General features: G+C 72.8%; 87 protein-coding genes and 5 pseudogenes (2 of these 92 only partly in view). 32 read left to right on the forward strand and 60 right to left on the reverse strand.

Annotated elements, in window-relative coordinates:
- The 4 genes from ACIRS4_RS01040 to cpt form a co-directional block, all read left to right on the forward strand.
- Positions 1 to 3,307, forward strand: partial view of a SpoIIE family protein phosphatase gene (locus ACIRS4_RS01040; protein ID WP_404188103.1) — the 3' portion only. It extends 899 nt beyond the left edge of the window; only the last 3,307 of its 4,206 coding nucleotides appear in the window; its start codon lies off the left edge, out of view; it ends in the stop codon at positions 3,305 to 3,307.
- A complete protein-coding gene (locus tag ACIRS4_RS01045) occupies positions 3,307 to 3,606 on the forward strand; it encodes an STAS domain-containing protein (protein ID WP_404188106.1) in 300 nt (99 codons plus the stop codon). The genes ACIRS4_RS01040 and ACIRS4_RS01045 overlap by 1 nt, the downstream gene beginning before the upstream one ends.
- 65 nt (positions 3,607 to 3,671) lie before the next feature.
- Positions 3,672 to 4,772, forward strand: coding sequence for a magnesium/cobalt transporter CorA (corA, locus tag ACIRS4_RS01050; protein WP_404188109.1), 1,101 nt, complete (start codon positions 3,672 to 3,674; stop codon positions 4,770 to 4,772).
- Positions 4,773 to 4,894: 122 nt separating this feature from the next.
- The gene (cpt, locus tag ACIRS4_RS01055) at positions 4,895 to 5,416 is read left to right on the forward strand and encodes a chloramphenicol phosphotransferase CPT (RefSeq protein ID WP_404189733.1); all 522 of its coding nucleotides are present in this window, start codon (positions 4,895 to 4,897) and stop codon (positions 5,414 to 5,416) included.
- A 55-nt stretch (positions 5,417 to 5,471) separates the two neighbouring features.
- Here the strand turns inward: cpt and ACIRS4_RS01060 are convergent.
- From ACIRS4_RS01060 to ACIRS4_RS01090, 7 genes and pseudogenes are all read right to left on the reverse strand, one after another.
- Positions 5,472 to 5,549 (reverse strand): annotated as a pseudogene (locus ACIRS4_RS01060) (superoxide dismutase); the annotation flags it as partial.
- A 340-nt stretch (positions 5,550 to 5,889) separates the two neighbouring features.
- Positions 5,890 to 7,614, reverse strand: coding sequence for a GAF domain-containing protein (locus tag ACIRS4_RS01065; protein ID WP_404188112.1), 1,725 nt, complete (start codon positions 7,612 to 7,614; stop codon positions 5,890 to 5,892).
- Positions 7,615 to 7,776: 162 nt separating this feature from the next.
- Positions 7,777 to 8,663 (reverse strand): annotated as a pseudogene (locus tag ACIRS4_RS01070) (universal stress protein).
- Positions 8,664 to 8,669: 6 nt separating this feature from the next.
- Complete coding sequence (locus ACIRS4_RS01075; RefSeq protein WP_404188115.1) at positions 8,670 to 9,692, reverse strand: zinc-dependent alcohol dehydrogenase; 1,023 nt, start codon at positions 9,690 to 9,692, stop codon at positions 8,670 to 8,672.
- A gap of 45 nt (positions 9,693 to 9,737) precedes the next feature.
- Entirely contained in the window at positions 9,738 to 10,643 is a 906-nt protein-coding gene (locus tag ACIRS4_RS01080; protein WP_404188118.1) for a universal stress protein, read from the reverse strand.
- A 355-nt stretch (positions 10,644 to 10,998) separates the two neighbouring features.
- Positions 10,999 to 11,511: a flavodoxin domain-containing protein gene (locus ACIRS4_RS01085; protein WP_404188121.1), complete on the reverse strand. Its 513-nt coding sequence runs from the start codon at positions 11,509 to 11,511 to the stop codon at positions 10,999 to 11,001.
- A gap of 378 nt (positions 11,512 to 11,889) precedes the next feature.
- Entirely contained in the window at positions 11,890 to 12,594 is a 705-nt protein-coding gene (locus tag ACIRS4_RS01090; RefSeq protein WP_404188123.1) for a response regulator, read from the reverse strand.
- A 281-nt stretch (positions 12,595 to 12,875) separates the two neighbouring features.
- On the opposite strand from ACIRS4_RS01090, the gene ACIRS4_RS01095 reads away from it, so the two are divergent.
- Positions 12,876 to 13,271 (forward strand): hypothetical protein, encoded by a 396-nt coding sequence (locus ACIRS4_RS01095; RefSeq protein ID WP_404188126.1) that lies wholly within the window; start codon positions 12,876 to 12,878, stop codon positions 13,269 to 13,271.
- A gap of 75 nt (positions 13,272 to 13,346) precedes the next feature.
- Positions 13,347 to 14,072 carry a CBS domain-containing protein gene (locus ACIRS4_RS01100; RefSeq protein WP_404188129.1) on the forward strand — a complete coding sequence of 242 codons (726 nt, stop codon included), beginning with the start codon at positions 13,347 to 13,349 and terminating at the stop codon, positions 14,070 to 14,072.
- Here ACIRS4_RS01100 and ACIRS4_RS01105 read toward each other — a convergent pair.
- Positions 14,035 to 14,354, reverse strand: a pseudogene (locus tag ACIRS4_RS01105) (glycine radical domain-containing protein); the annotation flags it as partial. The gene ACIRS4_RS01100 and the pseudogene ACIRS4_RS01105 overlap by 38 nt on opposite strands.
- A pseudogene (locus ACIRS4_RS01110) lies at positions 14,276 to 14,525 on the reverse strand (pyridoxamine 5'-phosphate oxidase family protein); the annotation flags it as partial. The pseudogenes ACIRS4_RS01105 and ACIRS4_RS01110, both read right to left, overlap by 79 nt.
- Positions 14,526 to 14,872: 347 nt before the next feature.
- Between ACIRS4_RS01110 and ACIRS4_RS01115 the strand changes: the two are divergent.
- Positions 14,873 to 15,775 carry a universal stress protein gene (locus ACIRS4_RS01115; RefSeq protein ID WP_404188132.1) on the forward strand — a complete coding sequence of 301 codons (903 nt, stop codon included), beginning with the start codon at positions 14,873 to 14,875 and terminating at the stop codon, positions 15,773 to 15,775.
- Between the two features lie 30 nt (positions 15,776 to 15,805).
- On the opposite strand, the gene ACIRS4_RS01120 is transcribed toward ACIRS4_RS01115, so the two are convergent.
- From ACIRS4_RS01120 to ACIRS4_RS01140, 5 genes and pseudogenes are all read right to left on the reverse strand, one after another.
- The gene (locus tag ACIRS4_RS01120; protein ID WP_404188135.1) at positions 15,806 to 16,078 is read right to left on the reverse strand and encodes a hypothetical protein; all 273 of its coding nucleotides are present in this window, start codon (positions 16,076 to 16,078) and stop codon (positions 15,806 to 15,808) included.
- The gene (locus ACIRS4_RS01125) at positions 15,976 to 16,329 is read right to left on the reverse strand and encodes a hypothetical protein (protein WP_404188138.1); all 354 of its coding nucleotides are present in this window, start codon (positions 16,327 to 16,329) and stop codon (positions 15,976 to 15,978) included. Before ACIRS4_RS01125 ends, ACIRS4_RS01120 begins: the two co-directional genes overlap by 103 nt.
- Positions 16,330 to 16,483: 154 nt before the next feature.
- A complete protein-coding gene (locus ACIRS4_RS01130) occupies positions 16,484 to 17,353 on the reverse strand; it encodes a potassium channel family protein (RefSeq protein ID WP_404188141.1) in 870 nt (289 codons plus the stop codon).
- 113 nt (positions 17,354 to 17,466) lie between these two features.
- Positions 17,467 to 19,866 (reverse strand): glycoside hydrolase family 65 protein, encoded by a 2,400-nt coding sequence (locus ACIRS4_RS01135; protein WP_404188144.1) that lies wholly within the window; start codon positions 19,864 to 19,866, stop codon positions 17,467 to 17,469.
- A 49-nt stretch (positions 19,867 to 19,915) separates the two neighbouring features.
- Positions 19,916 to 20,410, reverse strand: a pseudogene (locus tag ACIRS4_RS01140) (universal stress protein); the annotation flags it as partial.
- 821 nt (positions 20,411 to 21,231) lie between these two features.
- On the opposite strand from ACIRS4_RS01140, the gene ACIRS4_RS01145 reads away from it, so the two are divergent.
- On the forward strand, positions 21,232 to 21,840 hold the full coding sequence (locus tag ACIRS4_RS01145; RefSeq protein ID WP_404188147.1) for a superoxide dismutase: 609 nt from the start codon (positions 21,232 to 21,234) through the stop codon (positions 21,838 to 21,840).
- A 67-nt stretch (positions 21,841 to 21,907) separates the two neighbouring features.
- Here the strand turns inward: ACIRS4_RS01145 and ACIRS4_RS01150 are convergent, their stop codons facing one another.
- Complete coding sequence (locus tag ACIRS4_RS01150; RefSeq protein WP_404188150.1) at positions 21,908 to 22,705, reverse strand: dienelactone hydrolase family protein; 798 nt, start codon at positions 22,703 to 22,705, stop codon at positions 21,908 to 21,910.
- Positions 22,706 to 23,281: 576 nt separating this feature from the next.
- Here ACIRS4_RS01150 and ACIRS4_RS01155 point away from each other — a divergent pair.
- Entirely contained in the window at positions 23,282 to 23,545 is a 264-nt protein-coding gene (locus ACIRS4_RS01155) for an SHOCT domain-containing protein (RefSeq protein ID WP_404188153.1), read from the forward strand.
- Between the two features lie 242 nt (positions 23,546 to 23,787).
- Here ACIRS4_RS01155 and ACIRS4_RS01160 read toward each other — a convergent pair whose 3' ends face one another.
- Positions 23,788 to 24,231: a universal stress protein gene (locus ACIRS4_RS01160; protein ID WP_404188156.1), complete on the reverse strand. Its 444-nt coding sequence runs from the start codon at positions 24,229 to 24,231 to the stop codon at positions 23,788 to 23,790.
- Positions 24,232 to 24,866: 635 nt separating this feature from the next.
- Here ACIRS4_RS01160 and ACIRS4_RS01165 point away from each other — a divergent pair.
- The gene (locus tag ACIRS4_RS01165; RefSeq protein ID WP_404188159.1) at positions 24,867 to 25,295 is read left to right on the forward strand and encodes a sortase; all 429 of its coding nucleotides are present in this window, start codon (positions 24,867 to 24,869) and stop codon (positions 25,293 to 25,295) included.
- Positions 25,296 to 25,418: 123 nt separating this feature from the next.
- Complete coding sequence (locus tag ACIRS4_RS01170) at positions 25,419 to 26,213, forward strand: class F sortase (protein ID WP_404188162.1); 795 nt, start codon at positions 25,419 to 25,421, stop codon at positions 26,211 to 26,213.
- Between the two features lie 115 nt (positions 26,214 to 26,328).
- Here the strand turns inward: ACIRS4_RS01170 and ACIRS4_RS01175 are convergent, their stop codons facing one another.
- Both ACIRS4_RS01175 and ACIRS4_RS01180 read right to left on the reverse strand, forming a co-directional pair.
- Positions 26,329 to 27,453 carry an AI-2E family transporter gene (locus ACIRS4_RS01175; RefSeq protein WP_404188165.1) on the reverse strand — a complete coding sequence of 375 codons (1,125 nt, stop codon included), beginning with the start codon at positions 27,451 to 27,453 and terminating at the stop codon, positions 26,329 to 26,331.
- A 167-nt stretch (positions 27,454 to 27,620) separates the two neighbouring features.
- Complete coding sequence (locus ACIRS4_RS01180; protein WP_404188168.1) at positions 27,621 to 28,172, reverse strand: YciI family protein; 552 nt, start codon at positions 28,170 to 28,172, stop codon at positions 27,621 to 27,623.
- A 70-nt stretch (positions 28,173 to 28,242) separates the two neighbouring features.
- Between ACIRS4_RS01180 and ACIRS4_RS01185 the strand changes: the two genes are divergently transcribed.
- From ACIRS4_RS01185 to ACIRS4_RS01200, 4 genes are all read left to right on the forward strand, one after another.
- Complete coding sequence (locus tag ACIRS4_RS01185; RefSeq protein ID WP_404188172.1) at positions 28,243 to 28,854, forward strand: YdeI family protein; 612 nt, start codon at positions 28,243 to 28,245, stop codon at positions 28,852 to 28,854.
- A gap of 13 nt (positions 28,855 to 28,867) precedes the next feature.
- A complete protein-coding gene (locus ACIRS4_RS01190; protein WP_404188175.1) occupies positions 28,868 to 29,713 on the forward strand; it encodes a class I SAM-dependent methyltransferase in 846 nt (281 codons plus the stop codon).
- Between the two features lie 218 nt (positions 29,714 to 29,931).
- Positions 29,932 to 31,551 carry an alpha/beta hydrolase gene (locus tag ACIRS4_RS01195; protein WP_404188177.1) on the forward strand — a complete coding sequence of 540 codons (1,620 nt, stop codon included), beginning with the start codon at positions 29,932 to 29,934 and terminating at the stop codon, positions 31,549 to 31,551.
- Positions 31,552 to 31,689: 138 nt separating this feature from the next.
- Positions 31,690 to 31,848, forward strand: a complete 159-nt coding sequence (locus tag ACIRS4_RS01200; protein WP_404188180.1) for a hypothetical protein — start codon at positions 31,690 to 31,692, stop codon at positions 31,846 to 31,848.
- Between the two features lie 289 nt (positions 31,849 to 32,137).
- Here ACIRS4_RS01200 and ACIRS4_RS01205 read toward each other — a convergent pair whose 3' ends face one another.
- The 4 genes from ACIRS4_RS01205 to ACIRS4_RS01220 form a co-directional block, all read right to left on the reverse strand.
- Entirely contained in the window at positions 32,138 to 32,950 is an 813-nt protein-coding gene (locus ACIRS4_RS01205; RefSeq protein ID WP_404188183.1) for a VOC family protein, read from the reverse strand.
- Positions 32,951 to 33,001: 51 nt separating this feature from the next.
- The gene (locus ACIRS4_RS01210) at positions 33,002 to 34,747 is read right to left on the reverse strand and encodes a VanW family protein (protein ID WP_404188186.1); all 1,746 of its coding nucleotides are present in this window, start codon (positions 34,745 to 34,747) and stop codon (positions 33,002 to 33,004) included.
- Between the two features lie 185 nt (positions 34,748 to 34,932).
- Positions 34,933 to 36,477, reverse strand: coding sequence for a glycerol kinase GlpK (gene glpK / locus ACIRS4_RS01215; protein ID WP_404188188.1), 1,545 nt, complete (start codon positions 36,475 to 36,477; stop codon positions 34,933 to 34,935).
- A gap of 72 nt (positions 36,478 to 36,549) precedes the next feature.
- Positions 36,550 to 37,317, reverse strand: a complete 768-nt coding sequence (locus ACIRS4_RS01220; RefSeq protein ID WP_404188191.1) for an IclR family transcriptional regulator — start codon at positions 37,315 to 37,317, stop codon at positions 36,550 to 36,552.
- Between the two features lie 199 nt (positions 37,318 to 37,516).
- Between ACIRS4_RS01220 and ACIRS4_RS01225 the strand changes: the two genes are divergently transcribed.
- Positions 37,517 to 37,942 (forward strand): ATP-binding protein, encoded by a 426-nt coding sequence (locus ACIRS4_RS01225; RefSeq protein ID WP_404188194.1) that lies wholly within the window; start codon positions 37,517 to 37,519, stop codon positions 37,940 to 37,942.
- Between the two features lie 49 nt (positions 37,943 to 37,991).
- On the opposite strand, the gene ACIRS4_RS01230 is transcribed toward ACIRS4_RS01225, so the two are convergent.
- From ACIRS4_RS01230 to ACIRS4_RS01265, 8 genes are all read right to left on the reverse strand, one after another.
- On the reverse strand, positions 37,992 to 39,176 hold the full coding sequence (locus ACIRS4_RS01230) for a PP2C family protein-serine/threonine phosphatase (protein ID WP_404188197.1): 1,185 nt from the start codon (positions 39,174 to 39,176) through the stop codon (positions 37,992 to 37,994).
- A gap of 154 nt (positions 39,177 to 39,330) precedes the next feature.
- Entirely contained in the window at positions 39,331 to 40,089 is a 759-nt protein-coding gene (locus ACIRS4_RS01235; RefSeq protein ID WP_404188199.1) for an IclR family transcriptional regulator, read from the reverse strand.
- 167 nt (positions 40,090 to 40,256) lie between these two features.
- Positions 40,257 to 41,396, reverse strand: a complete 1,140-nt coding sequence (pqqE, locus tag ACIRS4_RS01240; RefSeq protein WP_404188202.1) for a pyrroloquinoline quinone biosynthesis protein PqqE — start codon at positions 41,394 to 41,396, stop codon at positions 40,257 to 40,259.
- On the reverse strand, positions 41,384 to 41,653 hold the full coding sequence (gene pqqD / locus ACIRS4_RS01245; protein ID WP_404188205.1) for a pyrroloquinoline quinone biosynthesis peptide chaperone PqqD: 270 nt from the start codon (positions 41,651 to 41,653) through the stop codon (positions 41,384 to 41,386). The genes pqqE and pqqD overlap by 13 nt, the downstream gene beginning before the upstream one ends.
- Positions 41,653 to 42,402: a pyrroloquinoline-quinone synthase PqqC gene (pqqC, locus tag ACIRS4_RS01250; RefSeq protein ID WP_404188208.1), complete on the reverse strand. Its 750-nt coding sequence runs from the start codon at positions 42,400 to 42,402 to the stop codon at positions 41,653 to 41,655. The genes pqqD and pqqC overlap by 1 nt, the downstream gene beginning before the upstream one ends.
- A complete protein-coding gene (pqqB, locus tag ACIRS4_RS01255; protein WP_404188210.1) occupies positions 42,399 to 43,313 on the reverse strand; it encodes a pyrroloquinoline quinone biosynthesis protein PqqB in 915 nt (304 codons plus the stop codon). The genes pqqC and pqqB overlap by 4 nt, the downstream gene beginning before the upstream one ends.
- 9 nt (positions 43,314 to 43,322) lie before the next feature.
- Positions 43,323 to 43,463: a pyrroloquinoline quinone precursor peptide PqqA gene (gene pqqA / locus ACIRS4_RS01260; protein ID WP_404188212.1), complete on the reverse strand. Its 141-nt coding sequence runs from the start codon at positions 43,461 to 43,463 to the stop codon at positions 43,323 to 43,325.
- 64 nt (positions 43,464 to 43,527) lie between these two features.
- Positions 43,528 to 44,685, reverse strand: a complete 1,158-nt coding sequence (locus ACIRS4_RS01265; protein ID WP_404188215.1) for a PQQ-dependent sugar dehydrogenase — start codon at positions 44,683 to 44,685, stop codon at positions 43,528 to 43,530.
- A 617-nt stretch (positions 44,686 to 45,302) separates the two neighbouring features.
- On the opposite strand from ACIRS4_RS01265, the gene ACIRS4_RS01270 reads away from it, so the two are divergent.
- The 4 genes from ACIRS4_RS01270 (at position 45,303) to ACIRS4_RS01285 (ending at position 49,014) form a co-directional block, all read left to right on the forward strand.
- Positions 45,303 to 45,941 carry a hypothetical protein gene (locus ACIRS4_RS01270; RefSeq protein WP_404188218.1) on the forward strand — a complete coding sequence of 213 codons (639 nt, stop codon included), beginning with the start codon at positions 45,303 to 45,305 and terminating at the stop codon, positions 45,939 to 45,941.
- 205 nt (positions 45,942 to 46,146) lie between these two features.
- Positions 46,147 to 46,374: a ferredoxin gene (locus tag ACIRS4_RS01275; protein WP_351089594.1), complete on the forward strand. Its 228-nt coding sequence runs from the start codon at positions 46,147 to 46,149 to the stop codon at positions 46,372 to 46,374.
- The gene (locus tag ACIRS4_RS01280) at positions 46,364 to 47,755 is read left to right on the forward strand and encodes an NAD(P)/FAD-dependent oxidoreductase (RefSeq protein ID WP_404188222.1); all 1,392 of its coding nucleotides are present in this window, start codon (positions 46,364 to 46,366) and stop codon (positions 47,753 to 47,755) included. Before ACIRS4_RS01275 ends, ACIRS4_RS01280 begins: the two co-directional genes overlap by 11 nt.
- Before the next feature lie 23 nt (positions 47,756 to 47,778).
- Entirely contained in the window at positions 47,779 to 49,014 is a 1,236-nt protein-coding gene (locus tag ACIRS4_RS01285; RefSeq protein WP_404188224.1) for a cytochrome P450, read from the forward strand.
- A 76-nt stretch (positions 49,015 to 49,090) separates the two neighbouring features.
- On the opposite strand, the gene ACIRS4_RS01290 is transcribed toward ACIRS4_RS01285, so the two are convergent.
- The gene (locus tag ACIRS4_RS01290) at positions 49,091 to 50,221 is read right to left on the reverse strand and encodes an enoyl-CoA hydratase/isomerase family protein (protein ID WP_404188227.1); all 1,131 of its coding nucleotides are present in this window, start codon (positions 50,219 to 50,221) and stop codon (positions 49,091 to 49,093) included.
- Between the two features lie 241 nt (positions 50,222 to 50,462).
- A complete protein-coding gene (locus ACIRS4_RS01295) occupies positions 50,463 to 51,179 on the reverse strand; it encodes a chaplin family protein (protein WP_404188230.1) in 717 nt (238 codons plus the stop codon).
- Positions 51,180 to 51,461: 282 nt separating this feature from the next.
- On the opposite strand from ACIRS4_RS01295, the gene ACIRS4_RS01300 reads away from it, so the two are divergent.
- Together ACIRS4_RS01300 and ACIRS4_RS01305 are read left to right on the forward strand one after the other, a co-directional pair.
- Complete coding sequence (locus tag ACIRS4_RS01300) at positions 51,462 to 53,081, forward strand: alpha/beta fold hydrolase (RefSeq protein ID WP_404189736.1); 1,620 nt, start codon at positions 51,462 to 51,464, stop codon at positions 53,079 to 53,081.
- A gap of 145 nt (positions 53,082 to 53,226) precedes the next feature.
- Complete coding sequence (locus ACIRS4_RS01305; RefSeq protein ID WP_404188233.1) at positions 53,227 to 54,624, forward strand: phosphatase PAP2 family protein; 1,398 nt, start codon at positions 53,227 to 53,229, stop codon at positions 54,622 to 54,624.
- A 55-nt stretch (positions 54,625 to 54,679) separates the two neighbouring features.
- On the opposite strand, the gene ACIRS4_RS01310 is transcribed toward ACIRS4_RS01305, so the two are convergent.
- The 5 genes from ACIRS4_RS01310 to ACIRS4_RS01330 form a co-directional block, all read right to left on the reverse strand.
- The gene (locus ACIRS4_RS01310; protein ID WP_404188236.1) at positions 54,680 to 55,459 is read right to left on the reverse strand and encodes an alpha/beta fold hydrolase; all 780 of its coding nucleotides are present in this window, start codon (positions 55,457 to 55,459) and stop codon (positions 54,680 to 54,682) included.
- A gap of 73 nt (positions 55,460 to 55,532) precedes the next feature.
- Positions 55,533 to 56,666, reverse strand: a complete 1,134-nt coding sequence (locus ACIRS4_RS01315; protein ID WP_404188238.1) for an alpha/beta hydrolase — start codon at positions 56,664 to 56,666, stop codon at positions 55,533 to 55,535.
- On the reverse strand, positions 56,663 to 59,287 hold the full coding sequence (locus ACIRS4_RS01320) for a thioester reductase domain-containing protein (RefSeq protein WP_404188240.1): 2,625 nt from the start codon (positions 59,285 to 59,287) through the stop codon (positions 56,663 to 56,665). The genes ACIRS4_RS01315 and ACIRS4_RS01320 overlap by 4 nt, the downstream gene beginning before the upstream one ends.
- A 73-nt stretch (positions 59,288 to 59,360) precedes the next feature.
- Positions 59,361 to 73,289 (reverse strand): SDR family NAD(P)-dependent oxidoreductase, encoded by a 13,929-nt coding sequence (locus ACIRS4_RS01325; RefSeq protein WP_404188242.1) that lies wholly within the window; start codon positions 73,287 to 73,289, stop codon positions 59,361 to 59,363.
- Positions 73,290 to 73,425: 136 nt separating this feature from the next.
- On the reverse strand, positions 73,426 to 75,135 hold the full coding sequence (locus tag ACIRS4_RS01330; RefSeq protein ID WP_404188245.1) for a fatty acyl-AMP ligase: 1,710 nt from the start codon (positions 75,133 to 75,135) through the stop codon (positions 73,426 to 73,428).
- A gap of 358 nt (positions 75,136 to 75,493) precedes the next feature.
- Here ACIRS4_RS01330 and ACIRS4_RS01335 point away from each other — a divergent pair, with 358 nt between their 5' ends.
- Together ACIRS4_RS01335 and ACIRS4_RS01340 are read left to right on the forward strand one after the other, a co-directional pair.
- Entirely contained in the window at positions 75,494 to 76,588 is a 1,095-nt protein-coding gene (locus tag ACIRS4_RS01335; RefSeq protein WP_404188247.1) for a chemotaxis protein, read from the forward strand.
- 144 nt (positions 76,589 to 76,732) lie between these two features.
- The gene (locus ACIRS4_RS01340; protein WP_404188250.1) at positions 76,733 to 77,746 is read left to right on the forward strand and encodes a Gfo/Idh/MocA family protein; all 1,014 of its coding nucleotides are present in this window, start codon (positions 76,733 to 76,735) and stop codon (positions 77,744 to 77,746) included.
- A gap of 32 nt (positions 77,747 to 77,778) precedes the next feature.
- Here ACIRS4_RS01340 and ACIRS4_RS01345 read toward each other — a convergent pair whose 3' ends face one another.
- Positions 77,779 to 78,201, reverse strand: coding sequence for an SsgA family sporulation/cell division regulator (locus tag ACIRS4_RS01345; RefSeq protein WP_404188253.1), 423 nt, complete (start codon positions 78,199 to 78,201; stop codon positions 77,779 to 77,781).
- Between the two features lie 436 nt (positions 78,202 to 78,637).
- Here ACIRS4_RS01345 and ACIRS4_RS01350 point away from each other — a divergent pair, with 436 nt between their 5' ends.
- The gene (locus ACIRS4_RS01350) at positions 78,638 to 80,080 is read left to right on the forward strand and encodes a PP2C family protein-serine/threonine phosphatase (RefSeq protein WP_404188256.1); all 1,443 of its coding nucleotides are present in this window, start codon (positions 78,638 to 78,640) and stop codon (positions 80,078 to 80,080) included.
- A gap of 9 nt (positions 80,081 to 80,089) precedes the next feature.
- On the opposite strand, the gene ACIRS4_RS01355 is transcribed toward ACIRS4_RS01350, so the two are convergent.
- Entirely contained in the window at positions 80,090 to 81,592 is a 1,503-nt protein-coding gene (locus ACIRS4_RS01355) for a hypothetical protein (RefSeq protein WP_404188258.1), read from the reverse strand.
- A 232-nt stretch (positions 81,593 to 81,824) separates the two neighbouring features.
- Here ACIRS4_RS01355 and ACIRS4_RS01360 point away from each other — a divergent pair, with 232 nt between their 5' ends.
- Entirely contained in the window at positions 81,825 to 82,964 is a 1,140-nt protein-coding gene (locus tag ACIRS4_RS01360) for an aminoglycoside phosphotransferase family protein (RefSeq protein ID WP_404188261.1), read from the forward strand.
- A 272-nt stretch (positions 82,965 to 83,236) separates the two neighbouring features.
- A complete protein-coding gene (locus ACIRS4_RS01365; protein ID WP_404188264.1) occupies positions 83,237 to 85,210 on the forward strand; it encodes an N-acetylmuramoyl-L-alanine amidase in 1,974 nt (657 codons plus the stop codon).
- Between the two features lie 42 nt (positions 85,211 to 85,252).
- On the opposite strand, the gene ACIRS4_RS01370 is transcribed toward ACIRS4_RS01365, so the two are convergent.
- The 8 genes from ACIRS4_RS01370 to ACIRS4_RS01405 form a co-directional block, all read right to left on the reverse strand.
- Positions 85,253 to 85,750, reverse strand: coding sequence for a hypothetical protein (locus ACIRS4_RS01370; protein WP_351089562.1), 498 nt, complete (start codon positions 85,748 to 85,750; stop codon positions 85,253 to 85,255).
- Positions 85,751 to 85,872: 122 nt separating this feature from the next.
- On the reverse strand, positions 85,873 to 86,475 hold the full coding sequence (locus ACIRS4_RS01375) for a CGNR zinc finger domain-containing protein (RefSeq protein ID WP_404188267.1): 603 nt from the start codon (positions 86,473 to 86,475) through the stop codon (positions 85,873 to 85,875).
- Between the two features lie 48 nt (positions 86,476 to 86,523).
- Positions 86,524 to 87,423 carry a universal stress protein gene (locus ACIRS4_RS01380; RefSeq protein WP_404188269.1) on the reverse strand — a complete coding sequence of 300 codons (900 nt, stop codon included), beginning with the start codon at positions 87,421 to 87,423 and terminating at the stop codon, positions 86,524 to 86,526.
- Positions 87,424 to 87,598: 175 nt separating this feature from the next.
- Complete coding sequence (locus tag ACIRS4_RS01385; RefSeq protein WP_404188272.1) at positions 87,599 to 87,841, reverse strand: DUF397 domain-containing protein; 243 nt, start codon at positions 87,839 to 87,841, stop codon at positions 87,599 to 87,601.
- Between the two features lie 82 nt (positions 87,842 to 87,923).
- Positions 87,924 to 89,090, reverse strand: a complete 1,167-nt coding sequence (locus ACIRS4_RS01390; protein WP_404188274.1) for a thiolase domain-containing protein — start codon at positions 89,088 to 89,090, stop codon at positions 87,924 to 87,926.
- Positions 89,087 to 90,175, reverse strand: a complete 1,089-nt coding sequence (locus ACIRS4_RS01395; protein WP_404188277.1) for a thiolase domain-containing protein — start codon at positions 90,173 to 90,175, stop codon at positions 89,087 to 89,089. Before ACIRS4_RS01395 ends, ACIRS4_RS01390 begins: the two co-directional genes overlap by 4 nt.
- Positions 90,172 to 91,113 carry a Zn-ribbon domain-containing OB-fold protein gene (locus ACIRS4_RS01400; protein WP_404188280.1) on the reverse strand — a complete coding sequence of 314 codons (942 nt, stop codon included), beginning with the start codon at positions 91,111 to 91,113 and terminating at the stop codon, positions 90,172 to 90,174. Before ACIRS4_RS01400 ends, ACIRS4_RS01395 begins: the two co-directional genes overlap by 4 nt.
- A 9-nt stretch (positions 91,114 to 91,122) precedes the next feature.
- Complete coding sequence (locus ACIRS4_RS01405) at positions 91,123 to 91,923, reverse strand: crotonase/enoyl-CoA hydratase family protein (protein WP_404188281.1); 801 nt, start codon at positions 91,921 to 91,923, stop codon at positions 91,123 to 91,125.
- A 165-nt stretch (positions 91,924 to 92,088) separates the two neighbouring features.
- Between ACIRS4_RS01405 and ACIRS4_RS01410 the strand changes: the two genes are divergently transcribed.
- Complete coding sequence (locus tag ACIRS4_RS01410; protein WP_404188283.1) at positions 92,089 to 93,699, forward strand: acyl-CoA synthetase; 1,611 nt, start codon at positions 92,089 to 92,091, stop codon at positions 93,697 to 93,699.
- 49 nt (positions 93,700 to 93,748) lie between these two features.
- On the opposite strand, the gene ACIRS4_RS01415 is transcribed toward ACIRS4_RS01410, so the two are convergent.
- Both ACIRS4_RS01415 and ACIRS4_RS01420 read right to left on the reverse strand, forming a co-directional pair.
- Complete coding sequence (locus tag ACIRS4_RS01415) at positions 93,749 to 94,618, reverse strand: alpha/beta fold hydrolase (protein WP_404188284.1); 870 nt, start codon at positions 94,616 to 94,618, stop codon at positions 93,749 to 93,751.
- 75 nt (positions 94,619 to 94,693) lie between these two features.
- Positions 94,694 to 96,190, reverse strand: a complete 1,497-nt coding sequence (locus tag ACIRS4_RS01420; protein WP_404188285.1) for an acyl-CoA synthetase — start codon at positions 96,188 to 96,190, stop codon at positions 94,694 to 94,696.
- Positions 96,191 to 96,345: 155 nt separating this feature from the next.
- Here ACIRS4_RS01420 and ACIRS4_RS01425 point away from each other — a divergent pair, with 155 nt between their 5' ends.
- Positions 96,346 to 98,835: a penicillin acylase family protein gene (locus tag ACIRS4_RS01425; protein ID WP_404188287.1), complete on the forward strand. Its 2,490-nt coding sequence runs from the start codon at positions 96,346 to 96,348 to the stop codon at positions 98,833 to 98,835.
- A 99-nt stretch (positions 98,836 to 98,934) separates the two neighbouring features.
- Here the strand turns inward: ACIRS4_RS01425 and ACIRS4_RS01430 are convergent, their stop codons facing one another.
- The 4 genes from ACIRS4_RS01430 to ACIRS4_RS01445 form a co-directional block, all read right to left on the reverse strand.
- Positions 98,935 to 100,506 (reverse strand): acyl-CoA synthetase, encoded by a 1,572-nt coding sequence (locus tag ACIRS4_RS01430; protein ID WP_404188290.1) that lies wholly within the window; start codon positions 100,504 to 100,506, stop codon positions 98,935 to 98,937.
- The gene (locus ACIRS4_RS01435; protein ID WP_404188293.1) at positions 100,503 to 101,612 is read right to left on the reverse strand and encodes an NAD(P)H-dependent flavin oxidoreductase; all 1,110 of its coding nucleotides are present in this window, start codon (positions 101,610 to 101,612) and stop codon (positions 100,503 to 100,505) included. The genes ACIRS4_RS01430 and ACIRS4_RS01435 overlap by 4 nt, the downstream gene beginning before the upstream one ends.
- Positions 101,613 to 101,672: 60 nt before the next feature.
- Entirely contained in the window at positions 101,673 to 103,280 is a 1,608-nt protein-coding gene (locus tag ACIRS4_RS01440) for a phytoene desaturase family protein (protein WP_404188296.1), read from the reverse strand.
- 208 nt (positions 103,281 to 103,488) lie between these two features.
- A complete protein-coding gene (locus ACIRS4_RS01445; protein ID WP_404188299.1) occupies positions 103,489 to 104,331 on the reverse strand; it encodes an oxygenase MpaB family protein in 843 nt (280 codons plus the stop codon).
- Positions 104,332 to 104,504: 173 nt separating this feature from the next.
- Here ACIRS4_RS01445 and ACIRS4_RS01450 point away from each other — a divergent pair, with 173 nt between their 5' ends.
- Both ACIRS4_RS01450 and ACIRS4_RS01455 read left to right on the forward strand, forming a co-directional pair.
- A complete protein-coding gene (locus tag ACIRS4_RS01450) occupies positions 104,505 to 104,936 on the forward strand; it encodes an NfeD family protein (protein WP_404188301.1) in 432 nt (143 codons plus the stop codon).
- 4 nt (positions 104,937 to 104,940) lie between these two features.
- Positions 104,941 to 105,978: an SPFH domain-containing protein gene (locus ACIRS4_RS01455; protein ID WP_404188304.1), complete on the forward strand. Its 1,038-nt coding sequence runs from the start codon at positions 104,941 to 104,943 to the stop codon at positions 105,976 to 105,978.
- An 84-nt stretch (positions 105,979 to 106,062) separates the two neighbouring features.
- Here the strand turns inward: ACIRS4_RS01455 and ACIRS4_RS01460 are convergent, their stop codons facing one another.
- From ACIRS4_RS01460 to ACIRS4_RS01485, 6 genes are all read right to left on the reverse strand, one after another.
- Positions 106,063 to 107,133 carry a zinc-dependent alcohol dehydrogenase family protein gene (locus tag ACIRS4_RS01460; RefSeq protein WP_404188306.1) on the reverse strand — a complete coding sequence of 357 codons (1,071 nt, stop codon included), beginning with the start codon at positions 107,131 to 107,133 and terminating at the stop codon, positions 106,063 to 106,065.
- A 118-nt stretch (positions 107,134 to 107,251) separates the two neighbouring features.
- Positions 107,252 to 108,799 carry a multicopper oxidase family protein gene (locus ACIRS4_RS01465; protein WP_404188309.1) on the reverse strand — a complete coding sequence of 516 codons (1,548 nt, stop codon included), beginning with the start codon at positions 108,797 to 108,799 and terminating at the stop codon, positions 107,252 to 107,254.
- Between the two features lie 76 nt (positions 108,800 to 108,875).
- Positions 108,876 to 109,796 (reverse strand): DUF1918 domain-containing protein, encoded by a 921-nt coding sequence (locus ACIRS4_RS01470; RefSeq protein ID WP_404188311.1) that lies wholly within the window; start codon positions 109,794 to 109,796, stop codon positions 108,876 to 108,878.
- 49 nt (positions 109,797 to 109,845) lie between these two features.
- On the reverse strand, positions 109,846 to 110,451 hold the full coding sequence (locus tag ACIRS4_RS01475) for a hypothetical protein (protein WP_404188313.1): 606 nt from the start codon (positions 110,449 to 110,451) through the stop codon (positions 109,846 to 109,848).
- A 284-nt stretch (positions 110,452 to 110,735) separates the two neighbouring features.
- Entirely contained in the window at positions 110,736 to 111,407 is a 672-nt protein-coding gene (locus ACIRS4_RS01480; RefSeq protein WP_404188316.1) for a DUF6308 family protein, read from the reverse strand.
- The gene (locus ACIRS4_RS01485) at positions 111,404 to 112,630 is read right to left on the reverse strand and encodes a VWA domain-containing protein (protein WP_404188318.1); all 1,227 of its coding nucleotides are present in this window, start codon (positions 112,628 to 112,630) and stop codon (positions 111,404 to 111,406) included. Before ACIRS4_RS01485 ends, ACIRS4_RS01480 begins: the two co-directional genes overlap by 4 nt.
- 407 nt (positions 112,631 to 113,037) lie before the next feature.
- Here ACIRS4_RS01485 and ACIRS4_RS01490 point away from each other — a divergent pair, with 407 nt between their 5' ends.
- Positions 113,038 to 114,648, forward strand: a complete 1,611-nt coding sequence (locus ACIRS4_RS01490) for a TerD family protein (protein ID WP_404188321.1) — start codon at positions 113,038 to 113,040, stop codon at positions 114,646 to 114,648.
- Positions 114,649 to 114,808: 160 nt separating this feature from the next.
- On the opposite strand, the gene ACIRS4_RS01495 is transcribed toward ACIRS4_RS01490, so the two are convergent.
- A protein-coding gene (locus ACIRS4_RS01495) for a TniQ family protein (protein WP_404188324.1) crosses the window boundary here: on the reverse strand, positions 114,809 to 115,343 show its 3' portion. Its footprint extends 1,991 nt past the window's final position; only the last 535 of its 2,526 coding nucleotides appear in the window; the start codon falls outside the window, past its right edge — the gene reads right to left on this strand; the stop codon is at positions 114,809 to 114,811.

Here is a 115,343-nt window from a genome sequence, read left to right on the forward strand (position 1 = left end):
GACGCAGGCGCTGGTGGTGCCGCTGCTGCAACAGGGCAGCGCGCCTTACGGGTTCCTGGTGGCCGGGCTGAACCGGTACCGGGTCCTGGAGGACGGTTACCGCGGCTACGTCGAACTGGTCGCCGGGCATCTCGCGGCGGGCATCGCCAGCGCCCGGAGCTACGAGGCGCAGCAGCGGCGGGCCGAGGAGCTCGCGGAGCTGGACCGGGCCAAGACCGCCTTCTTCTCCAACATCAGCCATGAGTTCCGCACCCCGCTCACGCTGATCATGGGCCCGTTGGAGGAGCTGCGCACCCGCCTGGCGGACGCCGACGGGCCGGTGCGCGAGGAGCTGGAGGTCATCCACCGCAACGGGCTGCGGCTGGGCAAGCTGGTCAACTCCCTGCTGGACTTCTCCCGTATCGAGGCGGGCCGGACGCAGGCCCGCTATGAGCCGGTCGATCTGGCCGCGGTCACCGCCGAGTTGGCGAGCGTCTTCCGCTCGGCCGTCGACAAGGCGGGCCTGGCCTTCCACGTCGACTGCCGTCCGCTGCCCGAGGAGGTGTTCATCGACCGCGGCATGTGGGAGAAGGTGGTCCTCAACCTCCTCAGCAACGCGCTGAAGTTCACCTTCGAGGGGTCGATCCGGGTCACGGTGGGCGCCGAGGAGGGGCGCGCGGTCGTCGCGGTCGCCGACACCGGCATCGGGGTGCCCGCCTCGGAGGCGCCCCGGCTGTTCGAGCGGTTCCACCGCATCGAGAACGCCCGCGCCCGCTCCAACGAGGGCAGCGGTATCGGGCTGGCGCTGGTGAAGGAGCTGGTCGGGCTGCACGGCGGGGCCATCACCGCCGACAGCGTCGAAGGCGAGGGCACCTGCTTCACCGTCCGGCTGCCGTTCGGCGCGGACCATCTGCCCGCCGACGCTCTCGTTCCCGCCCAGGACACCGGCGTCGGGCCGGCCGCCGACCCCTATCTGCAGGAGGCGCTGCGCTGGCTGCCGGGCGGGGCGGGTGAAGCGGACGCCGGGCAGGCCTCGGCCGGCGTCCCGGACGCCGCCGGCGGGCCCGCCGTACCGGCACGGGTGCTGGTCGCCGACGACAACGCCGACATGCGGGAGTACCTCACCCGGCTCCTGCACGGCGCGGGCTACCGGGTGGACGCGGTGAACGACGGTCTGACGGCTCTTGAGGCCGTCCGCGGCGACGCGCCCGACCTGGTCGTCAGCGATGTCATGATGCCCGGCCTCGACGGTCTCGGACTGGTGGCGGCGCTGCGCACCGACCCGCGCACCGCGTCGGTGCCGGTGCTGCTGCTGTCCGCGCGGGCCGGGCAGGAGGCGTCCATCGAGGGGCTTCAGGCGGGCGCTGACGACTACCTCGTCAAGCCGTTCGCCGCGGCCGAACTGCTGGCCCGGGTGGGGGCCAACGTCGAGCTGGCCCGGCTGCGCAACCACCAGGCCCGCTGGCGCACCGCGCTGGTCGACTCCCTCCAGGAGGCGTTCTTCGTCTGCGACGAGGAGGGCGCCGTCATCGAGATCAACACCGCCTTCACCGACATCCTCGGCTACGGCCCCGAGGGCCTGCCCTACCGGCCGGTGCACCCCTGGTGGCCCGACCCCGCCGGCGACCCCGAGGCGCACCGCCGGACCGCCGACGCCTTCGAACGGCTGCTCGGCGACCAGCAGGGCTCCTACACCGTTCCCGTCGTCCACCGCGACGGGCGCCGGCTGTGGGCGCACGCCACGTTCAGCCGGGCGGCCGACCCGGACACCGGTCGCCGGGTCGTCGTCGGCACCTTCCGTGACGTCACCGCCGAGCACTACGCGATCCAGCGCAAGAGCGCGCAGGCCGCGCTGGGCCTGCGGATGACGCAGGCGACGAGCCTGGTGGAGACCTTGTCGGGGGCGCTGGCGGAACTGCGGCAGCTGTGGCACGCCGACACCGTGCTGGCCGCCGTCTCCCCGCCCGACGGGCCGCCCGCGGTCACGGCGACGGATCCCGGCCTGTGCTGGGAGGACCTGCCCGCCGAACGCCGGGACAAGCTCACCGCCTGGCTGGATGAGCCCCTCCTCACGCCCGTCGACGACGCCACCGGCGCCGCCGTCGCCATCGGCCACCCCGAGGGCCTGATGGTGCTGTGGCTCGACTTCGGGCAGCACCGCCCCTTCAGCGACGAGGACCAGCTGCTGCTGTCCCTGCTCGCGGGCCAGCTCGCCCAGGGGCTCGCCCGCGCCCACCAGATCGACCAGCAGCGGGAGACGGCCCTCGCGCTACAGCGCTCCATCCTCGGCCCGGCCCAGTTGCCCGAGGGGTTCGCCGTCCGCTACGAGCCCGCCACCCGGCCCCTGGAGGTGGGCGGCGACTGGTACGACACCGTGCGGCTCCCGAACGGGCGGATCGGCATCGTGGTGGGCGACTGCGTCGGGCGCGGCCTCGAAGCGGCCACCGTGATGGGGCAGTTGCGCAGCGCGTGCCGTGCCCTGCTGCTCCAGGACGCGGGGCCGGCCCAGACCCTGATGGCTCTGGACCACTTCGCCGCAGGCCTGCCCGGCGCGATGTGCACCACCGTGTTCTGCGGCGTCCTCGATCCCGAGTCCGGTCACCTCACCTACTCCAGCGCCGGGCACCCGCCGGGCATCCTCGCCCGACCCGACGGCGTCACCCGTCTGTTGGAGGAGGGCCGTTCGGTCCCGCTGGGCGTGCGGCCCGGCCGGGTGCGGCCGGAGGGCGCGTGCACGATGCCGGGCCGCGCCACCCTGCTGCTCTACACCGACGGTCTGGTGGAGCGCCGTCGCCGCCCGCTGACGGCGGGCATCGACCAGGCCGGAGAGGCCGTCCAGGCGGGCCGTGACGTGGCGGTGGACGAGCTAGCCACCGAGGTCATGGCGCGGCTCGCGCCGAGCGGCGGCTACGACGACGACGTGGCCCTGCTGCTCTACCGGCACCCGGCCCCGCTGGAGATGGCGTTCCCGGCGGAGTCGACGCAGCTGGCGCCGGTCCGCAAGGCGCTGCGCAGTTGGCTCGCCCAGTGCGAGCTGCCGCCGGACACCGTGCAGAACATCCTGGTGGCCGCCGGAGAGGCGTGCGCCAACGCCATCGAGCACGGGCACCGGCACACTCCGGGCGACACGGTCCGTCTGCGTGCCGAGGCCCTCGTCGACGACCTGTGCCTGACCGTCGCCGACACCGGCCGGTGGAAGACGCCCCAGCCGGAACTCAACGCCCACCGCGGCCGCGGCGTGGCCCTGATGCGCGCTCTCATGCATCAGGTCACCATCACCTCGAACACCGACGGCACCACCGTGAACATGCATACGAGGACCGCCTGATGACCACTTCGCTCACCCTGACCTCCGGCCGGCGGCCCGACGGCGCCGCCGTGCTGACGGTCGCCGGCGAGATCGACATGAGCAACGCCGGGGAGCTCGACAAGGCCATCGCGTCCGTCGACGGACCCCTCGTCGTCGTCGACCTCACCGCCGTCGGGTATCTCGACAGCGCGGGCCTGAGTGTGCTGTTCCGGCACACCGACCGGGTCGAGCTGGTCGCCACGCCGCTGCTGGAGCCCGTGCTGACCATCTCCGGGCTCGCCGAACTGGTCACCGTCCACGGTCTGCGGGCGGGCTGAACGACTCGTGCCGCGCAGGCCTGGCACACTGTCCGAATCCGACGGTCCGGTGAGGGAGGATCTGCATGTCGATGGTCGGCAACCTGCGCAAAGTCGCGAGCCTGGCGCGGCGCAGCCGTGGTCGACGCGTGGATCTCAGCCATCCGGCCCGCTCTCCGCTCGGCTCGACGGTCGTCAACTGCGTCGTCTACCGCGACGGGGTACGGCGGGCGGGCACGGACTCGGTGGAGGAGGCCGTGCGGCAGGCCCGCAAGCACCGGGGCGGGTTCGTGTGGCTGGGGCTGCACGAGCCGGGAGTGGAGGAGTTCGCGGGGGTGGCGGAGCTGTTCGGGCTGCACCCGCTGGCCGTCGAGGACGCCGTCCACGCGCATCAGCGGCCCAAGGTCGAGCAGTACGGGGAGGTGCTGTTCGCCGTCTTCAAGACCGTCACGTACGTCGAGCACGCCGAGCTGACCGCGACCAGCGAGGTCGTCGACACCGGTGAGCTGATGGTGTTCACCGGACCCGACTTCGTGGTCACCGTCCGCCATGGCCGGCACGGCTCGCTGGGGCCTGTGCGCGAGGATCTCGAGGCGCAGCCCGATCAGTTGGCCAAGGGCCCCTCCGCGGTGCTGCACGCCCTCGCCGACCATGTCGTCGACGACTACGTCACGGTCGCCGACTCGGTGCAGAACGACATAGACCAGGTCGAGACCGACGTTTTCTCCCCGCACAGCCCGCGCAACGCCGACGCCGGCCGTATTTACCAACTCAAGCGGGAGCTACTGGAGTTGAGGCGGGCCGTGGTTCCTCTCGCCCGCCCTCTCGACCGGCTCGCCACCGAGCCGCGCTCCTGCGTCGACAAGGAGATACAGGCGTACTTCCGGGACGTCGCCGACCATCTCACCCGCGTCACCGAGCAGATCACCGCCTACGACGCCCTGCTGGACTCCATCCTTCAGGCCCATCTCGCCCAGGTGACCGTGGCCCAGAACGAGGACATGCGCAAAATCACCGCCTGGGCCGCGATCATCGCCGTCCCGACCATGGTGTGCGGCGTCTACGGAATGAACTTCGACCACATGCCCGAACTCCACTGGCGCTACGGCTACCCCCTGGCCCTGACCGTCATCGCCGTGGCCTGCTACATCATCCACCGAGGCTTCAAACGCAACGGGTGGCTGTGACGTCCCAGCGCGAGGAGGCCTGCCGCGGTGCGATCGTCGCCCATGATCGTGGTGCCGGGGTGGGCGGGACAAATCGGTTTCGGGGGCTGGGGTGGGCGGACTAGGGTGGCGCGGTGACTCAAGTGATCGTGGTCAACGGGGGTTCCAGTTCGGGGAAGTCGGGCATCGTGCGATGTCTGCAGGCCGTGTTGGACGAGCCCTGGCTGGCGTTGGGGTGTGACTCGTTCGTGGACGCGCTGCCCGCGAGGATGCGGGCGTCGGACGAGGGAATCGTGTTCGCGGCCGACGGCGGGGTGAGCGTCGGGGCCAAGTTCCGGGCGCTGGACGCGGCCTGGTCGCAGGGCGTGGCGGCGATGGCCCGGGCCGGCGCGAGGATCATCGTCGACGACGTCTTCCTCGGCCAGGCCGCGTCCCGGCGGCGGTGGGAGGAGGCGCTGGGCGACCTGGACGTGCTGTGGGTCGGCGTGCGCTGCGAGAGCGCGGTCGCCGCGGGGCGTGAGATCGCGCGGGGTGACCGCCCTGTGGGGATGGCGGCGTCGCAGGCCGAGGCGGTGCATGTGGGCGTGCGCTACGACCTGGAGGTGGACACCACGCACACCGAGTCCCTCGTCTGCGCGCGAGTCATCGCGGCCCGCGTGAGCTGACCGGGAGCCCTTCGCCATGACGTCGGTGAGCGAGGCGTACGAGGGTGCTACGCCGTCACGGCGCGAGCAGCAGGCTGTCGCCCCGCTCCTTCGCGGCGGCGTGACGGCGGTCCACGTCCTGCCAGTTGACGACGGTGCACGTTCCTGGAACCGCCATCGCGCCACGGTCTCCTGAGCCGACGCCGGTTCCACGGCGGCCCCCTCGCGCACGAGCCCGAGCGCCTCCGCGAGGACGGGGGCGGCAGGGGACGATGCGAGACGACCGGACGAGTTGCCGAACGGCTCCGCCGACTGCCCCGACCGTCATCCGTCTGCTTTCCCGCACCCACCACCGGGGCCGATCGGACCGGTCCCGGTGCCCAAAGGCCCCTGCCGCCGGCCGGGCCCGTAAGTGAGGCCTGCGCGGGTCCGGTGGTCCGAGAGGCCGGGCGGAGCGATCGGGGCGGGCGGCGCTCATGCCCCCGCTGAGCGGGCTACCGGTCGGCCACCGGCACCCGCCAGCGCAAGACGGTGCCGCCGGCGGCCGGGCTGGTCCACTCCAGATCCCCGCCCCACTGCTGCGCACGTTCCGCCATGTTCTTCAGGCCGCTGCGCCGGCCCTCGGCCGGGATACCCACACCGTCGTCGGAGACCTCCAGCCGCACTTCGCGCCCGTCGGTCTCCAGCACCACGTCGGCGCGGTCGGCCCGCGCGTGCCGGGCGATGTTCGTGAGGGACTCGGACAGGACGGCCACGACATGGTCGGCGATCTCCTTGGGCACGTGGGTGTCCAGCAGTCCATCCATCCGCAGGCTCGGCGCGAATCCCAGCACCGGCGCGGTCTCTCCGACCACACGCACCGCCCGTGCCCTCAGGCCGGGCCCGGCTGCTTCGTCGTGCGTCCGCAGACCGAAAATAGTGGACCGGATGATCTTGATGGTCTCGTCCAGGTCCTCCACCGCCCGCACCACGCGCTCCGAGGCCTCCGCGTGCTCGATGAAGCGGCCGGCGCTCTGCAACGTCATACCGGTGGCGAACAGTCGCTGGATCGCCAGGTCGTGCAGGTCCCGGGCGATCCGGTCGCGGTCCTCGAGCATGGCGATCTGCTCCGCGTCCCTGCGGCGTTCGGCCAGTTCCATCGCCACCGCGGCCTGTGCCGCGAAACCTTGCAGTGGTTCGGTCTCCTTGTCCGCGAACACCTTTCGGCCCGCCTCACGTACCAGCAGCACGACGCCTCGCAGCCCGTCGCCCGAGCCGATGGGGACGGCCACGGCCGGCCCGAGGCCGGTGAAACGCTGGAGGTCCGCCGAAACGCGCTCGTCCTGGCAGATGTCGGGGCTGGAGACGGGGGTGGCGTCCGAGAAGGCCTGGCCGATCAGGCTGCCGCTCAGGGGAAGCACCAGTCCGCGGTGCGCCTCCGCCTCCTGGCCGATGGCCAGCTCCACCGTCAACGCGTCCGTCGCCGGCATGGGCAACGCGACCACGGCCAGGGCCGCCCCGGTGATCTCCCGGGCCCGTTCGGCGATGAGGGCGAGGACCTCGCCGCGCTCGCTTCCGGACATCAGGCTGTGTGTGATCTCCGCGCTGGCCTGCAGCCACCGCTCGCGCAGCCTGGACTCTTCGTACAGCCGGGCGTTGTCGATGGCCACACCGGCCGCCACGGCCAGGGTGGAGAGCACCGACTCGTCGTCCTCGTCGAACTGCGCCCCGTCCCGCTTCTCGGTCAGGTAGAGGTTGCCGAAGACCTGGTCGCGCACCCGGATCGGCACGCCGAGGAAGGTGTTCATCGGAGGGTGGTGGGGCGGGAAGCCGTAGGAGGCGGAATGCTCGGAGAGCTTCATCAGCCGCAGGGGCTCCGGGTGGCGAATGAGTTCGCCGAGGATGCCGTGGCCTTCCGGGTAGTTGCCGATCTGCAGGATCTGCTCGTCGCTGATGCCGACCGTGAGGAAGTCCGAAAGCCGGTTGCCGTCCGGACCGATCACGCCGAGGGCGGCGTACTCGGCGTCGACCAGCACCGCCGCGGCCTCCACGATGCTGCGCAGCGCCTGTTCGAGGTCCAGCTCCCGGCCGACCGAGAGCACGGCCTCCAGCAGGCTGTGCACCCGGTCTCGGGTGCCCCGGGCCGCGTCCAGGCGCGCCTGCAGCTCCTCCAGCAGCTCGTCCAGCCTCAGCTGCGGCAGCCGCACGCGGGCCTCCCGAAGCTCCTCGGAACGTCCCACCCCTGATCCTCCAGCTCCCCGATCACCGTGCAGACCCCGACGTGACCAGTCATGTGCCACGGTACGGCCCACCGCAGGGGACGGTACAGGATCAGGCCGAGCAGCGGCTGCACAGGCCGAGGCCTCCTCGACGCCCACGGCCTCGCGCCGCCCGGCGCGTGATCAAGTCGTGTCGGGCACGACGGCGACCGGGCAGGCGGAGTGGTGCAGCACCGCGTGGGAGACGCGGCCGAGCTGGAGCCCGAAGGCGCCCTTGTGGCGTCGGGCTCCGACGACGAGCAGGTCGGCGGTGGCCGACGCGTCGAGAAGGATCTCACGGGCGGGCCCCTCAGCGATGCGCCGGTGCAGCCGCACGGACGGGTGTTCCTCGGCCACCTCGTTCAGGGCTGCCTCCAGCATCTCGGCGGCCCGCTCTTCGTGCGAGCGGGCGGGGTCGCCGGCCAGCAGGAGATGGTCGGTGGTCTCGTGCGAGGGGCACCGCCAGGCCCGTACGGCTTCGAGGACGGCTCCGCGTCGCTCCGCCTCGTCGAAGGCGAAACGCACAGCCGGCGAGCAGTGTGCCTCCTCGCCCACACCGAGCAGGACGCGCCCGTGCGTGGCGGGCTGTGTCTGCTCGTCCTGGCGGCCTCGCAGCACGATCACCGGGCAGGAGGCCTGCGCAGCCACGGTGAGGCTCACCGAACCGAGCAGGAACCCGGCGATGTCGCCGCGCCCGCGGTTCCCGACGACCAGTGCGCAGGCGCGTCGGCCCTCCCGCACCAGCGCGTGCTCCGGTTCCTCCGGTACCACCTCGGTGGACACTTTCAGGGTCGGTCGTCGGCTCTGCGCCCGTCGGGCGGCGCCGTCGACGATCTCGGCGGCCAGGACCGGCTCGGGCGTGCCGAGATCCTCCGCGGGCGCGGCGCTCTCGTACCACTCCCACAGCGAGGCATGCACGAGCCGCACGGCACGCCTCGCAGGACGGCCTCGTCGGCGGCCCAGTCGACGGCCCGCAGGCTGGGCTCGGAGCCGTCGACTCCGACGATCAGGGGGAGCTTCGCCTGTTCCAACCGTCCTCACCCTCCCATGCCGAGATCGAAGACGATCCGGGCCTTGATCTCGCCGCGCAGCACCGCGTCGATCGACTCGTTGACGGCGGCGAGCGGACGGGTCTCGTAGATGACCTCGGTGCGTCCCGCCGCGTGGAGCCGGAAGACCTCCGCGAGGTCCTGTCGCGTGCCGACGATCGAGCCGATCACCGAGGTGCCGTTCAGGACGGTGTCGAAGATCGGGACCTGGATCGTGCCGTGGGCCGGCAGGGCGACCATCACGAGCTTCCCCCCGCGCCGCAGCCCGGAGTTGACCGCGGCGAACGCCGCCTCGTTCACGGCGAGCGCGATGGCGGCATGCGCCCCGCCGTGCCGCTTGAGCACCTCGCCCACGTTCTCCTTGCGGGCGTCGATGACGAGGTCGGCGCCGAGCTCCCGGGCGAGTTCGAGCTTTTCGTCGGTGACGTCGATGGCCGCGACGGTGGCCCCGGCGATCCTCGCGTACTGCACGGCCAGGTGCCCGAGCCCGCCGATGCCGGAGATCGCCACCAGCTGGGTGGGATGAACGCCCGCGACCTTGAGCGCCTTGTACGTGGTCACGCCCGCACAGGTCAGCGGGGCGGCCTCGGCGGCGGTGATTTCGTCGGGGACCGGCTGCGCGAAGTCGGCCCAGGCGAGCATCTTCTCCGCGTACCCGCCGTCGCACCCGTAGCCGGTGTTGACCTGCTGCTCGCACAACGTCTCCCAGCCGGACAGGCAGTGCTCGCACCGCCCGCACGCCTTGCCCAGCCACGGCACCGCCACTCGCTGTCCGACGGACAGGTGGGTGACGCCGTCGCCGAGGGCCTCGACCAGGCCGACACCCTCGTGACCGGGGACGAACGGGGGGTTCGGCCTGACCGGCCAGTCGCCGTGCGCGGCGTGGATGTCGGTGTGGCACAGCCCGGACGCCTCCACCCGGACGCGGACCTGACCGGCGCCGGGCTCCGGGTCCGGGCGCTCCTCGATGACCAGGGGCTCCCCGAACGCTCGTACGACCGCTGCCTTCATGATCCCTGCTCTCCTCAGTGCCTCGGGCCGGTTGTCTCGGTCGCGTCAGTCGTGCGCGACGACGGCGACGGGCGCGGTGGCGTGGTGCAGGACGGCGTGGGTGACGGAGCCGATGTGGGTGCCGAACGCGCTGCGCCGGATCCGGCGGCCCACGACGACGAGGGAAGCCTCGCGGGCGGCGTCGACCAGGTGGTCTGCCGGGCTGCCGCAGCAGGACTCCTCGACGACCGCCACCTGGGGGAACTTCTCCTTCCACGGGCGCAGCACCGCGGTCAGCGCGGAGGCGTCCAGCCGGCCCAGCTCCACCCCGATCCCGGGAGCGGCAGGCAGGCTGGAGACGTAGTGGGGCGGCAGGTTCCAGCCGTGGACGACCCGCAGGGATGTCTGCCGACGGGCCGCTTCCTCGAAGGCGAAGCTGATCACGGCGTCGTCCGGCCTGGCGGTGTCGAGGCCGAGCACCACGGGCCGGAAGCCGGTCGCGGCGGAAGGGATGCCCGCCGGGTCCATCTCGTGCTCGTCGGCGGCCTGCTCCCAGGCCCGGACGAGGACCACGGGGCTCTCGGCGTGCGCGACGACGGCCTGACCGACGGAGCCGACCAGGAAGCCGCCGATGCCGCTCATCCCCCGGGAGCCGAGAACCAGCAGCTCGGCGTCCTTCGCCTCCGCCGCCAGTACGTCGCTCGCCCGGCCCGTGATCTGCTCGACGGTGACTTCGACGCCCGGATGACGCAGCCGGAGGCCGGCGGCCGCCTCCCGGGGAATCCGCTCGCTCCAGTGCGCTTGCGTCTCGGCCCCCAGCAGCGGCGCCTGCGCGATGGGCTCGGGGACCGGCTCCCAGACGTTGACGAGCCGCAGCGGCAGCTCACGCAGCTTCGCCTCGCGGGCGGCCCACTCGGCGGCGGCCAGGCTCTCGCGCGAGCCGTCGAGACCCACGGTGACAGTGCGGAACATGGTGCGTACCTCCTACGGGCGCTTCAAGCGCCATGGGTGGGGGAATCCGTTGTCAGCATCGCCGCCCGGGACGGCAGGCGGGGAGAGGCCGCTGGGTCCGCGGCAGAGGGCCGAACGGCCCCATCTGCGATCCTGCGGTCTTTCGGCCAAGTGCCGTCCGGGTCAGGCGCGTTCATGCGGGCCCTTCCTGATGGAACTGCCCTGCGTGGACGGCCGCCGCCCTGTGTGTCGGTGAGGACGGCGGCCGTTGCGCGAGTTCTCGCGTCCCCCCAGGCGTGAGGAATCGCGCCGGAACCTTGCGGCCTCTCGGGGCATGCGGGACATGCCTCACCGACGCGAGCCGCAAGGAACTGGCTCAACGACTCCTTTCCCACTCGCCCACGAGCTCCGCGCCGACGCGGGACGCCCACGCCTCGACGGCGGCGAAGTCCCGGAAGTCCCCTCCCTTGCCGGAGCGGAGGATCATCCGGGCGACCCATCCCTTCGCGCCTTCCTCCAGGCAGCCGCCGAAGGTGACGTGATCCCTGGCGTCCAGTCGGTCCATGGCCTTCCTCACGCCCGCCACGGGCGGGATGTCCCGCTCGGAGGCCGAGGCGTCGAGCGGGCCGCTGCTGAACAGCCACAGGGGCCGTTCGGCGAGGGCGCGGCGGTGGCGACGGACGAAACGGCGCGCGTCCTTGTGCCAGCGGCCGGTGTACAGTCCGCCGCCGACCACCACGGCGTCGTAGGGCGTCACGCTCGTCACGGACCGGGCCGGGCGGGCCTCGACCGCGAGTCCGTCCCTGCGCAGGACCTCGGCGACGGCTTCGGCGATCCGCGCGGTCGATCCGTTCGTCGTCCCGTAGGCGACCAGCACGCTGTCCGGCATGGTGGTCCGCCTCCTCTCACGTCGGTCTCAGTTCCTTCGCAGCCGGGCGTCGGCGACGCCGTGCTGCGCCGACTCCTCCGTCGCGCGCGTCGTCCAGCCGATGGGTGACGCCCTGTCGGGGACTCGGGACACCCTCACATCGTGAGCGACGTGACGACGCAGACCGTCGTCCTGCTCCGCTAGTGTGCTCGCGCAGCAGGACGCGTGTCCTGATGAGGCGCTCCGGCCGGCGGGATCGCTGGTTCCCGGCGATGCGGCCGAGGCGGGTTCCCGGCCTGCACGCGGGTGATCGGGAGGGGCTTGAGCCGGACGGGCGCGAGCTGAGGGACGTTCGGTCCGTCGGGCTTCGCCGCCGGCGGTGCCGGCTGCCATGCGGTGTCAGGTGTCGCGTCGGTGGCCTTCCTGCCTCAGCCGGTCCCGTGCCTCGGTGGCGATCACGGCGGCTTGGATGCGCCGCTCCACGCCCAGCTTGGCGAGGAGCCGGGAGATGTGGTTCTTCACCGTCTTCTCGGCCAGGTACAGGCGCCGGCCGATCTGGCGGTTGGTCAGCCCTTCGCCGATCAGCGCCAGGATCTCCCGCTCGCGGTCGGTCAGACCCGGCAGGGCGTCCGGTTCCTCTTCCTTCTGCTGTCCGCCGCGCAGCCGGGCCATCAGCTTGCCGGTGGCGCTGGGGTCGAGCAGGGACTGGCCCCGGGCAACCGTGCGGACGGCCGACACCAGGTCGGAGCCCTGGATCTGCTTCAGTACGTAGCCGGACGCCCCCGCCATGATCGAGTCCAGCAGCGCCTCCTCGTCGTCGAACGAGGTCAGCATCAGGCAGGCCAGATCCGGCATGCGCGAACGCAGCTCCCGGCACACCGTGACACCGTCGCCGTCCGGCAGACGCACGTCCAGGACCGCGACCTGCGGGCGCAGAGCGGGGACGCGGACGAGGGCCTGCTCCGCCGTTGCCGCCTCGCCGATCACGGTGATGTCCGGTTCGTCGTTCAGCAGGTCGTGCACCCCGCGCCGTACCACCTCGTGGTCGTCCAGCAGGAAGACCCGGATCGGGTTGTCGGGTCCGGGCTGCTCGCCGTCCGCCATCGAATGCTCCTGTTCCGCGTAGGCCGTTCCATGCCCATGCCATATGGCCGCGATGGGTCGCCTTTCGGGAGATCCTCCCCCGATCCGGGATCGTCTGCCCAGGGCCGATCGACCCTGTTTCCGGGTGCGCGCTGCCGCCGCCGGTCGAGGAACGGGAATGCCGGCCGGCAGCGGGTGACGGGGGCCCCACGGTCCCGGTTCCGGGGCCGGGTGGCCCTGGGGCCGGGACGGGTGCGCGCGTCAGGCTGGAGCCGCGGAAACGATCACAAGGAGTGAAACACATGACCGTCAGGGACACCGGCATCCGGCAGACGCCCGCCCCCGTGCGGGTGCGACGCACGGGCGGCGTGGACGACCAGGCGCTCGCCTACGTCCGCACCAAGGTCGACGCGGTCCTCGGCAGGTCGGGCCTTCCACCAGTCAGCGGCGAGGTGCGGATCGAGAAGGCCACGGCTCATCATGCCGGGCACCCGTGGACGGTCACGGCCGAGATCCGGGTCGGCCGCGACCTCGTGGTCGTCCACGCCGAGGAGGCCACCGCCCACGAGCTCGCGGACCGGCTGCAGCACCGGCTGCGGGGCCAGGTGGAGCGGGTCGCGCACCGCGGGGACGCGGCCCGCAAGTCGGCCACGCCGCCGCCCTGGCGCGGCGGCCCGGCGGACGGACGGCAGGAGTAGGGACCTGGAGCCGGGTGCGGGAGGGGTCTGCCTTCCCGCACCAGGCCCGAGGTCCTGGGAGAGAAGGAGAGCGGCGTGAAGACCCACACCGTCGGAGAAGTGATGACCCGTGAGGTCGTCCAGGCCAACCGGCAGACGACGTTCAAGGATCTCGTACGGCTCATGGACCGGCACCGGATCAGCGGACTGCCCGTCGTCGACGCGGACGACAAGGTGGTCGGGGTGATCTCGGCGACCGACCTCGTCCGCGGGCAGGCGTACCGCGCGGACCGGCGGATACGGCTGCCGGGCCTGCGTCGTCCGATGCGCGTGCCGGCGGACGGGGCACCGGGACTCGTCGCGGCGGAGCTGATGTCCTCACCAGCGGTCACGATGCATCCGGAGCAACTGGTTCCGGAGGCAGCCCGGATGATGGAGCGTCACCACATCGAGCGGCTTCCCGTCGTGGACGAGGAGGATCGCCTCATCGGCATCGCCACTCGCCGCGACCTCCTGCGTGTCTTCCTGCGCACGGACGAGGAGATCCGCAGGCAGGTGATCGACGACGTCCTGGTCGCCGCCCTCGGCCCGTCCTGCGAGGCGGTCACCGTGTTCGTCCGGGACGGCGTGGTCACGCTGAAGGGACGCCTGGAACGCCGGAGCGACATCCCCCCGGCGATCCGATCGGCCTGGCGGGTCGAAGGGGCCGTCGGAGTGGTCAACGGCCTGACCTTCAGCGTCGACGACGGCCGCCCGGCCGAGCCGCGCCCCGTGGGCCGACCCGTATGGCGTCCACGAGCGTCGCCCGGTTCAGCACGTTGACGTTCATGTGGAAGCCGCCGGAGGTCATGTAGGCGTCGAGGATGCCGGCCAGGTTCGCGGCACGCTGGGCCGGGTCGTGACCGAGGCCCTCAGGTGTGACGGTCGAGGTGGGGAAATGCCGTCGCGGGCGCACTCGTACGGGAGTTTCGCCACCGACAGCGCGGAGGCGACCATCCCGTGCCGGTCGCGGCCGTTCATCTTCAGCCGGCCCGCGCGGCCGCGTCGACCTCGTCCGCCTCGAAGGCGACCACCGCCCCGTCGACCGCATGGGGCAGTTCCCGAACCGCGCCGGTGCGCAGCAGGACCGCACCGTCGTCGTCCAGACAGACGTCGACCGGCAGGACCGCGGGCAGGGCCTGCCGGGTGTACACGATGCGGCCGACGGACATCTTCGCCGACAGGCCCAGACATTTCCTGCCGACCGAGTTCACGGAATCCATCGTCGGGATACACAGCCGGTCCGTCTCTCACGCAGGACGACGCTCGCCCTCCGTCGTCCGTCGCCTCGGCACCGGAGAGGAGGGGCCGGGAGTCCCGCTGTGTCCGAAAGCGGCCCATGCCGGGGTGCGCTCCGCCCTGGGGCGAAAGGCGCCGCCCGATCCCCAGCGGGCCGGCCGCCCACCGCATCTCCACGCCGAACCCCACCATCGGAGGACTGTGGGCACCGCACAGGGGCCGTCCGGGCTCTTGCCGGACCGGACGGCCCCTCCCTCGCGGCGCGACGCGGTACAACGATGAGAAGGAGCCGAAAGGCCTGGACCGTGCGAGGGTCCACAGGTGAACAACGGAGGTGCGCGCCCATGCCACGACCCATCGTCGCCGGAGTCGACGGATCCGCTGAGAGCCTTGCCGCCGCCGCATGGGCAGCCCGCGAAGCGGTGGGTCGCGGCCTGTCGCTGCATCTCCTCCATGCCTCGAACTGGAGCCCGCCCAGCACCCGCTCCGCCGCGGGCGAAGCCGTACGCCGACATGCCGCACGGCGGGTCCTGCACGAGGCCGGGGAGCACATCGCGCGAACCTGCCCCCGAGCCCTCGTCACCGACGTACAGGTGAACGGTCCCGCGAGCACCGCACTGCTGCACGCTGCGGACCGGGCCGAGATGCTGGTGCTCGGCTCCCGTGGCCTGAGCGGCTTGACCGGGTTCCTCGTCGGCTCGGTCGCCCAGACGGTCGTGGCGCGGGCCGGCCGCCCCGTCGTCCTCGTCCGCGCGGGTGAGAGACAGGAGGGCGAGCCCCTGCCGGACCATGCGGGCAATGCGCCGACGCGTATGCCGTACCGTGAGGTCGTCCTCGGTCTCGATCTCGGCGATCCGTGTGACGAGGTGATCGGGTTCGCCTTCGAGGCGGCCCGGATGCGTGGGGCGACCTTGCACGCCGTGTCCGCCCGGGCCGATCCCTCGCCCCTCTCGCTCGGTTCGGGTGAGATCGGGCTCCTGGACGCCCCCCGGCTCGACGAGGAGTGGCACGGGTTCCTCATGGCCGTGCTCCAGCCCTGGCGGGAGAAGTTTCCCGAGGTCGAGGTCTCGGAGACGGTCACGGAGGGGAAGGCGGGCATCCGCCTGGTGCACGCCTCCTCCGGTGCGAGTCTGCTCGTCGTCGGCCGCCGTATCAGCGACGCGGCGTTCGGCTTGCGCACCGGCCCCGTCGCCCACACGGTGATCCACCAAGCGAACTGCCCCGTCGCCGTCGTGGCCCACGGCTGAGGGCCTCCGGACCATCCCCGGCGGCTCAGCTCAGACCGGGTGCGGCGCCCTCAGGGCGGCGATCCGGCCGAGCGCGCTGCCGGCGCCGGTGGCCGTGACCACGACACGTCCCCGGCCGCGGACGACGATCGTGCCCGCCGACACCGCACCGCGCGACGCGTCCTGGTCAGGGGCTTTCTCCACCGGCACGGACTCACCTGTCAGCGAGGACTCGTCCGCCAGCAGCGACGCCGCGGCCAGCACGTCTGCGTCCGCGGGAACGATGTCCCCTTCGGCCAGGAGCACCAGGTCGCCCGGCACCACTCGGCGGCCGGAACGGAGCGTTCCTCGCCGTCCCGCACCACCCTGGCGGCGGGGGCGCTCATCGCGGACAGAGCCATCACCGCCTGCTCCGCCCGTACTTCCTGGACGACACCGACCACGGTGTTCACGGTGATCACGAGCAGGATGACGGCGGCGTCGGAGAGATCGCCGGTGGCGACCGTCAGGGCGGCGGCCGCGAGCAGGACGAGGATCAGCGGGTCGCGCAGCTGTTGCAGTACCCGATGCCACACCGGGATCCGTGGCTCCGCCGGGATCTCGTTGGACCATGGAACTCCAGCCGCCGCGCGGCCTCGTCCGACGACAGGCCCGACGGACCCGCCCGGGGGATCGCTCTCGGGGGGCCGCCGACGTCCGCGTCGGGCGTCCTGCGGCCCCTGCGCCGGTTCACGAGGCCCGTCCGTGGTCGGCGGCGTAGGCCGCGAAAACGTCCGTGGGTGTTCCTCCCGTGTGGAGGAAGCGCTGATCAAGGATGGTGGCGAGATCTTTGAGCGCATCGGCGAGCACGTCACCCGCCAGTCGCACCTCCGACCGCCCGGCTGCCTGTCCGCGCTCGGCGAGCGTGGCGGCGCTGCCGACCATGGCCGCCAGCGAGGAGTTGTCCTCTCCGTCATGGAAGTAGTACGCCTCGGCGTACTGGGTGAAGTCGACGCGGACCCGTACGACATCGATGGCCAGACTGTGCAGCAGCATGGCCCCGGCCGTGCAGTCGATCTGCCGCTGCGTCGGATCCACGTCGCGCAGCAGCGCCAGCCGAATGGCCAGGACCCTTCTGCGGGTCAGCGCCGGGTAGATCTCCAGCACCCAGGAGACCGTGGCTGTCAGCAGGGCGAACCCGACGAGCGCCTCCAAGGGCGACACCACGCGGAGCCACCCCTCACCGGGGGCGATGTCTCCCAGCCCGAGCGTCGCGACCGTGACGAGCGACAGGTACAGGGAGTCGAGCAGCGCCGATTCCTGCGCGGCCTCGGAACCCGGCGAGAAGGTGAACGCCCCAGGCATGTGCGGCCAGTAGACGATCGCCCAGCCAAGGATGACGGTGCCGGCCCACATGCACACGACCGCCACCATGGCGAGCGGTCCGACGAGCCCGACCACACGCCTGCGGGCACGGAAACGCCGGGCCAGTCCCCACAGCGCCGTCATGACGAGGCGACTCAGGCCGCCGTGGCGGGTGGGGTGCCAGAGCGTATGGAACAGGTCTCGCAGGGTGACCATGACAAGACCCGCGCCCACCAGTGAGACCAACCACTCCATGCGCGTCTCCCACGGCTCTGATCCCCGAAGCCGAACCCCGCTCTGGGAGCGTAGGCCGAAGGCAACACCGCCGCAGGCCGAATCACCACGCCCACAGGCCACATCCCACCGGATCAGCTCGTCGGCAGCACCAGCGTGCATGTCTCCCCCGGCGCGACGGTCACGGCCCGGTCAGCCAGCACCACACGGATCGGCGACTCCTCCGAGTCGGGCACATCGATCTCCAGTTGCCCGCTCCGGCGCCGTAGGCCGACACCCCAGTGACCGCGATAGCGCAACGAGAGCCCGTACTCGGAGAGCGCCGGAAGAGGCACCGGGTCCAGCCACAGGGCGTCCTCGCGTGTCTCCAGTCCCGTCAGGCCGCGCTGGATCAGGTCGAGGGTTCCGGCCATGGCCCCGAGGTGGATGCCTTCGCCGGTCGTGCCTCCCTGGATGTCGGCGATGTCGGCCTCCAGGGCCTCGTGGACGTAACTCCACGCCTCGGCCCGTCTGGCCCTGGCGAGGACCAAGCCGTGGACGAGTCCGCTGAGGGTGGAGCCGTGACTGGTGCGGTGCAGGTAGTAGTCGACGGTCCGGCGCCAGATGTCGTCGTCCAGGCGGTACCCGAGGCGCCGGAACAGGTGCTGCAGCTCGGCGGGCGAGAAGAGGCAGCCGAGCATGAGGACGTCGGCCTGCTTGGACGCCTTGTAGCGGTTGACCGAATCGCCTTCGGCCTCCAGGATCCGGTCCAGTCGGCGGATGTCGTCGTAACGGGCCCGGTAGGCGTCCCAGTCCAGCTCGGCGAGGTCGTCGTAGCCCTCGAACTGGCTGATGACACCCCGGTGGAAGGGCACCCGCAACCGCCGGGAGACATCCTCCCACTTGGGAAGTTCGCCGCCGTCCAGCCGGACACGATCGAACAGGTCCTCCCGGCGCCACGCGGGAAGGCGCCGCACGAGGTCCAGGGCGCGGACGAGAACCCAGGCGGCGGTGACGTTGGTGTACGTGTTGTCGTCCAGTCCCGGCAGGGCGGCACCCGGATAGCTGTCGTGATATTCGTCGGGGCCGACGACGCCGCGGATTTGGTAGCGGCCCGTGCCGGGGTCGAAGTCGGCGATGTCCGCCCAGAAGCGGGCGATCTGCAACAGCATCTCCGCACCCCTGGTGTGCAGGTACTCGGTGTCGCCGGTGGCCTCGCAGTACTGCCACACGTTGTAGGCGATGGCCGTGCCCACGTGGTGCTGGAGCCGGGAGTGGTCCGGCAACCAACGCCCCGAGCGGGGATTGAGATGCCACTCCTGAGTCTCCTCACGGCCGTCACTGCCGCTCTGCCACGGGTACATCGCCCCGGCCCGGCCGGCCGCGGCCGCAGCCTGGCAGGCCCGCGGCAGGCGCCGGTACCGGTAGTTCAGAAGCGCCCGGGAGACTTCCGGGAAGTGCAGGTCGAGATACGGCAGGACGAACAGCTCGTCCCAGAAGACATGGCCCCGGTACGCCTCGCCGTGCAGCCCCCGGGCCGGCACCCCCACGTCCAGCTCCGCGGTGTGCGGCGACAACGTCTGCAGCACATGGAACAGATGCAGGCGCAGAACGCGGCCCGCATCGCCGGGCACCTGGATGTCCGCGCGCCGCCACAACCGCGCCCACGCCGCGACGTGGGAGTCCAGCAGCTCCGAGAATCCGAGAGCCGCGCTCACCCGGTCGAGCGCCGCTTCGAGCGGGTCGCTGATCGCCCTGTCACGTGAGGTGTGCAGGGCCACGGTCTTCTCCACGACGGCGGGGCGGCCCGGAGCGATCGGCAGCACCAGCCGGTGCACGGCGCGGCGACGGGAGGGACGCAGCTCCGACGATGTCGGCCGCTGTCCTGGGGCGACTGTACGGGCCGCCATACCGACGCCGACATAGGAGGTGCTGGTGCGGCACCGCAGCCACGTCGTGTCGTCCTTCACGGTCCCGGTCCGTACATGGGCCAAGTGGTTGCGGTTGAGGGACCGGTAGCGGTGCACGTTGCTGTTGATGACGTCGCCGTCGAGGACGGACTCGACCTCGATCTCGCCCGACCACTCCTCGGTGGTGAACACGGTCCGCATCGCGGCCAGGTGAGGATCCGCCATGTGCACAAGGCGGACCTGTTCCACACTCAGCGCACCCGCCTTGCCGTCCCGGAACCAGAACGTGCGCGTCAGCGTGGCACGGCGCAGGTCCAAGGAGTGCCGGTGGTCGAACGGGAGACGCACGTCGGGAGAGAACCACGGGCCCGCCGTGCCGTCGGCGGAGCGGAGACGGAACCGCAGGAGCAGCCAGTTCGGGAGGTTCACCACGTCCTCGTTCACCACCTGGCGTCCCGCCACGGTGGACTCCAGGCGGTTGTAGACCCCGGCCGCGTAAGTGGCTGGGTAGTGCACCAGGCCCGCTCTGCACTCGGGCACCGCGCCGCGGGTGGCGAAGTAGCCGTTGCCGAGGGTGCACAGCGATTCACGCAACCGCTCGGCGGCAGGGTCGTAGCCCTCGTATTCCCATATCCACTCCGACATCCGCCGGCCTCCCCCTCTCCCGTCACCGCACGTGCTGCGGGACAACGGCTGCGGCCGAGCTCTCGGCGGCGTCGCCGACTCCGAGCACCACCCGGCCGAAGGAGCCCTGCCGGTTCCGCTCTCCGCCGCGGACCACGATGACCGGGCAGACGGCGCGAGCGGCCACCGCGAGGCTGACCGACCCCAGCAGCATCCCGACGAGTTCACCGCGGCGGCGGGACCCCGTGACCAGGGCGAAGGATTCATGGCCCGAGTGCGGCAACACGGCCACAGCGTCGTCGGGCAGCACCTCGCTCGACACCTTCAGCTCCGGTTTGCGGAGTTGGGCTCGTTCCGCGCCGGACGCGGCGATGTGCTCCGCCAGGATCTCTTCGGCCGGGCGGTCGGTGGTGAAGGACGGGCGGCTTCCCTCGTACCGCTCCCACAGGGAGGCGTGGACGAGTCGCAACGGAAGCCCGTGGCGTGCCGCCTCGTCCGCCGCCCAGTCCACGGCCTGCAGGCTGGATTCCGATCCGTCGGCACCCACGGCAGGCGGGAGCTCCACTGTCCCCACCGCCTTCCTGTCCGGCAACCGCGAGACCTCCTGTGACCACCGTCGCACCGCCCTGGGCCCGTCGCGACATCTGGAACGGCTGCGTGACACGCGGATCGGCTGGGGACCACACCTCGGCCCCTTCCGCGGACTGGAGGAACTGCACACCCGCATGGACCGGTTGATGGAGTCGGCCTTCCCCGGTTGGCGGTGAATTGGGAGTGGCTGGGCGTGGGCGAGGGCGAGCTCGGAATCCACGGTGAGATCAAGGAGAAGGAACGCACGGGTGTGGTTCGGCGGCAGACCCGTCATGTCAGGCAGTTCGACCATCGCACGAGTCTGCCGCCGAACGCGGACACCGCACGTCAGCGCTGAACTGGCCAACGGCGTGCTCACCGTGCCGTTCCTGGTGAAGACAACCGGTGGTGGCAGGGCGGTCGGTTGTCTGACGGGCCATGGCCATGCACGTCAGGTGCTTCGCCCGGTGTTGTGGATCCAGCCCTTGGGGCGGTTCGTGGCGGTAGTCCATCCCGTCAGGGCACTTCGCCCGCGCCGTGGGGTGCGTACAGGTCGAGCAGGCGCACCCGGGCGGATCTGAGCCGACGCGCGAGCACGCCGAGGACGTAGGTGCACGGCCGAACAGGCACCCGAGGAGCCGGTGGAGAACCTGCTCCACCATGTCACCCGTTCCTCGGCGGAGGCGGCGAGCCGACCATGGGCACCGACCCCGCCACAGATCATGCTGATGCATCTCCATTGTTGTTGCAACCTCTTAGCAATAGAGGCATAGGCTGTCCCCGGACGATCACTCACCCGGAAAGGGGACGTGCCTGATGGGCACCTACGCGCTTCCCGACCTGCCTTACGACTACGCCGCGCTGGAGCCGGCCATCACCGGGCAGATCCTGGAACTGCACCACGCCAAACACCACGCCGCCTACGTCAAGGGCGCCAACGACACCCTCGAACAGATCGCCGAGATCCGCGACAAGGACCAGATCACGCCCACCGGCCTGATCGGCCTGGAGAAGACCTTCGCCTTCAACCTCTCCGGCCACGTCCTGCACTCGATCTTCTGGCAGAACCTCTCACCCGACGGCGGTGACCGCCCCGACGGCGCCCTCGCCGACGCCATCGACGAACACCTCGGCGGCTTCGAAGCGTTCAAGAAGCAGCTCACCGTCGCAACCGCGTCCGTCCAGGGTTCCGGCTGGGGCGTGCTCGCCTGGGAGCCGCTCGGCAAGCGCCTGACAGTGGAGCAGGTCTACGACCATCACGGCAACGTCGGCCAGGGCACCACCCCACTGCTGGTCTTCGACGCCTGGGAACACGCCTACTACCTGCAGTACAAGAACGTCCGCCCCGATTACGTCACCAAGCTCTGGGACCTGGTCAACTGGGAAGACGTCGCCGACCGGTTCGCCGCAGCGACCAGCGCCTGACCCAGCACCACCACCGAGCCACCAGCGGGTCGGGAAGCGTTGAGGCTCCCCGGCCCGCTCTGCGTCGTCACCGGTTTTCAGGCCGCCCCAGATCCGAGGTCGAGAAACAGGCACTGATGCCCACGAACGCCGTGCAGTTGGCCAGAGTGCGACCGAGGAGGGGGAGCAGGCGGTCCCAGTGAAGCTGTAGTCCGGCGGGGTGGAAAGCGTCGGTGTCGGCCATGGTGAAGCCGTGGACGGTGTCGGGGTAGATCTCAGAGGTGTAGTCGACACCTGCGGCGTCCAGAGCCTGGTTGAGTTCGGCGAGGACCTCGGGCGTGAGGTCGGTTTCGGCGTGGCCGAAGTGAGCCTGGGCGGTGAGGCGGCGCAGGCTGTCGGGCCCGGCGGCGCCCACGGGGGCATGGAATCCGGCGACGGCGGCCACCTGGCCGGGGTGGGCCACGGCGGTGCGCACCGCAAGGAGGCCGCCTATGCAGTAGCCGGTCACCGCTACGGGTCCGACGCTGACCTCGTTTTGGGTGGTGAGGAACCCGAGGAAGGCGTCGGCGTCGCGCAGGGTCCGTTCGATGGTGTGCGCCTCGATCAGGGGAATCACCTGACCCATGACCGCAGTCCGGGCCCCTTCTCCGATGTGCTCGGGAAGTTCGACCACAGGTGCCGGGCCGTGCCGGTAGAAGAAATTGGGGACGAGCACGTAGTAACCATGGCCGGCCAGTTCGCGGGCCATCTCCCGCAGCACGGGCCGGATGCCGAAGCCGTCCGCGTACATCAGCACGCCGGGGTGCCGCTCGCCGTCGTCGGGGAAGGCGGCGAAGGCATCGGCCTGGCCGTCCGCAGTGGGAATCTGCAGCATCGTGGTGGGCATGAACTCTCCTGTCGTGGTTGATGTGTCCTGTGATCAACACGACGGAGGCGGCGCCCGCGCAGCAGCGCACATTCCTCGATCGAACAGCGGGCTCGCACTGGCCCGCACGGCGCTCAGAAGAGCACCGGGTCACCGATCCGTGTGTGGCGCAATGCCGTCCCGGTAGTCATCCCCACAACCTAGTCCACCGAAGAAAGCCGACGCCAGGCCCCCAGCCCACAGCGTGGTTCGCGAGAATGATCTCGGCCGGCCCGGCCCGACCACGCCCCGCTCCTCTGGGCTGTTGCCCAGCTGCTGATCTGTACCGGAGCCGTGGCCGCCGTCGGCCTGTGGTGGTCCGACACCACCTCCCTGGTCGGACTCTCCGGGCGGCTGACCAACGCCGGCCGGGTCCACGGGTCGCTCTTCAGCCTGCGTTCAGGTGCCCCTGCCCGGTAAGGGCTGGGTGGCCCAGGTCCTGGGCCGTCCGGCCCCAGACCGCCTCACCGAGGAGAGCGATGATGGACGTGAAGGCAATGAGTCCCCGGGAGCCCGTCCAGCGCCCGGTCACCGACAGGCCGAAGCAGGTGAGTGACGATGATGTTCTGGTACGCCCACGACATGAGCGGGTGGGGCTGGTTCGGGATGTCGATCGGCATGGTCGTGTTCTGGGCGCTGGTGGTCACAGCCCTCGTGCTGGGTCTCCGCGCCGTCAACCGCCCCTACGAACGCACTCACACCTCCGCCGCAGCCACACCGCAGCAGATTCTCGCCGAACGCTTCGCCCGCGGTGAGATCGACGAAGAGGAGTACCAGCACCGCCTCACCGCGCTGCACACCGGCCCTCTCACCAACACCTGAACGGGTCGTGCTCAGGCAGCGGGCCCTCGTCCCGGTCGTCGCGGTGTCCTCACCGCCTCGCCGTTCGAGACGCCCGACCGGGAAGGGTGGGCCGGCTGGTCCGGATCGCCGTCGAAGAGGGTGGTACGGCCCGCACGGGCCTGGGGACCGGTGTATGTGGCGAGCACTGTCACACGAGACGACCGAGCAGAAGATTCCCGCGGCATTCCGGTAGCCGGCCCCGGACGGCCCGGAGCCACAGGTCACTGCTTCTGGGAACGTACGATCACGACCGGGCAGCTCGCATGTTGCGACACATGCTGGCTGACAGAGCCGAGCAGCGCACGCGCGAACCCGCCCCTGCCCCGGCTGCCGACCACCAGGACCTCGGCTCCTGCGGCGGCCCGCAACAGAACATCGGCGGCGTTGCCGTGCACCACATGGGTCCGCACCGAGCCGGCAGTTTCCGCACCGAGCACGTCGGCCAGCTCCTGAGTCATCTTCTGACGGGTCTCGTCCTCGTCGACCTGCGGGTCGACAGCAGGACCGGACCAGCCGTACAGGCCCGGCAGCTCCCACACCGCGACGGCCTCCACCCTGCCCCCGACCTGGCCGGCATAGCGCACCGCCCAGCGCAAAGCCTCGTACGAGGACTGCGACCCGTCGACACCGACCACCACCCGTGGCTCCGAGACATCCGTGTCCATGCGTCCCACTCTCCTTCGGTGTCTGTGCCCGCAGGGCAGGCCCGTCCCTTCTCTCCCACGCTGCGGGACCCATCGCCACATCGCCACAGATGGGCATCCGGCGGCATGACGGACGACGGGGGCCGTGAGCGCCCTTGGACCGTGTCCTAGGTGGTGAGGCGCACACATCGCGCGGGCCTCGGTGATGTCGATGCAGTGGGCGGCACGCGCCTCGTTCACGATCGTCTCGTCCAGACCGGCTTCGCGGCGGCGGCCGCGCTGGACGAGGCACTACAGCCCCCTGCGGCGGGAACGCCCGGCCGGTGTTCTGACACCCCGTCGCCGAGCGGACGCGGTCACCTTCCGGTGGGCGTCGTTAGGCTGTTCGCCGACTTCTGACGGGGTGTCCGTCGCGGCGGACGTCGTTTCGTTGAGCTGCGCGAACGGCCGTGCGCAGGGGGGTTCTGAGTCTGGGCGGGTGACACGTCGGGGCATGCGTCATGTTGCGGAGGTGACGGAGGGTCTGTTGCCTCGTCAGTGGCGTACAACAGAGGCGCCGCCAGACAGGCCGGACGCTGCTTCACTGGAGGGTTCCCTTGCGTAAGACACACTTTGGCGTTGGTATCGGCCTGGTCGTCGGTGCCCTGGCTCTGCAGATGCCCGTAGCCGCCGCCGACGACTCGGGGCTCGACATCCGCTCGCGCAGCGGCTCGTCCGGCTCCACGGTCACGGTCAGCACCACGGCCTGCGGCGAGGACGTGACCTACGGCAAGGGCGAGTCGGAGGTGGCGGGTTCGTTCCACCTGTTCGAGGGCGAGAGCAAGGGGGTGCTCACCGGGAAGTTCACGGTGCCCGAGGGCACGGCGCCCGACAGCGACACCGTCACCGTCAAGTGCCCCCCGCGAACCAAGATCACGGACACCTACGACCTCTCGGGCCGCCGGCCCGACGGCGCGGTGGAGGCGGGGTTCGGGGACGCACAGGGGTCGACCGGTCAGCTCGCCCTGGGCGGGGCGCTGGTCGCCGCCGCTGCCGCCGGATGGACGGTGAGGGCGCGTCGCCGCTCGAACGCGGGCCGGGCCTGAGCACAGGGGCGCCGCCGCACGGACCCCGGCACCGGCTCGACGCCGGGGCCGGGGCCCGCACGCGAACGAATCCCGCTCCGCCTCCCGACTCTCGCCCGCCACACAGCAAGAGGCTCATCCGCGATGGCACCCGGGCATGACTCCGGCACCACCCCGCCGACGTACGTCCCTTCGGTCAGGCTGCTGACCTGGACGCTGTTGAGCGGTGTCCTGCTGGTCACGGGCGCGCTGCACGAGGGCGCTCCGCCGCCGCAGCCGTCGCCGGGCCAGGCCTTCCCCGCCCCGGCGGGCCCGGCGGGGAAGGCCGGCCCGCCGACCTCACCGGGCTCGTCGACGTCGGCCGGCTCGCAGGGGTCACAGGGCTCGGCCGGGTCGCCCGGCCCGACAGGGGCACCGGGGTCGCCCGGCTCCGCGTCCGGCGGTGGCTCGTCCGCGGCACACTCCGGCGTCCAGCCGTTGCCCCGCTCAGCGCCGCTCCGGCTGCGAATCCCCGCCATCGGCGTGGACGCCCCCCTGACCAGGCTCGACCTCGACGCGTCCGGGGCGCTGATCCCGCCGCCCGGCGACCGGCCCGACCTCGCCGGCTGGTACGCCGACGGCACCGCTCCCGGCTCCACGGGGACCGCCGTCACCGCGGGGCACGTGGACCTGCGCGGAGGCGGACGCGGCGTCTTCTACGCGCTCGGCGCGCTGTCCAAGGGCAATACCGTCGAGGTCGACCGGGCGGACCGGCGCACGGCCGTCTTCACCGTCGACGCGGTGGAGGTCTACGACAAGCGGAAGTTCCCCAGCGAGAAGGTGTACGGCAGCTCCGGCCGTCCCGAACTGCGGGTCATCACCTGCGGCGGCGGCTATGCCGCGACCACCGGCTACCGGGGCAACGTCGTGGTGTACGCGACGCTCACGGCGGTGAGGTAGGCCGACGGCCGGGCCCGCGAGGCCAAGGGCTGTCCCGTGATCCCTGGCGGGCGTGCGACGACAGCTACCGCACCTGACGCCGCACGCTGATCCACCAGGGATCACGGGACAGCCCTCAGGAATCCGCCCGGAGCTCCCGAAGGGCCTGCAGGACGGACCATGCGACGGCGACCAGCGGCACGGCGACGACCGCGCCCACCACGCCCGCCGCCACCGCTCCGCCCACGACCGACAACGCCACCACCACCGGGTGCAGCCGGACGGCCCAGCTCATCACGACGGGGTGCAGCACATGCCCCTCGATCTGCCCGATCACCACGATGAGGACGACGACCAGCAGCGCGGTGAGCGCGCCCTTGGACGCCAGCGCGACCACGGCGGCGACCGCGAGGGCGATCGGGGAGCCGATCAGCGGGATGAAGGCGGCGAAGAACTCCAGCAGCGCCAGCGGCACCGCGAGCGGCACACGCAGCACGGACAGGGCGATGCCGACGAGCACCGCGTTGGTGGCGGCCACCAGCAGGATGCCGTGGGTGTAGCCGGTGAAGGTCCGCCACGCGGCTCCGCCCGCGACCGAGACCCGCTCGCGGGCGGCGGAGGGGAGCTGGGCGCAGAACCAGCGCCACTGCCGGTCGCCGGAGTGGGTGAAGAACACCGAGCAGAACACCGCGAGGGCCAGCACCGTCAGCACTTCGAGGAGCCGGCTCGCCCCGCTGAGCGCCGTGCTGATGACGGTGGAGCGGTGGCTCGACAGCAGTCTGCCGAGGCGGGACTGGACGTCGTCGAGCGCGCCCGGGTCGAGCCGGAACGGCGGCTGCTCCAACCGGTGTTCGATCCGGTCGATACCGGAGACGAACTCCTTCTCCAGCCCGGCCCGTTGTCCCGCGACCGTTTCGCCGACCAGGGCCAGCACGCCGAGGACGAGGGCGATGCCGGCGACGAGCGCGACGGCGACGGCGAGCGGGCGGGGCAGGACGCGGGCGAGGAGACCGGTTACGGGGCGCAGGACGGCGGTGACGACGAGTCCGAGGAAGACGGCGACGGCGACGCGGTGGAACTGCCCCAGCACGGAGAAGACCGCCTGCACGACGACGCCGACGACCAGGAGACGCCAGGCGTAGGCGGCGGCGAGGCGCAGCAGGCCCGGCACCCGGGGCCGGGCGGCGCCCGATCCGCTCGTGCCGCCGCCTGTGCGCCCGGTCGGCGGCACGGGCGGATCGGAGTGTGTGGACATCCCCATGCACGTACCACCGGCCGCCCGGGGCGTCGCCGGTCGGGCGCGTGATTCGCCCGAAGGGCTCCCTGACGGCCCCCGGCGGCCGGACGGACCGGTGGCGCGGCCGGGGGCGAGCCCGCCGCCGGACGTTCATCGCGCTCGGGGCCCTCAGAGCGCCTGAAACAAGGCCTCTAGGACGGGCGTCCGCCGAACTGCCAGTTGTGCACCTCGACGTCGGCGTACCGGTCCGGGGTCAGGACGGCGCGGGCCGCATCGGGGTCCGGCGCGCGGACCAGCGCGGCCGTGCCCAGCCAGCCGGCGCCGTCGTCGGACAGCAGCGGCCCGTACGCGATCAGCTCGTCCTGCTCCGCCGGCACGGCGAGGTCGACGGCCTCGCCCGCGCCGAGGCCGAGCACCAGGAACCGGTCACCACCGCTGCGGCCCCCGGGGAAGTCCCACATGGTGCGCCCCAGCAGGTTGCGCCACCGTCGCAGCAGCACGTCACGGTAGACGCCGGCCTGGTAGTTGGGTTCGTCGAAGGCGAACGCTCGGGCAGCGGCGGTGTCGGGCAGATCGAGGATGTGCACGCTCCCGGTGGGCGTGTCACCGTCGTCCGCGAACGTCGGCCCTCGAGCGATCATCTCCTTCGCGTACCGGTCCATGTAGGACCAGTGCGCTTCCAGCAGTTCGTCGCGCAGCGGCAGGGAGCCGGGGCGGTCGCGGTGGTGGCAGAGGAACTCCATGCCCCGAGGATCTCGTCGACGGGGTGAGCGGGTCGAGCGGGTTTCCGGATCTCGACTGCCCGAATGCTTCATGACGACCGGCTGGGTGTGGTTCGCTGCCGGGGTGACTCAGGAATTGGAGACCGTCGCGTTCGAATCCGCCGGGGCGTTCCGGGCTTGGCTCGGTGAGAACCACGCCGTCTCACCGGGCATCTGGCTCAAGCTTCGCAAGAAGGGGCCCGGAATCGTCGCACTGGACTACGCCCAGGCGCTCGACGAGGCACTCTGTTACGGGTGGATCGACGGCCAGAAGGCCAAGCTCGACGACCAGTGGTGGCTCCAGCGGTTCACCCCGCGCACACCGCGCAGCAAGTGGTCCAAGATCAACCGGGACAAGGCGAACGCCCTGATCGAGCAGGGCCGGATGCGTCCGCCGGGGCAGGCCGAGGTCGACCGCGCCAAGGCGGACGGCCGCTGGGAGGCGGCCTACGACGGCGCGAGGACCGCCACCGTACCGGACGACCTCGCGGCCGCCCTGGCCGCCGACCCGGCCGCGGCTCGGTTCTTCGAGACACTGGACCGGCAGAACCGCTACGCGATCCTGTACCGGGTCCAGGACGCCAAGAGGGCCGAGACCCGGGCGCGCCGGATCGAGAAGTACGTGGCGATGCTGGCGAAGGGCGAGAAGCCGTACGCGCAGTGACGGGGGTGGGGGCGTGGTGGACGGGTGGGAGTGGGACGAGACGTTGTTCTCGGGCTCGGCGGCCTACTACGCGCGAGGGCGGCTGCCGTACGCGCCCGGGCTGGTGGACGTGCTGACCGAGGCGCTGGGGCTGGGCGGGAGGGGGCGCCTGCTGGACGTGGGGTGCGGGCCGGGCACGCTCGCCCTGCCCCTGGCCCACCGGTTCGGCGAGGTCGTCGGCGTGGATCCGGACGGCGGGATGATCGCCGAGGCGGAGCGCGGGGCAGCCGGGGCGGGTGTGGCCGGCAAGGCGAGGTGGGTGCGGGCCCGGGCCGAGCAACTCCCCGCGGGGCTGGGAGAGTTCACCGTCGCCGTGTTCGGTCAGTCGTTCCACTGGATGGACCGTGACCTGGTGGCCGCGACGGTCAGGGACATGCTCGTACCCGGTGGGGCGCTGGTGCACGTCTCCGACCTGAAGGCGGAGACCAGGAGCGTCGACGGCCTGCCGTGGCCGGAGGTGCCGTACCCGGGCATGGAGGAGCTGGTCAAGCGGTACCTGGGGCCCGTCCGGCGCGCGGGCCGGGGCGTGCTGCCGCACGGAACGCCGGGCGGCGAGGCGGCCGTCCTCGCCGGGGCCGGATTCCACGGCCCCGAGCGTCACGTGGTCCCCGGCGGACAGGTGTGGGACCGCACGGTCGACGACGTCGTCGCCGGGATGTTCTCGATGTCGTACGCGGCCCCGCACCTCTTCGGCCCCCGCCGCGACGCCTTCGAGACGGACCTGCGCCGCCTGCTGCGCCGAGCCTCCCCGACCGGCCGCTTCAGCGAACGCCTGCCCGGCACGGAGGTGTTCGTGTGGTGGAAGCAACCCCGCCCCTGAGTGCTCGCTCCGGCCGGAGACAGCGGTGCGGTGAGCCGCTGCCGGCCGGGGGCCGGATGCTCGGCGCGCCCGTTCGGGTGCGGTCGGCTCGCGGGCGGGGGGCGGGTGCGGTCAGGTGGTCACGGATGCGTGCCGACGGCCGGTGTCCGGGCGACGCGTGCTCCCAGCCGCGGCCCGCCGAGGCGGCGTCGGCGCGCCCGGCCGTGAAAGGACGTGGCATGCGTAGGACCGGTCCGATATCCGGCCGTCGACGGAGGTACGCCGCGGTCGCCGCCGTGGCGCTGGTCTGCTCGACGGCACTGAGCGTGTCCCCTCTCGCCGCTGCCGGCGGAGGCCCCTCCCCCGCGCCGGCGTTGGACTGGAAGCCGTGCCCGAAGGACGCGCGGTACGACTGCGCCACGGCGACGGTGCCCCTGGACTGGGCGGACCCCGGCGGGCGGACGATCCGGCTGGCCGTGGTGAAGCGGAAGGCGACCGGCCCCGGGCGGCGCGTCGGCACGCTCTTCTTCAACCCCGGCGGTCCCGGCGGGCCGGGGACGGTCCAGATGCCGCAGAACTACGCGACGTTCCCGCGCGAGGTCCGCGAGCGGTTCGACATCGTCAGCTGGGACCCGCGAGGCGTCGGCAACAGCACGGCGGTCGACTGCTTCGCGAGCCCTGAGGAGTCCGAGGCGTGGGTCGCGAGCCGTCCGGCCGGCTTCCCGGTGGGCGAACGGGAGCGCGCCGAATGGATCGACGCCTACCGGGAGTTGGGCAGGGCCTGCGAGCGGCGTGACCCGGAGCTGCTGCGCCATGTTTCGACGGCCGACACCGCGCGCGACCTCGACTGGCTCCGCCGCGCGGTGGGCGAGCCACGCCTCACCTACCTCGGGATCTCCTACGGCACGATCCTCGGCGCCACCTACGCCGGCCTCTTCCCGGACACCGTGCGCGCCCTGGTGTTCGACAGCAACATCGCGCCGTCGGCGTGGACGGGTGACCGGCCCGGACAGGACCGGCTCCCCACCTTCCTGCGTATGGGCTCGGACGGCACGGCGGCCGCGACCCTGGAGCGGTTCCTGTCCCTGTGCGGGTCCACGACGGTCGCGCGCTGCGCTTTCTCGGCCGGCGGTCCGCGGGCCACCCGGGAGAAGTTCGAAGAGCTGACGCGGCGGCTGAGGGAGCGTCCGGTGGGGGCGTGGACCTACGCCCGTACCGTGGCGGACACGGTGAACAGCCTGTACGTCGTCCATCCCGGCTGGACGGAACTGGCAGCCCGGCTCCAGCAGTTGTGGCTGGGGCGAGCGCCTGGGACGTCCTCCGCGGTCGCGCCCGCCCCGGTCCCGGTGCCGTACACGGGCGACGAGCAGGCCGCCGCCGTGTTCTGCGGCGACAGTCCCAATCCCCGTGATCCCGGCGTCTATCACGCGGCGGAGGAGGCCGCCGCCGCACGGCACGGCGACACCGCGCGCTACTGGACGTGGGCCGCGGAGCCGTGCGCCACCTGGCCGGTGAAGGGCGCCGACCGGTACCTCGGCCCGTGGAACAAGCCGACGCCCCCCGTGCTGGTGATCGGCACGGTCTACGACCCGTCCACCCCGTACGAGGACGCGCGGGCGATGGCCGCGGAACTGGCCGACGCCCGGCTGCTCACCCACCGGGGTTACGGGCACACGGCGCTGATCAACCCCAGCGGGTGTGTGCAGGACCACGTGAGCCGTTATCTCCTCGACGGCGTCCTCCCGCCGCCGGGAGCGTCCTGCGAGCCCGGTCTGCCGCCGTTCCCGACGCCCGAGCCGCGGGGCGGCATCGCCACCGGAGGGGGCGGCACGGCGGGCGCCGTGAGGCAGGCGCCGTGACACGGCCGGCGTGACGAGCCGGCGGCCCCTCGGCGTCAGCAGGAGCTGCCGCAGGACGACGAACTGCCGCACGACGACGAGCTCCCGCACGACGACGAACTCCCACAGGAGGACGAACTCCCACCACAGGAAGAGGAGTTGCTCCCGCACGACGAGGAGCCGCCACCGCAGGAGGAACCGTTCGGCGAGGCGTCGCAGGACGCTGTGGCGGCGTACCAGGACGACATGTCGTCGCCGCCGACGAACGGCGCCGCGCTTCCCGCGCCGGCCGTCGACCGGTGCCCGCGGGCATGGTGAGCGTTCCGGGCGCGCCGGGCCGCGGCGTCCGCGGACAGGCGGGCGAAAGCCTCCCCGTCGCGCCGCAGCGCACGCGCCGTCGCCCGTACGCTCCAGGTGATCAGTCCCGCCACGACCAGCACCGCACCCACGACGAAAAGCATCGCCACCATGTTCGTTCTCCCCCCTGGCCGCCGGGCGTTCGATCCACGCCTGCTGCTCCGAGCATCCCCTGCGGCGCGGCCCTCTCAAGCCCCTCTTGAGCAAGTCCAGAGGTTGCGCCGGGGCGTGGGGTCCCGGCGCGGACGGCTCAGTTCCCGGACGGGGTGAGCAGTACGAACTCGGCGTTCGAGGGGTCGAGGCAGACGGCGAGCCGGCCGACGCCCTCCGCGTCCTGCGGGCCCATCCGCACGCTGCCGCCGTTGCGGGTGACCGCGGCGGCCGCCGCGTCGCAGTCGGCGACGGCGAAGACCGGGTGCCAGTACGGCCGTCCGCCCGTCAGCGAGAGATTCTCCTCGCCGATTTCGATCACGCCGCCCTGCATGCGGTCCTCGGCGAGGCCGGCGGGGGTGATGAGGTGGTAGGGGCCGCCGCCGCCCGGCAGGTTCATGTCGCTGTAGCTCCATCCGAAGACGGCGCCGTAGAACTCCTTGGCGGCTCGGGCGTCGCTGGTGCACAGCTCGGTCCAGGACAACGAGCCCGCCGCGTCGGCCAGTTCGAAGCCGGCGTCGGAGCCCGGCTGCCATGCGGCGAACTGGCCGCCGAGGGGGTCGCTGTACTGCGCCATCCGGCCCCACTCGCCGAGATCCCTGGGCGCCACCCGGACGGCGCCGCCGGCCCGCCGCACGGCCTCGGTCGTGGCGTCGGCGTCCGTGACGGCGAAGTAGAGCATCCACGCCGAGCGCGCGCCTTCCTCGGTCAGCGTGCCGAGGCCGGCGACGGTCTTGCCGTCCTTCTTGAGCACTCCGCCTTCGGGGGACTCGCCGTCGCCCGCCTCACCGCCGCCCATCGACTGGTACTCCCAGCCGAGCACCGCGCCGTAGAAGGCGGCGGCGGTCCGGACGTCGGGAGCGCCGAGGTCGAGCCAGCAGGGTGAGCCGGGAGCGGGGTCGGTGGTGATCACGGTGATGCCCCTTTCGCAGGTCCTGGGCACCACCCTGACATCCGGCCCCGGTCAGCGCGCGTCGGCGGTGGGCGTGGGGCTGGGGCTGGGCTCGGGTTCGCAGGTGATCTCGTCGCGCGGGTTGTAGTGGGTGCGGAAGGGCTCCCGCTTCACCACCTTGCCGTCCCGGTAGAAGACCCGGTCCACGGTGACGTCGAAGCCCTCCAGCGGGGTCTGCGGCACACACTCCTTGTCGGTGCTCACCTTGTGCTCGGGCTGCACCACGTTGGTCCGGGGGCCCTTGACCGACTTGATCTCGTCGTACTTCCTGGTGCCGAGGAAGGTGACGGTGATGGAGGTGTCGGTGGCCTTCGCCTGGATGTAGACGGCGTGGCCGGAGTCGTTGGCGAACCTGAGGTCGAGGGTGCCCCAGGCGACCGTCGCCTCGCGGCCCTCCGGGTAGCGCTCGATGTAGAAGGAGTGGGCGCCGTGCTCCAGGGGCTTGACCCCGGCGAAGAACAGCGCGTTGTAGACGGTCGTGGCGACGGAGGAGACGCCGCCGCCGGGCGCCTTGGCGAACTGGTTGTCGAGGATCATGATGCCCTCGACGAAGCCGTTGGCCTCGGTGCGTTCACCGACGGTGCGGTTGAAGCTCCAGGTCTGGCCGGGCATGACGAGGGAGCCGTTGATGAGCTGTGCGGCCCGGCCGATGTTCTTGGTGCGGTACGGGGCGCGTTCGAAGTGGACGGTGAAGGAGGACATCTTCTCCGTCAGGCCGAGCCGGGCGGCGTTCTCGCGGGTCAGCGCGGGCTGGGTGCGGCGTACGGCGACGTCGCCGGTACGGGCGGCGGGCCCCGATCCGGTGAGCAGTGGCAGTACGGCCTTGCCGAGCGCCTTGTCGGTGACGCGTACGCCGGTCCGGGCGTCGCGGGCCACGGCGACCCGGTCGCCGTCGAGGCGCAGTGCGGCGTTGCGGGGGGTGGTGGTGATGGCGGCGAGGGGGCGGGACACCGCGGGGGCGGCGCGCAGACCCGCGACGTCCAGTTCCGGTCGCAGGGTGCCGGCGGCGTCCGGCCGCATGCTGAGGTGCTCGCCCAGGACGGTCGGGCCGACGGTGAAGCGTCTACCGTCGGCGACGAGGGTGATGGGCGCGGACATGGCCGGCCGGGCGAAGTCGCGCACCGCTCGCCGCACCTCGGCCGCCGTGACCTCGGGCCGGGTCTCGTAGACGGGCAGGGCGGTGACGGTGTGCGGGCGGCCGCGCAGGAAGGAGGCGCGCAGGGCGGGCACGGCGGCGTTCACGTCCAGGGCGTAGCCGTCGCGCGGGGCGGTCTGCCGTACCGTGCCGCCGGCGAAGGAGACGGCGCCGTCGCGGACCTTCTGGTCGAGGTTCTTCGCCAGGTTCCCGAGCGCGGCGCGGGCACGCGGCTCGTCGAGGCGTACGACGGGCTCGACGGCGCCGCCCTTGCGGAAGAGGCCGCTGACGGCGTCGAGGGGGCCGGAGCCGGTGCTTTCCGCCTGGTCGACGGTCTTCTCGGCGTCGAAGGAGAGCCCGGCCCGCTTCGGGTCGAGGACGGCGGTGTGGTCCCCGACCTTGACGGTGAGTTCCTGGGAGCCGAGGGCCGTCAGGTACCGGTCCAGCTTGGCTACGGCCTCCGTGCGGCTGAGGCCGCCGATGTCGACGCCGCGCACGGTCGTGCCCGGTTCGATCTGGCCGCCGGTGAGCAGCGAGCCGGTCAGGTACAGAGCCCCGACGCCGACGGTCAGCGCACCGCCCGTCAGAGCGAGGGACGGCACGGCAGGGGTTCGGGCGCGCATGAATCTCCAGGAGGGGGCGATCGGCGGGCGGTGCACCCGGTGACACGACACGCCGTCAACCGGGCAAGAAGCTCAAGCTACCCAAAACGGGTGATGAGTGACTATGTCGAAAAACACGTATGGCGGTATGTGGCAGTATGTCCCGCATCACGTCAGGGGGCAGGTCTCGTCGGGGCCGGATCCCGTCATGACGAGTTCCTGTCGTCCCCTGGGGGCGGCGGATGCTCCGCGGGCTGGATCCAGCCCACCGCACGCTCCACGGCCCGCCGCCAGTTGTCGTACTCCGACTCCCGTCGGCCGGGGTCCATGTCCGGCAGCCACTGGGCGGCGCGATGCCAGTTGCGGCGCAGCACCTCCAGGTCCGTCCAGTACCCGGCGGCGAGTCCTGCGGCATAGGCGGCGCCGAGCGAGACCGTCTCGGCGACCATGGGCCGCACCACCGGCACGTCGAGCACGTCGGCCACGAACTGCATGAGGAGGTTGTCGGCCGTCATGCCGCCGTCCACCTTGAGCTGCCGCAGTGCCACGGGGAAGTCGGCGTTCATGGCGTCGACGACCTCCCGGGTCTGCCAGCCGGTGGCCTCCAGCACGGCCCGGGCCAGGTGCCCCTTGGTGATGTACGAGGTCAGGCCGACGATGACGCCGCGCGCGTCGCTGCGCCAGTGGGGGGCGAACAGGCCGGAGAAGGCGGGGACGATGTAGCAGCCGCCGTTGTCCTCGACCGAGCGTGCCAGGGTCTCGATCTCCGGTGCGCTGTTGATCAGTCCGAGGCGGTCCCGGAACCACTGCACGAGCGCGCCGGTGACGGCGATGGAGCCCTCCAGGGCGTAGACCTGCGGCTGGTCCCCGATCTTGTACGCGACGGTGGTGAGCAGCCCGTGCCGGGAGCGCACGACTTCGGTGCCGGTGTTGAGGAGCAGGAAGCCGCCCGTGCCGTACGTGCACTTCGCCTCGCCCGGCGAGAAGCAGGTCTGGCCGAACAGGGCGGCCTGCTGGTCGCCGAGGGCGGCCGTGATGCGGATGCCGGGCAGCACCGAGCGGGCCACGCCGTAGCTCTCGGCGGAGGAGCGGATCTCGGGCAGCATCGGGCGGGGCACGCCGAAGAAGGACAGGAGGTCCTCGTCCCAGGTCAGCGTGCGGATGTTCATCAGCATGGTGCGGCCGGCGTTGGTGGCGTCGGTGATGTGCAGTCCGCCGTCCGCTCCCCCGGTGAGGTTCCAGATCAGCCAGGTCTCCATCGTGCCGAAGAGCACCTCGCCGTCCTTGGCCCGCTTCTCCAGGCCGGGGACGTGGTCGAAGAGCCAGCGGATCCGCAGCGCCGAGAAGTACGTGGAGGGCGGCAGCGCACAGCGCTGAAGGAAGAACTCGTCTCCGGGCCGGCGTCCGAGTTCTTCGACGAGCGGCCCGGTACGGGTGTCCTGCCAGACGATGGCCCTGCCCAGCGGGGCGCCGGTGCGCCGGTCCCACAGCACGGTCGTCTCCCGCTGGTTGGCGATGCCGACGGCGGCGACCTCCTCCGGGCCGATCCCTCCGTCGGAGAGCGCCTCGGGCACGACCCGCTGGAGGTTGCGCCAGATCTCGACGGCGTCGTGCTCGACCCATCCGGGTCTGGGGAAGTACTGCTGGTGCTCCCGCTGGGCGACCGTCACCAGCCGGCCGTGATGGTCGAACAGGATGCATCGGGTGGAGTTGGTGCCCTGATCGATGGACATTACGTACCGTGCAACCATGATCGGGTCTGCCTTCCCGTGACCGATGTACCGATGTACCGATGTACCGATGTGCTCAGGCGGGCGGCGGGGTCACCAGCGTGTCGCGCCCAGGTCTCTGGAGATGGCGCGCGCCGCCTCCCGCAGGAGGGTGATCAGGCTCGGCCGGGGCCTGCCCTGGCCGTCGCAGATCCGCTCGACGGGGCCGGACAGTCCGATGGCGCCCACGACGAGGCCGCCGTGCCCCCGGATCGGCGCGGCGACGCCGGCCTCACCCATGCTCAGCTCCTGGACCTCGCCGGCCCAGCCCACTTCCCGGACGTCGGCGAGCGCCCGGGTGAGCTGTTCGCGGGTGACCAGGGTGTGCCGGGTGTACGCCTCCAGCCCGGCCTCCACGGCCGTCTCCAGGGGCGCGGTGCCGAAGGCGAGCAGCACCTTGCCGAGGGAGGAGGCGTGCAGGGGCAGCAGCGATCCCACGTCCAGGGTCTGGAGGGTGTCGTCCGGCCGGAAGACATGGTGGACGACGAGGACCTGGCCCTCCAGCGGGGTGCCCAGGCGGACCGCCTCGCCGCTGCGGGCGGCCAGGGCGTCGGCCCAGTTGATGGAGCGCGAGCGCAGTTCGTTGACGTCCAGGTAGCTGGTGCCCAGGTGCAGGAGCGCGGCGCCGAGCTGGTACTTCCCGGTCGCGGCGTCCTGCTCGACGAAGTCGACGTGCTGGAGCGTGCGCAGTATGCCGTGCGCGGTGCCCTTCGCCAGCCCGAGCGAGGCCGCCACCTCGCCGAGCCCCAGCCGGCGCGGCCCGCCGGCGAGCAGACGCAGGATCGCCGCCGCCCGTTCGATGGACTGGACTGGGCCGGCCATGTAGCGAGCCTAGTACCGCCGAGGGCGGTGCGCCGTGCGGGGAAGAGGGCCGTTTCGGCATCAGGCCGGCGGATGCGTTCGGCAATGCCGACCTTCGTTCATTGACTACCGCTTCGTCCGGTTCGTAACGTGCACCGTGGCCGGGCACGCGCACCACGGCCGGCGCCCGGTCACTCACCGCTCATCGGAGGACAAGCAGATGCCGCTGGAGCTGAACAGGATGGTTCGGGAGGACGTCGCACACGTGTGGCGGCTTCCTCCCGTGACCGGCGCTGTGTCGAGCGTGCGCCGGCGGGCCGGGGCGGTGCTGGCCGAGTGGGACGTCTCCTCGGCTCTGGCCGAGGACTCCCTGCTGGTGGTCTCGGAACTGCTGACCAACGCGTTCGTCCATGCCCTGCCCCCGGCGGAGCTGCGGCTGTCGCTGCTGCGCAGCGGCGGGCTCAGCACGCTGCGGGTGGAGGTGACCGACGCGGGGCCGGCGCTCGGCGCGGGCGAGACGCCCGCGGAGGTCGACCCCGACGAGCACGGACGAGGCGAGCACATCGTGCACGCCCTGGCGACCCGGCACGGCGTACGCGTCCACCGCGACGGGGTCACCCGGTGGGCGGATCTCGTGGCGGTGTGAGCGGGCGCGAGCGGAGCTCGTACCGGGGGCCGCGGCCTCAGGAGCCGCCTCAGGACGCCACCGGCGCCGTGTCGCGGGAGTCCGGGTCGGCCTCCCGGACGGCAGGGGCGGCCAGGGACGGCTTGCTCAGCAGGAGCAGCGCGGCGTCGTCGTGCAGACGGCCGCCCACATGGGCCAGCAGTTCGTCGTGGAGCGCGGAGAGCGTGCGCGCCGGCTCGTCGCCGGCATGGCGTTCCAGGCCTTCGGCGAGCGGGTAGAACTCCCGGTTCTGGTCGCGGGCCTCGGTGACGCCGTCGGTGTAGAGCAGCAGTTGCTCCCCGTCGGCGAAGGGCAGCTCCTGAAGCACCGGCGCCTCCCCCGACAGGGCCCGCAGTCCCAGCGGCGGGGTCGGCCGGGTGGGCTCCAGCGGGACGACGTCGCCGGATTCGCGCACCAGCAGCGGCGGGGCGTGACCGCAGTTGACCACTTCCAGCCGCCCGGGCCGTGGATAGCCGGCGACCACGGCGGTGACGAAGTCGTCGCCGCCCAGGTTGCGCGCGAGGCTCCGCTCGATCCGGCCGACGACGGCGAGCAGGTCGGGCTCGTCGTACGCGGCCTCGCGGAACACGCCGACCACGAGCGCGGCGGTCCCCACCGCCGGGAGCCCCTTGCCCCGCACGTCGCCGACGATCAGCCGGACTCCGTACGGCGTGGGCACGAGGGCGTAGAGGTCGCCGCCGATGCGGGCCTCCGCGGCCGCGGCGCTGTAGCGCACGGCCGCCCGGAACGGGCCGACGACCTCCGGGACGGGCTTGAGCAGCGCGTGCTGGGCGGCCTCGGCGACGGAGCGGACGTCGGCGAGGACCCGCTCCCGACGCCGGCGCAGCGAGCCCGTCAGGGCGCTGGCCAGGGTGACGGCCACGACGGCCGACAGGACGGCGAGGAGTTCGCGGCCGTGCACGGCGTCCCGGATGCCGAGCATCGTGCCCAGCGCGGCGGCGAGGAGTCCGACGCAGAGGACGCCGCGCGGCCCGCTGGTGATGGCGGCCAGCGCCGGTCCCGCCGCGAGGACGGGCAGCCAGATCAGGCCGGCTCCGCCGACGAGGTCGACGAGGACGACGGCGGCGACGACGAGCACGGGCAGGAGGGGCAGGAGGAGCCGTCGCGGCAGCGTGGTCCTCAGGAGCCGCAGGGCAGTACTCAGGGGCTGCCGTATCGGGCCGTGGGCGTCACCGTGGTCTCGCGCCTGACTCATGTTGTGTCGGTGGTCCTCACCTGTGTGCGGGTGTACGGGGGTGCGCATCCCGGACGGGCCGTCGGCCCGGTTCACCTGGCGTGCCGGGCTTGTCCGGTTCATCCGGTTAGTCCAGGAAAACGGGTGCGACCGCGTCGTCACAAGGAGAGGGTTTTCAGATAGTGAGCGAGAGGCTCCTGGTCACACGGTTCGCGGTGGGGATCAGCCGGCGGCGCACCTCGTCGAGCCGGGAGAGCCGGTCGGCGGGCAGCGAGACGCCGAGCGAGCCGATGACCTCCCCGCTGTAGACGGGCACGGCGACGCACACCGTGCCGAGCGCGTACTCCTCCAGGTCCGTCACGGCCGGGGCGAGGGGGGAGACGTCGAGCCGCCTCAGGAGCTCCGGGCGGCTGGTGATGGTCCGCGGGGTCAGATCGGCGAGGTGGTGCCGGGAGAGGTAGTCGTCGCGGGCCTCCGCCGGCATCTCCCGCAACACGGACTTGCCCAGCGCGGTGGCGTGCCCGGCGTCCTCGAACCCCACCCACAGGTCGACCCTGGGCGTACGCGGACCGTCGACGATCTCCGCGACCCGGATCTCCCCGTCCTCGTAGAAGGTGAGGTAGGCGGGGGCGGTCAGCTCGTCGCGCAGCGCGGCGAGCGTCGGCCGGACCCGGCTGAGCAGGGCCTGACCGCGGCCGTCGGTGTGCAGCGCCCGCAGCTTGTCGCCGAGGACGAACACGCCGTCGTCGAGCTTGCGCACGTATCCGTCGTGGACGAGCGTGCGCAGCAGGTGGTAGGCCGTGGCCAGGGGCAGGCCGGTCTCCCGGGCCAGCTGTTTGGCCGGAGCGCCGTTCTCGTGCGCGCCCACCGCCTCCAGCAGCCGGAACGCGCGCTGGACGGAGGTGATGAGCGTGGGGCCGTCTTGAGCACCCATACCCACAGCGTGCGCCGGACGGGCCGCACAGGCAAGGCGCACGCACGACGCGACAAGGCCCTGCGCGACGGCTGACGCGGCCGGTACGGCGACCGCACCCCGGCCGGCGGGGTGCGGGAATCGCGGGCGTGCGCGATACGGGGCGGGCGGTGGCGGCTCGGTGGCCCTCAGTGGGCTTGCGGTACCGCTCCGGGGCGGCGGTAGACGTAGGGGGGCGGGTCCTGGGCCGGGCCCTGGTCGACAAGGGTGCGAACAAGGTGGTGGTCGGGGGACAGCCCGCACGCCGGGTCCGTGCGGGCGGCGTCACCGGTGAGGGCGTACGCCTGGCAGCGACAGCCGCCGAAGTCCTCCTCCCGGCGCGGACAGCCGCCGCACGGGCCGCTCATCCAGTCGGTGCCGCGGAAGCGGTTGAAGGCCGCGGAGTGGTCCCAGATCCAGGCGAGCGAACGGTCCCGGACGTTGGGCGCGTCGAGGCCCGGCAAGGACGCGGCGGCCGGGCAGGGCAGGACGGTGCCGTCGGGTGCGACGGTGAGCGAGACCGCCCCCCACCCGCCCATGCACGGCTTCGCGACGCCGTCGAAGTAGTCGGGGACGACCCAGACCAGGTCGAGACGGCCGGCGAGCTGCTCCCGCCGGCGTTCGACGGTCTCCCGGGCCCGGACCAACTGGTCGTGTGCGGGCAGCAACGCGGCACGGTTGAGCAGGCCCCAGCCGTAGAACTGGGCGTTGGCCAGCTCGATGCGGTCCACACCCCAGGCCACGCCCAACTCGATGAGTGCGTCGACGGCGTCGAGGTTGTCACGGTGCAGCACCACATTGAGACCGAGGGGAAGCCCGGACCCGCGAACGAGTGCCGCGGCCCGCTCCTTGTCCGCGAAGGAGGACGGGCGTCCGGCGATCCGGTCGTTCGCCCGGGCGTCCGCGTGCTGCACGGAGAGCTGAACACTACGGAGCCCCGCCGCGCACAACGCGCCCAGCCGGGCCTCGTCCAGAGCGGTGCCGCTCGTGACCAGCTGGGTGTAGATCTCGGCGGACGAGGCAGCAGCGACGATCTGCTCAAGATCGGGGCGCAACAGCGGTTCACCGCCGGAGAGATGAGCCTGTACGACGCCCAGCGCCCCGGCTTGGCGCATCAGGTCCGTCCACTCCTCGGTGCTCAGTTCGCCCGAACGGCGCTTCAGTTCCAGCGGGTTGGAGCAGTACGGGCAGTGGAGCGGGCAGGCGTGGGTGAGTTCGGCGAGCAGAGCCCAGGGGCGTGGCGGACGTACGGGGTCCGGGGAAGCCTGGGGAATGGTCACGTGAGCCAACCCTCCTGGTGCAGGCGGTCGAGGAAGGAGGGGATCTCGGCGGCCACCGGAGCGCACGGGTAGCGCTCGGCCAGTGCGCCGACGATTGCGCGGACGGTGCGCGTGCCGTCGCACAGGCCGAGGACCTGGCCGGCGTTTCCCTCGAGGACGACGACGCGCTCCGGCAGGAGCAGCAGGTCCGTGCCCCGCACGGTGTCGTGCCGCAGCATCAGCGCGGGGGCGAGGGCCGGACGCCACGGGCTCTCGGGCTCCGGCATCACATCTGCCCTCGCCGGCCGGACGGCTGGTCGTCCGAGTGCTGCCCGGCCTGCTGCACGGCGTCGAGCAAGGCCCACAGCACGTCGCACTTGAAGGTCAGCGCGGCCACGGCCCGCTGTTGCTCTTCGCGGGTACGGGCCCACTCCAGGACGAGGGCGAGGGCCTCGTCGCTGTCGCGCCGCCCCTGGTCGACCCGGGTGCGGAAGTAGTCGAGTCCGGACGGCTCGATCCAGGTGTAGTGGCCCTCGAAGGCGTCGATGCGCAGGCGCATCAGGTCGGGAGCCGTCAGCTCGGTGAGCGATGCCGCGACCGCCTCCAGCGGCGGGCGCAGGCGGCAGAAGTTGACGTAGCCCTCCACCGCCAGCCGCACGCCCGGCAGTACGGCCTCACCCGTCTGCAGGGTCGCGCGGTCCAGGCCGGCCGCCTCGCCCAGCCGCAGCCAGCGCTCGATTCCCCCCTCGCCTTCCCGACGGCCGTCGTGATCCTCGATCCGCCGCAGCCACATGCGTCGCAGCCGCGGGGAGTCCAGCTTCGCGGTGATCAGCGCGTCCTTGACGGGGATGTGGCGCTGGTAGTGGAAGCGGTTGACGATCCAACGGCGGATCTCTGCCGGGCTGAGGTCGCCCTCGTGCATGCGCACGTTGAAGGGGTGGCGGTCGTGGTAGCGCTCCTGCCCCACCGTACGCAGGCGGGCTTCGAACTCAACGGGGCTCCAGGGCTCCGTCGGGGCGGCGAGTGCCGTGGTCACAGCTCGATCACCATCTCGTCGTCGGCCACCTCGATGCCCAGTGCCGCGAGCCGCTTGTGCTGCGCCGCAGTGGGATCGACAAGGGGGTTGGTGTTGTTGAGGTGCGTGTAGAGGCAGCGGCCGGACAGTGTGCTCAGGATGCCCGCGGTGCCGCCGGGTCCGTCGATGGGCAGATGCCCCATGCCGGTGGCGGTGCGGGAGGAGACACCGGTGCGGCGCGGCTCTTCGTCGTCCCAGAAGGTGCCGTCGACGATGACGCAGTCGGCCTCGGAGGCGACGCGGTGCAGCGCCTCGGACCAGGCGGCCACGGCCGGGGCGTAGACGGCCGTCTTGCCGGTGGCCGGATCGTACAGGCGCAGGGCCACCACCCACGCGTCGTCCTCGGGGGCGTCGGCGGCGTAGCGGGGGCGCTTGGCGGACACGGGGACGGCGCTGATCCGCACCCCTCGGCCGGACGGGCCGAGGGCGTCGCCGCTCAGCGGCTGCGTGCTGTGACACGGCAGTTCGCGCCACGTCAGAGCCGTGTAGGGACTCAGTACGTCGCCGAGGCGCAGGCGGTCGTTCAGGGCCCGGCGGACCGGGGCGGTGGCGAGGATCTCCACAGCCTGGGCCTCACGCAGCCGCGCGACGCCCAGGGTGTGGTCGAGCTCGGCGTCGGTGAGGACGACACCGGCGATCGGTGTCTGCCGGGGGCCGGGCCCGGGGTGGAGCGCCCGGTGGGCTTCGATCTGGTCGCCGACGTCGGGGGTGGCGTTGACGAGGTACCAGCGGTCCTCGTCCGTGCGGATGGCGAGCGACGCGTGACGGCGGCGCCGCTCGGGATGCGCGCGTGCCCCGGAACACCCGGGGCACGCACAGTTCCACTGCGGGACGCCGCCGCCGGCCGCGGTGCCGAGCACCTGCAGCAGCATGGCGGCAGACTAGCGCGTGGAGAGGGAGTAGGCGGTGACTTCCAGGGCGGTGTCGACGACCGTGTACCCGGGCGTCTGCCAGGGGGTCGTGTCGGCCTGCTCCGTGGTGGTCGCGGCCGCCTGCTCGGGCTGCTCCATGGTGTCCGTCATGTGCGTACCTTCCTTTCGGGGGTGGTGACTTCACTCCTGCGTGAGGAGTCGGTAGAGGGGGAGGTCACTTGACGCCGATCCTGAGGATGCGGTCCTTGTCGTCTCCGCGGTCGGTCGTGCCGACCCACAGCTCGTCGCGGCCGGGGACCTTGGCGATGGCACGCAGCCGGCCGTAGGAGCCGTTGTAGTACGACTTCGCCGTTCCGACGTTCTTGCCGGTGCTGTCGATCGGCAACGCCCACAGCCGCTGGCCGAGGAGCGTGGAGACGTAGATGACGTCGCGCTTGATCGCGATCTGGGCGGGCACGCCTCCTTGGTCCGGGTGCCAGACCTTCTTGGGGTTGGTCATGCCCGCTTTGGCGCAGGACCCCTCGCAGGTGGGCCAGCCGTAGTTCGCGCCCGGACTGATCAGGTTGAGCTCGTCCCACGTGGACTCGCCGATCTCGGTTTCCCACAGCCTGCCCCGGGCGTCCCAGGCGAGGCCTTGGGGATTGCGGTGGCCAAGGCTGTAGACGCGGTTGCCGAACGGGTTCCCGGGCGCTGCCGCGCCGCCCTTGGTGATGCGCAGGATCTTCCCGTTGAGCGAGTTCCGGTCCTGCGCGAGAGTCCCCCGGAGGGCGTCGCCGACGCTGACGTACAGATAGCCGTCGGGGCCGAAGGCGATCTTGCCGCCGTTGTGGTCCCCGCCTCGGGTGATCCCGCCCAGCACGACGGTGTAGTGGCTGAGGGAGGCGCCGTCGAAGTGCATCTTCACGACCCGGATGTCGGCGGCGGCCGTATGGACGAAGAAGACGTCCTTGTCCGTGGTGCCGTTCCAGGTCGGAGAGGGGGCCACGCCCAGCAGTCCGCCGCTTCCGATCGCGCGGGCAGGAGAGGGGACTACGGTGTTCGGCACCGCGCCCACCTTCTTCTTGGACCCGTCGCTGTTCTGGATCCACACCGTGGCGCTACGGCGCTCGGTCACCAGCGCCCTCTTCCCGTCGGGCAGGAAGGAGATGGCCCAGGGCCTCGTCCACTTGTCGGAGAGGACGGACACGCCGGACGGGGCGCGGCGGTCGGCCCGGGTACCCGCCCCGACCGCCGCCTGCGATGCAGGGTTCTCCGCCACCGCGGTCGCTGTCGTCGGCTGCAGGACGCAGGCGCCGAGCAGAGCGGTGACGGCAGCGATCGCGGCTCTGCCCGGACGGACCCGATGCAGCGCCGAATGCGCCAAGCGTGACATGTGATGCCTTTCCTGTCGTGGCGGAAGACGGCTGCATTCCGAAAAGGGATCCGCCGTCGAAATCATTACCGAGACGCCCATTCCTGCGCCGCATGGTGATGCATTCCCGGAAAGAGAAACGGGGCGCGGGACATGGCGATGTCTTCTGTAGGGAGTATTGAGCCAGAATTTCCGCGCGAGCCACCGGAATTCCCCCATCGGGCTGACGGCCCGACATCGGTTCACGACCGAAGCCGGCGGCATACCGGGCTACCCGTTCTCGCTCAGGTCGCCGCCCCCGCGCCCGGCGCCGGACATCGCTTCCGGGGCCGGCGGCCCCCCGCACGGTCGCGTCTGTCCGGGTGGCGTCGGCCCGCCGGCGAAGCGACTCGCACCCGGCGGGCGTTGAGCAGGACCCATCCGTCGTCACCGCCGAAAGGTCTCCCCATGCGACGCACCGTCCTGTTCACCGTCTGCGCCCTGATCACCGCCGCCGCCACCGGGTTCTTCACCACCAGCGCCATCCGCAGCCGCTGAGCCGCCCCGTGGCGCGGCGCTCCCGGTGGCGGGACGCTCCGTGATGCTGCTGGCTTTAGGCAGGACCTGTACCGACGGCAGCGGACAGAAAGCGAGCAGCGATGGCGCACAAGCAGGAGCGCCTGGGGACGCCCCGGGCCGCCGGGATCGCCGGGATCGTCTTCGCGGTCCTCATGGCGGCGGCGATCGTCCTGATGCGGTCGGCCCTGCCCGGCGGAGCCGGCGGGGACGAGGTCGCCGTCAGCGAGGGGCAGCGCGGCGCCGTGCGGTCGGCGCTGGCGCTGGTGCCCTTCGCCGGCATCGCCTTCCTGTGGTTCATGGGGGCGCTGCGCGAGCAGGCCGGCGAGGGCGAGGACCGGTTCGTGGCCACGGTGTTCCTCGGCAGCGGGCTGGTCTTCGTCGCCACGCTGTTCGCCAGCGCCGCGGCGGCGGCGACGGTGCTGGCCGAGAGCCAGCAGCCGTCGGCGTTCGGCCGCCACTTCGCCTACGCGCTGCTCACCACGTACGCGATGCGGATGGCGGCGGTGTTCATCTTCACGACCTCCGCCATCGGCCGCCGCCTCGGCGTCTTCCCCCGTCCGCTCATCCTCGTCGGCTATCTCGCGGGGCTGACGCTGCTCGTGGTGGGGGCGGACGTGCCCTGGTCGGAGCTGGTGTTCCCGGCCTGGGCGCTGATCATCAGCGTGTCCGTGCTGCGGGGTCGACGCCCCGCACCCTCGAAGACCCCCGAGGCGGTCTGAGCGGCACGCCCGCTCGCCCCCACCAGCCCGCACGCCCGCTCACACCGCCCGCTCCCCCCTGCCGGCTCACCCGACCGCGCCGCGAAGGCGTCCCGTCGTCCGCGCCCGTCACTCCGATGGACCGCTCCTCGTCGCCGCATCCCCGGCGGGCGCGGAGGATGGTCGAGCGGGGGGTCCGCGGCCGTTGGAGAGGACCGATCCCTTGGTGAGGCTAGTCGTCGACCTGAACCGCTGTCAGGGGTACGCGCAGTGCGCGTTCCTCGCCCCCGACGTCTTCGCCATGCACGGCGACGAGGGTCTGCTCTACGACCCCGAGGCCGACGAGGCGCAGCGCGAGAAACTGGCCCAGGCGGCCGCCGCCTGCCCCGTGCAGGCCATCCTCGTCGACTCGGTGGACACCGCCCCGGCCGAGGCGGTGTCCGGTGAACGATGACGGGGCCCTGGAACAGCTCCGGCGCGAGGGCCGGATCGTCGTCGTCGGCGCCTCGCTGGCAGGGCTGCGGGCCGCCGAGACCTTGCGGGAGAAGGGCTTCGCCGGGTCGCTGACCATGGTCGGCGACGAGCCCTACGAGCCGTACGACCGGCCCCCGCTCTCCAAGCAGGTGCTGCTGGGCAAGGCCGCCGCCGAGCACACCGCCCTGCCCAGGCGGCGGGCTCTGGACGCCACCTGGCGGCTCGGCTCGGCGGCGACCGGCCTGGACCTGGCGGCCCGGCGGGTTCGGCTGGCCGACGGCGACGAGGTGCCGTACGACCGGCTGCTGATCGCCACCGGGGTGCGGGCGCGGCCGTGGCCGCACCCGGCCGAGGCCGAACTCGACGGCGTGTTCGTGCTGCGGACCCGCGACGACGGCGCGGCGCTGGCCCGGCGGCTCGCCGAGGGACCCCGGCGGGTCCTCGTCATCGGCGCCGGATTCACCGGCTCGGAGATCGCTTCCGCGTGCCGGGAGCGCGGGCTCGCCGTCACCGTCGCCGAGCGCGGCGCGGCGCCCCTGGTCGGCGCGCTGGGCGGGGTGGTCGGGGCGGTCGCCGCCGAACTGCAGCGCGAGCACGGCGTGGACCTGCGGTGCGGGGTCATGGTGACCGCGCTGGAGGGCGACGCCTCGGGACGGGTGCGCGCCGCGCATCTGTCCGACGGTTCCGTCATCGAGACCGACGTGGTGGTGGTCTCGCTGGGCGCCACCCGCAACACCGAGTGGCTGGCGGGATCGGGGCTCGGCGCCGGCCCGCGCGGCATCGCCTGCGACGCGGGCTGCCGTGCCTTCGACTTCCGCGGCATCGTCACCGACGACGTCTTCGTCGCCGGCGACGTCGCGCGCTCCCCGCACGCCCTGTTCGGCTACCAGTTCCTGTCCCTGGAGCACTGGGGCAACGCCGTGGCGCAGGCCGAGACCGCGGCGCACAACATGCTCAGCGCGAGCGCCGACCGCGTGCCGCACCTGTGGATGCCGGCTTTCTGGTCCTCGCAGTTCGGCGTGAACATCAAGTCGGTCGGCGTGCCGACGCTGGGCACGGACATCGTCGTGTCGCAGGGTTCGCTCGCGGAGCGCCGGTTCGTCGGCGTCTACGGCTACCAGGGGCGCGTCATCGGCGCGGTCACCTTCGACCACGCCCGGTGGCTGCCGTTCTACGAGGAGCTGATCGAGACCACGGCGCCGTTCCCGCCGCCGTTTCCCACCGTGGACCGCCGCGCGGACGGACAGCGGCCGGTGGACGCGGACTTCCCCGACCCGTCGGTCCCCACCCACGGGCCCACGGTGACCCTCAGCGGCTACTCGCCGGCCGACCGCCGGCTCACGTTCCAGCCCGCGCACTGACCGCACGGCCCCGAGGACCCGCCATGACGCAATCCTTGCTGCACCAGATCCTGGACTACTCCAACCGCGCCGACCCGTATCCCATCTACGAGGAGCTGCGCAGGACGCCGGTCCTGCACGAGGAGGACGGGCCGTACGTCGTCAGCACGTACTACGAGATCCGCAGTCTGCTGCACGATCCGCGGATCAGCTCCGACGCCCGCAACCTGGCCTCGACGACCCGCGATCCGCTGGCCGAGTCGTCCGAGGACGAGGGCGCGCTGCCGCCGAGCTTCCTGCGGCTGGACCCGCCGGAGCACGACCGGCTGCGCCGGATGACCAACCGGCCCTTCGGCCCGCCGCACACCCCCCACCGGGTCGACGGGATGCGGGGCGAGCTGCGCGACATCGTCTCCGGCCTCATCGACGGCATCAAGGAGCCGGGGCGGATCGATCTGGTGGACCAGTTCTCGTATCCCTTCCCGGTGACGGTGATCTGCCGGCTGCTCGGCATCCCACGCGAGGACGAGGCGCGCTTCCACTCCTGGGCGGAGACGATCGCGGCGAGCCTGGACCCCGACCCGGACGCCGATCCGACCCAGCGGGGCAAGGAGTCGCACGAGGCCCGTATGCAGCTCGGCATGTACCTGGCCGGGCTGATCGAGGAGCGCCGCAAGAAGCCTGTCGACGACATGCTGTCCGCGCTGGCCACCGCCAAGGGCGAAGACGGCGCGATGACCACGATGGAGCTGCTCAGCACGGCGGCGCTGCTGCTGATCGCGGGCCACGAGACGACCGTCAACCTGGTCACCAACGGGATGCTGACCCTGCTGCGCCACCCCGACGTGCTGGAGCGGCTGCGGGCGGATCCGCGGCTGGCCGTGCCGATCGTGGAGGAGCTGCTGCGGTACGAGCCGCCGGTGCAGCTGGTGCCGCAGCGCACCACCGTCGCCGACATCGAGCTGCACGGAGTCACCATCCCCAAGGGCGCCTCCCTGTGGCTGGTGCTGGCCTCCGGCAACCGCGACCCGCGGCGCTTCGACGACCCGGACCGCTTCGACCCGGACCGCCGGGACGTGCAGCACCTCGGGCTGGGCAGCGGGATCCACAGCTGCTTCGGCGCACCGCTGGCCCGGCTGGAGGCCCAGCTCGCCCTGTCCGAGCTGGCACGCCGGCTGGTGAACCCGCGCCTGCTGGAGGATCCGCCGCCCTACCGGAGGAACGCGGTGCTGCGCGGACCACGCCACCTGCCGATCGCCTGCGACGACATCCGCCCCTGACGCCTTGCGACGTCCTCGCCCGAGCCCCGGCCCCACGCGGCCGGGGCTCTTCGCGCTCTGCGCGGGGCCGGCCGGCTCAGCCGGCCGGGTCCTCGCCGGCGGCCGTGCCGGGGCCCGCGAGGCCGAGTTCGTGCTCGCCGAGCGGGGCGAAGAAGCGCTCCACATCGGCGTCGGCGACCTCGGCGAGGCCGGCCGGGGACCAGCGGGGGGTGCGGTCCTTGTCGACGACCTGGGCGCGGATGCCCTCGACCAGGTCGTGCGTGCTCAGAGCCGCGCAGGACACGCGGTACTCCTGCTCCAGGACCCGCTCCAGTGCGCCGAGCCGCCGGGCGCGTCGCAGGGACGCCAGGGTCACCTTGAGCGCGGTGGGCGACCTGGTCAGCAGGGTCTCCGCGGTCTCCTTGGCGGCCGGATCGCCGTGTGCGAGCAGCCTTCGCACGATCTCCTCGACCGAGTCGGCGGCATAGCAGGAGTCGATCCACTCCCGCCGTCCGGCCAGCTCCCCCGGGGGCGGGTTCTCGGCGTGCCGGGCCAGGGCCTCGGGGACGGGCAGATCGGCGAGGTCGTCGAGGAAGCCGGGGATGGAGCCGGACGGTACGCAGTGGTCGGCGAGTCCGCACAGCAGCGCGTCGCCGGCGCCGATCTGCGCGCCGGTCAGGGCGAGGTGGGTGCCGAGTTCGCCGGGCGCGCGGGCGAGCAGGTGGGTGCCGCCCACGTCGGGGACGAAGCCGATGCCGGTCTCGGGCATGGCGACGCGGGACCGCTCGGTGACGACCCGGACGCTGCCGTGCGCGGAGACGCCGACGCCGCCGCCCATGACGATCCCGTCCATGACGGCGACGTACGGCTTGGGGTAGCGGGCGATACGGGCGTTGAGGCGGTACTCGTCGCGCCAGAAGGCGGCCGAGGCGCTGCCGTCGCCGTCGCGGGCGTCCGCATGGATGCTGCGGATGTCCCCGCCGGCGCACAGTCCGCGCTCCCCCGCGCCGGTGATGACGACGGTCTCGACGGCCGGGTCGTGCTCCCAGGCGGTGAGCGCCTCGTCGATGCGCCGGACCATGGCGTGGCTGAGGGCGTTGAGGGCCTTGGGGCGGTTGAGGACGAGGTGGGCGGCACGGCCGCGGGTGCGCAGCAGCACGGGTTCCTCGGCCCCCGGCCCGGGGTTCGGTTGCGCTCCGGGGCCGGTGCCGTTCTCGGGGCCGGTCATCCGGATGCCTTCGTCGGGCAGCGGGCCGCTATGACGTACATGATCTCGTCGGTTCCTTCCAGGGCGGACACTTTCGTCGCGGACGATCTTCTCGCTGCCGTCCTCGCTGAGATGTCCTACCCCCCATGGAGGGCGCGGCGCCGTGGGCCTGGTCACGTCGCGGAGCCGGCGGGGCGGGGGCGGGCGCGGAGCGTTCCGCGCCTCGCCGCACCGCCCCGCCGCAGGCGGTGTCGCCCGCGGGTCAGCGCCCCGCTGCCGGCCGGTAGCGGCGGTACAGCACCGCCCCGCCCAGGACGAGGGCCGCGCTGCCCGCGAGGGCGGCCGCGGTGGTTCCCGCGCCGGTCTCGGCGAGGGAGGCCGCGGTCCGGGGCGCGGGAGCGTGCGGCTTCGGCTGCGGCGCCTGGGGCGCCCTCGCCGGCGGGACGGCCTTCGTCGGTCCGGGCTGCGACGCGGCCGGCGGGGTGTGCCGGACCGGCGGTTCGGGCTTGGGCTCGCCCCGGGGCGGCTGCTCCTCCTCCGTGGTGTTGACGGAGGTGTTGCCGAACGCCGGGTTCAGCACACCGCCGGGGTTGACGCTGTTGCCGCTGGCGTTCACCGGGACGTCGAGCGGCAGCTGGACGCCGTTGCCGGAGACGGCGCCCGGCGAGCCCTTGGTGACGCTCGACGCCGCCGAGCCGCCGCTGTTCTGCGCCACACCCTCGGCCGTCTCGGGGCGCGAGCCCTTGTTGACGCAGGTGTTGCCGAAGGCGGGGTTCAGTGCTCCCACCACGCTCACGGTGTTCCCGCACAGATTCAACGGGATGTGCACCGGCACCTGGATGTTGTTGCCGGAGACGACTCCGGGCGAGCCTGCCGCCAGGGCGTCGGCCCCGGAGTCGGCGAACGCGGGCAGTGTCATGGCCATCGCGCCCGAGGCGGCGGCGACGGCGATCACACCGTTTCGGGTAACCCGTTTCATGGGTCCCTGCCTTCCAGACATGGTCGCGGGCACTCGCCCGCACCGGGTAGAACGCCGACGAAACCTCTCGCGTTATGGCCCCGCGTTCTTTCACCCCATCGGACGGCACCGCCGCCGGAGTAATAGCAAGGGTGAAGAAATGAAGATCGGGCGGGGATGCGGGGGCCGGCGGGAAGTGCCCGCCGTGCTCCGCTGCCGCTCCGGAGGCGGGTGCTCCGTGGCCCGCCTATCGTGGGCGACGACGCCGTCCCGGTCCGCTGTGGGGCGTCCCTGGAGGCACTGATGCTGGCCAAGCTGTCGAGGGGGACCGCACGGCGGCGCGGCGCGCTCGCCGCGGCCGCGGCGCTGGCCCTGCTGGGCGCGGGACTGCCGGCGGCCGTCGCCACCGCGAACAGCGACCCGGCTCCGGGGATGGCCCGGTTCTACGGGCAGAAGGTCGACTGGGGGCAGTGCGGGATCGAACAGTGGCCCGACGATCTGCAGTGCGGCAAGGTGACCGTCCCCCTGGACTACGCCCACCCCGGGTCGGGCAGCCTGGACCTGGCGCTCGCCCGGTACCGGGCGACGGGCGACCGGCGCGGCTCGGTGCTGCTGAACTTCGGCGGGCCCGGCGGCCCCGGCGTTCCCCAGCTCGCAGTCGGCGGCAAGGAGTTCATGGAGCTCACCGACCGCTACGACGTGGTGACCTTCGATCCGCGCGGCGTCGGCCGGTCCTCACCGGTCAGTTGCGGCGACGGCGAGAGCAACGCGTTCACCGCCCTGGACGACGAACCGGCGAACCTGCGCGACCCGCGCGCCATACTGGATCTGCTGAAGCGGGCCGCCGCCAAGTGCGCCGAGCACTCCGGGCCCGTTCTGCCGCACATCGGCACGGTCGACGCGGCCCGCGACCTGGACGTCATGCGTCAGGCGCTCGGCGACGACAAGCTCAACTACCTCGGCTTCTCCTACGGCACCCGGCTCGGCGCGGTCTACGCGGCCCAGTTCCCCCACCGGGTGGGCCGGCTGGTCCTGGACGGCGTGGACACGCTGACCGAGCCGCTCGCCGAGCAGGGCATCGCCGGCGCCCGGGGGCAGCAGACGGCGCTGGAGGACTTCGTCGACTGGTGCGCGAAGGACATCGCGTGCCCGTTCGGGCAGGATCCGCGCAAGGGCCGGGAGCTGGTCGAGAAGCTGGTGCGCTCACTGGACGAGGACCCGGTGCCGACGGACTTCGGCGAGCCCTTCACCGGACAGGACCTCGTCGGCGCCATCGGTCAGGGGCTGTACAGCAGCAAACTGTGGCCGTCGCTGGAGCGGGCGCTGGCCCAGCTCGTCGAGAGCGGCGACACCAGCGGTGTGATGGCGTTCGCGACGGGCGGCCTGGCCCTCCCGGTCAAGGGCGCGCCCGACAGGACCGCGCCCGGGGACGACGACCCGGACGGGGGGCTCGTCGACCCCGACGACGTGCCCCTCGACAACCTCCCGGCGGCGCTGATGGCCGTCAACTGCGCGGACGACCCCGACCGTCCCTCCGCTCAGCAGGTCACCGCCGACGTGAAGCGGTTGCGCGCCGCCTACGAGCAGGCGTCGCCGGTCTTCGGGCAGTACCGCCTCACCCAGGTCCTGCTGTGCTACGGCCGCCCCAAGGGGACGGACTACATCCGCGACGACGTCAAGGACCTGGACACGGCGAAGATGCTGCTGGTCGGCACGCGCGGGGACCCGGCGACGCCGTACCGCTGGACGGTGGAGACCGCGCGACGGCTCGGCCCGGCTGCCGTGGTGCTGGACAATCGCAGCGACGGTCACACCGGCTACGGCTCGTCGAAATGCGTGCACCGCAAGATCGACGACTTCCTGCTCTTCGGCACCCTGCCGCCGAACGGCAGCTCCTGCGGGGAGGACGAGGAGGGCGACTGAGGGCCCCGGCGACGGCCGTCGCGGTGGGTCCGGATGCTTTCGCCTGACCGATCACCCAGCTCCGTTAGCATGTTCGAACCTGTCAGGAACTCACGCATCGGCCACACGCACATTGAAAAACACAGCAGGGCGGGTGTTCTCGCACATGAAGAACGGCATCGGGTTCGCCGCACGGCGGCCGAGGGCGATGCTGTGGGCCACGGCCGGCGCGGTGGCCGTCGCGTTCCTCGTCGCGCTGGAGATCACCGCGCGTCACTACGGCCTGCCGGGGCCGATCACCACACAGGCTCAGGAAGTGGTGTTCGCGCCCAAGTCGGGATTCCTGCTGTACGCCGGCATGGCGTTGACGATGGCGGTGCTCACCTGGCGGCAGCGGATCATCGCGTTCGGCGCCGCCGTCGGCATCGACATCGTCTTCGCGCTGACGCGGTGGGCGCTCGGCATCGAGGTCACCTCCGGCAACCCCTTCGGCAACGGCGCGCTGTGGGTGATCCTCGGATGCGCGGTCATGGCCGTCACCCGCCGTACCGGTCCGGATCGCGTGCTGCTGCTGAAGGGCGTGGGGCTGGGTCTGCTGCTGGTGGCCGGCCGCAAGACCGGCGACACCTGGCTGCTCATCACGTCGAAGACGCGCCCGACGGTGCTCGACCAGTACGTGGTCACCGCCGACCACGCGCTGGGCGACCCGTCGTGGCTCGCCGGCCGGCTCGTCAGGGCCACCGCCCCGGTGGGCCCCCATCTGCTCGACTGGGTCTACGCCCAGCTAGCGGTGGCCGCGGTCGTCGTCGCGCTGTACCAGTTGCGCCGGGTGGCGGCCGAGCGCCGCTTCCCGCGCCACCACCTGGTGCGCACCTTCCTGGTGATCGGGCTGCTCGGGCCGGCCGTCTACATGGTCTTCCCGGTGGTCGGTCCGGTCTTCGCCTACGGCACGGGCGCCTTCGGCACCGGCGGCGGGCACTGGGCGTGGGCGGACATCTGGCCGGACACGCCGCCACCGATCGGCGTCCCCCGGCCGATGCCGTACGACGACGTCACCCCGCGCAACTGCATGCCCAGTCTGCACACCGCGTGGGCCACCACGATCTTCCTGCACTCCCGCAAGGGGCCGCGCGCCCTGCGTTTCGCGGGCGTCTTCTGGCTCGCCGCCACGCTCGGGGCGACGCTGGGGTTCGGCTATCACTACGGCGCGGACCTCATCGCCGGCGTGGTGTTCGCGCTCACCGTCGAGGCGGGGCTGCGCACCTTCGACCGCGGCTGGGACCGCTCGGGTATCCGGTTCGTCGCCCACGGGGCGGCCGTGTTCGTCGCGCTGCTGGCGTCCTACCGCTGGCTGCCGCTGGAGATGGCCGACCACCCGTGGGTGTTCGGCCCGCTCCTCCTCCTGGCGACGGCCTCGGTCGTGTACGGCTACGCCCGCACCACCAGGCTGTGGGACGCGCGGGACGCCGCGGCGCCGCGGCCGCAGGCGCCTCCCGCGCCGGACGGCGCCGCTCCGGGGGTTCCGGCGCAGACGCGGAGCGAGGCGTCCGAGATCGTCCTGTGAGCCGCCGTCCGCGTCGTCCCGCGGGCCCCGTGCGCTGCGGGGCGGCTGGGCCGCTTCAGCGGGCGGCGGTCACGAACGCGTCGATCGCGGCGGTCAGCTCGGCGGGCTTCTCCACCGGCAGTTCATGGCCGGCGTCGAGGACGCGGACCGTGGCGTCCGGGTAGGCCTTGGCCATGCGCAGCATCTGCCGCACCGGCAGCTGGACGTCGTGGTAGCCGTGGATCATCAGGGTCGGGGTGCTGATCTCCCCGGCCCGGTCCAGGAGGTCGAAGGCGCGCATCGCGCCGTACAGCGTCATGACCACCTCGCGCGGGGTGTCCGCGGAGGACTTCACATAGGCGCGGATCTCGTCGCGGGGGTAGCCGGGCGCGAAGGCGCGCTGGATGTTGGCGGCGACGAACAGCTTGAAGGGCACGAGGGTGGAGACGGCCATGAGCAGTCCTCTGCCTCTGCTGTAGACCATCCGGCCGATGGAGTTCACCAGCACCATCCGCTCGACCCGCTCCGGGTGGGCGAGGGCGATCGTCTGCGAGATCATCCCGCCCATCGAGTGGCCGACGAGGACGAACCGCTCGATCCCGAGGTGGTCGAGGAGGGCGAGGACGTCCTCCGCCAGCTCGTCCACGGTCTTCACGCCCGCCCCGCTGCTCTCGCCGTGCCCGCGCAGGTCGAGCCGGATCACCCTGCGCCGCTCGGAGAAGTGCGTCACCTGGTGGTCCCAGCGGTGCCGGTTCGCCGTCCAGCCGTGCACGAAGACCAAGGGCGCCGCGTCGCCGTCGCGCGGGCCCTCGTCGTCGTACGTCAGTGCTGCGCCGGCGACTTCGAGCTGCGGCATGGTGCCCTCCTGCGATGCGGTGCGGTGCCCTCTGGTTACTGACGCGTACCGTAACCGGCCGCCGGGGTCGGCGTCACCGGCGTTCGCCGAGGAAGTCGAGGATGTGGCCGAAGACGTCGAGTGCGGCGCCCCGGCCGATGAACGTGTCGAGGTGGCCGTAGCCCGGGATCTCGGTGTAGCGCACGTCGAGCTGGGGCTGGCGGCGGGCCAGGACGTCGTGGCAGAGCCTCTGGGAGTCGAGCCAGAGGCCGTTCTCGCTGCCGGCGAGCAGCAGCACGGGCGTGTCGATGCGGGCGGCCGCGTCGAGCGCGTTGGGCGGCAGGGCCCGGTAGCGGTGGTCGGTGTCGTGCCAGCGGACCACGGTACGGGCCAGCTCGATCCGGCGCAGATGGGGCAGGATCCACAGCGGGGCCGGTCCGAGCAGGTCGGCGAGCCGGTCGTGGGTGGCGTCGGCGAGGTTCTCGTGGACGAAGAGGGAGGCGCCGGTGCCCCAGGCCGAGTGGTGCAGGATCTGGCAGGTGGGGTCGGGGCAGTCCGCCTTGCGGGCGGCCAGGGCGAACAGGGGGGTGTAGCGGGAGCGGAGGCCGACCTTGCGGAAGTCGACGGGGATGTGGTCGATCCGCGTCTTCAGCAGTTCCCCGGCGATCGTCATGCGCAGGGAGGTGCGGCCCGCCAGCTTCGGCGTGAGGAAGACGCCCTGGGAGACGACGCCCGCGAGGCCGGGGACGAGGCCGGCGGTCAGGGAGAGCGACAGGGTCAGGGAGCCGATGCAGTGGGCGACCGCGAACAGGGGGCGGTCGCCGATGCGTCCGCGGATGTGGTCGACGGCGGCGGGGATGTCGTACAGGGCCACGTCGTCGTAGGTGTAGCGCCGGCCGGTCTCGTTGTAGGGCAGGCGGCAGCTGCCGCGCCAGTCCAGCAGCCAGGGTTCGTAGCCGTCGTCGAGGAGGGCGTCGACGAGGTTGCGGGTCTCGGGGAGCAGGAACATGTCGGAGGACGCGGTGTGACCGTGCAGCAGGAGCACGGCGGGCCGGTCCGTGTCGCCGTCGCCGATGCGGGTGAGGCCGAGGCGGACGCCGTCGGGCGCGTGGAACGGGATCTCCTCGACACGGGCCGCGTCGAGGCGGTGGCGCAGGGGGCGCAGGGCGGGGGTCGTCCTGACCCTGCGCAACGGCCGGCGGGGGGCTGGGGGCGTTCTGAAGATCATCGCTGGTGCTCCGTGGTGTTCGGGGTGCGGCGCAGGTCGAGCAGGTCGGCGGCGGCGCGGGCGAACGGCCCGAGCAGGCCGCGCCCCATCTCCAGACCGAACCAGGCGAGCCAGGTCAGCTTGGCGGCGCGCTTCTCCCGTGCGGTCAGGTGCGGGGCGACCTTGATGCCGTCGATCTGGTCGCGGACGTAGGAGTCGGCGGGGACGACGACCTCGCCGGTGAGCGTGGCCGGTTCGCCCTCTCGGCCCAGCTCGATGGTGAGGGCGCGGGTCTGGCGCCAGACGTCGCGGCGGGCCTGGGCGTGCTTGTGGCCCTCCAGCCACCACAGTCGGCCGTCGGCGTCACGCAACCGCAGCCGGTAGCTCAGAAGCCGGTGCCGCGTGCCGTGCCGCTGCGGGATGCCTTCCTCGGGGCGGACCCAGACGTCGCCGTGCTCGACCGTGAGCGGTTCGGGGTGGGCGGCGGGGCAGACGACCTCGCCGGCGACGTCCACACGGCGCTCCTTGACGAGTTGGTGCATGCTCGCGATGGAGAGGGTGAGGGACATCGAACAGGGCGATGGAGTGCCGTCCGCGGCCGTGCTGTCGGTGATGGCGCGCACGCTGCCCTCGGTGGTCTCCGAGAACCACAGGTAGGGCTGGTCGTCCTTGCCCGGGAGCCGGGCCAGGCCGTCGTCGGCGAGCTTCTCGAACGTCTTCAGCTGGGCGCGGGCGTCGTAGCGGGCGGCGGGCGTGAGGCCGAGGGCCTCGACGAGGGTGTCCGTGCGCTCGGCGCTCGCGGCCGGGCCGGTGAGCGTGGCCTCGCACAGCTTGAGAGCGGTGGGGCTCTGCAACACCCGGCTGAGGAAAGTCAGTTCGGGGATCGGCTCGGCCTCCAGGCGGGCCAGGGTGTCGCCGCGCCACTCGTCCCAGTCGTGGACGCGCACGTGCATGCCGCCGAAGGCCATGTCCCGTACGACGTCGTCGAGGGTGTTGGGCACGCCGGTGAGGTTGTAGTCGAAGCCCCAGGCGTCGGGTTCGCAGACGACGGCCGCGGCGACCCGGCTCACCCAGTCCACGGGGGCCACGTTGAGATTGCGGAACGCCGGTACGGTGCGGAAGCGGCCGAACGCCGAGATCAGGCCGCTGCTGAGGTCCAGCGGGTTGTGGGCGCCGGTCCTGGTGTGGCCGCCGATGCCGCCGGGGCGCAGGGCGGACACGACCAGGCCGTGGTCGCGGGCGCGGCGCAGGGCGACCTCGGCGGCCCACTTGGACTGGTCGTAGCCCGCCACGAGGTTGTCGACGTGGGCGAGGGGGTCGTCCTCGCCCATGGAGGTGATGCCGACCTCGTTGAACACGGCGATCGAGGAGATGTGGTGCAGCGGCTTCGGACGTCCGGCGGCGGCGAGTTCGGCCAGGGTGAGGGCGCCCAGCACGTTGCTCGTCCGCAGCGACTGGTAGCCGCGCAGGAAGTCGACCGCCGCCGCCACGCCGACGACGCCGTCCAGTTCGTGGGAGAGGGTGTGCCACAGCTCCTCGGACAGGCCGAGACGGGGGCGGCGGATGTCGCCGGGCAGGACGGTGACCCGGCGGCGGACCTCGGCGTTCCACGGCAGCAGGTAGCCGCGCAACTGCTCGGCCAGGCGCGCGGTCGCCGCCTCCTCGTCTGCGCCCCTGACGAGGCAGTAGACGTGCGCGTCGCTGTGCCGCAGCAGGTCCAGCAGCAGGTGCCCGCCGAGGAAGCCGGTCGCGCCGGTGAGCAGGATCCGGCGGGGCGGCAGGGGCTCGGGCGAGCCGACGAAGGGGAGACGGTCGGCGAGGGCGAGATCGGCCAGGATCTGGTCGAGGTCCTCGGGGCGGGCGGCGTGGCCGGAGCGGGGGGCGGGGGGCGTCGGACGACGTGGGGACGTGACGGGGGCGGGGACGGGGGCGGCCTGCGGGGTGGGGGCGGGCGGCTGTGGTGGGACGGCGGCCGCGGGCAGTTCGTGGTCGGGGTTCGCCCGCAGCCAGCGCCGGGCCAGGCTGAGGGGGCGGGCGTCGGCGAACACGTCGTCGAGGTCCAGCTCCACGCCGAGGTCGCGCTCCAGCTCCGCCGCGAGTTCGACGGCGTGCACGGAGCTGCCGCCCGCGTCGAAGAAGTCGGCGTCCGGGGCGAGGCGGCCCTCGGGCAGATAGCGGCCGGCCGCGGCGGCGATGGCGTCGGCGAGGGCGTGGACGTCGGGGGCGGGCTTGGACGGGGCGGGCGTGGCGGGGGCACCCGGGGTGGGTGTGGCCGGGGCGGCTATGGCTTGGGCGGCCGGGGCCGGAGCGGCCGGAGCGGGTCTGGCTGGGGCGGCCGGAGCGGGTCTGGCTGGGGCGGCCGGGGCCGGAGCGGGCGTGGCCGGAGCGGCCGGGGCGCGCAGGGCGGGGGCGTCCAGAGCGGCCGAGGCGGGCTTGGCCGGGGCGGCCGGGACAGAGGCGTCCGGGGCGGGGGCGTCCGGAGCGACCGGGGCGGTCGACTTCGGCTGTCGTTCCTCCCCAGCCGGTTCCTGGGACGGCATGACCAGGGCCAGCAGTTCGGAGACACCGAGGCCGCTCCCGCCCCGCTCGATGGCCTCGGCGGTCGCCCGCTGTCCGGCGTTCGTCGCCGCGTCCTCGTTCATGTCACGCATCGGAGCCCTTCACGGTGTGCACGGTCCTTCCTCGTCCGCGCCGCGCAGCGGCGGCGCGGGGTCCTCACTGTTCCCAGGATCGGAACGCCCTCAGGTGTTCCGGTGCGACCACGGCCTCCAGCCGTTCGTCGTCCGGCCGGCCGCCCCCGAGGGCGGCCACGATCCGGCGGGCGGGAGCGTTGCGCGCGGTGCGTTCCGCCGTCAACCGGACCTTCACGCAACCCAGTTCGTCGGCTCGGTCGGCGAGCCAGCCCAACAGCCGTTCCTCGACGCCCCGTCCGAGGGCGCGGCAGCTCATCAGCCAGGCCAGCACGTCGAGTCGGTCGCCCTCGGCGCGCACGGCGAGCAGTCCGATCTGCCCGTAGTCGCCGAAACGGTCGCGGGCGGCGGCCGTCCACACCTCACCGCGCTGCCGCCACCGTTCGAGGTCGCCGCCGTCGGACGACCGGGCGCGCAGGGTGAACTGGTTGGTGCGGTGCACGAGCTGGTCGGCCCGCCGTACGTCGTCCTCGCCCAGGGCGCGCACGTCGACCTCGAGTTCCAGTCCGCCGAGGAACTCCGCGAAGCCGGCCTGTTCGCGGGCGGCGTCCCGTCGCCGCTCCTGGTCGTAGAAGCGGGCCCGCAGCCCGTCCTCGGCCGTGGCCGCGGCGGGCACGAGCGGCCACAGCCGGTTCACGAAGCTCTCCAGCCGGTCCCGTGGCGGCACGGTCACCGACAGCACCTCGGGCAGCGCCGCGCGCATCTTGCCGATCTCGGCCGGGTTGTCGTCCAGGAACAGGAAGCTGTCCACGCCGAGGCCGAGGGAGCGGGCAGCCTCCGCCAGACGGGTCGGCTTGGGGCCCCAGGCGGCGGAGAGCACACTGAAGTGGTCGGCCTCGAGCAGGCTGTCGGGCCGGTCCAGGACGGCGCGGACGGTCTCCTCGTCGTTGTTGCTGACCAGCGCGAGCAGCGCCCCCGCCTCGCGCCAGGCGAGCAGACGGCGGGCGAACAGGGCGCGCGGCCCGGACAGGTCGACGGCCTCGGGGCCGATCTCCCCGGCGACCCCGCTCCACAGCGTCTCGTCGCCGTCGACGGCGATCACCTTCGGCGCGGGCCGCAGCGCCGCCCGGACCGTCTCCGCGAGGGTCAGGGCGACCGCCGCCTGGAAGGGCGGGGTGAAGGGCAGATGAGCCAGGCGCTCGGTGCGCTCGTCGAAGCGTTCTTCGACGGTGTGGTGGCGGGTCCAGTCGTCGGGGCCGAGCACGGCGATGCCCGGCAGGCCGGTGAGTTCGTCCGCGATCCCGCGCTCCCAGCGCGCGAGGCGCTCGTCACCGCCGGCCGAGGGCGTGAAGCCGACGATCAGCGGCCTGCGGGTGCGTTCGGCCACGGCGCGCAGGGCTGCCGGGTACTGGGCGCGCAGTTCGGCGAGGAGGCCGTCGTCCACCGGGCCGAACCGCTCCAGGTCCCGGGCGCGCAGCAGCACGACGCCCGCCGCCGTCGCCGGGTCGGCGAAGACGCCCGAGGGGTCGCGCAGGGCGGCGAGCACCTGGTGGTACGGCGCTTCGGCGACCGTGAGGCCGACGGGCGCCCCGCCGCTCGCGAGGGCCGCCTCGCACATCGGCGGGAGGTGGCCGAGGGCGAAGGTGGCGGCGAGGGCGAGGGCGCGGGGCCGCTCGGCGATCGAGGACACGGTGCCGGTCCGCCTCGACGCCGACTGCGGGCCTTCGGCGGCAAGCGGTCCCACCGGCCCGGACGCGTCGTCCGCCGCCTCCCCGAGCAGCCGCAGGAACCGCTCCCCCAGCCCGGTCGCGGCCCGCGCGTCGAGGATGTCGAGGTTGTGGTCGAGCCGGACCCGGTCGGCGTCCGGGGTGAGGGTGACCATCAGGTCGAGATCGGAGTAGCCCGTCCCGGCCGGCAGCACGTCGAGGTTGTGCAGGCTGCCGCCGTGGCGGACGAAGTTGAAGTAGACCTCCACCAGCGGCGCGTTCGCCCGGTGGAGCCCCTGGCGGGCCAGGGTGGCGAGGACGTCCGAGAACATGGCGCCCTTGGCCAGCAGTCGTTGCAGCCGGCCGTCGGTGCGGCGCAGCACGTCCTCGACCGGCTCCGCTGCCCGCGCCTCGGCCGGGAAGGGCACCGGCACGCCGAAGAAGCCGACCGCGTCGAAGGCGTCGGCGTGGACACGGGTGTCCACCGGCACGGCGAGCGCGAACCGCTCCCTCTGCCGCTCGCGCGCCAGCAGCACGGTGAGCGTGCCGAGGCAGAAGGCGGCGGGTGTGACGGCGAGACGGCTCGCGGCTTTCGACACTCGGTCCATGAGCCCGTCGGGCAGCGCAAGGGTGACGCTTCCGGCGCGGTAGGACCGCTCGGCCGGGCGGGGCGTGGAGAGCGTCAGGTCGAGTCGTTCGACGCCCTCGAAGGCCTCGCGCCAGTCGTCGCTCACGGCGCCCTCGGCGTCCCGCTGGGAGGCGATCAGGAGGTGGACGTCCCGGTTGACGGGGTCGCCGCCGAGCGGGACGCCGGCCAGTTCGGCGTCGATCTCGCTCGTCACGAGCAGCAGGGACTGCAGGTCGCTGACGGCGTGGTGCGCGCCGAAGACCAGGGTCTGGCCCCGGTCTTTGGCGTCGAGCAGCTCGAACCGCCACAAGGAGGCGGTGGCGAGGTCGAACGGCGGCTCCAGCAACTCCCGCAGCCGCTCGCCCGGTTCGGCCTCCGAGGACACGGTCGTCCAGCGCAGCAGCGGCTGTTCGAGCTCCCGGACGACTCTCAGCTCCCGCCCCTCGGCACCGGTCACGACGGCCGTGCGCAGGGCGGCATGGCGTGCGGCGAGGCGGGTGACGATGCCGGCGAGCGTCTCGCGGTCGGTGGGCACGGTGAGGCGTACGGCGAGACCGACCGCGTGGGCGGCCTGCGGCATGCCGGGGACGGCGCTGCGCAGCAGGCGTACGACGTCACGGGTGGCGGGGTGGGTCTCGCTCTCCGGCACATCCGCCTGCGGGACGTCGCCCGCGCGGGCCCCCGGAACGGCGGCGGGGCCCGGGCCGGCGACGGTCCGGTCGGCCGCCCGGTCGGGCAGGGCGGCGGCCAGGGTTCGCGCGAGGCTCCGGACGTCGGCGGCGGCGAACATCTTCGCCGTGGGCAGTTCCACACCGAGTTCACGGGCGAAGGCGTTGCGCAGCCGCACCAGCATCAGGGAATCCAGGCCGAGTTCCTTGAGCGCGGTGGTCGCGGAGGTGTCGACGAGGCCGCCGGAGACCTCGCCGACACGGGCGCGGACGTATGCCTCGAGCCAGGTGACGCGGTCGGTGTCGGTCGTCGCGGCGAACACCTTGCGCACCAGTCCGTCCGCGTCACCGCTCGCGGTGGGGGCGGTGACCAGCCCGGCGAGGACCGGTCGGGCGCGGACCGCGTCCGGGTCCAGTTCGAGAAGAGTGAAGTCCAGTGCCATGGGGGCGAGTTGGCGGCGGGATGTGTCCAGTACGCGGTCGAACAGCTCGCCACCCTCGTGTGGAGAGAAGGCGATCAGCCCGGAGCGCCCCGTCTCGGCGGCGCGGACGTCGGACTCGGCGGCCATGCCGACGCCGGACCAGGCGCCCCAGTCGAGGCTGAGCGCCCGCCGTCCGGTGTGCGAGAGGTGGTGGGCCCAGGCGTCGAGGAACGCGTTCGCCGCCGAGTAGGGGCTCTGGCCGGGTGATCCGAGCAGCCCGGCCGCCGACGCGAACAGGATCAAGTTCTGGGCTTCTGGGACGAGTCGGGTGAGCAGTGCGGTGCCCAGCACCTTCGGTGCGAGGACGCGCAGGACCCGCTCGTCGGTCAGGTTCGCGAGCGTCGCGTCGTCGAGGACGCCGGCCGCGTGCACGATGCCCACGACAGGTCCGGCTTCACGTCGTACGGCGTCCACGGCTGCCGTCAGTCCGGTGCGGTCGGCCACGTCGGCGTGGGCGAGGTGCACGGTGACGCCGCGCTCTTCCAGGCCGCGGATCCAGTCCTCAGCCTCCGGGGCGGGGGCGCCCCGGCTCATCAGGGCGAGGCGGCGGACGCCGCGCCGGACCAGCCGCTCGGCGACGACACGGCCGAGGCCGCCCAGGCCGCCCGTGATCAGATGGACGCCGTCGGGGGCGAGGCCGGGGCCGCCGCTGTCGGGGCGGGTGCGGGCCAGGCGGGGCACGAGTCGGCCCGGCTCCCGCAGTGCGACCAGGCGTTCGTCGTCGGCGTGCCGCAGCTGGATCCACAGGGCGTCGGCTCCGCCGGTGGGCGGCAGGTCGACGAGGGTGGTCGACAGCTCGGGGTGCTCCTGCGCGACCGCGAGGCCGAAGCCCCAGGCGAGCGCCTGCTGCGGGTGGGTGACCTGTTCGCTGTCCCCGGCGGCCTGGCTGCCTCGGATCACGACGAACAGGCGCGGGGCGCGGCCGCGCGGGTGGTCGGTGAGCGCGCGCACAAGGTGCAGCGTGCTCAGGCAGCACCGCCGGGCCGCCTCCTCGGCGCTCGGCGCGTCGGCGACGGCCGGGGCGTCGAGCGCGCCGAGCTGGACGACGTGGGCCGGCGGGGCCTCGGGGAAGGCCTCGTCGAGCAGACGGGCGAGGTGGGCCGGGTCGGCGGGGTCGAGGACGTAGCGCCCGGGGCCTTCGACGCCGAACTCGGCGCCCCTGCGGGCGAGAACGTAGGGCACGGAGGACGCGGCCAGGCGGGAGGCGAGATCCGCGGCGACGCCCATCCCGTCGGTCACGGTCTCGCCGTTGCCGGTGGCACCGGTTCCGGCCGCGTCGGCTCCCGTCCCGTCGGCCAGCAGCAGCCAGCCGCCCTCGGCGGGCGTGGCCTGGGCGGCCGGCCGGGGCTGCCAGCGGGTCTCGAAGAGGGCGCCGTCCAGCGGGGAGAGAGCGGCGAGGCGGAAGTCGGTGATCTCCAGGAGGAGTTCTTCGTCGGCGTCCCACAGTCGCAGGTCGACGGTGGCGGTGTCGCCCGTCGCCGACCGCAGTTCGCAGCTCGTCCAGACGGGTGCGCCACGGCGTCCGGTGGCGCGGACGCGGCCGAAGCCGGCGGGGACGAACGCCCGCCCCTCGGGAGCGTTCGCGGGCAGGGCGGCGGTATGGAAGGCGGCGTCCAGAACGGCGGGATGGAGGAGATGACCGGCCGCGGGACGCTCGGCGAGGCGGCCGACGGCAGCGGCGGGACCGCGGTGAGCCGATTCCAGGTTGCGGAAGGCGCTCCCGTAGTGGATGCCGAGAGTGCCCAACCGGGCGTAGAGGTCGTCGAGTCGGACGCTGTCCGGGCAGGCGGCGCGCGTCTCGTCCAGACGCGGCGCGGGCACGACCTCGGTGCCTGCACCTGTGCCTGTGCCTGTGCCTGTGCCGGGGACGATCCGGCCGGTGACGTGGATCTCCCAGCGGCGTCCGTCGACGCCCGCCGAGGAGACCGTGAACTCCCGTGTTCCGTTCTCCTCTTGTGGCCGCAGGACGAGCTGCAAGCGCACGGGATTGTCGTCGTCGAGGCGCAGCGGTCGGACGAACCCCACGTCGGCCAGGCGCACTTCGTCGCCGTCGCCCACCGACGCGGCCGCTTCCACGGCCATGTCGAGGAAGGCGGCGGCGGGCAGCCAGACCTCGCCGCCGACCTTGTGGTCGGTGAGGTAGGCGAAGCGGCTGTCGCGTGGATCGAGTTCGGTCTGGAAGAAGTGCCGGCCCGGTTCGTCGCCGGCCTCGATGTGCGTGCCGAGCAGCGGGGAACCGCCGGACGGGGTCGCCGGGGCGGGGGCGATCCAGTGGCGTTCGCGGGTGAAGGCGTAGGTGGGCGCGTCGAGTCTGCGGCCGTGGGGGAACAGCGCCGGCCAGTGGGGGGTGTGCCCGGCGGTGTAGAGCTCGCCGACCCGGCGCAACAGGACCGCGCGGCCGTCCTGCCGGCGGCGCAGTGAGCCGACGGCGACCGCGTCGACGCCGGCTTCCGCGGCGACGGCCTCGACGGCGGCGGTGAGGGACGGGTGCGGGCTGAGCTCGACGAAGCAGCGGTAGCCGTCGTCGAGCATGCGCCGCACGGTGTCCGCGAAGCGGACGGGCCTACGGAGGTTGTCGTACCAGTAGGCGGCGTCGAGGCTGTCGCCGGGCACGGGTTCGGAGAGGACCGCCGAGTACAGCGGGGTGTCCGCCGGGGCGCCCCGGACGGCGGAGAAGCGGTCGAGGAGTTCGTCGCGCAGCGGTTCCATGAGCGGGCTGTGCGAGGCGAACGGGGTCGACAGCCGGCGGACGGCGACGTCCCGCTCCACGAGCAGCCGGTCCAGCTCGGCCAGGGCGTCGGCCTCGCCGGAGACGGCGGTGGAGCGGCCGCTGTTGACGGCGCCGACGAACAGCCGTCCCGCGAACGGGGCGAGCAGCTCCTCCACTTCCCTGTGCGGCAGGTCCACCGCGGCCATGCCGCCGTGTCCGACGTGGGGGACGACGGCCTGGGCGCGTCCGGTCACCACCGTCACGGCCTCGTCGAGGGTGAGGGCGCCGGCGTGGTAAGCGGCGGACACCTCGCCGAGGCTGTGACCCACCACGGCGTCCGGGGTGACGCCGAGCGCGCGCCAGGCGGCGGCCAGCGCCGCGTTGACCGCGAACAGCGCGGGCTGGAGGTATTCGGTGCGCTCCAGCGGGGAGAACTCCTCGGGGGCGCGCAGCACGTTGAGCACCGACCAGCCGACGTGCCGCTGCACGGCCGCGTCGATCCGGTCCATCTCCTCCCGGAACGCCCGCGATTCGGCGTACGACTCCAGCCCCATGCCCGCCCATTGGCCGCCGTGGCCGGGGAAGACGAAGGCGACCTTTCCCGGCCCTTCCACACGGGGCGCGGCCAGTGGGGCCCGGCCGGACGCCAACGCGTCCAGCGCGGTGCGGAGTTCGTCCCGATCTCCGGCGACGACGGCCGCCCGCCGCTCGAAGTGGCTGCGGTGCCTGGCGAGGGTGTGGGCGAGATCGGGCAGCGGGGTGTCCTCGGTGAGGTACGCGGTGAGCCGCGCGGCCTGCGCCCGGACCGCTGTCTCACCGTGCCCGGACAGCACGAACAGCCGTCCCGGGGAACGGGATCCGGGTTCGGCGTCGGCGTCGGGGGCGAGGCCGGGATCGGCCGGGGGGCGGGCCTCGACGGGGGGCGCCTCCTCCACGATCACATGGGCGTTGGTCCCGCTGATTCCGAAGGCGCTCACACCGGCCCGCCGGACCCGCTCCGCCGTCGCCGGCCAGGGCCGGGCCTCGCTGAGGAGCCGCAGTCCGCTGTCCTCCCAGTCGACATGGCGGCTCGGGGTGTCGGCGTGGAGGGTGGCCGGAAGGGCCTGGCGGCGCAGTGCCTGCACCACCTTGATCAGCCCGGCGACGCCCGAAGCGGCCTGGGTGTGGCCGATGTTGGACTTCAGGGAGCCCAGGTGGAGCGGGCGGTCCGCGGGTCGGCCGGCGCGGAAGACCTGGGAGAGGGCGCCCGCCTCGATCGGGTCGCCGAGGGTGGTGCCGGTGCCGTGGGCCTCGACGAGGTCGATGTCGGCGGGCGTGAGCCCGGACAGCTCCAGGGCGCGGCGGATCACCTGTTCCTGGGCGGGGCCGTTCGGCGCGGACAGGCCCTGGCTGCGGCCGTCCTGGTTGACGGCGGTGCCGCGCAGCACAGCGAGCACCTCGTCGTCGTCGCGCCGCGCGTCGCTCAGCCGCTTCAGGACGAGCATGCCCGCGCCCTCGGCCCAGATCGCTCCGTCGGCGTCGTCGGAGAAGGACCGGCACCGCCCGGTCGGGGACAGTCCGCGCAGCCGGCTGAACTCCACGAAGGTCTGCGGTGTCACCATCAGGGTGACGCCGCCCGCGAGCGCCAGATCGCACTCCCCCGACCTGAGGGCCTGGGCCGCGAGATGGGTGGCGACCAGGGAGGAGGAGCAGGCGGTGTCGACGGTGAGAGCGGGGCCGTGCAGGCCGAGCGCGTAGGCGAGCCGGCCGGAGGCCACGCTGAGGGCGGAGCCGGTGCCCACGTATCCGTCGAGCTGGTCGAGGCGGGTGCCGGCCAGGTAGTCGCTGCCGAACATGCCGACGTACACCCCGGTGGTGCTGCCGGCGAGGGCGGCGGGCACGATGCCTGCGCGTTCCAGGGCCTCCCACGCGATCTCCAGCAGCAGCCGCTGCTGGGGGTCCATGGCGGCGGCCTCCTTCGGGGTGATGCCGAAGAAGCCGGCGTCGAAGGAGCCGATGTCGTCCAGGAAGCCGCCGTCGCGGGCGTAGGACTTGCCGGGGGCGTCCGGGTCCGCGTCGTAGAGGGACTCCACGTCCCAGCGGTCGGCGGGGAAGGGGCCGACGGCGTCCCGGCCCTCCGCCACGAGCCGCCACAGACCGTCCGGGTCGTCGACGCCGCCGGGGAGCCGGCAGGCCATCGCCACGACGGCGATCGGCTCGTCGGCCGACGGCCCGGCGGTCCCGGCCGCTGCCGTCGTGGCCGCTCGCGTGTCGGCGCTCTCGGGGTGTCGGCCGTCGAGGGCGTCCTCGATCAGGTGGCGGGTCAGGCGGTCCGGGGTGGGGTGGTCGAACAGCAGGGTTGCGGGGAGCTTGACGGCCAGCCGGGCGCCGATGCGGTTGCGCAGCTCGACCGCCGTCACGGAGTCCATGCCGAGGTCGCGCAGCGGCCGGTCCGGCGGCACGGCCTGCGCCGAGCGCAGGCCGAGGGCGCGGGAGGCCTCCTCGCGGACCAGGGCGAGGACGCGGTCGGCTCGCTCGGGCTCGGGCAGCGCGGCCAGCCGGTCGGCGAGGCGGGCGTCGCGGCCGGTGGTGCGGGGCGCGGGCAGCAGCGAGCGCCACAGTGCGGTCCCGCCGCCGGCGGCGACCGTCTCGCGCAGCCGCGGCAGGTCGAAGGCGCTGGCGACCAGGTGCGGTGCGCCGCGCCGCAGGGAGACTTCGACCAGGTCGCGGCCCTGGTCGGGGGTGAGGGCGCGGTGGCCGAGGCGGGCCATGCGGTCCAGGTCCGCGTGTTCGGCGGCGAGTCCCTCACCGGCCCAGGCTCCGAAGGAGACGGATGTGCCGGGCAGCCCTTGGGCGCGCCGGTGGTGGGCGAGCTGGTCGAGGAAGACGTTGGCGGCGGCGTAGTTCGCCTGACCGGCGGCGCCGAGCACCCCCGCGGCGGAGGACACCAGCAGGAACGTCTCCAACGGGAGCCCGGCCGTGAGCCGGTGCAGATGTGCGGCGCCGTCGGCCTTCGGCCGCAGCACCCGTGCGAGCCGCTCAGGGGTCAGCTCGGCGATCACACCGTCGTCCAGGACGCCCGCGCAGTGCACGACTCCGCGCAGCGAGGTCCCGACGTCGGTGAGGACGGCGGCCAGCGCTTGGGCGTCGGCCACATCGCAGGCGACCACGTCCGCTGTCGCGCCCAGGGCGGCGAGTTCGGCGATAGTCGAGGCGGAACGCGGGTCCGATGGGCCCTGACGTGACGTCAAGACCATTCTTGGCACGCCGCGTTCGGCCAGCAGACGAGCGATGTGCCGGCCGACGGCGCCGAGGCCGCCGGTGATCAGGACCGTCCCGTCGACGGGCAGGGCGCCTCGGTCGGCGGCGCGGGCGCGGATCAGTCGTGGCGCCAGGAACTCGGTCCCTCGACAGGCGAGTTCGGGCTCCTCCGGGAGAGCGACGGCGGCTCGGAGGGCCTCCACCCCGCCGTCGGGGTCGAGGTCGATGTCGAGCAACGTGAGCCCGAGGCCCGGGTGTTCGGCCCGGGCGCTGCGCGCCAGTCCCCACAGCACCGACTGTGCGAGGCCGGGCACGGCGTCCGACTCGCCGGTCGCGACCGCCCCCCGCGTCACCCACACCGTCCGGGCGGGCGCCCGCTCGGGCGGGAGAGCGAGGAGGGCCTGGATCTCGGCCAGGGCGGCAGCGGCCAGCTCCCGGGCAGCGACTTCCGGTCGGGTACCGGCCCCGGGCGACGGCCAGAACCGTACGGCGATGTCCGCGCCGGTGTCGACCACTCGCAGCCCGGCTGCCTCCAGCGCTCGTGCGGCGCCGGGTTCGCCCGCGACGGTCCAGGCGGCGTCCGCCGGGCTCGGGGACTTCGCGGGCTCGACGGCCGTCCACGCCACCTCGTACAGGTGGCGCGCGTTCTCCGAGCCGGCGCCGAGGTCCGCCGGGGTCACCGCGCGCAGCCGTACGTCCTCCAGCCGGCCGGCCGGGAAGCCGTCGGCGTCCCACAGGGTGACGTCGAGGGTGAGGTCGGTGTCCGTCCCGCCGGTGCGGCGCACGACCGCGGTCAGGTCGGCGGCTCCGCCGGGCGGCAGGGAGCAGCGGCCCACCGCGACGGGCAACAGCACCCGGTCGTCGCGGGCGTCGAGTGCGGCGGCGGCGTGGAGGGCGGCGTCCAGCAGCGCCGGGTGGACGGGGTAGGGGTCGCTCACGTCGCGGGCTGCGGAGGGCAGGGAGAGCCGGGCGAGCAGGCGTCCCTCCCCGGTCCGCGTCGCCTCCCTTACGCCCCGGAAGACGGGGCCGTAGCCGAGGCCGATGCCGGTGAGGCGTTCGTAGGCGTCCGGGGTCCAGGCTTGTGCCGCGTCCTCGGGCCAGGCCGGGGGCCGGTCCTCCGTCTCCGGGGCCGGGTCGGCGCCGGACGCGGTGGCGTGCAGGGTCCACCCGGCGGACTCCTGACCGCGGGGGCGGCTGTGCACGGTGACCTCCGGCGCGGGGCCGTCGGCGGTCACCTCCACGGACACCTCGACGGTGCCGGAGGCGGGCAGGACGAAGGGGGCGAGGAGGAGCAGGCCGGTGACGTCGCCGGAGCCGTCGGGGCGGGCCTCGGCGAGCGCGGCGCGGCACAGTTCGAGCAGGGTCGTGCCCGAGACGACGGTGCGCCCGAAGACGGTGTGGTCGGGCAGCCAGTCGGCGGTGGCCGGGGACCACTCACCCCGGAAGGTCCAGCGGGTCTCGTCCGCGGACCGGAGCCGGATGCCGAGCAGCGGGTGGTCGGCACGGTCGAGGAGCCCGGCGGGGCCGGCGGCGCCCTCGGGTTCGGTCCAGTGCCGCTCGGTGTCCCAGGCGTAGGTGGGCAGTCGGACGGGTCGCGCCTCAGGGAGGACACGGCGCCAGGCGATGTCCCGGCCGTGGACGTGGAGTTCGGCCGCGGCGCGGTCCAGGCAGGCGGGACCGTCCGCGTCGCGGCGCAGTGAGCCGACGGCGAGCAGGTCGTGGCCGGTCTCCTCGCCCACGGTGCGCAGGGCCGTCGACAGTGAGGGGTGCGGGCTCAGTTCGACGAAGCAGCGGTAGCCGTCGGCCGCCATGCGTGCGACGGTGGGCGCGAAGCGGACGGGCTCGCGCAGGTTGGCGTACCAGTAGTCCGCTTCCAGCTCGTCGGCGACGGGCTCGCCGGTCACCGTGGAGTACCAGGCGACGGACGTCGGGAGGGCGGTCACGCCGTCGAGTTCGTCGATGATGTCGGTGCGGACCGCTTCGACCTGGGCGCTGTGGGAGGCGTAGTCGACGTCGAGGCGGCGGACGAACACCTGCGCGCGGTCGAGTTCGTCGAGGAGCGCTTCGAGTGGCGCCACCTCGCCCGCGATCACGGTGGAGCGGCCGCTGTTGACGGCGGCGACGGACACCCGCCCGTCGAGGTCCGCGAGCCGGGCCTCGACCTCGGTGTGCGGGAGGGCGACGACGGCCATGGCGCCGGTGCCGGACAGGGCGGTCAGGGCCTGTGAGCGCAGGGCGACCACGGCGGCCGCGTCGTTGAGACTGAGGGCCCCGGCGACGCAGGCCGCGGCGACCTCGCCCTGGCTGTGTCCGATGACCGCGTCCGGTCTGACGCCCCGGGCCCGCCACACGGCGGCGAGGGACACCATCACGGCGAACAGGACCGGCTGGACGACGTCCACGCGGTCCAGGGACGGGGCGCCGGCGTCGCCGCGCAGCACGGCGGTGACGGACCACTCGGTGAAGGGGCGCAACGCGCCGTCGCAGCGGTCGAGTTCGTCGGCGAACACGGGGTCGCGGGTGAGCAGGTCGCGGGCCATTCCGGTCCACTGGGAGCCCTGGCCGGGGAAGACGAAGGCAATTCTGCCGGGCGGGAGGCTGCGCCGCGGGCCCGCGGCGCGCTCCGGGTCGGGTCGACCGTCGGCCAACTCGTCCAGGGCCGTGAGGAGTTCGCGGTGGCCGACCGCCTGGAGGACGGCGCGGTGCTCGAAGTGCGTGCGGTGGTGGGCGAGGGTCGCGGCGACGGCGGTCAGGGGCGTGCCGGGTTGCTCGCGCAGGGCGTCGGCCAGCCGGCGGGCCTGGCGGTGCAGGGCTGGGAGGCTGCGGGCGGAGAGCGGGAAGAGGAGGGTTGCCGGGGAATCGGGGGACTTCGCTCGCGCGGGCCGGTCGTCCTGCGGCGCTTCCTCCAGCACCACGTGGGCGTTCGTCCCGCTGATCCCGAAGGCGCTCACGCCGGCCCGCCGCACCCGGTGCGCGCTGCGCGGCCATGGCACGGCGTCGGTGGTCAGGCGCAGCCCGCTGCCCTCCCAGGCGATGTGCTCGGTGGGTGTGCCCGCGTGCAGGGAGGCGGGCATGCGTTCATGGGTGAGGGCGAGCACCGTCTTGATGATCCCGGCGATGCCCGCCGCGGCCTGGGTGTGCCCGAGGTTGGACTTGAGCGAGCCGACGCCCAGGGGCCGGTCGGCGGGGCGGCCGGGCCCGAAGACGGCGGCGAGCGCGCCGCCCTCGATCGGGTCGCCGAGCCGGGTGCCGGTGCCGTGGGCCTCGACGTGGTCGATGTCCTGCGGGCGCAGCCCGGCCGCGTCCAAGGCGGCCCGCACCACCCGTTCCTGGGCGGGCCCGTTGGGGGCGCTGAGCCCCTGGCTGCGGCCGTCCTGATTGAGGGCCGTGCCCTTGACGACGGCGAGGATCCGGTCGCCGTCCCGGCGCGCGTCGGCGAGCCGCTTGAGCAGCACCAGCCCGCAGCCCTCGGCCCACACCACGCCGTCCGCGCCGGCGGAGAAGGGACTGCACCGGCCGGACGGCGAGAGTCCGCGCAGCCGGCTGAACTCGACGTGGGCGCGCGGGGTCACCAGCAGGGTCGCACCCCCCGCCAGGGCGAGGTCGCACTCCCCCGCCGCGAGGGCCCGCGCCGCGAGATGCAGGGCGACCAGGGAGGAGGAGCAGGCGGTGTCCACGGTGACCGCGGGCCCCTGCAGGCCGAGCGTGTAGGCGATGCGTCCGGAGGCCACGCTCGCGGCGGAGCCGGTGCCGACGTGCCCGTCGAGCTGTCCGAGAGAGGCCGCGGAGAGGTATCCGCTGTCGTAGAGGCCGATGTAGACGCCCGTCGAGCTGCCGTCGAGGGCGTCGGGGACGATGCCGGCGCGTTCGAGGGCTTCCCAGGCTGTCTCAAGCAGGAGGCGCTGCTGCGGGTCCATCGCGGCGGCCTCGCGCGGGGAGACGCCGAAGAAGGGGGCGTCGAAGCGGTCGATGCCGTCGAGGTAGCCGCCGCGCAGGGTGTAGGCCTTGCCGGTGGCCTCCGGGTCGGGGTCGAGGAGATCGCGGGTGTTCCAACGGCCGATGGGCGCTTCGGAGATGACGTCCTGGGCGGTGTCGAGGAGCCGCCACAGCGCCTCGGGGTCGTCGGCTCCGCCGGGGAGCCGGCAGGCCATGGAGACGATGGCGATGTCGTCGCCCGTCGCGGCGGGCGACGGCTGCGCGGTCGCGTCCCTCGCGTCCTTCGCGTCCTTCGCGTCCTTCGCGCCCGAGACGGCGGGCCGTACGGGCCGTTCCTCGAAGAGGGCGTCGGCGAGTTCCGCGATCGTGGGGTGGTTGAAGACGAGGGAGGGGTCCAGGGTGCGGCCGGTCCGCTCGGCGAGGTCCGCTCCCAGCGCGACCAGCTGTCTGGATCCCAGTCCGAGTTCGGCGATCGGGCGGTGTGCGCCGACGCCCGCCGGATCGAGACCGGCGACCTCGGCCACGGCGGCCGTCAGCCAGGCGCGCACGCCCTCGGCGGTCGACACGTCCACGGCCGGCATCGCGCCTTCGGCGCTCGTCGGAAGCGGCTCGGGGGTCTCGGGCTGGGACGGGTTCGCAGGCATCGGGAAGGGAGTCCTCGGGAAAGGGGTGCGCGGCGGGAGCCGTACGCCGTGAAGGGCGCGGGCCGGGGCAAGGGGCGGACCGCGAAGGCCGGGTGGGCGCCGCCGGTACGGACGAGCGGTCCGGCGGCGGCCGTCGTCATCCGGTGGTGGGTGCGCCGATCAAGGAGAGCGCGCCGTCCAGGTAGGCCGTGCGGGTGGCGCGGCGCTGGATCTTGCCGCTGGAGGTCTTGGGGATCGTGCCGGGGTGGACCAGGACGACGTCGCGCAGGGACAGCCCGTGGGCGTCCGCGATGGCGCCCCGGACCTGGTCGACGATCTTCTCGGCCTCGCCGGCCGCGTCGGGGTCCACCTCGGCGACCAGGACGGCGAGTTCACCGTCGACGCCGCTGTCCACGCAGAAGGCGGCGGTGCAGCCGGGCCGCAGGGCGGGGTGGGACGTCTCGGCGGAGAGTTCCAGGTCCTGCGGGTAGTGGTTGCGGCCGTCGATGACCATCAGGTCCTTCCTGCGGCCGGTGACGAAGAGTTCGCCGTCGCGCAGGAACCCGAGGTCGCCGGTGCGCAGGAAGCGCCCCTCGTGCCCGGGAAGGGCGGCACGGAAGTGCTCGCGGGTGGCGAGGGCGTTGCGCCAGTACCCCTTGGCGACGCTGGCGCCCCGCACCCAGATCTCGCCGACCTCGCCCTCGGGCAGTTCCCGCGGCCCGTCGGGGTCGGTGACGACGACGGTGAGGCCCGGTCCGGGCCGGCCGCAGCCGACGGCGGAGGCGTCGGTGTCGCCGTCGGCCGGCTCCAGCAGGACGGGGGGCGCCGCCACCGTGCCGCCGGTGACCATGACGGTGGCCTCGGCCAGGCCGTAACAGGGGTAGAAGGCCTCGCGGCGGAAGCCTGCCGGGCCGAAGGTCTCGGTGAACCTGCGCAGGGTGGCGGCCCGGACCGGTTCGGCGCCGTTGAAGGCCACCTTCCAGGAACCGAGGTCGAGTTCGTCGACGAGTTCGGGGGTGGCGTGCCGAAGGCACAGTTCGTAGGCGAAGTTGGGGGCGCCGCTGGTGTGCGGGCGGTAGCGGCTGACGGCTCTGAGCCAGCGGTCTGGGCGCTGGAGGAAGTGCAGCGGGGAGAAGAGGGTCGCGGTGACACCGAGGTGAACGGTGTTGAGGACGGGGCCGATGAGGCCCATGTCGTGGTAGACCGGCAGCCAGCTGACGAACAGTTCGTGGCCGTACTCCTCGATCACGTCCGGGGTGTGACCCATGCGTTCGGCGATGACCCGCTCGTTGTCGAGCAGGTTGCCGTGGGTGATCACCACGCCGCGGGGAGCGGAGGTGGAGCCGGAGGTGTACTGGAGGAAGGCGACGGAGTCGGCGGTGAGGTCGGGGGCGCGCCAGGACGCGGCCGCCTCGTCGGGTATGTCCTCGGTGGCCACGCGGGTGATGCCGTCGAGTTCGGGCAGGTGCTCGGTCATCGCGGCGAGTGCGTCCATCACCTCGCGGCCGCCGAGGATGACCTTGGCGTCGGCGTCGGCGATCAGGCGCTTGGTCCGGGTCAGGGCCCGGTGGTTGCGGGACCGGCCCAGCGGGGGCACGCCCGGCACGGCGACCACCCCGGCGGCGAGGCAGCCGAGGTATCCGCTGATGAAGTCCAGGCCCGGCGGGTAGAGCAGCATCGCGCGGGAACCGGCGAGTCCGCGGTCCTGGAGCCAGGCGGCGACGGCCTGTGAGCGGGTGGCGAGGCGGGCGTAGGAGATCTCCTGGACCTCTCCGTCCGGGTCACCGGTGAGGAGATAGCGGTAGGCGGTCCGGTCGGGCTGGTGCGTGGCGTGCGTGGTCAGCAGATCGACCAGGGAACGAACCATGTTGACGAATCTCACCTGTCTGAATGTGTGGCGAGGGGCGTGGAGTTCGGGATGCGGGCGCCGCACCCTGCTCACACGCGTGACCTCGATCCGCCCCCGTCGCCGGACCGTTGCCCTCCCCCCGCCAGGCCTGCTACTGGCGAGTAACACCTTAACAAGCCGTCACGTGCGGAATGTCGAACGCGTGTAAACCCTGTGTATCCAAACACAGTTGGCCGCACACGTGCACGAACGACTCCGCTCCGGCACCATATGGAAGCTGGAACCTTGAAGCATCTTCCCGACGCCCGCGGACCCCCGCGCGCCCGTCACCGGCGGCCGCCATGCCCTCGGCGCGAATCGGACCTATCGTGCTGATATGGAGCACGCACTCAGCCACGCGACCCTCTCCGAACTGCGCCGCCCCCGGCCCTATCCCGCGGTGTCCGTGCTGACCCCGACGCACCGCCGCGAGCCCCTGAACGCCGAGGACCGCGTGCGGCTGCGCAATGTCGTGTCCGAGGCGAAGAAGCAGCTGGAAGCCGACCCGTCGGTCACCCGGGAACGCCGCGCCGACGTCGGCGGCCAGCTCGACCGCGCGCTGGCCGAGGTGGACCTGTCGCACACCGAGGACGGTCTGGCGATCTTCGCGGCGCCCGGCGAGTACCAGGTGTGGTCGCTGGCCAGGCCTGTTCCGGAGCGTGTCGTCCTGGCCGACACCTTCCTCACCCGCAACCTGGTCTCCGCTCAGGCCGCCGGGCGGCCGTTCTGGGTGCTGTCGGTCTCGGCCGACCGCGTCACGCTGTGGAACGGAGGCGTCGACCGGGTCGTCGAGGAGCGCCGCGGCGGATTCCCGCTGGCCAGACGCCGGGAGAACTTCGACGCCGAGCGTCGGGAACGCGTCGGCGACATGCCCAGCGCCTTCCGCGACGAGGACACCCGGCACTTCCTGCGCGACGCCTGGACCACCCTCGGCCGGCTGCTGCGCGACAACCCGCGGCCGGTGTACGTCACCGGTGAGCCGGCCGCGCTCTCCCTGCTGGAGGAATTCGGCGGGGTCGCCCGCGACGCGGTGCACGTCCCGCACGGCGGGCTCGCCCACGCCGCCCCCGACGCCGTGTGGCAGGCCGTGCGCCCGGTGCTCGACGCGCAGGCCCGGCGGGACGCGGCCGCGGTGACGCGCGAGCTGGACTCGGCGCGGGGCCACAAGACCTTCGCGGCCGGCGTGGACGAGCTGTGGCGGAACGCGCGGGAGGGCAGGATCCGGCTGCTGGCCGTCGAGGAGAACTACCGGATCACCGTGCGCGACGACGGCGACCACCTCATCCCGGCCGAGAGCGGCGACCTGGACGCCCGCGAGGACATCGTGGACGAGATCGTCGAGCAGTGCCTGGAGACGGGCGCCGCCGTGCGCTTCCTGCCCGACGGCACACTGGGCGACGCGGACGGCATCGCGGGGGTGCTGCGCTACTGAGGGCACCCGAGCACTCCGGCTCGCCGCCGGCTGTCGCGGCGTCCGCGCGGCCCCCGCATCCCGTCGCGGCCCACCCGCGTCCTTCTCCGCCCGCCACGTACCCTACGGCGTGATCACCGCCGTGGGCCGGGAGGACGGACGTACATGGGTGAGCTGCTGGGCGTGGCCGTACTGGGCGCCGGACACATGGGCGCCGACCATATACGTCGCCTCGACCGGGTGGTGAGCGGCGCCAGGGTCGCCGCCGTGGCCGATCCCGACGAGGCCCGCGCGCGGGAAGCCGTCGCGGGCATCGAGGGAGTCGCTGTGCGCGCGGAGGCGGAGGCGGCGCTCGACGCGCCCGGCGTCGAGGCCGTCCTGATCGCCTCACCCGGCCCCGCGCACGAGGAGGCGCTCCTCGCGGCCTTCGCCCGGCGGCTGCCCGTGCTGTGCGAGAAGCCCATGGTGCCGGAGCCGGCGGGCGCGTTGCGGGTGCTGGAGGCGGAGGCGCGGCTCGGGCGCCGGCTGGCGCAGGTCGGGTTCATGCGGCGCTACGACGCCGAGTACCGCCGGCTGAAGGCCGTGCTGGACGGTGGCGGGCTCGGCCGGCCGCTCATGCTGCACTGCGTCCACCGCAACGTCTCCTCCCCTCCCGAATTCACCAGCGCGATGCTGATCGACAGCTCTGTCTCGCACGAGATCGACGCGGCCCGCTGGCTGCTGGGCCAGGAGCTGACCGCCGTCACGGTGCTGCGGCCCCGCCCGTCGGCGGGCGCGCCGCAGGGGCTGCGGGACCCGCAGTTCGCGCTCTTCGAGACCGACGGCGGCGCCCTGGTCGACGTGGAGGTCTTCGTCAACTGCGGCTTCGGTTACCAGGTGCGCTGCGAGGCGGTGTGCGAGTCGGGCAGCGTGCGCGTCGGCGACGACCGCGGGCCGCTGGTGACGACGGAGGGCTCGGCGGGCACACGGGTGCCCCAGGACTACCTGGTCCGGTTCGCCGACGCCTACGACCGCGAGGTGCAGGCATGGGTCGACGCCACCCGGCGGGGCCGGGTCACCGGCGCGACGGCCTGGGACGGCTACGCGGCCTCCGCGGTCGCCGAGGCCGGGGTCCGCGCCCTGGAGACGGGCGCGCGCGTCATGGTCGACCTCGCCCCGCGCCCGGCGCTCTACGCCTGAGGCCGGACCGCGCGGTCCGGCGTGGGGGAGGCTCAGGACTTGCCGAGTAAGGCGTCGAGCCCCCGGTCGACCGCACTCGTGAGGTCCTCGCTGCCCGGGGCGACGACCGCGTGGCTGCGGAGCAGGAAGCGGCGCAGGGCGGCGGTGTCGAACTGGAGCAGGGCGAGCCCCATCGGTGAGTGGAACTCCACGACGGTGCGCTCCGGTCCGCACGGCCAGATGTGCACGTCGCCGCCTCCGGCCGGGCCGCTCAGCCCCTCCTCCAGCAGCGTGCGCCCGAAGGTCCAGGAGACCGGCTCGCCCTGGAGCGCGGCCTCGGGCGGGAAGTCCAGGTGCACGGCGAGCGGGTCGGCGGCGGTGTAGCGCAGCGTCGCGGAGACGGACACCTCCCTCTCCTCCTCGGTGAAGAGCCGGGCTCGGGCGGACTGTCGGACGGTGACGTGAGCTAGGTCCATGGTCGGTCTCCGCAGCGGTGAGAGAGGTCGGCCGTTTCGGCGTGGTGCTTGTAGGACTTCGCAAGGGGCCCTCGCATTACGCGGAATCGGCGGCGAATTGATGTGACCTGCGTCACGCGCCGACGATCCGGGGGGCCGGGATCGTCGGCAGGCCGCCGTCCTGCGGCGCACCCTTGAACACACGGTCGTCGAACACCTGAGCATCATCCGTCGCACACCTATTCCGGTCCACCAAGTCGCGTACACGAACTACGACTTGGCCCGCTCCCCGGGTACACCGTTCGCACCCCATGACCTGGACATGAAGACTGTGGCATATGCCGGACGCATCACCGGATCGGGTGTTGCCAAATCCCTTACAGCGCGTGGCGGGCTGTGCCAGAGTCGTAACGGCCCCTCCCGTCCCGGCCGTCCCGTCCCCCCATCGGAGTGCGTCATGCCGTCCCCCCGCTCCGCGGACCGCCCCGCCGCCCAACCGCCAGGGCGTGGCAGGGTCGACGCTCTGATGACGCAGACGCGACGGCTCACGGGCGAGGTGGACGCCGTCCGGCGGGACGCGCAGGGCGACGGATCCGACCCGCAGGACCGCTGGCAGCGTGCGCTCTGCGACCTCGCGCTACGGCAACTCGGGGATGTGCACGCGCACTTGGCCCAGCTGCGGGACGGCCCCTCCCCCGTCGGCGAAGCCGACCCCGCACCCGCCGCATCTGCCGCCGGCCGGCATGACGCGCTGATCGGCCCGGTCGGCAGCGCCGAGTGGAACCTGCTCACCGACGACGCCCTCTGGTCGGCGGAGCTGTACCGGATCCTCGGCCGTGACCCGGCCGCACCCCCGCTCACCCTCGACGAACTCCCCTCACTGGTCCTGGAGGAGGACCGACGCGCCCTGACGGCGATGGTCACGGCCTGCCTCGTCGACGGCCGCCCCATCGACGGGGAGTTCCGGATCGTCCGGCCGGACGGCGAGATCCGCGCCCTGCACATGATGGGCGAGCCCGTGGTCGACGCCGACGGCGGCACCTGTGCGATGTGGGCCGTGCTCCGGGACGTCAGCATCCTGCGGCACGGCAGGCGAGAGGTCAGCGAGAGCCGCGACTCACTGCGCCTGCACCGCCGGACGGCCCGCGCCGAGCACCGGTGGGCGACCGAACTCCAGCAGGCCGTACTGCCGCCCGGGCGGGGCCCCCTGCGGCTGCCTCACACCGGACCCCGCTGCCTCGACCTGGCCGCCCGCCGACTGCCCGCCCGCGCGAGTTCACCGCTCGGCGGAGACTGGTACGACGCCCTCGAACTCTCCGACAACGAGACGCTGTTGAGCGTGGGCGGTCTCACCGGGCAGGGCCCGGCCGTCGCCTCCACCATGGCGATGCTGCTGGGCGCTCTGCGCGGCATGGCCATGGCGGGCACCCACCCGGCCCAACTGCTCTCCTGGCTCGACCAGTTACTCGAAGCCGACGCCCAGCCGGCCCTGGGCAGCGCCCTGTGCTGCCGCTATCTCCCCGACCGCCGCACCCTGTTGTGGGCGCGGGCCGGACACCCCGCTCCGCTGCTGTTCCGCGCGGGGACGGGGCGCCGGCTGACCGGCCCGGACGGCGTCCTGCTCGGCGCCACCCCGGGCGCCGCCTACGGTCAGGCCGAGGAGACCCTCCAGGAAGGCGACCTGCTCCTGCTGCACACCGACGGGCTGGCGCCCGGGGGCGGCACACCGGCCGAAACGGAGGACCGCCTCCTCGGCCTCGCCCCCCGGCTGCACGGCACGCACACCGCACAGGACTGCGTGCGGCTGGTCGTCCAGGAGTGCGGCGGGAGCGGACGCGAGGACGACGCCTGTCTGCTCGTCGCCCGGGTGACGGCTCCCGACCGCCCCGGCACCCCCTGACCGGCCGGCTCACAGCCAGGCGCTGCCGCCGCTGCCCCCCTTCGCCTTCGTCTTCGGCAGCGCCTGGCGGATCTCCTCCCGCAGCTCGCCGATCCTCGGGGAACCGGTGTACTCGGCCGTGAGCCGGTACATCTGGCGCAGCCGGTCCCAGGTGCGGCGCGAGGAGTTCTGACCCATCGACACCAGCGCGAGGCGCGCGAACCTGTCCGCCTGCTCGGGGTCGTCGGCGATGAAGCACGCCGAGGCCATGGAGAGGAAGTCGAAGATCTTCGACCTCTCCTGGGCGTCGGCCCGCAGCGCCAGCGCCTTGTCCGCGTAGTGCTGGGCGTGGGCGGCGGCGCCCGGCTCGAACTCCGCCAGCGTGCGATAGGCCAGCGCCTGCATGCCGTACAGATCCGCCTCGTTGAACAACTGCATCCAACTGGGCGGCGGCACATCGCTCTTGTCGGAGACGAACAGGTCCTCCGCCTGACCGAGGGTGCGGCGCACGGCCTGGCTCTTGCCCATCGACGCCTGTGCCCAGGCCTCGATGGTGTGGAACATCGCCCGGGTCCGCGGCAGCACCTGGTCGCCGGATCCGGACTGGGCGAGCTTCATCAGGTCCAGGGCGTCGTCGGGACGGCCCAGGTGGACCATCTGCCGGGCCGCCCGGGACAGCGCCTCGCCGGCCCGGGGCCGGTCGCCCCCCTCGCGCGCGGCGTGGGCGGCGATGACGAAGTACTTCTGCGCAGTGGGCTCCAGGCCGACGTCGTGCGACATCCAGCCCGCGAGGACGGCCAGGTTGGCGGCGACGCCCCACAGGCGGCGCTGGAGATGGGGCGGGTGGCGGTAGGCGAGCATGCCGCCCACCTCGTTGAGCTGGCCCACCACGGCCTTGCGCTGGAGTCCGCCGCCACGAGCGGCGTCCCAGGCGCGGAACACCTCCACGGAGGACTCCAGTTCGTCGACCTCGGCCGCGCCCACGGGAGCGGCCTCGTAGCGGTCGTAGCCGGCCGGTTCGGCCTGGACGAAGTTACGGCCGACGACAGGAGCGTCGGCGGAGAGGATGGGGTCGGTGTGCAGCCAGTCGTACATGGCGCTGCTGAGTGCTGATCCCGCGGCGAGCACGGCACCCGCGCCCACCAAGCCGCGTCGGTTGAGCATGAGGTCCATTCCCGTGAATTCGGTGAGGACCGCGGCGGTCCGTTCGGGCGCCCACGGCACGCCGTCGGGATGTTCCTCACTCCCGCCGCCCCGCCGTTTCCCCGCACGCCCGTGCCGTACCAGACCGAGGTCCTCGATGGTCACGACACGGCCGAGACGCTCGGTGAACAGAGCCGCCAGCACCCGCGGCACCGGATCGCGCGGGATCTCTCCCATGTCGATCCACCGCCGCACCCGGGAGGTGTCCGTCGCCAGCTGGAGGTGGCCCATGGCCGCCGCCTGCCGGTTGACCAGCCTCGCGAGTTCACCCTTGGACCAGCCGGCCAGGCCGAACAGGTCCGCCAGGCGGGTGTTGGGTTGTCCGCTCACGTCAAGCCCCCAGGTTCTCGGCTGAGTTGACAGTAGCCCGCAAAAGTTGCCGGGCGACTATTCGCCAGGGTTTCGCCAGGGTGCGCCAGATGGTGTGCCACTGGGCGACGGGTGTCAGGTAGGAACGCGCCACCCCGACCCGGTCGCCGAGGGACATTCCCCAGGGTGCACCCGCAGGGGCCGGTCGGGGCAGCGTCATCACGTCCGGCACACGAAGGGATCTGTTTCGCCCATGTACGCAGCATCGTCCTCCGTGTCCGCACCGCCCCGGTCGCCGCGCATCCGTCCGGGCGGCGGCGGCCCGTACCTCGACCCCGCCCGGGCCACGCCGCCCGTGCTCGGCGCGGGCCGCGGCCGGCGCCCCGGGGTGCTCGGCACGCAGCCGCTCAGCGGGCGACTGGACCTGTCCGGCCCCCAGGGCGCCCAACTGCGCACGGCGATCGCGTCGGTGCACCGGATCTGTCCGGAGTTCGCACCGGTGCAGGTGCTGCGCCGCAGCGGCCGCTCCGTGCTCCTGGTCGGCACCACGGGACGCAGCACGGCCGTCGCCAAGTGTTTACTGGACCACTCCCCGGCGTGGTCCGAGCGGATCCGGCACGAGATAGCGGCATACCGCACGTTCGTCCGGCACCGCCCCCCAGTGCGGGCGCCGAGACTGATCGCGGCGGACCCGGACAACTGCACCCTGGTCGTCGAGCGGATGCCCGGCCGGGTCGCGGCGCTCCAACGGCATCCGACAGAGGCCCCGCCGAGGGCCGACATCAGGGCGGCGCTCGGCGCGGTCTGCCGCCTCAACGCCTGGCGGCCCCCGGCGGGCACGTTCGACGCGCCGCTGGACTACGCGGCCCGGATCTCCCGCTACCACGAGCTGGGGCTGCTCACCGACCGGGATCTGGGCGACCTCCAAAAGCTCCTGCACGGCATCGCGGCGAGCGCCGGCCGGCAGGGCATGGGCCAGTTCTGCCACGGCGACGCCCTGCTGTCGAACATGCTCCTCTCACCGGCCGGTCCAGTGCTGGTGGACTGGGAGCACGCGGGCTGGTACCTGCCGGGCTACGACCTGGCCACGCTGTGGGCGGTCCTCGGTGACGCGCCGGTGGCGCGCCGTCAGATCAGCCAGATCGCGCAGTCCGCGGGCCCGGCCTCCCGGGACGCCTTCCTGGTGAACCTGATGCTGGTGCTGACCCGTGAGATCCGCACCTACGAGACGGCCGTGCAGCGTTCGATGCACGACGCGGCCCCGGCGGTCGCGGGGGCGGCCCACCCTGGAGCCGTGCCCTCCGGCGAGGAGCAGCGACTGCTGCTGCGACGGCTGCACGACGACTGCCAGCTGGCCCGGCGGGCCGTCCGGGCGGCGGTCGGCACCCGCTGAGGGTCCCTCACCGATCCCAGCGGACCAGAAGGCCCGCGGTGCGCCAGAGCGGCGGCGCACCGCGGGCCTCTCCGCGCGCCCTCCGTCTCCCGGCCCCTGCACAACGGTCGGCGGGCACCGCTTGCGCCGTCGGCGCGAAACGCCCCGAACCCCTCTTGACAAGGGAAATCGTCCTCCTTTGGGCATGATTGACGGACCGTCGGCAAGCCGGTACGACTGACGCACGTTCGGCCCCGCACGCCCCGCCCGCTCGCTCGTCCCAGGAGGCCGCATTGCGAGGACCCGTCCCCGCCCCCCACACCCCCGCCGGACACCGACGCGCCCGAAGAGCCGCCGGCGCCGTCGCCTCGGCGGCCCTGCTGATGCCCCTGCTGGGCGCCGGCCCGGCCCCCGACCGGGCCTCCCCCGCCGCGGCCTCCCCGGACACGCTGCAGCAGGCGTTCGCCGCCGCGGCCGAGAAGTACCGGGTGCCGCAGAGCGTGCTGCTGGCCGTCTCCTACCTCCAGTCCCGCTGGGACGCGCACAGCGGCGCGCCGAGCGTGACCGGAGGCTACGGGCCGATGCACCTCACCGACGCCCGCACCGCCCTCGCCAAGGCCCCCCACCACAGCGAGGGCAGGGAGGACTCGCGCGGCGACGACGCCCGCCCTCCCCTGCGCCCGCACCCGGCCCACGTGGACGCCGTCGACCTCCCGGCCCGGCTGCGCACGCTCGTCAAGGCCGCCGAGCTCACCGGCATGAGCCTGGAGCGGCTGCGCACCGACCCGGCGGCCAACATCACCGGCGGCGCCGCCCTCCTCGCCTTCGCCCAGCGCGACCTGGGCGCGCCGCTGAGCGCCGACCCGGCGGACTGGTACGGAGCGGTGGCCGGTTTCTCCGGCGCCGAGGACAGCGCGACGGCCGCCGCGTACGCCGACGACGTGTTCGACGTGCTCCGCACCGGCGAGGAGCGCACCACCGACGCCGGGCAGCGCGTCGCCCTGTCCCCGCGTCCGCGCATGGCGCCCAAGAAGGGGCAGCTGAGGCAGACCGGTCTGCGGGCGGCCGCCGCCGAGGGCACCGAGTGTCCGGCGGGCGTCTCCTGCGAGTGGATCCCGGCGCCCTACCAGCAGTTCGGCGACGGCGACTACGGAAACCACGACCTGGGCGACCGCCCGGCGGCCCAGTCCATCAAGTACATCGTCGTCCACGACACCGAGGGCGGCTGGGAAGGCGTCATCAATCTGGTCCAGGACCCGACGTATGTGTCCTGGCAGTACTCGCTGCGCTCGACCGACGGCCATGTCGCCCAGCATGTGAAGGCGAAGGACGTGGCGTGGCACGCGGGCAACTGGTACGTCAACGCCAAGTCGATCGGGCTGGAGCACGAGGGGTTCCTCGCCTACCCGGACTCCTGGTACACGGAGGCGATGTACCGCTCGTCGGCCCGCCTGGTGACGTACCTGGCGGGGAAGTACGGCATTCCGCTGGACCGGCAGCACATCCTGGGTCACTCCAACGTGCCCGGTCCGACGTCGGCGGCGGTGCCGGGGATGCACACCGACCCGGGACCGTACTGGGACTGGGCGCACTACTTCGAGCTGCTGGGCCGTCCGGTGAAGGCCACGGCCCGTCGCAACAGCGCTCTGGTGACGATCCGTCCGGACTACGCCGCCAACCGGCCGGTCTTCACGGGCTGTGTCGCCAAGGGCGAGCCGTGCGCGGCGCACGGTTCCAGCGAGGTGCGGCTGCACTCCGACCACGACGAGAAGTCCCCGCTGATCCAGGACGCGGGCCTGGGCACCACGCCGGGCACCGGGGTGAACGACATCTCCTCGCGCGTCTCCACCGGTCAGCAGTACGCGGTCGCCGAGCGGTGGGGCGACTGGACGGCGATCTGGTACCTGGGACAGAAGGCCTGGTTCCGCAACCCGCCGGCGCAGCCGACGGCGGTGCCCGCGAAGGGCGTGGTGGTGACCCCGAAGGAGGGGCTGGACAGTGTGCCGGTCTACGGGCGGGCCTACCCGGAGGCGTCGGCCTATCCGGCCGGGGTGCCGGTCCAGGCGGTGTCGCCGCTGCCGTACCGGCTGCCGAAGGGGCAGAAGTACGTGGTCGGCGACAAGGTGCCGGGCGAGTACTACTACGCGGTCGGCTTCGCCACCGACGCGCACAAGGTGGTGGTCGGCAAGGACGAGTACTACGAGATCCAGTTCGGGCACCGGGTGGCGTTCGTCCGCGCGGCGGACGTGACGGCGTCCGCCTCGTAACCGCCCGGCGTGAGCACCCGGCCCGTTGAGGGGGGCGGGTGCTCAGCCCTGCTGGAAGAGCTCCGCCGGGAGCGGCTTCAGCAGGGCGTACAGGTCGTCGGTGATGGGGCGGTCCCAGGCGGCGATGGTGACGAGGACGTTGTCGCTGCGGTCGAACTGCACGCAGGAGATGCGGCTCTCGGAGAGCTTGAGGCGGCGCACGATCAGGAGGTTGTCGCCCTGCATCACAGGCATGTCCTCGGTGCCGACGACGGTCACCTCCTCGTCGTTCTCCAGCGCGAGCAGCAGTTGGGCGACCTCGAAGGGCACCTCGCCCTCCTCGACGTCACGGGCCGGGGAGCCCTCCGGGAGGTTGCCGATGATCATCGCGGGGCCGCGGCCGCCGAAGAGGTCGTAGCGCAGGAAGACGCCCTGGCAGGTGCCGTCGGGGGCGGGCAGCAGGCCGGCGCCGAGGTTGCCGGGCCAGTCGCCCGGATCCATGGCCAGGACGTCGAAGTCGGGCCCGGCGGGAGTGGCGCTGCGGCGGCGGAGGAACGACATGCCGCAATGGTACGGGGTGCCGTAGCGCGGTGGCGCGGGGAGGACGCGGCTCGTTGCCGGGTGCTGGTCCGGCGGGGGGTCGCTTCCCCGCGCCCCTGGGGCGTGGCGGTCGCCGCTTGCTTTCAGGTCGCCGGCTGCTTGTGGCGTTCGTGGTGGCGGGCGACTCTCGCTCTGTTGCCGCAGGACGGTTTGCACCACTCCTGGCGGGGGTGGTCCTTGAGGAAGTAGCGCACGCAGCGGGGGGCGTGGCAGGCGCGCAGGCGGTGGCGGTCGGGGCCGGTCAGGAAGGCGATGGCGGCCTGGGCGAGGGCGGCGGCGAGGTCGTCGGGGCCGGGTGCCGGGCGGCGGTCGCTCACGGGTCCGGCGTCCGGCGTCCAGCGCAGGACGGGGACGGTGGGGGTGCGGGCGGCGGCCCTGTTGAGGCGGTCGAGGGCCTCGGGCACGGGCAGCAGCCGGGCGGCGTCCGCGGGGCTCGGCTCGCCGGGGCGCACGGCGTGGGCGAAGAGGGCGCGGACGGCGGCGCGCACTTCACGGACGGCGGCGAGGTCGCCGACGTCGGGGAGGTGTACGGCGGCGCCCGGGAGGTCGTCGGCGTGGCCGCGTATCCATACGGCCAGGCTCTCGGGGTCGGCGAGGTCGTCGGCGACACCGCCGTGGCCGTCGTGCCGGACGGTGAGCGCGAGGTCAAGGGCGAGGCGGGTGTCGGCGGGCTGCGCGGGCGGCATGCGCCTAATGATAGGCCCCGCACGTGCCATTAGTGCTCGGCGGGTGTCTCATTCCTCCGCCGGTGCGGGCGGCACCACCGCGACCGGGCTCGCCGCGTGCAGCAGGACCGCGTGGGTGACCGAGCCGAGCATGCGGGCCGGGGCCAGGAGGCGGCGGCGGTGCCGGCCCACGACGACCAGGGCGGCGTCCTTCGAGGCGGCGACCAGGTGGGCGGCCGCGTCGCCGGGGGCGGGCCACGGCTCCGCCCGGACCCCGGGGTGGCGGTCGCGGTGGGCGGCGAGGAAGCCCTCGGTGAGGGTGCGGGTCTCGCGTTCGACGACGTCCTGGTCCACGGGCGGCGCCTGCAGTTCCCCGGGGGCGGCCCAGGTCTGGACGGGCCACGGGTATGCGGCGACCACCTGGAGGCGGGCCTCGCGCAGGGCGGCCTCGGTGAAGGCGAAGCCGAGCGCGGCGTCGTCGGGGCCGTCCACGTTGAGGCCGACGACCACGCGGGGCCCGGGCTCCTGTTCCGGCCCGTCGACGTCGCGGCCCGGCCGGGGGACGATCACCACCGGGCACTCGGCGTCGCGGGCGGCACTCAGGCCGTTGGAGCCGAGCAGCAGGCTCGCGAAGCCTCCCCGCCCCCGGGAGCCGAGCACCAGCAGCTCGGCCTCGGCGCCCAGTTCGGGAAGGAGCGCGCCCGGAGCCCCGTCCAGGCCGACGTACTCGGTTCCCCTCGGGCCGGGTCGGCCCTCCAGGCGGGCGCGGGCGTCGGCGAGCACCGGGTCGCCGTCCGGCGGCGGGGGCACGACCACCGGGCCGCCGGGCGGGGTCCAGACGGAGTACTGCCGCACGTGCGCCACGCGCAACGGCGCCCCGCGCCGTCGTGCGGCCTCGACGGCCCAGTCCAGGGCGCGCCAGCTGTCGTCGGAACCGTCGACCGCCGCGACGACCGGCAGGGTGCTCATGGTCCTCACCTCCGGGATACGACCTTCGTCCTGCTGGGCCCAGCCTGGCCCAGCGTGCGGCGCGGGCGGGGCGCCGTGGGTCGCGTGTCCGGAATTCGAGGGGGAACACCGCCGGTTCGGCCCGCCGCGGCGGACACCCGAGCGGCTTCTGACGGCTCGGCGGGACGGCCGGCGCTCAGGTGAGGTCGAACTCCCCTTCCCGGGCCCCTGAGACGAACGCGCCCCACTCGGCGGGGCTGAAGATCAGGGACGGGCTCTCGGGGCGGCCGCTGTTGCGCATCGCGACGAACCCCTCGACGAAGGCGATCTGGACATCCCCCCGGCCCCGGCTGCTGGACTGCCACTCGGCCCTGCTGAGGTCCAGCTCCGGCTTGTCCCAGCTCGCGAACGGCTGCTGTTGGATGGTGCTCTCGGCCACGTCCGTGCTCCTCCCGGTTCGTCGTCCGCGGCCAGCCTAGCGACCGGTGACGGACCCCGACAGAGCACCTGAGGGGGACCTTTCAGGACACGGGCGGCCGCGCCCCCACGAGCCACATGGAGAAGAACTGCGAGCCGCCGCCGTAGGCGTGGCCGAGGACCTTCCTGGCCCCGTCCACCTGGTGCTCGCCCGCCTGGCCGCGCACCTGGAGCGCCGCCTCCGCGAAGCGGATCATGCCGGAGGCGCCGATGGGGTTGGTGGAGAGCACGCCGCCCGACATGTTGACGGGCAGGTCGCCGTCGAGCTCGGTCACGCCGGCCTCGGTGAGCTTCCAGCCCTCGCCCTCGTCGGCGAAGCCGAGGTTCTCCAGCCACATGGGCTCGTACCAGGAGAACGGTACGTAGATCTCCGCGGCGTCGATGTCGCGGCGCGGGTCGCTGACGCCGGCCTGGCGGTAGACGTCGGCGGCGCATTCGCGGCCGGCCCGCGGGGAGACGAAGTCCTTGCCGGCGAAGAGCGTCGGTTCGCTGCGCATCGCTCCGCCGAGCATCCAGGCGGGCGGCCGCGGTGAACGGGCGGCCCCGGCGCGGTCGGTGAGGATCATGGCGCAGGCGCCGTCGGAGGAGGGGCAGGTCTCGGAGTAGCGGATCGGGTCCCACAGCATGGGCGAGGCCTGGACCTTCTCCAGCGTGATGTCGTGTTCGTGGAGGTGGGCCCAGGGGTTCTTGAGGGCGTTGCGGCGGTCCTTGTAGGCGACGAGGGAGCCGACGCTGTCGGGTGCGCCGCTGCGCCGCATGTACGCGCGCACGTGGGGGGCGAAGAAGCCGCCGGCGCCGGCGAGGAGGGGCTGCTGGAAGGGGATCGGCAGGGACAGGCCCCACATGGCGTTCGACTCGGACTGCTTCTCGAAGGCCAGGGTAAGCACGGTGGCGTGGACACGGGCGGCGACGAGGTTCGCGGCGACCAGCGCGGTGGATCCGCCGACGGAGCCGGCCGTGTGGACGCGCAGCATGGGTTTGCCGACGGCGCCGAGGGCGTCGGCGAGGTACAGCTCCGGCATCATGACGCCCTCGAAGAAGTCGGGCGCCTTGCCGATGACGACGGCGTCGACGTCGGCCCAGGTCAGCTCGGCGTCGTCGAGGGCGCGTCGGGCGGCCTCGCGGACCAGGCCGGCGATGGAGACGTCCCGTCGGGCGGCGACGTGCTTGGTCTGTCCGATGCCGACGACGGCCACGGGTTCCTTGCTCATCGCGGATCCCCTTCGAGTACGGCGACCAGGTTCTGCTGCAGGCACGGGCCGGAGGTGGCGTGGGCGAGGGCGCGGTCGGACTCGCCGCGATGGATGCGGGCGGCGGCCTCGCCGATGCGGACGAGTCCGGCGGCCATCATCGGGTTCGCGGCCAGGGCGCCGCCGGAGAGGTTGACGCGCACGCTGTCGTCGAGGCGCAGCGCCTTGCGCAGGACGATCTCCTGGGAGGTGAACGGGGCGTGCAACTCGGCTGTGTCGACGGGGCGTTCGAAGACGCCGGCGCGTTCGGCGGCGAGGCGGGTCGAGGGCGAGTCGGTGAGGTCGCGCACGCCCAGGGAGTGGGCCTCGGTGCGGTGGTCGACACCGCGGATCCAGGCGGGCCGGGAGCACAGTTCGCGTGCCCTGTCGCCGGCGGCGAGGATCACGGCGGCGGCGCCGTCGCCGACGGGCGGGCAGTCGCCGGCGCGCAGGGGCCGTACGACGTAGTCGCCCTGGGGGGCCGAACCCCTGGACTGGGCATGGCGGTTGAGGGTGGCGGCGCGCCGGCTGCGGGCGCCGATCGCGGCGAGGGCCGGTTCGTCGGCGTCGCCGGCGTCGATCAGGGCCTGCGCCTGGAGGGCGGCGAGGGCGACGGAGTCGGGCCACAGGGGGGCCACGTAGTACGGGTCGAGCTGGCGGGTGAGGACGTCGCGCAGCGAGCCGGGCGAGGACTTGCCGTAGGAGTAGACGAGGGCGGTGTCCGCGTCGCCGGTGAGCAGTTTGGTCCAGGCCTCGTACAGGGCCCAGGCGCCGTCCATCTCGACGTGGGACTCGGAGATCGGGGGCCACGCGCCGACGCCGTCGAGGGCGAGGGTGAAGGAGAAGGCGCGGCCGGCGAGGTAGTCGCTGGAGCCGGAGCAGGTGAAGCCGATGTCTGCGGTCTTCAGGCCGGTGCGGTCCAGGACCTCGTGCAGGACCGGCATGAGCATCTCGACTTCGGAGAGCTCGTCGGTGGTGCGCAGGACGTCGGTCTGCGCGAAGGCGACGACGGCGACGTCGCGGACGCCGGGCGCTTCCTCGGGGACGGCCGCGTCCGAGGGGGTCATAGCAGCTCCTTGTAGGCGTCGTAGTCCGCGTCGGGTTCGCCGGTGGGCCGGTAGTGGTCGGGGTAGCGGGCGCCGTCGGTCCACACGGGTTCGACGCGCAGGCCCATGCGCACCTGGTCGTAGGGGATGCCGCCGATGCGCCCGTGCAGGGCGAGGCCGGCGCCGTCGAGGGCGATGTGGGCGTAGACGTAGGGGACCTCTATGTCGAGGTTCTTCGCTTTGATGTTGACGATGCAGAAGGTGGTGACGGTGCCGCGGGGGCCGACCTCGACCTGTTCGGCGGTGGGGACGCCGCAGGTGGGGCAGGCGCCTCGGGGTGGGACGTACACCTTGCGGCAGGAGGGGCAGCGTTCGCCGACGGTGCGGCGTTCGGAGAGCGCGGCGATGTAGCCGCTCTGGGCGCGGCCCGGGGAGTAGGTGTAGTCGAGGCGGGCGTGGGCGACGACGCCGGTGACCCGGTCGTCGAACTCGCCCGTGTGGCCGCCGGGTTCGGCCGCTTCGCCGTCGTAGGGTTCGAAGCAGGCGATGTCGGTGATGGCGCCGGTGCGGTCCTCGGCCCAGCGGATCCGTACGCGCATGCCGGTGTGGACGGCGTCGGGTCCCGGGGCGTCCAGGGCGTGCAGCAGGGCGGTGTCGGCGCCGTCGAGACGGACGAGGGCCCAGGCGAACGGGGTGTCGAGGGGCTGGCCGCGGCGGGGCTCGTGGTTCCAGGCCCAGGTGGTGACCGTGCCGGTGGGGGCGACTTCCACGAGGTCGCCGATCTCCTCGGCGGTGACGGGGTCGTACTCGACGGGCGGGACGAGGGTGCGGCCGTCGGCGGTGCGCACCGCGAGGACCACGCGTTCGCGCAGGCCGGTCAGGAAGGCGCTCTGGACGGGGCCGAGGGAGCGGGTGAAGGGGAACTCGACGACGAGGGGCGCTTTGAGCAATTCGGGCACGGGGACTCCTCAGGCGCGCTGGTAGACGGGCGGTCGCTTCTCGGCGAAGGCACGGGCGCCTTCCCTGGCGTCCGCCGTGTCGAAGACGGGCCAGCCGCGGGCGAGTTCGGCGGCGAGGCCGTCCGTCTCGCTCATCTCGGCGGTGTCGTACACCGACGCCTTGACGGCCTCGACGGCGAGCGGGCCGCAGGCGTTGATCTGCTCGGCGATCTCCAGCGCCTTGGTCAGGGCGGTGCCGTCGGGGACGACGTGGCCCACGAGACCGATGTCCGCTGCCTCGCGGGCGCTGTACGGGCGTCCGGTGAGCAGCATCTCCAGGGCGTGGGTGCGTGGGATCTGGCGCTGGAGGCGGACCGTGGAACCGCCGATGGGGAACAGGCCGCGCCTGACCTCGAAGAGGCCGAAGGTCGCCGATTCCCCCGCGACGCGGATGTCGGTGCCCTGGAGCATCTCGGTGCCGCCCGCCACGCAGTGGCCCTCCACGGCGGCGATCACGGGCTTGCGGGGGCGGTGGTGGCGCAGCATCGCCTTCCAGTGCAGGTCCGGGTCGGCCTTGAGCCGGTCGCGGTACCGCTCCCCTTCCATGCCCTTGCCGGCGAGGGCCTTGAGGTCCATGCCGGCGCAGAACGAGCCGCCGGCGCCGGTGAGGACGATCGAGCGGACCGTGTCGTCGGCGTCGGCCTCCACCCAGCCGTCGTAGAGCCCGACGAGCAGCGCGATCGAGAGCGCGTTCTTCGCTTCGGGCCGGTTGAGCGTGAGCACGAGTGTGGCGCCCTCGCGCCGCACGGTGAGATGTTCCGTACCGCCCATCACCCATCTCCCCTCTGACAGAACGAGAACAGGTTGCAGGAGGCGGTGAGGCACTTCAAGGGTTTTCTGACACACAGTCAGATTTATTGGCGCGGACCCTTCCCACTTGCCGCGCCCTTTGCTCTGATGACCGGCGAACGAGGGGCAGCGAGGTCAGGAGGAGCGGTGGAGTACAACCTTGCCGACCTGTTCGAGTCGGTGGCCGACGTGGTGCCGGAGCGTGAGGCGCTCGTCTACGTGGACCATCCGGGCACGGGCGCGGAGCGCCGGCTGACGTACGCGGAGCTGGACGCGGCGGCCAACCGCATCGGCCACCATCTCCTCGACAGCGGGATACGCCCCGGCGAGCACCTCGGGCTGCACCTCTACAACGGCATCGAGTACCTCCAGACGGTGCTCGGCTGCCTGAAGGCGCGGATCGTGCCGGTCAACGTCAACTACCGCTATGTAGAAGAAGAGTTGGTCTATCTCTACCGGGACGCCGACCTGGCCGCCCTCGTCTTCGACGCGGAGTTCGCCCCCCGGGTGAAGGGGGCGCTGCCGCAGACCCCGGCGCTGCGTCATCTGATCCGGGTGGGCGGGGCGGCGGAGGGCGTCACCGCCGTGCCGTTCGCCGAGGCGGAGGCGGGCGGATCCGCCGAGCGCGGGTTCCCGGAGCGTTCCGGGGACGACCAGTTCATCATCTACACCGGGGGCACCACCGGGCTCCCGAAGGGTGTGATGTGGCGTCAGGAGGACTTGTTCTTCGCGGGGTTGGGGGGTGGCGCGCCGACCGGTGAGCCGGTCAGGAAGCCGCAGGAGATCGCCGAGCGGGTGGCGGCCGGCGGGTCCGGGATCACCTTCTTCCCCACTCCCCCGCTGATGCACGGCACGTCCACGCTGACCGCGTTCATCGGCTTCAACTTCGGCCAACGCGTCGTCATCCACCGTAAGTTCGTGCCGGAAGAGGCGCTGCGGACGATCGAGAAGGAGAAGGTCACCAGCATCTCCCTGGTCGGCGACGCGATGCTCAGGCCGCTGATCGACGCGCTGGAGGGGCCGATGAAGGGCGTCGACTGCTCGTCGGTGTTCAGCGTCTCCTCGTCCGGGGCGATCATGTCGGACACGGTCCGCCGCCAGTTCCGGGCGCTGATGCCGAACGCGATGCTGCTGAACAACTTCGGCTCCTCGGAGTCCGGGTTCAACGGCACGGCGACGGACGACTCCGGCCCCGAGCGGGGTTTCCGCATTCGCGTCAACTCCCGTACGCAGGTGGTCGATCCGGTGACGCACGAGCCCGTCGCGGCCGGTGAGGTGGGCCGGGTCGCGCAGCGCGGACACGTGCCCCTGGGCTACTACAACGACCCGGCGAAATCGGCCGAGACGTTCTTCGAGAAGGACGGGGAGCGCTGGGTGCTCCTCGGTGACATGGCCACCGTCGACGCGGACGACGTGGTCGTCGTCCTCGGCCGTGGCTCGCAGTGCATCAACACCGGCGGCGAGAAGGTGTACCCGGAGGAGGTCGAGCAGGCGCTCAAGGCCCACCCGGACGTGTACGACGCCTTGGTGGCCGGCGTGCCCGATCCGACGTGGGGCAACCATGTGGCGGCCGTGGTGCAATTGCGCGGCGGCGCGCAGTCCCCCTCCCTGGAGGACATCCAGACCCACTGCCGCACCCGCCTCGCCGGCTACAAGGTCCCCCGCCAGTTGGTCATCACGGACTCCATCCGCCGCTCCCCCAGCGGCAAGGCGGACTACCGCTGGGCCCGGGACGTGGCAGCGGCGTCGGACCACTGAGCGCCGGCGGACACGAGGGCTGTGGCCGGCCCGCCGGCACGAGGGGGCCTTACCTCGCCGGGGCCGTCGGCGCGGCGGCGTTCAGGAAAGCGGCCGTACGACGGGTGAACCATTGCGGGTCGTCCAGCCACGGGTAGTGGCCGGCGTCGGGCTGGACGGCGAATTCGGCGTTCGGGAGCACGTCGGCGAGGAGGCGGGCGGCGGCGGGGCACGGGCCGCCGTCGGCGCCGCCGGCGAGGACCAGCGCGGGGGCGGTCACCTCGGCGAGCGCGGCGCGCAGTGCCGGCGGGTCGTAGGCGCCGGGCCCGTGGAAGCGCTCCTCCGCCTCGACGTTGGCCCGCGCCTCCATGCCGGCCGCGTGGGCGCGGGCGGTGTCGTCCCAGCGGCCGTAGAAGAAGCCGCCGAACGCCGCGAAGTCCTCGTCGGTCACCTCCTCGCCCGCGAGCCAGGCCCGGAACGCCGGGAAGACGGCCGCGAACCACGGCTCGTCCTTGCGCAGCAGCGCGGCCGCCAGCCGTTCCTCGGGCGTGGCCGGCCGGCCCAGGGCCCAGGGGATGACGGTGACGAGCGCGAGCCGGGCCACCCGCCGGGGATGCCGGGCCGCGTACAGCAGGGCCAGGTTGCCGCCCGCCGAGTGGGCGAGCACGTCCATCCGGTCCAGCCCCAGCCGGACGCGGAGCGCTTCCACGTCGTCGATCTGCCGGTCGCAGCGGTAGGTCGCCGGGTCCGCCGGTACGGCGGAGTCGCCGGTGCCTCGCGGGTCGAGCAGGATCAGCCGGCGGTGGGCGGTGAGTCCGCCCAGGTCCCCCAGGTACTCGGAGGCCTGCATGGGCCCGCCGGGCAGGACGACGAGCGGCTCGCCCTCGCCCCGGACGTGGTAGGCGAGTTCGGTTCCGTCGGACGCGGTGAAGGTCGGCATGTGTCGATCTTCACCGCACGCGCGGTCCGCGTGCAACGCGGTTGCGGAGCACGCCGGCCGTACCGGCTTCACCCGCTACCGGGCGAACCTCTCACGGAGTTCACGCTTGAGGATCTTGCCGCTGGCGTTGCGCGGGAGTTCGTCCACGAACAGCACCCGCTTGGGCGCCTTGAAGGCGGGCAGCTTCTCCTTCGTGTGGGCGACCAGTTCGTCCTCGGTCACCTCGCCGCGCGCGACGACGACCGCGGTGACCGCCTCGATCCACTTCTCGTCGGGCAGCCCGATCACCGCGGCCTCGGCGACCGCCTCGTGCGTGTACAGCGCGTCCTCGACCTGTCGTGAAGCGACCAGCACGCCACCGGAGTTGATGACGTCCTTCACACGGTCGACGATCGTGAAGTAGCCGTGGGCGTCGCGCACGGCGAGGTCCCCGGAGTGGAACCAGCCGTCGCGGAAGGCCGCCGAGGTCTCCTCCGGCTTGTCCCAGTAGCCCTCGCAGAGCTGCGGGGAGCGGTAGACGATCTCGCCGGGCTCGCCGTCGGGGACGTCCTCGCCCCTGTCGTCGACCACGCGCGCGTCGACGAAGAGCACGGTCCGTCCGCACGAGTCCAGGCGGCCCTTGTGCTCCTCCGGGGCCAGCACGGTGGCGAGCGGGCCGATCTCGCTCTGCCCGAAGCAGTTGTAGAGGGCGAGCTTGGGGAGGCGTTCGCGCAACCGCTCCAGCACGGGCACCGGCATGATCGACGCCCCGTAGTAGGCCTTGCGCAGCCCCCCGAGGTCGCGGTCGGCGAAGTCGGGGCGGTTGGTGAGGGCGATCCACACGGTGGGCGGGGCGAAGAGGCTGTCGACGCGGCCGGCTTCGACGAGGTCGAGGAGCGTGTCGCCGTCCGGCGCGTCGAGGATGACGTTCGTCGCGCCGGTGGCGAGGTACGGCAGCAGGAACACGTGCATCTGCGCCGAGTGGTACAGCGGCAGCGCGTGCGCGGGGCGGTCGCCGGCGCTCAGGTCGAGGGCGGTGATCGCGCTCAGGTACTCGTGCACCAGGGCGCGGTGGGTCATCATCGCGCCCTTGGGCAGGGCCGTCGTGCCGGAGGTGTACAGCAGCTGGACCAGGTCCTCGCTGCGCGGCTCGGGGCCGTCGTACGGGGCGGCCTCGGCGAGCCGGGCGAGCAGCGAGCCGTCGGCGTCGCGCAGGGGCAGCGTGGGGACGCCGTCGGGGAGCCGGTCGGCGAGGTCGGGGTCGGTGAGCACCAGGGAGCTGCCCGACTGGCCGAGGATGTAGGCGAGGTCGTCGCCGGTGAGGTTCTGGTTCACGGGGACGTGCACCAGCCCGGCGCGGGCGCAGGCCAGGAAGCCGACGAGGTAGGCGTCGGAGTTGTGGCCGTAGGCAGCGACCCGGTCGCCGGGGGCGAGGCTCCGGCCGAGCAGGACGCTCGCCGCGCGGGAGACCGCCTCGTCGAGCTCCTCGTAGGTCCAGGTGCGGTCGCGGTACTCGACCGCGACGCGTGCCGGGGTACGGCGGGCGCTGCGCCGCAGCACGCCGTCGACGGTACTGCCGTGTCCGGGGGTCATGGCACAAGATCCTCGGACGGCGGCCGGGGCGGGTCAAGTCGCGGCGCGTTCCGCGTCCGGCCGGACGTGGCTGCGTCCCGGTACGACGCACTGACACCGGACATACCCGTTGGTACGCTCAACCGCCCCTTCCCTCAACGCTGTTGGGAGGCACCATGCGTCTCCGCACGAAGCGCCCGGCTCACCCGCGTGTCAGGCGATCGCCCCGCACTCGCGCGAAACCGTTCACCCGCTCCCGGGTCGGACGGCTCGCCGTCGCCGCGGTCGCGCTGCTCACCGCCACCGCGGCCCTGCCGGCGTCGGCGGCCGAGCGGCAGGCCGCGCCGGACCGGCAGGAACGCCACTCCTTCGGCGGTCTGTCCGCCGTCATCCGCTACACCGAGTACGGCATCCCGCACATCCTCGCGCGCGACCACGCGAATCTCGGGTTCGGCACGGGGTGGGCGCAGGCCGCCGACCAGGTGTGCGTGCTCGCCGACGGTTTCGTGACCGTGCGCGGGGAACGGTCACGGTACTTCGGAGCCGACGCGGCGCCCGACTCCTCGCTCTCCTCGGCCGCCCGGAACCTCTCCAGCGACCTGTACTTCCGCGGGGCGCGGGAGGCGGGCACGGTGGAGCGCCTGCTCGCCCGGCCCGCGCCCGCCGGCCCGAGCCGTACCGCCAAGGACCTGATGCGGGGCTTCGCCGCCGGGTACAACGCCTGGCTGCGGCAGAACCGGATCACCGACCCGGCGTGCAAAGGCGCCGCGTGGGTGCGCCCGATCACCACGGTCGACGTGGCCGCGCGCGGCTACGCGCTCGCCGTCCTCGGCGGTCAGGGCCGCGCCGTCGACGGCATCACGGCCGCCCAGCCGCCCACCGCCTCCGGCGCCGCCCCGTCCGCCGCGGCTCCCGACGCCGGGGCCGCCGCCCGCGCCGCCGCCGAGCTCTTCGCCGCCGACACCGCCGACATGGGCTCCAACGCGGTCGCCTTCAGCGGCGCGACCACGGCGAACGGCCGCGGCCTGCTGCTCGGCAACCCGCACTACCCCTGGCAGGGCGGCCGGCGTTTCTGGCAGTCCCAGCAGACCATCCCGGGCCGGCTGAACGTCGCGGGCGCCTCGCTGCTCGGCACTCCGACCATGTCCATCGGGCACAACGAACGTGTCGCCTGGAGCCACACCGTGGCCACCGGCGTCCCCCTCAACCTGCACCAGCTGACGCTGGACCCGGCCGACCCGACGGCGTACCTGGTCGACGGCACGTCCGAGCGCATGACGCGGCGGACGGTGACCGTCCCCGTCCAGGACGGCCCCCCGGTGAGCCGCACGCAGTGGTGGACGCGGTACGGCCCCGTCGTCACCGCTCTCGGCCCCACGCTGCCGCTGCCCTGGAGCACCACCACGGCCTACGCGCTCAACGACCCCAACGCCACCAACCTGCGCGCCTCCGACACCGCCCTCGGCTTCAGCGCGGCCCGCGGCACGGCCGACGTCCTGGCGGCGCTGCGCCGCACTCAGGGCCTGCCGTGGGTGAACACCGTCGCCGCCGACTCCGGCGGCCACACCCTGTTCACCCAGTCCCAGGTGCTGCCCCGGATCACCGACGAGCTGGCCCGGCGCTGCTCCACCCCGCTCGGCAGGGTGACCTATCCGGCGTCCGGGGTGGCGGTCCTCGACGGTTCACGCGGCGACTGCGCGCTGGGCCGTGACGCCGACGCGGTCGAGCCGGGCGTCTTCGGACCGGCGAAGCTGCCCACGCTGACCGACGCCCCGTACGCGGAGAACTCCAACGACAGCGCCTGGCTCGCCAACGCGGACCGGCCGCTCACGGGTTACGAACGCGTCTTCGGCACGACGGGCACCGTCCGTTCGTTGCGGACCAGGGGCGCGATCGAGGACGTCGCGGCGCTGGCCCGGCGCGGCGGTCTCACCGTGGCGGACCTGCAACGGCAGCAGTTCGCCGACCGGGCGCCGGCCGGCGCTCTGGCCGCGGCCGACGCGGCGAAGGCGTGCGCGGCGCTGCCGGGCGGCACGGCGACCGGCAGCGACGGCAAGGCGGTCGACGTGGGCGAGGCGTGTGCGGTGCTGGCCGCCTGGGACCGCACCACCGACCCCGCCAGCCGGGGCGCGCTGCTCTTCGACCGCTTCTGGCGGAAGTTCCCGGCGGCCCAGCAGTGGCAGGTCCCGTTCTCCGCGGCCGACCCGGTCCGCACCCCGAACACGCTGAACACCGGCTCGTCCGACTTCACTTCGGCTCTCGCGGACGCGGTCTTGGAACTGCGGGCGGCGCGCATCCCGCTCGACGCCCCGCTCGGCGACCACCAGTTCGTCGTACGCGGCGGGCAGCGCGTCCCGGTGCCGGGCGGCACCGAGGGGCTCGGCGTGTGGAACAAGGTCGAGGCGGTGTGGAATCCGACGGGCGGCGGCTACACCGAGGTGTCGACCGGCTCCAGCTACATCCAGGCCGTCGGCTGGGACGGCAGCCGCTGCCCGGTGGCCCGGACGCTGCTGGCGTACTCCCAGTCGTCGAACCCCGCGTCGCGCCATCACGTCGACCAGACCCGGCTGTTCTCGGCGCAGAAGTGGGTGACGTCCCGGTTCTGCGAGCGGGACATCCTGCGCTCGCCGGCGCTGAGGGTGGTGTGGGCGGGAGAACGCCGCTGACCCCTGACCGGGGGCGGGGCGGCGTGATCCGCCCCGCCCCCGGTGAGGTGCGGACGGCCACCCTGCGTCGCCGTACCGCCCCTCGGCGGCCGAGGTGTCTCACACCGCCTTGTCCCGGCCCTCCCAGTACGGCTCGCGCAGGCGGCGTTTGTAGAGCTTCCCGTTGGGATCGCGGGGCATCTCGGTGATGAAGTCGACCGTCTTGGGGCGCTTGTAGCCGGCGAGGCGTTCGGTGCAGTGGGCGAGCAGGGCGGCGGCGAGGGTGGGGCCGGGTTCGTGGCCGGGGGCCGGTTCGACGACCGCCTTCACCTCCTCGCCCCAGTCGTCGTGCGGGATGCCGAAGGCGGCCGCGTCGGCTACGGCGGGGTGGGCGAGGAGGGCGGACTCGATCTCGGCGGGATAGATGTTGACGCCGCCCGAGATGATCAGGTCGATCTTGCGGTCGCGGAGGAAGAGGTAGCCGTCCTCGTCGAGGCAGCCGAGGTCTCCGACGGTGAAGAAGTCGCCGATGCGGTTCTTGCGGGTCTTGTCCGCGTCCTTGTGATAGCTGAAGCCGCCCGTGGTCATCTTCATGTACACCGTGCCGAGCCGGCCGGGCGGCAGCCGCTCGCCGTCGTCGTCGAAGATCGCGAGTTCGCTGATGGGCCAGGCCTTGCCGACCGTGCCCGGCTTCTTCAGCCAGTCCTCCGCGGTGGCGAAGGCGCCGCCGCCCTCGCTGGCCGCGTAGTACTCCTCCACGCAGTCGCCCCACCAGTCGATCATCGCCCGCTTCACATGGTCCGGGCAGGGCGCGGCGCCGTGGATGGCGTGCCGCATGGACGAGACGTCGTACCGCGCGCGCACCTCGCCCGGGAGGGCCAGGAGACGGTGGAACTGGGTGGGGACCATGTGCGTGTGGGTGCAGCGGTGGGCGTCGATGAGGCGGAGCATCTCCTCGGGGGTCCACTTGTCCATGACGACGAGACGGTGGCCGATGTGCAGGGACGCGCCCGCGAACTGGAGGACCGCCGTGTGGTAGAGCGGCGAGCAGACGAGGTGCACGTTGTCGTCGAAGGGCCGGACGCCGAAGATGCCGAGGAAGCCGCCGAGGTACGCCTCCTCGGGGGGCTTGCCGGGCAGCGGACGGCGGATGCCGCGCGGGCGGCCGGTCGTGCCCGAGGTGTAGTTCATGACCCAGCCGAGCGTGCGGTCGGCGGGCGCCGACTCCGGCTGCCCGGCGAGGAGTTCGGCGTACGGGCGGAAGCCGTCGACCTCGCCGACGGCGTACCGGTGGGTGGCGGGCAGGCCCGCCTCGTCGGCGGCGCGGGCGGCCTGCTCGCCGTGACGCTCGTGGGCGATGAGGACTTTGGCGCCGGAGTCGGAGACGATCCAGGCGATCTCGGGGCCGACCAGATGGTGGTTGACGGGGACGAGGTAGAACCCGGCCTGGGTGGCCGCGAGGTAGGCGGTGAGGAACTCCGTCGAGTTGGGCAGCACGACCGCGAAGGCGTCGCCGCGTTCGAGGCCGGCCGCGCGCAGACCGTGCACGAGGCGGTTGGCGGCCGAGTGCAGCCGCCCGGCGGTCCATTCCTCGCCGTCCGGGGCGATCAGGACGACGCGGCCGGGATCGGCGGCGGCCTGCGCCCAGAAGCCGGCGGGGGGCGCGCTCGGCGTGTTCGGCGTGTTCGTCACTGGCCGCTCCTTCCTGCGATGCGGTTCACGCGGTCGACGGCCTGCTCGAAGCCGCGGGTGAGGTCGTCGAAGACGGCCCGGACGCTGCGGACCTCGTTCATCCGCCCGACGATCTGGCCGACCGGCGTGCCGAGCAGAGGGTCGACCTCGTACTTCTGGATGCGCGAGACGGCGTCGGCCACCAGCAGCCCCTGGAGAGGCATCGGGAGGGTGCCGGGCCCGTCCGGGGCGTCCCAGGCGTCGGTCCAGTCGGTGCGGAGCTGACGCGCGGGCTTGCCGGTGAGGGCGCGGGAGCGGACGGTGTCGCCGGAGCCGGCCGCGAGGAGCTTGCGGGTGAGGGCGGGCGAGTGCAGGTCGGCCTCGGCGGTGGTGAGCCAGAGCGAGCCGAGCCACACGCCCTGCGCGCCGAGGGCGAGGGCGGCGGCGATCTGCCGGCCGCTGCCGATGCCCCCGGCGGCGAGCACGGGCAGCGGGGCGACGGCGTCGACGGCTTCGGGGGTGAGGACCATGGAGGCGATCTCACCGGTGTGGCCCCCGGCCTCGTATCCCTGGGCGACGACGATGTCGATCCCGGCGTCCCGGTGTTTCTCCGCGTGCCGGGCGCTGCCCGCGAGCGCGGCGACCAGCACGTCCCGCTCGTGCGCGCGGGCCACGACGTCGGCGGGCGGGGAGCCGAGGGCGTTGGCGAGCAGCCGGATCGGGTAGTCGAAGGCGACGTCGAGCTGGCTGCGGGCGACCTGCTCCATCCACCCGGTGATGCGCCACCCGGACGCCTCGCCCTCGGGCAGCTCGGGCACCCCGTACTTGGCGAGGGTCTCCCGCACGAACCGCCGGTGCCCGTCGGGGATCATCGCCTCGACATCGGCCTCGCTGACGCCTTCGACCTTCTTCGCGGGCATGACGACGTCCAGGCCGTAGGGGCGGCCGTCGACGTGCGCCTCGATCCAGTCGAGGTCGCGTTTGAGGTCGTCGGGGGCGGTGTAGCGGACCGCGCCGAGCACGCCGAACCCGCCGGCGCGGCTGATGGCCGCGGCCACTGCGGGGAACGGCGTGAAGCCGAAGACGGCGTGCTCGACTCCGAGTTGGTTGCTCAGCTCCGTCTGCATGGGCGCAGGATGCCGCAGCCGCCCGGACGACGGAAGAGCTTTTCTGATGCTCCGTCAGATTTATGTTCCGGCCGCTTCTCCCGCCTCGCCCTCCAGCACCGCCATCGCCGCGTTGTGCCCCGGCACCCCGCTCACCCCTCCCCCGCGCACCGCGCCCGCGCCGCACAGCAGGACGTTGGCGTGCCGGGTCGCCACGCCCCAGCGGCCGGCGCCTTCCTGGGCGTAGGGCCAGGCGAGTTCCCGGTGGAAGATGTTGCCGCCGGGCAGACCGAGGTCGTGTTCCAGGTCCAGCGGGGTCTTGGCCTCGATGCAGGGGCGGCCCTCGGCGTCGGTGGCCAGGCAGTCGGCGAGGGGTTCGGCGAGGTGGGCGTCGAGCTGGGCGAGAGTGGCCCTGAGCAGCTCCTCGCGGACGGCGTCGTTGTCCCGGGCGAAGAGGCGGGCAGGGGTGTGCAGTCCGAACAGCGTCAGCGTCTGGTAGCCCCGCGCGACCAGGTCGGGGCCGAGGATGCCTGGGTCGGTCAGCGAGTGACAGTAGATCTCGGACGGCGGCGCGGCCGGCCGCGAGCCGGCCGCGGCCTGGGCGTGGGCGGCGGCGAGCTGCTCGTAGCCCTCGGCGATGTGGAAGGTGCCGGCGAAGGCCTCGCGCGGGTCCACGGAGGTGTCCCGCAGCCGGGGCAGCCGCTCGAGCAGCATGTTCACCTTGAGCTGGGCGCCCTCGGCGGGGGCGGGCGGCTCGTCGCCGGTGAGGTCCGCGAGCGCCCGCGGGGAGGCGTTGACCAGGACGTGCCGGGCCGCGACGACACCCTCGCCGTCGGCGCTGCGGTAGGCGACCTCGGCGCTGCGGCCGTCGGCGGTGATCCTCACGGCCTCGTGGCCCGTGGCGATGACGGCGCCCGCCTCCCGGGCGGCGGTCGCGAGGGCGTCGGTGAGGGCGCCCATGCCGCCGACGGGCACGTCCCAGGCGCCGGTGCCGCCGCCGATCACGTGGTAGAGGAAGCAGCGGTTCTGCTTCAGGGAGGGGTCGTGGGCGTCGGCGAAGGTGCCGATCAGCGCGTCGGTCAGGACGACGCCCCGCACCAGGTCGTCCGTGAAGCGTTCCTCGATCGCCGTGCCGACCGGCTCCTCGAAGAGGACCCTCCAGGCCTCCTCGTCGTCGACGCGCCGGCGCAGCTCCTCCCGGGTGGGCAGCGGTTCGGTGAGCGTCGGGAAGACCCGTTCGGCGACGCGCCCCGTCATGGCGTAGAAGCGCTGCCAGGCGGCGTACTCCCGCTCGCCGCCGGTCAGCCGGGCGAACGCCTCCCGGGTGCGCTCCTCGCCGCCGCCGACGAGCAGTCCGGTCGGCCGTCCGCCCCGTTCCACGGGCGTGTACGAGGAGATCGTGCGGCTCTGGACGCGGAAGTCGAGGCCGAGATCGCGGACGATCTTCCGCGGCAGCAGGCTGACCAGGTAGGAGTAGCGCGACAGCCGGGCGTCCACGCCGGCGAACGGGCGGGTGGAGACGGCGGCGCCGCCGGTGTGGCCGAGCCGTTCCAGCACCAGCACGGACCGGCCGGCCCGCGCCAGATACGCGGCGGCTACCAGCCCGTTGTGGCCGCCGCCGACGATGACGGCGTCGTAGGCGCGGCGGTCGTGACGCGGAGCGCGATCGTGTCCCTCGTGTGCAGGCATGGTTCTTGGTAACACGAGGCGATCAAGGTCGGCCAGGGGTGCCCGCCGGGCGCCGGGATCCCGGAGAGGGCACGCCATGGGGGCTGCGGGGGCCGCGCCGCCCGGGCCGCCGGGGTACCCGGTGGTCGACTACACCCGGGCGGCACTCGACGGCATCAGGGACGGGCGGCTGTACACGGAGGCGGGCTGGGTGTGACGGCTGGGCCGGCTACCGGGCCCTGCGGGGTGCGGGGCGGGCGTCGGGACCGAGGCGGGCCATGGCGCGCAGGACGTGTTTGGGCGGCAACTGCCATCGCACGCGTGCCGGTACGGCGCGCAGGAGGGCGCCGGTCGCGCGCAACCGCCGGGTGACGGCGGCGGGGTGCGGGGCGCTCCTGCCGTACAGCTCGTGGGCGTACGACGGCAGCGAGTCGTAGGCCAGGCGCGCCACGTGCCGCCACAGCACAGCGCGGGCCGGCACGAGCAGGGGGTGCACCGGCGGGCGGAGCAGGAAGTCGTCGACCGCGCGGGCGTCGGCGCCGGCGGCGAGCTCGGGGCGCATCTTCTCGAAGTAGGCCGCCATGTCCGCCCGGTCTGCGGGCACGGCGTCGGGGTCGAGGCCCGCCAGACGGGCACTGACGCGGTGTTCGGCCAGGTAGCGGTCGGCGGCCGCGTCGGTGAGGGGGTAGCCGGAGCGGCGCAGGACATGCAGATAGGAGTCGATCTCGGCGCAGTGCACCCACAGCAGCAGCTCGGGTTCGTCGACGCCGAACCGCTCGCCGGATTCCGGGTCGGTCGCGGAGAGCATGCGGTGGACCTTGCGGACGCGGGCGCCTGCCTTCTCGGCGGCATCGGTGGTGCCGTAGGTGGTGGTGCCGACGAAGTTCGCGGTGCGCATGAGCCGGCCCCAGGCGTCCTCGCGGAAGTCGGAGTTCTCCATGACGCCGCGTACGGCACGGGGGTGCAGTGCCTGGAGGTAGAGCGCGCGGATCCCGGCGACCCACATCATGGGGTCGGCGTGCAGCTGCCAGGTCACGCTCGCGGGGGTGAACAACCCCGGGTCGGCCGTCATAGGGGCAGTATGGCCAGGTCGTGCGGTGGGCGACAGGGGCAGCGGCTCGCGCACCGATCCAGGGGCACGCTCCGCCGGACCCGGTGAAAGCGATAAAATACGGACAAAGCCTGCGGCGTCATGCGCCGCAGGCGCATCCTCCTCAGGCCGCCCCTGGTGAGAGCGGGCACGTCATGGATCCGTGGCTGATATGGCTGATCATCGCGGCCGTCCTGGCCGTGGCGGAGATCTTCACCCTCACCGCCGCGCTCGGGATGCTGAGCGTGGCCGCGCTGGCGACCGCCGGCCTCGCCGCGGCAGGCCTCCCGCCGGTCCTCCAACTCGTCGCGTACGCCCTCGTCGCCGCCGTCAGCCTGCTCTTCGTCCGTCCTGTCGCGCTGCGCCACCTGCTCCCGCCGCAGGGGCCGCGCTTCGGCATCGACGCCCTGATCGGCAAGACCGCCCTCGCGGTCTCGGAGGTGACGGGCACGGGCGGCAGGGTCCGCATCGACGGCGAGGAATGGTCGGCTCGCTCCTACGACGACACCCTGGTCATCGCGCCCGGGACCACCGTCGACGTCATGGAGATCAGCGGTACGACAGCGTTCGTCTACCCCCGGGAGTGAAGCCATGTCCGCGTCTGTCATAGCCGGTCTGGTCGTCGCGCTGTTCGCGATCTTCACCGTCGTCCGCGCGGTGCGGATCGTGCCTCAGGCGCGCGCCCGCAACGTCGAACGGCTCGGCCGCTACCACCGGACCCTCACGCCCGGCCTGAACCTCGTCATCCCCTACATCGATCGGGTGCACGCGCTGATCGACCTGCGCGAACAGGTGGTCTCCTTCCGGCCGCAGCCGGTGATCACCGAGGACAACCTGGTCGTCGAGATCGACACCGTCCTGTACTTCCAGGTGACCGACCCCCGCGCCGCCTTCTACGAGATCGCCAACTTCCTTCAGGCGGTCGAGCAGTTGACCGTCACCACCTTGCGCAACGTCGTGGGCTCCATGGATCTGGAGAAGACCCTGACCTCCCGCGACACGATCAACAGCCAGTTGCGCGGCGTGCTCGACGAGGCCACCGGCAAGTGGGGACTGCGGGTCAACCGGGTGGAGATCAAGGCCATCGACCCTCCCCAGTCCATCAAGGAGGCGATGCAGAAGCAGATGCGGGCCGAACGGGACAAGCGGGCCGCCATCCTGGGCGCGGAGGGGCAGCGCCAGTCGCAGATCCTCACCGCCGAGGGGGACAAGCAGGCCGCCGTCCTGCGCGCGGAGGGGAACAGGACGGCCGCGATCCTCCAGGCGGAAGGCCAGTCGCGGGCGATCGACGAGGTCTTCCAGGCCGTGCACCGCAACGACCCCGACCCCAAGCTCCTCGCCTACCAGTACCTCCAGGCCCTGCCCCAGCTGGCGCAGGGATCGGGCAACAACTTCTGGGTCATCCCGAGCGAGATCACTTCCGCGCTGCACGGCGTGTCGAAAGCGTTCACCGAAGTCCTTCCGCCGTCGCCGGCCACCCTCGACGAACCCCCGCGGCAGGACATGGCGGCGCAGGCGGCCGACGACACGGCCCAGGCGGCACGGGCGGCGGCCGAAGCCCTGGCGGACGCCGCGGAGGCCGACGGCTCCCCGTCCGCCGTCGCACCGCGCCGCAAGCGCACCGACTGACCGCGTCCACGGGCGTCCTGAACGGCGCTGAGCACGGGGCGGCGGACGGGCCTGCGCCGGCCGACGGCGAAAGCCCTCCCCCGTTCAGGCGGCGACGACGGCGAGTTCGTCGTGCGGTGGGCCGCCGAGCACCACCTTGAGGGCCCCGGTGTCGGCGGCCCGCGAGAAGACGTCGTACGCCTCCTCCATGTGCTCCATCGAGAAGGTGTGGGTGACCAGGTGCCCGGTGGGCAGCCGGCCGGCTGCGGCCATCCGCAGCAGGGTCGGGGTCGAGTGCGTGTCGACCAACCCGGTGGTGATGGTCACGTTCTTGATCCACAGATCTTCCAGGTGCAACGTCGCGGGCCGGCCGTGGACGCCGATGTTGGCCACGTGGCCACCGGGCCGCACCATCCGCGTGCACAGTTCGAAGCTCTCCGGCGCCCCGACCGCCTCGATGACCACGTCCGCGCCGAGCCCGTCGGTGAGGTCGGCGATCAGCTGCTCCGGGTCCTCACCCCCGGCGGCCACGGCGTCGGCGCCCAGCCGCCGGGCGGCCTCCAACCGGGACGCGGCGAGGTCGACGGCGACGATCCGCTCGGGGGCGAGGAGACGAGCCGTGACGATCGCCGCCAGGCCGATGGGCCCGGCGCCGACGACGGCGACGGTGTCCCCGGGGCGTACGCAGCCGTTGCGGACGCCGACCTCGTACGCCGTCGGGAAGATGTCCGCGAGCAGGACCGCGTCCTTGCTCGCCACGGCCGCCGGCAGGGCGTGCACGGACAGGTCGGCGAAGGGGACGCGGACGTACTCGGCCTGGGCGCCGTCGACGAGGTGGCCGAGGATCCAGCCCCCGCCACCCCGGCACTGGCCGTACATGCCCTCCCGGCAGAAGCGGCAGCGGCCGCAGGAGCTGATGCACGACACCAGCACGCGGTCGCCCGGACGCACGGTCCGCACGTCGCCGCCGACCTCCATGATCTCGCCGACGGCCTCGTGGCCCAGAACCGTGCCCGGGCGCACCTCGGGAACGTCGCCCTTGAGGATGTGCAGATCCGTGCCGCAGACGGTGACGGTGTCGACCCGCACGATCGCGTCGGTGGGTTCCTTGACGGCCGGGTCCGGGAGTTCCTCCCAGGCGGACTGTCCGGGGCCGTGGAAGACGAAGCCTTTCATGATCTTCCTCATTCTTCTCGGTCCGGTACGGGATGCCCCCTCATCCAGCTTGTCCCGTCACGAGGAGTTCCGCTCGGGCCGTCCGGCCCCCGGCGCCCGCCCCTCGGCCCCTCCCCGGTCAGCCCAGGTAAGCCAGCAGCGCCATCATCCCCGCCTCCGCGTGGTACGCGTTGTGGCAGTGCAGCATCCACCGGCCCGGATTGTCCGCGTCGAACGCCACCGACACCGTCGTCCTCGGCAGCACGACGGCGGTGTCCTTGCGCGGCCCGCTCGCGCCGAGCTGGAAGGTGTGGCCGTGCAGGTGCATCGGGTGCCACATGGCGGTGGTGTTGACGAAGTCGAGCCGGACCCGCCGGCCCTCCTCCACCGTGAGCGGGTGCGCGGTCGGGTCGTCCATGTCGAAGCGGCGGCCGTCGACGGACCAGTCGTACGCCATCATGCCGCCGGTCAACTCGACGCGGTGGACCCGGTCGGGCTTCTTCGGGGGCAGCCATACCTCGTCCGCCGCCCGGAGCCGGGAAGCGGAGCCGATCCTGCCGTCCAGTTCCCTCGGGCGGGTCGACGCCCGGGGGAGGCCGCCGGAGCCGGTGCGGATCACGGCCATGCCGGTGGCGTCCTTTCCCTCGGCGAGTGCGACCAGCGGGAAGACGCCGTCGCCGAGGGTGACCAGGGCGTCGTAGCGCTCCCCCATGCCCACCAGCAGCGCGTCGGCCGGCCGGTGGCGGACCGGGAAGCCGTCGGTGTGGGTGACGGTCAGTTCGTGGCCGCCGAGGGCGACGCGGTAGGCGGTGTCTCCGCCGGCGTTGATCACTCGCAGCCGCAGGCGCCGGCCGGGCTTGGTGCGCAGGATCTCCGGGTCGGCCGGAACACGGCCGTTGATCAGGTGGTGGGGGTACTCGACGTCGCCGGCGCGGCCCCCGAGCAGTGGGCTGCGGGAGCGCGGCATGGGCCGCGTCGGCATGCCCGCGCCGGAGGACGGGGGCCGGGTGCCGTCCGTCACACCCGGGCGGCTGCCCATGTGCATCCCGCTCATGCCCCGCCGCAGTTCGGCGTAGACGTCGTCGGGGGTGCCGGTGACCCCGTCCAGCCAGTCGTCGAGGACGAGGACCCACTCCTCGTCGTAGGGCAGCGGCTCCTTCGGGTCCTCCACGATCAACGGCGCGTGCAGTCCTCGGTCGAGCTGGACCCCCACGTGAGGGTGGAAGAAGTACGTCCCCGGGACGCCGGCGCTGAAGCGGTAGGTGAAGTCGCTCCCGGCCGTGACGGGTCGCTGTGTGACCTGCGGGACGCCGTCCATGTCGTTGCGCAGGGCGATGCCGTGCCAGTGGACGGACGTGGTGGCCCCGTCGGGGAGCCGGTTGGACAGTGTGGCGGCCAGCCGGTCGCCGGCCGAGAGGCGCAGTTCCTTGCCGGGCGTCCGGCCGTCGTAGGCCCAGGTGTCGGCCATGAGCCCGGCGCCCAGCTCCACTTGGGCCGGCGCGGCGACCAAGGTCACCGCACGGGTGGGGCCGGTGCCGGCTCGTTCACCGTCCTTCGCGGCCACCGCCGCCCCGGACGGGCTGACCAGGGCGGGAGCACTGCCCGGACGGGTGCAGGCGGCGAGCGCGCCGGCCGCTGCGGCACCGAGGCCGGCTCGCAGCACGCAGCGGCGGTCGACGGTGTTCATGACCGGTTCCCTTCCGTGCTCGGGAGGCGCGCCCGCGAGGGCCGGCCGATCCGCCGGGAGGTGACGGCCGCGGGATTCACTCCGGCACGCGCGGCTGTCGATCGGCCGGAGTGATGCGCCGGCCCGTCAGGCGGGTGGGACGGATCGACACCCACATGTCGCGTTCACCGCCCGCCCAGGGCGTGGTGCGGGCGCGCCGGGCGAGCCCGCGCACGGCCTCCGGCTCGGTGACGACTCCGGCGGGACCCACGGCGAGGACGCTCCAGCCTTCGCTCATGGCCTCGTCCACGTGGTCGACCTCGAAGGCGACCTCCGTGCCGACGGCCGCCGCGGGCACGGAGTCGGGCGCGGTGCGGAAGACGATGTCGTCGCCGAGGACGTCGTAGTTCACCGGGACGACCGCGGGGTGGCCGTCGGGCGCCGACACCGCTACGCGCCCCACGCCGTGCGTGGACAGCAGGCGGCGGCACTCCTGGGGGCCGAGGTCGCGCAGCTGAGGGTGCGGCAGCGCGTGCCCCTGTCCGGGCGGCAGGTCGACGTCGGCCCCGCGCAGGGCCGTGGCGGTGGTGCCCAGCGCGGCGGCCAGCGCGAGGAGGGTCGCCGCGCTCGGGTCGGCCGGTTGTTCCTCCAGGTAGGCCAGGTACGCGGGCGAGATACGGGCGCGGCGGGCCGTTTCCTCCCGGCTGAGTCCCCGCCTGCGGCGTTCGGCGGCCAGACGCCGGCCGATGCCGGCGGGATGCGGGGACACGGTCGGCCGAGCGGATGCCGCGCCGCCGGCATCCGGTGGGGAGGAACGGCCGGCGGCCCCGTTCTCCGTGTGCCGGACGTGTGCGTCGGGCCCGGGGAACACGAGGGTCACCTCGTCGGTGTCCGACCAGCGCACGTCGTAGGGAGGTGTTCCGTCCTCGTGACGGAGTCCGACGATCTCGCCGTCGCGCCCGGTGACTCCGGTCGTCGGGCTGTCGATGACGAGACGGTCGCCGAGGTGAGCTCGCATGACCGTCGCCCCTCTCCTTGAAGTGGTGCTGCATTCATCAGCGGGTCCGTCACCGGCGGAAACGCGCGGACCACTGGGGTTCCACCGTGTTCCACTCGGCGTCCCACTGGGCGTACCTTCTACGGTCCAGCAGCCGGCGCATGCCGGACTTCGCCACCAGGAACGCGGTGGCCACGCCGGCCGCCGCCATGGCGCCCACGAACCAGCCGGTGGTCGTCGCGTTGAGCTCGTTCATCGGCACGCCGGTGAGGCTGCCGTCACGGTCCACCCACACCCGCAGGGCGGCGCCCTTGGACGTGCCCGACTCCACGAAGGTCGTCCCCGTCCGCACCGTGCCGTCGGCGGCCGTCCAGCGGATCCGCGCCTGCCGCTTCCCGTCGGCGGCGTCGCCCTTGACGTCGGCCGTCACCCGGGCGGTGACCTCCTGCCGCTCCGCCGACTGGATCCGCACGGTGCGCATCGACGCCTCGTACGCCGCCAGCCCCGCGCTGATCGCCGCCGCCGGCAGGCCGAGGACGAGGAGCAGCGTCACCAGGCCCCGGAACCAGGACTCGAACCTGTCGGACGTACGCCGCAGGGGGTTCGCCCACTTCGGCACGCGCTCCGGGCGCGGCGGGGGCGGACCGGACGCGTGCGGCGCGTTCTGTGCACTCATGACTCGGCCTCCAGCAGGTCGCCGGCGTCATGTCCAGCTTGGTACGAGACGGAGTCCGCCGCCACGCCACACGGGTGAGAGTCGCCGGTGTGACCAGGATCGGTAGTTGGCACTGGACAACCTTCGTGACCTGCACTGATGCCGATTAGGTTCAGCACCTGCAGGTACGGAATCAGAGAGATAGTTGGCACTTTCGTACACCGCAGGTCACAGGGTGTCTCGCCGGGAGCGCGGGGGCATCTGCTCTCCGGGCAGAGGGCTCTTTTGTGTGTGGCCGATGGACTTCAGGTCCCGATGCAGCTTCTCTGTTGATGGTCCGTACGGTGATGCATCCAGAGCACCACGTCGCACACCCGCAACGCGCTGACGGTCGCGGGGAGGTCGGCGGCCTGCCGTAGGGCCAACAGTTGGCGGTGCAGCGCGTGATTGTCGGCACTCAGCGCACCATGCAGGTCGAGCCAGAACGACCTCGGCCGACCGAGAATGCAGCGAACGACCTGATCATAGACGGGCAGCAGCCGCGGCCGCTTCCGGGCGAGGAGCTTGCCGGCCGTCACCCACCCGATTCCGGTCTCGTGGCAGAGGACTCGCCAGGCAGTGTGGGCCGGCGACCCTTCGGTCAGGTCGGCAGCCTCGGCTTCGGCCATGTCGATGTCGAAGGGAACGCTGCTCAGCAACTTGGACAACCGGACACCGAGATCGCCTTCAAGGGGGTCGAGGGCGGTCTGTGCGGGAATCCTGACCGACAGGGTCTGCACAGCGATCAGGTCATCGGCGGTCACGACGTTCGCGACCGCCTGACGGTCCCCTCCGCCGGCCAGATGCTCGAAACGACTACCCGTGAACGGCGCTGCTTCACTGAGCTGGCCGGTGCCGTAGTAGCGGCGGAGATTGGATACGGCCTGATCAGAGGTGATGAGTCTACTCAGTCGGTGGATAAGCGGCGGTTGGCTCAATGCCGCAACCAGAGGGCGAAGGCATCGACGAGCCCTGCATAGAACCGCTCGTCGGGCACCGATCCCGGATTCTTGCTCGCGTCGTAGAAGGCGACGTTGGTGAAGGAAGCGGAGACGGATGCGTTGAGGTTCTTGTAGAACGCGAGCTTGCCGCGCCCGAACCCGACGAACAGCCAGAAGACCCCGAGGGATGCGGTGTTCTGCAACAGGGAACGGACCTCGGCCTTGTCCCAGGGCTCATCACCGACCTGAGTCACGATGAAGGCGGGATCAGCGGCCCCGGACTCCTGGTAGTGCCCTACTGCACGACGCATGGCGTCGGCGACATTGCCCCACCCCCAGTCGACCTGAGTGTGCAGCTGCCCGATGCGACCGCGGTAGTTGTCGAGGCGGATCTCCTCCAGGAATGGTTCCCTTCCGCTGGAGAAGACCACGGGCACAGTGCCGTCGTCATCGAGGTTGGCCGACAGCGCCAAGACGCGCTCGGCGAAAGCTTGCACTGCGAATGACTCGTACAGCTCTTCCATGTGCCAGTCGTGATCCAGAATCAGGTATACCGCGGCCCGCCGGTTCGTGATGTCCCGGTCCGCAAGGGCCTTGCCGGCCTGTCGTGCTGGAGAGAGCAGTCCGGGGGCCAGCCGTTCGACCTTGGACAGGTCCACCGCAGGCCCCGCAGAACTGGAGTTCTGGCGTCCTTGGGCGGGAAGTGGCACAGGGGTTCCGGCTGGCTCGGATTCGACATCGACGCCGTAGTCGGTCGCGAGACCAGCCAGACCGGAGGCGTAACCCTGTCCCACTGCGCGGATCTTCCATCCGCCATCTCGTCGGTAGAGCTCCGCCAGAACCGCGACCGTCTCCCCGGACGTGAAGTCCGGCGCTGTGAACGACCTGGTCGGCGAGCCCGTCTGGGAGATGGAAAGAATCGGTGCACGGGTGAAGACCGCGCCCGGCTGCAGCGGATCGGCACTCACCACGACAACCAGTCGGTCCACGTCAGTCGGCACGCGCACAAGATCGGCCGTGACCGCCGAGCCAGCGATTGATACGCCGTCCTGGGCCGGGTGGTTGTAGAACACCAAGTCGTCGTCGCTCCGAACCCTGCCGTCCGCTCCGAGCAACAGTGCCGAGACATCCGCGGCCAATCCCTGAACCGACACCGTCAGTACCACCGGCGCCGTCAACAGCCCGGTGTTCTCCCCTTTACGCAACGACGTCGTCTGCATCCTCGCCCCCTTGATCGCCGAGAGGGAAACGGTAGACCCCTGACGCCCGACCGTCCCGGCTTTGGACAGAATTGGCCCCTGACGAAATTCCCCAGGGGCGGATGAGCCTCGCACGTACTCCCGAAGCATCTGTTAGTGCCACACTGTGCTCCCGGGGAAAGGGGTGGACCATGGGATTCGGATTCCGTGTTGTCGGTGTGCCTGGGATGAGTGTGCGTGTCTCCACACGCGGTGTGCGGACCTTTGTGGGGCCACGTGCGGCGAGGCTCAGTGTGGGCAGCGGCGGAGCAAGGGTGTCGACGGGCCTCGGCCCTTTCTACGCGTCCAGTTCCCTAGGCGGCAGTCGTCGACGGACCACCACACGGCGTACCACGCAGACCCGGTCGGTCACTCCTTCGGCCGCCCAATTGGAGCGAGCGCGCCGCCAGGCGGAAAGAGCACAACAGGAGGCGGAGCGCGACGCCGCCATCGCTCAACTGCAAGAACTGAGACAGCAGATGACCAGCGTCCACCTGCAGTCCTTCGCCGCCGCGCAACCGCCCCTGATCCCAGCCGCTCCGCATCTGGGTCTGCCATGGGCACTTGCCGAGGCCCAAACCTTCCACCTGCAAGGGGTGGGCCGCCTGGCACGGGCCGAGCGCGCTGCCGCCAAACAGCGCGCCCAGCAGGACGCTCCCGAGTACTTGGCCACGGAGACGGAACGTCTGCACGCCGCCCGGGAACAGATGGTCACTGAGGCCGGCCAGTGGTGGCAGGCACTGCTCTCCAACGACGAGGCCACCGTCTGCGAGGCAGTGAACACCGCCTTCTCCGACAACCCGGCCGCCGGCTGCGCAGTCGGCGTGGACGGCTCCGTCCTGTCGGTCGTCATGCGACAGCAGGACCTCGACACGATGCCCACCCAAACCGCCGGCCTCACAACCAGCGGGCGCCCCACCCTGAAGAACCTCACCAAACGCGACCGGATCCTGTGGTGGCTGACGGCCATGGGCTCCAATATCGTCGCCACGCTCAAAGAGGGCTTCGCAACAGCGCCCGGCATCGAAGCCATCGACTTGGCCGTCCTCACTCGCCTGCCCGACACTCAGCGACTCGGCTTTGTCGCCTACGGCCGCTGGACACGGCACGCGATCGAGTCGACGCCTTGGCGGGAGCCGGACGACGCCCTGCGCTTCCTGGACATTGGTCAGGACCTGGCCTGCTCCGTCACCACCACCGCTTCCGGCAACTTCTCGAGCACCCTCAAGCCTCTGGACACCACCCGCGTACCTGGCCTCCAAGACCTGCTGGACGGCGCCCAAGACGCCTCCGACTCCGGCGAGCCCTCCCTCGCCGACCTGGACATCACCCTCGGCGCCAACACACCCTCCGAGCCCCCGGCCAGGGCCGGCGACCCGTACCGAATCAGGTCATTCGCCGAGTGGAAGCAGCAGACTCTCTCCCCGTCCCACCCCACGCCCCTTGTTCCCCCCACCCCGTCCACTGTGCTCATTCCGGGCCAGAACCTCGTCCTGCCCGAGGAAGCCTGGCAGGGACTTCGCGTCTCATTCAGCTTCGCCGGCGCCGACGCCGACCTCACCCTGTTCCTGGTCGGGAACGACGGCCGGGTCTCTGGTGACGAGGACTTCGTCTTCTACAACCAGCCGTCCGCTGCCGGCGGTGGCGCGCGCCTCCTCGGCAAACAGCAGGAAGGCCCCCAGACAGTCGAACGCGCCATCGTCCATCTGTCCGCCCTGCCCGATGGGACGCAGCGGGTCGCCATCGCCATCAACATGGACGTCGAAACCGGTCTGACCTGCGGATCCCTCACCCACGCAGCCCTGGATCTCGACTGCGCAGGCGGCGTCAGCTGGACCTTCAAGCCTCCCGCCGACCCTTCCATCCGAGCCATGGTCATCGCCGAGCTCTATCGGCACAGTGCCGACGGCCACCTGCTATGGAAGCTCCGGGCCCTCGGCCAGGGCTGGGCAGACGGGCTTGACGGCCTCGCCCGGGCCTATGGAGTCGACGTCGCTTGATCTTGCGACCGGCGGGGCAAGGGAGTCCAGTCCGCCGCCGGGGTGGGCCACCACGCAGAGCACCGTGCTGAGTGGAAGCGCCGACAGCCAGTCAGGACGCCGTTCTCTCGAACACCCAGCGGTGCCAGCCGATCCGATTTCTGGATCATCCTGGCAGAAATTAGACGATTCGGCGCCGTTTGTGCTGTGTCTTGCCTGCTCGCGTGCTGACGGCGTCGATGACGTGTCGCGACCAGTCCAAATCACCATGGCTTCCAGCCCCGTCACGGAGTAGTTGACACAGTTCCGTCCACACATGGGCTTCGGTCCACTCAATGAACCTCTGCCGGGCGGTCTGGCCCGACATGCCGAATCCCGATGGGAGTAGTGGCCACGCGCACCCTGAGGTCGAAGCGAACACAATCGCGGCCAGGGCCTCTCGGTTGCCGATGCGTTGAGATGTCGCCTTGCTTGCCCGGTCGGATGGCGTCGGGACTACACGCTGGAACAGCTCCCACAGACCCTCCGGCGCCATCTGCCCTACAGGGTCCTTCAACTCGCGAACCGCGCGGTTCAGGGTTGCAACACGTGACGTCGCATCGAGATTCACCTGTTGCCTCTCCTCCTGGATCAAACCAGCGGCTACAGCTTCTTCGTCACGGATTACCTCACCCACTGAGACCGCCGGTTCACGGTTCTGGTCACAAGAAGACGCG

Origin of the sequence: Streptomyces sp. NPDC101166, assembly GCF_044768125.1 — a bacterium.
In the GTDB taxonomy this organism is placed as follows: Bacteria; Actinomycetota; Actinomycetes; order Streptomycetales; family Streptomycetaceae; genus Streptomyces.

Excerpts from the sequence above, each read along its gene's own strand:
- ACIRS4_RS01455 (WP_404188304.1), top strand. The coding sequence starts at position 104,941 with ATGTCCGCGTCTGTCATAGCCGGTCTGGTCGTCGCGCTGTTCGCGATC.
- ACIRS4_RS01345 (WP_404188253.1), bottom strand. The coding sequence starts at position 78,201 with ATGGACCTAGCTCACGTCACCGTCCGACAGTCCGCCCGAGCCCGGCTC.
- ACIRS4_RS01165 (WP_404188159.1), top strand. The coding sequence starts at position 24,867 with ATGCCCGTAGCCGCCGCCGACGACTCGGGGCTCGACATCCGCTCGCGC.
- ACIRS4_RS01305 (WP_404188233.1), top strand. The coding sequence starts at position 53,227 with ATGAAGAACGGCATCGGGTTCGCCGCACGGCGGCCGAGGGCGATGCTG.
- ACIRS4_RS01465 (WP_404188309.1), bottom strand. The coding sequence starts at position 108,799 with ATGAACACCGTCGACCGCCGCTGCGTGCTGCGAGCCGGCCTCGGTGCC.
- ACIRS4_RS01475 (WP_404188313.1), bottom strand. The coding sequence starts at position 110,451 with ATGAGTGCACAGAACGCGCCGCACGCGTCCGGTCCGCCCCCGCCGCGC.
- ACIRS4_RS01380 (WP_404188269.1), bottom strand. The coding sequence starts at position 87,423 with ATGAGCACCCTGCCGGTCGTCGCGGCGGTCGACGGTTCCGACGACAGC.
- ACIRS4_RS01235 (WP_404188199.1), bottom strand. The coding sequence starts at position 40,089 with ATGGGTGCTCAAGACGGCCCCACGCTCATCACCTCCGTCCAGCGCGCG.
- ACIRS4_RS01350 (WP_404188256.1), top strand. The coding sequence starts at position 78,638 with ATGCCGTCCCCCCGCTCCGCGGACCGCCCCGCCGCCCAACCGCCAGGG.
- ACIRS4_RS01075 (WP_404188115.1), bottom strand. The coding sequence starts at position 9,692 with ATGAAGGCAGCGGTCGTACGAGCGTTCGGGGAGCCCCTGGTCATCGAG.
- ACIRS4_RS01180 (WP_404188168.1), bottom strand. The coding sequence starts at position 28,172 with ATGGAGTTCCTCTGCCACCACCGCGACCGCCCCGGCTCCCTGCCGCTG.
- ACIRS4_RS01405 (WP_404188281.1), bottom strand. The coding sequence starts at position 91,923 with ATGGGCGGTACGGAACATCTCACCGTGCGGCGCGAGGGCGCCACACTC.
- ACIRS4_RS01080 (WP_404188118.1), bottom strand. The coding sequence starts at position 10,643 with ATGTTCCGCACTGTCACCGTGGGTCTCGACGGCTCGCGCGAGAGCCTG.
- ACIRS4_RS01115 (WP_404188132.1), top strand. The coding sequence starts at position 14,873 with ATGCCACGACCCATCGTCGCCGGAGTCGACGGATCCGCTGAGAGCCTT.
- glpK (WP_404188188.1), bottom strand. The coding sequence starts at position 36,477 with ATGGTTGCACGGTACGTAATGTCCATCGATCAGGGCACCAACTCCACC.
- ACIRS4_RS01230 (WP_404188197.1), bottom strand. The coding sequence starts at position 39,176 with ATGAGTCAGGCGCGAGACCACGGTGACGCCCACGGCCCGATACGGCAG.
- ACIRS4_RS01460 (WP_404188306.1), bottom strand. The coding sequence starts at position 107,133 with ATGAAAGGCTTCGTCTTCCACGGCCCCGGACAGTCCGCCTGGGAGGAA.
- pqqB (WP_404188210.1), bottom strand. The coding sequence starts at position 43,313 with ATGCTGCTGCAGGTGCTCGGCACCGCGGCCGGCGGCGGCGTCCCGCAG.
- ACIRS4_RS01195 (WP_404188177.1), top strand. The coding sequence starts at position 29,932 with ATGCGTAGGACCGGTCCGATATCCGGCCGTCGACGGAGGTACGCCGCG.
- pqqA (WP_404188212.1), bottom strand. The coding sequence starts at position 43,463 with ATGACGGACACCATGGAGCAGCCCGAGCAGGCGGCCGCGACCACCACG.
- ACIRS4_RS01135 (WP_404188144.1), bottom strand. The coding sequence starts at position 19,866 with ATGTCGGAGTGGATATGGGAATACGAGGGCTACGACCCTGCCGCCGAG.
- ACIRS4_RS01155 (WP_404188153.1), top strand. The coding sequence starts at position 23,282 with ATGATGTTCTGGTACGCCCACGACATGAGCGGGTGGGGCTGGTTCGGG.
- ACIRS4_RS01150 (WP_404188150.1), bottom strand. The coding sequence starts at position 22,705 with ATGCCCACCACGATGCTGCAGATTCCCACTGCGGACGGCCAGGCCGAT.
- ACIRS4_RS01390 (WP_404188274.1), bottom strand. The coding sequence starts at position 89,090 with ATGAGCAAGGAACCCGTGGCCGTCGTCGGCATCGGACAGACCAAGCAC.
- ACIRS4_RS01425 (WP_404188287.1), top strand. The coding sequence starts at position 96,346 with ATGCGTCTCCGCACGAAGCGCCCGGCTCACCCGCGTGTCAGGCGATCG.
- ACIRS4_RS01225 (WP_404188194.1), top strand. The coding sequence starts at position 37,517 with ATGCCGCTGGAGCTGAACAGGATGGTTCGGGAGGACGTCGCACACGTG.
- ACIRS4_RS01265 (WP_404188215.1), bottom strand. The coding sequence starts at position 44,685 with ATGTCACGCTTGGCGCATTCGGCGCTGCATCGGGTCCGTCCGGGCAGA.
- ACIRS4_RS01415 (WP_404188284.1), bottom strand. The coding sequence starts at position 94,618 with ATGCCGACCTTCACCGCGTCCGACGGAACCGAACTCGCCTACCACGTC.
- ACIRS4_RS01325 (WP_404188242.1), bottom strand. The coding sequence starts at position 73,289 with ATGCCTGCGAACCCGTCCCAGCCCGAGACCCCCGAGCCGCTTCCGACG.
- ACIRS4_RS01090 (WP_404188123.1), bottom strand. The coding sequence starts at position 12,594 with ATGGCGGACGGCGAGCAGCCCGGACCCGACAACCCGATCCGGGTCTTC.
- ACIRS4_RS01335 (WP_404188247.1), top strand. The coding sequence starts at position 75,494 with ATGGAGCACGCACTCAGCCACGCGACCCTCTCCGAACTGCGCCGCCCC.
- ACIRS4_RS01270 (WP_404188218.1), top strand. The coding sequence starts at position 45,303 with ATGGCGCACAAGCAGGAGCGCCTGGGGACGCCCCGGGCCGCCGGGATC.
- ACIRS4_RS01330 (WP_404188245.1), bottom strand. The coding sequence starts at position 75,135 with ATGGTTCGTTCCCTGGTCGATCTGCTGACCACGCACGCCACGCACCAG.
- ACIRS4_RS01170 (WP_404188162.1), top strand. The coding sequence starts at position 25,419 with ATGGCACCCGGGCATGACTCCGGCACCACCCCGCCGACGTACGTCCCT.
- ACIRS4_RS01395 (WP_404188277.1), bottom strand. The coding sequence starts at position 90,175 with ATGACCCCCTCGGACGCGGCCGTCCCCGAGGAAGCGCCCGGCGTCCGC.
- ACIRS4_RS01145 (WP_404188147.1), top strand. The coding sequence starts at position 21,232 with ATGGGCACCTACGCGCTTCCCGACCTGCCTTACGACTACGCCGCGCTG.
- ACIRS4_RS01485 (WP_404188318.1), bottom strand. The coding sequence starts at position 112,630 with ATGCAGACGACGTCGTTGCGTAAAGGGGAGAACACCGGGCTGTTGACG.
- ACIRS4_RS01300 (WP_404189736.1), top strand. The coding sequence starts at position 51,462 with ATGCTGGCCAAGCTGTCGAGGGGGACCGCACGGCGGCGCGGCGCGCTC.
- ACIRS4_RS01320 (WP_404188240.1), bottom strand. The coding sequence starts at position 59,287 with ATGAACGAGGACGCGGCGACGAACGCCGGACAGCGGGCGACCGCCGAG.
- ACIRS4_RS01095 (WP_404188126.1), top strand. The coding sequence starts at position 12,876 with ATGACCGTCAGGGACACCGGCATCCGGCAGACGCCCGCCCCCGTGCGG.
- ACIRS4_RS01085 (WP_404188121.1), bottom strand. The coding sequence starts at position 11,511 with ATGCCGGACAGCGTGCTGGTCGCCTACGGGACGACGAACGGATCGACC.
- ACIRS4_RS01445 (WP_404188299.1), bottom strand. The coding sequence starts at position 104,331 with ATGACGGCCGACCCGGGGTTGTTCACCCCCGCGAGCGTGACCTGGCAG.
- ACIRS4_RS01435 (WP_404188293.1), bottom strand. The coding sequence starts at position 101,612 with ATGCAGACGGAGCTGAGCAACCAACTCGGAGTCGAGCACGCCGTCTTC.
- ACIRS4_RS01315 (WP_404188238.1), bottom strand. The coding sequence starts at position 56,666 with ATGATCTTCAGAACGCCCCCAGCCCCCCGCCGGCCGTTGCGCAGGGTC.
- ACIRS4_RS01290 (WP_404188227.1), bottom strand. The coding sequence starts at position 50,221 with ATGACCGGCCCCGAGAACGGCACCGGCCCCGGAGCGCAACCGAACCCC.
- ACIRS4_RS01450 (WP_404188301.1), top strand. The coding sequence starts at position 104,505 with ATGGATCCGTGGCTGATATGGCTGATCATCGCGGCCGTCCTGGCCGTG.
- ACIRS4_RS01440 (WP_404188296.1), bottom strand. The coding sequence starts at position 103,280 with ATGCCTGCACACGAGGGACACGATCGCGCTCCGCGTCACGACCGCCGC.
- ACIRS4_RS01220 (WP_404188191.1), bottom strand. The coding sequence starts at position 37,317 with ATGGCCGGCCCAGTCCAGTCCATCGAACGGGCGGCGGCGATCCTGCGT.
- ACIRS4_RS01360 (WP_404188261.1), top strand. The coding sequence starts at position 81,825 with ATGTACGCAGCATCGTCCTCCGTGTCCGCACCGCCCCGGTCGCCGCGC.
- ACIRS4_RS01370 (WP_351089562.1), bottom strand. The coding sequence starts at position 85,750 with ATGTCGTTCCTCCGCCGCCGCAGCGCCACTCCCGCCGGGCCCGACTTC.
- ACIRS4_RS01160 (WP_404188156.1), bottom strand. The coding sequence starts at position 24,231 with ATGGACACGGATGTCTCGGAGCCACGGGTGGTGGTCGGTGTCGACGGG.
- pqqD (WP_404188205.1), bottom strand. The coding sequence starts at position 41,653 with ATGCCGGAGCCCGAGAGCCCGTGGCGTCCGGCCCTCGCCCCCGCGCTG.
- ACIRS4_RS01285 (WP_404188224.1), top strand. The coding sequence starts at position 47,779 with ATGACGCAATCCTTGCTGCACCAGATCCTGGACTACTCCAACCGCGCC.
- ACIRS4_RS01375 (WP_404188267.1), bottom strand. The coding sequence starts at position 86,475 with ATGCCGCCCGCGCAGCCCGCCGACACCCGCCTCGCCCTTGACCTCGCG.
- ACIRS4_RS01295 (WP_404188230.1), bottom strand. The coding sequence starts at position 51,179 with ATGAAACGGGTTACCCGAAACGGTGTGATCGCCGTCGCCGCCGCCTCG.
- ACIRS4_RS01340 (WP_404188250.1), top strand. The coding sequence starts at position 76,733 with ATGGGTGAGCTGCTGGGCGTGGCCGTACTGGGCGCCGGACACATGGGC.
- ACIRS4_RS01045 (WP_404188106.1), top strand. The coding sequence starts at position 3,307 with ATGACCACTTCGCTCACCCTGACCTCCGGCCGGCGGCCCGACGGCGCC.
- ACIRS4_RS01210 (WP_404188186.1), bottom strand. The coding sequence starts at position 34,747 with ATGCGCGCCCGAACCCCTGCCGTGCCGTCCCTCGCTCTGACGGGCGGT.
- ACIRS4_RS01470 (WP_404188311.1), bottom strand. The coding sequence starts at position 109,796 with ATGCGAGCTCACCTCGGCGACCGTCTCGTCATCGACAGCCCGACGACC.
- ACIRS4_RS01130 (WP_404188141.1), bottom strand. The coding sequence starts at position 17,353 with ATGGAGTGGTTGGTCTCACTGGTGGGCGCGGGTCTTGTCATGGTCACC.
- corA (WP_404188109.1), top strand. The coding sequence starts at position 3,672 with ATGTCGATGGTCGGCAACCTGCGCAAAGTCGCGAGCCTGGCGCGGCGC.
- ACIRS4_RS01310 (WP_404188236.1), bottom strand. The coding sequence starts at position 55,459 with ATGCCGCAGCTCGAAGTCGCCGGCGCAGCACTGACGTACGACGACGAG.
- ACIRS4_RS01175 (WP_404188165.1), bottom strand. The coding sequence starts at position 27,453 with ATGGGGATGTCCACACACTCCGATCCGCCCGTGCCGCCGACCGGGCGC.
- ACIRS4_RS01420 (WP_404188285.1), bottom strand. The coding sequence starts at position 96,190 with ATGACCCCCGGACACGGCAGTACCGTCGACGGCGTGCTGCGGCGCAGC.
- ACIRS4_RS01185 (WP_404188172.1), top strand. The coding sequence starts at position 28,243 with ATGACGACCGGCTGGGTGTGGTTCGCTGCCGGGGTGACTCAGGAATTG.